The 115,343-nt window shown below is 56.1% G+C and carries 93 protein-coding genes, 1 tRNA gene, 8 pseudogenes and 1 other annotated feature (2 of these 103 only partly in view); of the genes and pseudogenes, 55 read left to right on the forward strand and 47 right to left on the reverse strand.

Going from position 1 to position 115,343, the window contains the following annotated elements; genetic code table 11:
- From dnaG to ACSQ8V_RS19420, 5 genes are all read left to right on the forward strand, one after another.
- Nucleotides 1-1,243, forward strand: the 3' portion of a protein-coding gene (gene dnaG / locus ACSQ8V_RS19400) for a DNA primase (RefSeq protein WP_436183354.1). It extends 647 nt beyond the left edge of the window; only the last 1,243 of its 1,890 coding nucleotides appear in the window; the start codon falls outside the window, past its left edge; the stop codon is at nucleotides 1,241-1,243.
- A gap of 501 nt (nucleotides 1,244-1,744) precedes the next feature.
- Entirely contained in the window at nucleotides 1,745-3,964 is a 2,220-nt protein-coding gene (gene rpoD / locus ACSQ8V_RS19405; RefSeq protein WP_436184901.1) for an RNA polymerase sigma factor RpoD, read from the forward strand.
- 183 nt (nucleotides 3,965-4,147) lie between these two features.
- Nucleotides 4,148-4,224 (forward strand) — tRNA-Ile (locus ACSQ8V_RS19410).
- Between the two features lie 1,017 nt (nucleotides 4,225-5,241).
- Complete coding sequence (locus ACSQ8V_RS19415; RefSeq protein WP_436206799.1) at nucleotides 5,242-5,973, forward strand: hypothetical protein; 732 nt, start codon at nucleotides 5,242-5,244, stop codon at nucleotides 5,971-5,973.
- A 488-nt stretch (nucleotides 5,974-6,461) separates the two neighbouring features.
- Nucleotides 6,462-6,767 carry a hypothetical protein gene (locus tag ACSQ8V_RS19420; protein WP_436206800.1) on the forward strand — a complete coding sequence of 102 codons (306 nt, stop codon included), beginning with the start codon at nucleotides 6,462-6,464 and terminating at the stop codon, nucleotides 6,765-6,767.
- A gap of 394 nt (nucleotides 6,768-7,161) precedes the next feature.
- On the opposite strand, the gene ACSQ8V_RS19425 is transcribed toward ACSQ8V_RS19420, so the two are convergent.
- Together ACSQ8V_RS19425 and ACSQ8V_RS19430 are read right to left on the reverse strand one after the other, a co-directional pair.
- Nucleotides 7,162-8,106: a retron St85 family RNA-directed DNA polymerase gene (locus tag ACSQ8V_RS19425; protein ID WP_436206801.1), complete on the reverse strand. Its 945-nt coding sequence runs from the start codon at nucleotides 8,104-8,106 to the stop codon at nucleotides 7,162-7,164.
- Nucleotides 8,103-9,050: a retron St85 family effector protein gene (locus ACSQ8V_RS19430; RefSeq protein ID WP_436206802.1), complete on the reverse strand. Its 948-nt coding sequence runs from the start codon at nucleotides 9,048-9,050 to the stop codon at nucleotides 8,103-8,105. Before ACSQ8V_RS19430 ends, ACSQ8V_RS19425 begins: the two co-directional genes overlap by 4 nt.
- Before the next feature lie 872 nt (nucleotides 9,051-9,922).
- Between ACSQ8V_RS19430 and ACSQ8V_RS19435 the strand changes: the two genes are divergently transcribed.
- The 4 genes from ACSQ8V_RS19435 to ACSQ8V_RS19450 all read left to right on the forward strand — a co-directional run bounded on the left by ACSQ8V_RS19435 (nucleotide 9,923) and on the right by ACSQ8V_RS19450 (nucleotide 12,693).
- Entirely contained in the window at nucleotides 9,923-10,642 is a 720-nt protein-coding gene (locus ACSQ8V_RS19435; RefSeq protein WP_436206803.1) for a hypothetical protein, read from the forward strand.
- Nucleotides 10,643-10,683: 41 nt separating this feature from the next.
- On the forward strand, nucleotides 10,684-11,319 hold the full coding sequence (locus ACSQ8V_RS19440) for a hypothetical protein (protein ID WP_436206804.1): 636 nt from the start codon (nucleotides 10,684-10,686) through the stop codon (nucleotides 11,317-11,319).
- Nucleotides 11,320-11,761: 442 nt separating this feature from the next.
- Nucleotides 11,762-12,127 carry a hypothetical protein gene (locus tag ACSQ8V_RS19445; protein WP_436206805.1) on the forward strand — a complete coding sequence of 122 codons (366 nt, stop codon included), beginning with the start codon at nucleotides 11,762-11,764 and terminating at the stop codon, nucleotides 12,125-12,127.
- A complete protein-coding gene (locus ACSQ8V_RS19450; RefSeq protein ID WP_436206806.1) occupies nucleotides 12,124-12,693 on the forward strand; it encodes a hypothetical protein in 570 nt (189 codons plus the stop codon). Before ACSQ8V_RS19445 ends, ACSQ8V_RS19450 begins: the two co-directional genes overlap by 4 nt.
- Nucleotides 12,694-12,801: 108 nt before the next feature.
- Here ACSQ8V_RS19450 and ACSQ8V_RS19455 read toward each other — a convergent pair whose 3' ends face one another.
- From ACSQ8V_RS19455 to ACSQ8V_RS19465, 3 genes are read right to left on the reverse strand one after another with little or no spacing between them, the layout of a single operon-like run.
- The gene (locus ACSQ8V_RS19455; protein ID WP_436206807.1) at nucleotides 12,802-14,103 is read right to left on the reverse strand and encodes a TniQ family protein; all 1,302 of its coding nucleotides are present in this window, start codon (nucleotides 14,101-14,103) and stop codon (nucleotides 12,802-12,804) included.
- 14 nt (nucleotides 14,104-14,117) lie between these two features.
- Nucleotides 14,118-15,137: an AAA family ATPase gene (locus ACSQ8V_RS19460; protein WP_436206808.1), complete on the reverse strand. Its 1,020-nt coding sequence runs from the start codon at nucleotides 15,135-15,137 to the stop codon at nucleotides 14,118-14,120.
- A gap of 7 nt (nucleotides 15,138-15,144) precedes the next feature.
- Nucleotides 15,145-17,859, reverse strand: a complete 2,715-nt coding sequence (locus ACSQ8V_RS19465; protein ID WP_436206809.1) for a Mu transposase C-terminal domain-containing protein — start codon at nucleotides 17,857-17,859, stop codon at nucleotides 15,145-15,147.
- A 1,654-nt stretch (nucleotides 17,860-19,513) separates the two neighbouring features.
- Between ACSQ8V_RS19465 and ACSQ8V_RS19470 the strand changes: the two genes are divergently transcribed.
- From ACSQ8V_RS19470 to ACSQ8V_RS19490, 5 genes are all read left to right on the forward strand, one after another.
- Complete coding sequence (locus tag ACSQ8V_RS19470; RefSeq protein ID WP_436206810.1) at nucleotides 19,514-20,224, forward strand: hypothetical protein; 711 nt, start codon at nucleotides 19,514-19,516, stop codon at nucleotides 20,222-20,224.
- A 368-nt stretch (nucleotides 20,225-20,592) separates the two neighbouring features.
- Nucleotides 20,593-21,069: a hypothetical protein gene (locus ACSQ8V_RS19475; protein WP_436206811.1), complete on the forward strand. Its 477-nt coding sequence runs from the start codon at nucleotides 20,593-20,595 to the stop codon at nucleotides 21,067-21,069.
- Nucleotides 21,070-21,907: 838 nt separating this feature from the next.
- Nucleotides 21,908-22,552, forward strand: a complete 645-nt coding sequence (locus tag ACSQ8V_RS19480; protein WP_436206812.1) for a hypothetical protein — start codon at nucleotides 21,908-21,910, stop codon at nucleotides 22,550-22,552.
- A gap of 356 nt (nucleotides 22,553-22,908) precedes the next feature.
- Entirely contained in the window at nucleotides 22,909-23,565 is a 657-nt protein-coding gene (locus tag ACSQ8V_RS19485; protein ID WP_436206813.1) for a hypothetical protein, read from the forward strand.
- A 270-nt stretch (nucleotides 23,566-23,835) separates the two neighbouring features.
- Nucleotides 23,836-25,067, forward strand: a protein-coding gene (locus ACSQ8V_RS19490) for an IS3 family transposase (protein ID WP_436206814.1) whose coding sequence is annotated in 2 segments (ribosomal slippage) — nucleotides 23,836-24,124 and nucleotides 24,124-25,067 — 1,233 coding nt in all. Because the reading frame shifts where the segments join, the coding sequence is not laid out codon by codon here.
- Nucleotides 24,114-24,230, forward strand: a sequence feature (AL1L pseudoknot). Its footprint overlaps the gene before it by 117 nt.
- Before the next feature lie 196 nt (nucleotides 25,068-25,263).
- Here the strand turns inward: ACSQ8V_RS19490 and ACSQ8V_RS19495 are convergent.
- Nucleotides 25,264-26,307, reverse strand: a complete 1,044-nt coding sequence (locus tag ACSQ8V_RS19495) for a hypothetical protein (RefSeq protein WP_436206815.1) — start codon at nucleotides 26,305-26,307, stop codon at nucleotides 25,264-25,266.
- Nucleotides 26,308-28,300: 1,993 nt separating this feature from the next.
- Complete coding sequence (locus ACSQ8V_RS19500; RefSeq protein ID WP_436205429.1) at nucleotides 28,301-29,434, reverse strand: IS701 family transposase; 1,134 nt, start codon at nucleotides 29,432-29,434, stop codon at nucleotides 28,301-28,303.
- A gap of 328 nt (nucleotides 29,435-29,762) precedes the next feature.
- Here ACSQ8V_RS19500 and ACSQ8V_RS19505 point away from each other — a divergent pair, with 328 nt between their 5' ends.
- The gene (locus tag ACSQ8V_RS19505; protein WP_436206816.1) at nucleotides 29,763-30,590 is read left to right on the forward strand and encodes a hypothetical protein; all 828 of its coding nucleotides are present in this window, start codon (nucleotides 29,763-29,765) and stop codon (nucleotides 30,588-30,590) included.
- A 322-nt stretch (nucleotides 30,591-30,912) separates the two neighbouring features.
- Here ACSQ8V_RS19505 and ACSQ8V_RS19510 read toward each other — a convergent pair whose 3' ends face one another.
- The 4 genes from ACSQ8V_RS19510 to ACSQ8V_RS19525 all read right to left on the reverse strand — a co-directional run bounded on the left by ACSQ8V_RS19510 (nucleotide 30,913) and on the right by ACSQ8V_RS19525 (nucleotide 37,385).
- Entirely contained in the window at nucleotides 30,913-32,178 is a 1,266-nt protein-coding gene (locus tag ACSQ8V_RS19510; RefSeq protein WP_436206817.1) for a TniQ family protein, read from the reverse strand.
- A 56-nt stretch (nucleotides 32,179-32,234) separates the two neighbouring features.
- Entirely contained in the window at nucleotides 32,235-33,254 is a 1,020-nt protein-coding gene (locus tag ACSQ8V_RS19515; RefSeq protein WP_436206818.1) for an AAA family ATPase, read from the reverse strand.
- A 10-nt stretch (nucleotides 33,255-33,264) separates the two neighbouring features.
- Nucleotides 33,265-36,027 carry a DDE-type integrase/transposase/recombinase gene (locus tag ACSQ8V_RS19520; protein ID WP_436206819.1) on the reverse strand — a complete coding sequence of 921 codons (2,763 nt, stop codon included), beginning with the start codon at nucleotides 36,025-36,027 and terminating at the stop codon, nucleotides 33,265-33,267.
- A 140-nt stretch (nucleotides 36,028-36,167) separates the two neighbouring features.
- A complete protein-coding gene (locus tag ACSQ8V_RS19525) occupies nucleotides 36,168-37,385 on the reverse strand; it encodes an RNA-guided endonuclease InsQ/TnpB family protein (protein WP_436206820.1) in 1,218 nt (405 codons plus the stop codon).
- A gap of 429 nt (nucleotides 37,386-37,814) precedes the next feature.
- Between ACSQ8V_RS19525 and ACSQ8V_RS19530 the strand changes: the two genes are divergently transcribed.
- Nucleotides 37,815-38,054: a DUF6471 domain-containing protein gene (locus ACSQ8V_RS19530; RefSeq protein WP_436206821.1), complete on the forward strand. Its 240-nt coding sequence runs from the start codon at nucleotides 37,815-37,817 to the stop codon at nucleotides 38,052-38,054.
- A 619-nt stretch (nucleotides 38,055-38,673) separates the two neighbouring features.
- Here ACSQ8V_RS19530 and ACSQ8V_RS19535 read toward each other — a convergent pair.
- Nucleotides 38,674-39,165 carry an HAD domain-containing protein gene (locus ACSQ8V_RS19535; RefSeq protein WP_436206822.1) on the reverse strand — a complete coding sequence of 164 codons (492 nt, stop codon included), beginning with the start codon at nucleotides 39,163-39,165 and terminating at the stop codon, nucleotides 38,674-38,676.
- Nucleotides 39,166-39,310: 145 nt separating this feature from the next.
- Between ACSQ8V_RS19535 and ACSQ8V_RS19540 the strand changes: the two genes are divergently transcribed.
- The 5 genes from ACSQ8V_RS19540 to ACSQ8V_RS19560 all read left to right on the forward strand — a co-directional run bounded on the left by ACSQ8V_RS19540 (nucleotide 39,311) and on the right by ACSQ8V_RS19560 (nucleotide 42,953).
- Nucleotides 39,311-39,844 carry a DUF6471 domain-containing protein gene (locus ACSQ8V_RS19540; protein WP_436206823.1) on the forward strand — a complete coding sequence of 178 codons (534 nt, stop codon included), beginning with the start codon at nucleotides 39,311-39,313 and terminating at the stop codon, nucleotides 39,842-39,844.
- Nucleotides 39,845-40,378: 534 nt separating this feature from the next.
- Entirely contained in the window at nucleotides 40,379-40,603 is a 225-nt protein-coding gene (locus tag ACSQ8V_RS19545) for a BPSL0761 family protein (protein WP_436206824.1), read from the forward strand.
- 666 nt (nucleotides 40,604-41,269) lie between these two features.
- On the forward strand, nucleotides 41,270-41,716 hold the full coding sequence (locus ACSQ8V_RS19550; protein WP_436206825.1) for a hypothetical protein: 447 nt from the start codon (nucleotides 41,270-41,272) through the stop codon (nucleotides 41,714-41,716).
- Nucleotides 41,717-41,887: 171 nt separating this feature from the next.
- Nucleotides 41,888-42,517: a hypothetical protein gene (locus tag ACSQ8V_RS19555; protein WP_436206826.1), complete on the forward strand. Its 630-nt coding sequence runs from the start codon at nucleotides 41,888-41,890 to the stop codon at nucleotides 42,515-42,517.
- Nucleotides 42,518-42,524: 7 nt separating this feature from the next.
- Nucleotides 42,525-42,953, forward strand: a complete 429-nt coding sequence (locus ACSQ8V_RS19560; protein WP_436206827.1) for a hypothetical protein — start codon at nucleotides 42,525-42,527, stop codon at nucleotides 42,951-42,953.
- Nucleotides 42,954-44,017: 1,064 nt separating this feature from the next.
- Here ACSQ8V_RS19560 and ACSQ8V_RS19565 read toward each other — a convergent pair.
- Nucleotides 44,018-44,587 carry a CGNR zinc finger domain-containing protein gene (locus ACSQ8V_RS19565; RefSeq protein WP_436206828.1) on the reverse strand — a complete coding sequence of 190 codons (570 nt, stop codon included), beginning with the start codon at nucleotides 44,585-44,587 and terminating at the stop codon, nucleotides 44,018-44,020.
- A 72-nt stretch (nucleotides 44,588-44,659) separates the two neighbouring features.
- On the opposite strand from ACSQ8V_RS19565, the gene ACSQ8V_RS19570 reads away from it, so the two are divergent.
- On the forward strand, nucleotides 44,660-45,847 hold the full coding sequence (locus ACSQ8V_RS19570; RefSeq protein ID WP_436206829.1) for an MFS transporter: 1,188 nt from the start codon (nucleotides 44,660-44,662) through the stop codon (nucleotides 45,845-45,847).
- Here the strand turns inward: ACSQ8V_RS19570 and ACSQ8V_RS19575 are convergent.
- From ACSQ8V_RS19575 to ACSQ8V_RS19595, 5 genes are all read right to left on the reverse strand, one after another.
- Entirely contained in the window at nucleotides 45,839-46,921 is a 1,083-nt protein-coding gene (locus ACSQ8V_RS19575; RefSeq protein WP_436207961.1) for a GlxA family transcriptional regulator, read from the reverse strand. The two genes, ACSQ8V_RS19570 and ACSQ8V_RS19575, sit on opposite strands and share 9 nt — an antisense overlap.
- A 29-nt stretch (nucleotides 46,922-46,950) precedes the next feature.
- Nucleotides 46,951-47,397 (reverse strand): DUF4238 domain-containing protein, encoded by a 447-nt coding sequence (locus tag ACSQ8V_RS19580; protein WP_436206830.1) that lies wholly within the window; start codon nucleotides 47,395-47,397, stop codon nucleotides 46,951-46,953.
- Nucleotides 47,398-47,512: 115 nt separating this feature from the next.
- The gene (locus ACSQ8V_RS19585; protein WP_436206831.1) at nucleotides 47,513-48,037 is read right to left on the reverse strand and encodes a hypothetical protein; all 525 of its coding nucleotides are present in this window, start codon (nucleotides 48,035-48,037) and stop codon (nucleotides 47,513-47,515) included.
- A 140-nt stretch (nucleotides 48,038-48,177) separates the two neighbouring features.
- Nucleotides 48,178-48,321: a DUF3742 family protein gene (locus ACSQ8V_RS19590; RefSeq protein ID WP_436206832.1), complete on the reverse strand. Its 144-nt coding sequence runs from the start codon at nucleotides 48,319-48,321 to the stop codon at nucleotides 48,178-48,180.
- Nucleotides 48,322-48,693: 372 nt separating this feature from the next.
- Nucleotides 48,694-49,569, reverse strand: coding sequence for a helix-turn-helix transcriptional regulator (locus ACSQ8V_RS19595; protein WP_436206833.1), 876 nt, complete (start codon nucleotides 49,567-49,569; stop codon nucleotides 48,694-48,696).
- A gap of 298 nt (nucleotides 49,570-49,867) precedes the next feature.
- Between ACSQ8V_RS19595 and ACSQ8V_RS19600 the strand changes: the two genes are divergently transcribed.
- The 4 genes and pseudogenes from ACSQ8V_RS19600 to ACSQ8V_RS19615 all read left to right on the forward strand — a co-directional run bounded on the left by ACSQ8V_RS19600 (nucleotide 49,868) and on the right by ACSQ8V_RS19615 (nucleotide 53,841).
- On the forward strand, nucleotides 49,868-50,203 hold the full coding sequence (locus ACSQ8V_RS19600; protein ID WP_436206834.1) for a hypothetical protein: 336 nt from the start codon (nucleotides 49,868-49,870) through the stop codon (nucleotides 50,201-50,203).
- A 245-nt stretch (nucleotides 50,204-50,448) separates the two neighbouring features.
- Complete coding sequence (locus tag ACSQ8V_RS19605) at nucleotides 50,449-51,201, forward strand: SDR family NAD(P)-dependent oxidoreductase (RefSeq protein ID WP_436206835.1); 753 nt, start codon at nucleotides 50,449-50,451, stop codon at nucleotides 51,199-51,201.
- 51 nt (nucleotides 51,202-51,252) lie between these two features.
- A pseudogene (locus ACSQ8V_RS19610) lies at nucleotides 51,253-52,829 on the forward strand (aldehyde dehydrogenase (NADP(+))).
- Nucleotides 52,830-52,998: 169 nt separating this feature from the next.
- Complete coding sequence (locus ACSQ8V_RS19615) at nucleotides 52,999-53,841, forward strand: alpha/beta fold hydrolase (protein ID WP_436206836.1); 843 nt, start codon at nucleotides 52,999-53,001, stop codon at nucleotides 53,839-53,841.
- Between the two features lie 329 nt (nucleotides 53,842-54,170).
- On the opposite strand, the pseudogene ACSQ8V_RS19620 reads toward ACSQ8V_RS19615, so the two are convergent.
- Both ACSQ8V_RS19620 and ACSQ8V_RS19625 read right to left on the reverse strand, forming a co-directional pair.
- A pseudogene (locus ACSQ8V_RS19620) lies at nucleotides 54,171-54,537 on the reverse strand (aldo/keto reductase); the annotation flags it as partial.
- A pseudogene (locus ACSQ8V_RS19625) lies at nucleotides 54,537-54,765 on the reverse strand (Arm DNA-binding domain-containing protein); the annotation flags it as partial. The pseudogenes ACSQ8V_RS19625 and ACSQ8V_RS19620, both read right to left, overlap by 1 nt.
- 358 nt (nucleotides 54,766-55,123) lie before the next feature.
- On the opposite strand from ACSQ8V_RS19625, the gene ACSQ8V_RS19630 reads away from it, so the two are divergent.
- A protein-coding gene (locus tag ACSQ8V_RS19630) for an IS630 family transposase (RefSeq protein WP_436206837.1) occupies nucleotides 55,124-56,166 on the forward strand; the annotation gives its coding sequence in 2 pieces (ribosomal slippage) (nucleotides 55,124-55,475 and nucleotides 55,475-56,166; 1,044 coding nt in all).
- A 68-nt stretch (nucleotides 56,167-56,234) separates the two neighbouring features.
- Here the strand turns inward: ACSQ8V_RS19630 and ACSQ8V_RS19635 are convergent.
- Entirely contained in the window at nucleotides 56,235-57,095 is an 861-nt protein-coding gene (locus ACSQ8V_RS19635) for a helix-turn-helix transcriptional regulator (RefSeq protein WP_436206838.1), read from the reverse strand.
- A 216-nt stretch (nucleotides 57,096-57,311) separates the two neighbouring features.
- Here ACSQ8V_RS19635 and ACSQ8V_RS19640 point away from each other — a divergent pair.
- A protein-coding gene (locus ACSQ8V_RS19640; protein ID WP_436180705.1) for an IS5 family transposase occupies nucleotides 57,312-58,123 on the forward strand; the annotation gives its coding sequence in 2 pieces (ribosomal slippage) (nucleotides 57,312-57,660 and nucleotides 57,660-58,123; 813 coding nt in all).
- Nucleotides 58,124-58,559: 436 nt separating this feature from the next.
- Here the strand turns inward: ACSQ8V_RS19640 and ACSQ8V_RS19645 are convergent.
- The 4 genes from ACSQ8V_RS19645 to ACSQ8V_RS19660 all read right to left on the reverse strand — a co-directional run bounded on the left by ACSQ8V_RS19645 (nucleotide 58,560) and on the right by ACSQ8V_RS19660 (nucleotide 63,057).
- Complete coding sequence (locus ACSQ8V_RS19645) at nucleotides 58,560-60,008, reverse strand: NAD-dependent succinate-semialdehyde dehydrogenase (protein WP_436206839.1); 1,449 nt, start codon at nucleotides 60,006-60,008, stop codon at nucleotides 58,560-58,562.
- Nucleotides 60,009-60,192: 184 nt separating this feature from the next.
- Nucleotides 60,193-61,320, reverse strand: a complete 1,128-nt coding sequence (locus tag ACSQ8V_RS19650) for an LLM class flavin-dependent oxidoreductase (RefSeq protein ID WP_436206840.1) — start codon at nucleotides 61,318-61,320, stop codon at nucleotides 60,193-60,195.
- Between the two features lie 17 nt (nucleotides 61,321-61,337).
- Nucleotides 61,338-61,880, reverse strand: a complete 543-nt coding sequence (locus ACSQ8V_RS19655; RefSeq protein WP_436206841.1) for a flavin reductase family protein — start codon at nucleotides 61,878-61,880, stop codon at nucleotides 61,338-61,340.
- A gap of 118 nt (nucleotides 61,881-61,998) precedes the next feature.
- Entirely contained in the window at nucleotides 61,999-63,057 is a 1,059-nt protein-coding gene (locus tag ACSQ8V_RS19660) for an aldo/keto reductase (protein ID WP_436206842.1), read from the reverse strand.
- Nucleotides 63,058-63,610: 553 nt separating this feature from the next.
- Here ACSQ8V_RS19660 and ACSQ8V_RS19665 point away from each other — a divergent pair.
- The 6 genes from ACSQ8V_RS19665 to lhgO all read left to right on the forward strand — a co-directional run bounded on the left by ACSQ8V_RS19665 (nucleotide 63,611) and on the right by lhgO (nucleotide 72,037).
- Entirely contained in the window at nucleotides 63,611-65,557 is a 1,947-nt protein-coding gene (locus tag ACSQ8V_RS19665; RefSeq protein WP_436206843.1) for a sigma-54-dependent Fis family transcriptional regulator, read from the forward strand.
- A 699-nt stretch (nucleotides 65,558-66,256) separates the two neighbouring features.
- A complete protein-coding gene (locus ACSQ8V_RS19670; protein WP_436206844.1) occupies nucleotides 66,257-67,759 on the forward strand; it encodes a sugar ABC transporter ATP-binding protein in 1,503 nt (500 codons plus the stop codon).
- A gap of 66 nt (nucleotides 67,760-67,825) precedes the next feature.
- Entirely contained in the window at nucleotides 67,826-68,788 is a 963-nt protein-coding gene (locus ACSQ8V_RS19675) for an ABC transporter permease (RefSeq protein ID WP_436207962.1), read from the forward strand.
- 56 nt (nucleotides 68,789-68,844) lie between these two features.
- Nucleotides 68,845-69,819 (forward strand): substrate-binding domain-containing protein, encoded by a 975-nt coding sequence (locus tag ACSQ8V_RS19680; protein WP_436206845.1) that lies wholly within the window; start codon nucleotides 68,845-68,847, stop codon nucleotides 69,817-69,819.
- Between the two features lie 26 nt (nucleotides 69,820-69,845).
- A complete protein-coding gene (locus tag ACSQ8V_RS19685) occupies nucleotides 69,846-70,628 on the forward strand; it encodes an SDR family NAD(P)-dependent oxidoreductase (RefSeq protein ID WP_436206846.1) in 783 nt (260 codons plus the stop codon).
- A 188-nt stretch (nucleotides 70,629-70,816) separates the two neighbouring features.
- Nucleotides 70,817-72,037: an L-2-hydroxyglutarate oxidase gene (gene lhgO, locus ACSQ8V_RS19690; RefSeq protein WP_436206847.1), complete on the forward strand. Its 1,221-nt coding sequence runs from the start codon at nucleotides 70,817-70,819 to the stop codon at nucleotides 72,035-72,037.
- Between the two features lie 829 nt (nucleotides 72,038-72,866).
- Here the strand turns inward: lhgO and ACSQ8V_RS19695 are convergent.
- The 4 genes from ACSQ8V_RS19695 to glaH all read right to left on the reverse strand — a co-directional run bounded on the left by ACSQ8V_RS19695 (nucleotide 72,867) and on the right by glaH (nucleotide 76,731).
- Nucleotides 72,867-73,202 (reverse strand): hypothetical protein, encoded by a 336-nt coding sequence (locus ACSQ8V_RS19695; protein WP_436206848.1) that lies wholly within the window; start codon nucleotides 73,200-73,202, stop codon nucleotides 72,867-72,869.
- A 1,359-nt stretch (nucleotides 73,203-74,561) separates the two neighbouring features.
- Entirely contained in the window at nucleotides 74,562-75,104 is a 543-nt protein-coding gene (locus ACSQ8V_RS19700; protein WP_436206849.1) for a hypothetical protein, read from the reverse strand.
- A complete protein-coding gene (locus ACSQ8V_RS19705; protein WP_436207963.1) occupies nucleotides 75,011-75,733 on the reverse strand; it encodes an FAD-dependent oxidoreductase in 723 nt (240 codons plus the stop codon). Before ACSQ8V_RS19705 ends, ACSQ8V_RS19700 begins: the two co-directional genes overlap by 94 nt.
- Nucleotides 75,734-75,810: 77 nt before the next feature.
- Entirely contained in the window at nucleotides 75,811-76,731 is a 921-nt protein-coding gene (glaH, locus tag ACSQ8V_RS19710; RefSeq protein ID WP_436206850.1) for a glutarate dioxygenase GlaH, read from the reverse strand.
- Between the two features lie 99 nt (nucleotides 76,732-76,830).
- Here glaH and ACSQ8V_RS19715 point away from each other — a divergent pair, with 99 nt between their 5' ends.
- The 3 genes and pseudogenes from ACSQ8V_RS19715 (at nucleotide 76,831) to ACSQ8V_RS19725 (ending at nucleotide 79,704) form a co-directional block, all read left to right on the forward strand.
- The gene (locus ACSQ8V_RS19715; RefSeq protein ID WP_436206851.1) at nucleotides 76,831-77,745 is read left to right on the forward strand and encodes a LysR substrate-binding domain-containing protein; all 915 of its coding nucleotides are present in this window, start codon (nucleotides 76,831-76,833) and stop codon (nucleotides 77,743-77,745) included.
- Nucleotides 77,746-77,868: 123 nt separating this feature from the next.
- Nucleotides 77,869-78,053 (forward strand): annotated as a pseudogene (locus ACSQ8V_RS19720) (amidohydrolase family protein); the annotation flags it as partial.
- Between the two features lie 364 nt (nucleotides 78,054-78,417).
- On the forward strand, nucleotides 78,418-79,704 hold the full coding sequence (locus ACSQ8V_RS19725) for a hypothetical protein (protein ID WP_436206852.1): 1,287 nt from the start codon (nucleotides 78,418-78,420) through the stop codon (nucleotides 79,702-79,704).
- 457 nt (nucleotides 79,705-80,161) lie between these two features.
- Here ACSQ8V_RS19725 and ACSQ8V_RS19730 read toward each other — a convergent pair whose 3' ends face one another.
- Together ACSQ8V_RS19730 and ACSQ8V_RS19735 are read right to left on the reverse strand one after the other, a co-directional pair.
- The gene (locus ACSQ8V_RS19730) at nucleotides 80,162-80,533 is read right to left on the reverse strand and encodes a BON domain-containing protein (protein ID WP_436207964.1); all 372 of its coding nucleotides are present in this window, start codon (nucleotides 80,531-80,533) and stop codon (nucleotides 80,162-80,164) included.
- The gene (locus tag ACSQ8V_RS19735; RefSeq protein WP_436206853.1) at nucleotides 80,442-81,134 is read right to left on the reverse strand and encodes a hypothetical protein; all 693 of its coding nucleotides are present in this window, start codon (nucleotides 81,132-81,134) and stop codon (nucleotides 80,442-80,444) included. Before ACSQ8V_RS19735 ends, ACSQ8V_RS19730 begins: the two co-directional genes overlap by 92 nt.
- 1,046 nt (nucleotides 81,135-82,180) lie before the next feature.
- Between ACSQ8V_RS19735 and ACSQ8V_RS19740 the strand changes: the two genes are divergently transcribed.
- The 5 genes and pseudogenes from ACSQ8V_RS19740 (at nucleotide 82,181) to ACSQ8V_RS19760 (ending at nucleotide 85,868) form a co-directional block, all read left to right on the forward strand.
- A complete protein-coding gene (locus tag ACSQ8V_RS19740) occupies nucleotides 82,181-83,431 on the forward strand; it encodes a patatin-like phospholipase family protein (RefSeq protein ID WP_436206854.1) in 1,251 nt (416 codons plus the stop codon).
- Nucleotides 83,432-84,356: 925 nt separating this feature from the next.
- Nucleotides 84,357-84,821, forward strand: coding sequence for a hypothetical protein (locus tag ACSQ8V_RS19745; RefSeq protein WP_436206855.1), 465 nt, complete (start codon nucleotides 84,357-84,359; stop codon nucleotides 84,819-84,821).
- A 95-nt stretch (nucleotides 84,822-84,916) separates the two neighbouring features.
- Nucleotides 84,917-85,327: pseudogene (locus ACSQ8V_RS19750) on the forward strand (transposase); the annotation flags it as partial.
- 17 nt (nucleotides 85,328-85,344) lie between these two features.
- A pseudogene (locus ACSQ8V_RS19755) lies at nucleotides 85,345-85,503 on the forward strand (IS5/IS1182 family transposase); the annotation flags it as partial.
- Between the two features lie 116 nt (nucleotides 85,504-85,619).
- Nucleotides 85,620-85,868: a hypothetical protein gene (locus tag ACSQ8V_RS19760; protein WP_436208030.1), complete on the forward strand. Its 249-nt coding sequence runs from the start codon at nucleotides 85,620-85,622 to the stop codon at nucleotides 85,866-85,868.
- A gap of 92 nt (nucleotides 85,869-85,960) precedes the next feature.
- Here the strand turns inward: ACSQ8V_RS19760 and ACSQ8V_RS19765 are convergent, their stop codons facing one another.
- Entirely contained in the window at nucleotides 85,961-86,410 is a 450-nt protein-coding gene (locus ACSQ8V_RS19765; RefSeq protein ID WP_436207965.1) for a redoxin domain-containing protein, read from the reverse strand.
- Between the two features lie 78 nt (nucleotides 86,411-86,488).
- On the reverse strand, nucleotides 86,489-87,205 hold the full coding sequence (locus ACSQ8V_RS19770; RefSeq protein ID WP_436206856.1) for a DUF4410 domain-containing protein: 717 nt from the start codon (nucleotides 87,203-87,205) through the stop codon (nucleotides 86,489-86,491).
- A gap of 101 nt (nucleotides 87,206-87,306) precedes the next feature.
- Here ACSQ8V_RS19770 and ACSQ8V_RS19775 point away from each other — a divergent pair.
- Together ACSQ8V_RS19775 and ACSQ8V_RS19780 are read left to right on the forward strand one after the other, a co-directional pair.
- A pseudogene (locus ACSQ8V_RS19775) lies at nucleotides 87,307-87,543 on the forward strand (AraC family ligand binding domain-containing protein); the annotation flags it as partial.
- Between the two features lie 141 nt (nucleotides 87,544-87,684).
- The gene (locus ACSQ8V_RS19780) at nucleotides 87,685-88,110 is read left to right on the forward strand and encodes a helix-turn-helix domain-containing protein (protein ID WP_436207966.1); all 426 of its coding nucleotides are present in this window, start codon (nucleotides 87,685-87,687) and stop codon (nucleotides 88,108-88,110) included.
- Nucleotides 88,111-88,391: 281 nt separating this feature from the next.
- Here the strand turns inward: ACSQ8V_RS19780 and ACSQ8V_RS19785 are convergent, their stop codons facing one another.
- Nucleotides 88,392-89,096: a GFA family protein gene (locus ACSQ8V_RS19785; protein WP_436206857.1), complete on the reverse strand. Its 705-nt coding sequence runs from the start codon at nucleotides 89,094-89,096 to the stop codon at nucleotides 88,392-88,394.
- Between ACSQ8V_RS19785 and ACSQ8V_RS19790 the strand changes: the two genes are divergently transcribed.
- Nucleotides 89,049-89,336 (forward strand): hypothetical protein, encoded by a 288-nt coding sequence (locus ACSQ8V_RS19790; RefSeq protein ID WP_436206858.1) that lies wholly within the window; start codon nucleotides 89,049-89,051, stop codon nucleotides 89,334-89,336. The genes ACSQ8V_RS19785 and ACSQ8V_RS19790 overlap by 48 nt on opposite strands.
- Nucleotides 89,337-90,589: 1,253 nt before the next feature.
- Here the strand turns inward: ACSQ8V_RS19790 and ACSQ8V_RS19795 are convergent.
- Entirely contained in the window at nucleotides 90,590-90,916 is a 327-nt protein-coding gene (locus ACSQ8V_RS19795; protein ID WP_436206859.1) for a hypothetical protein, read from the reverse strand.
- A gap of 642 nt (nucleotides 90,917-91,558) precedes the next feature.
- On the opposite strand from ACSQ8V_RS19795, the gene ACSQ8V_RS19800 reads away from it, so the two are divergent.
- The gene (locus ACSQ8V_RS19800; protein ID WP_436206860.1) at nucleotides 91,559-92,566 is read left to right on the forward strand and encodes an oxidoreductase; all 1,008 of its coding nucleotides are present in this window, start codon (nucleotides 91,559-91,561) and stop codon (nucleotides 92,564-92,566) included.
- 381 nt (nucleotides 92,567-92,947) lie between these two features.
- On the opposite strand, the gene ACSQ8V_RS19805 is transcribed toward ACSQ8V_RS19800, so the two are convergent.
- From ACSQ8V_RS19805 to ACSQ8V_RS19815, 3 genes are all read right to left on the reverse strand, one after another.
- Nucleotides 92,948-94,189, reverse strand: a complete 1,242-nt coding sequence (locus ACSQ8V_RS19805) for a UvrD-helicase domain-containing protein (RefSeq protein WP_436206861.1) — start codon at nucleotides 94,187-94,189, stop codon at nucleotides 92,948-92,950.
- 133 nt (nucleotides 94,190-94,322) lie between these two features.
- The gene (locus ACSQ8V_RS19810) at nucleotides 94,323-94,739 is read right to left on the reverse strand and encodes a hypothetical protein (protein ID WP_436206862.1); all 417 of its coding nucleotides are present in this window, start codon (nucleotides 94,737-94,739) and stop codon (nucleotides 94,323-94,325) included.
- Nucleotides 94,740-95,060: 321 nt separating this feature from the next.
- Nucleotides 95,061-96,584 (reverse strand): hypothetical protein, encoded by a 1,524-nt coding sequence (locus ACSQ8V_RS19815; RefSeq protein WP_436206863.1) that lies wholly within the window; start codon nucleotides 96,582-96,584, stop codon nucleotides 95,061-95,063.
- Between the two features lie 424 nt (nucleotides 96,585-97,008).
- On the opposite strand from ACSQ8V_RS19815, the pseudogene ACSQ8V_RS19820 reads away from it, so the two are divergent.
- The 4 genes and pseudogenes from ACSQ8V_RS19820 to ACSQ8V_RS19835 all read left to right on the forward strand — a co-directional run bounded on the left by ACSQ8V_RS19820 (nucleotide 97,009) and on the right by ACSQ8V_RS19835 (nucleotide 100,068).
- Nucleotides 97,009-97,226, forward strand: a pseudogene (locus ACSQ8V_RS19820) (hypothetical protein).
- A gap of 191 nt (nucleotides 97,227-97,417) precedes the next feature.
- On the forward strand, nucleotides 97,418-98,122 hold the full coding sequence (locus ACSQ8V_RS19825; RefSeq protein ID WP_436206864.1) for a hypothetical protein: 705 nt from the start codon (nucleotides 97,418-97,420) through the stop codon (nucleotides 98,120-98,122).
- Nucleotides 98,123-98,131: 9 nt separating this feature from the next.
- Nucleotides 98,132-99,238, forward strand: a complete 1,107-nt coding sequence (locus ACSQ8V_RS19830) for an ImmA/IrrE family metallo-endopeptidase (protein WP_436206865.1) — start codon at nucleotides 98,132-98,134, stop codon at nucleotides 99,236-99,238.
- A gap of 95 nt (nucleotides 99,239-99,333) precedes the next feature.
- A complete protein-coding gene (locus ACSQ8V_RS19835; RefSeq protein WP_436206866.1) occupies nucleotides 99,334-100,068 on the forward strand; it encodes a hypothetical protein in 735 nt (244 codons plus the stop codon).
- Between the two features lie 83 nt (nucleotides 100,069-100,151).
- Here the strand turns inward: ACSQ8V_RS19835 and ACSQ8V_RS19840 are convergent, their stop codons facing one another.
- Entirely contained in the window at nucleotides 100,152-101,102 is a 951-nt protein-coding gene (locus tag ACSQ8V_RS19840; protein ID WP_436206867.1) for a LysR family transcriptional regulator, read from the reverse strand.
- A gap of 104 nt (nucleotides 101,103-101,206) precedes the next feature.
- Here ACSQ8V_RS19840 and ACSQ8V_RS19845 point away from each other — a divergent pair, with 104 nt between their 5' ends.
- Entirely contained in the window at nucleotides 101,207-102,190 is a 984-nt protein-coding gene (locus tag ACSQ8V_RS19845; protein ID WP_436206868.1) for an NmrA/HSCARG family protein, read from the forward strand.
- A 525-nt stretch (nucleotides 102,191-102,715) separates the two neighbouring features.
- On the opposite strand, the gene ACSQ8V_RS19850 is transcribed toward ACSQ8V_RS19845, so the two are convergent.
- On the reverse strand, nucleotides 102,716-103,549 hold the full coding sequence (locus ACSQ8V_RS19850; protein WP_436206869.1) for an SIR2 family NAD-dependent protein deacylase: 834 nt from the start codon (nucleotides 103,547-103,549) through the stop codon (nucleotides 102,716-102,718).
- Between the two features lie 497 nt (nucleotides 103,550-104,046).
- Nucleotides 104,047-104,265, reverse strand: a complete 219-nt coding sequence (locus ACSQ8V_RS19855; RefSeq protein ID WP_436206870.1) for an AbrB/MazE/SpoVT family DNA-binding domain-containing protein — start codon at nucleotides 104,263-104,265, stop codon at nucleotides 104,047-104,049.
- A 1,182-nt stretch (nucleotides 104,266-105,447) separates the two neighbouring features.
- Between ACSQ8V_RS19855 and ACSQ8V_RS19860 the strand changes: the two genes are divergently transcribed.
- The 3 genes from ACSQ8V_RS19860 (at nucleotide 105,448) to ACSQ8V_RS19870 (ending at nucleotide 108,234) form a co-directional block, all read left to right on the forward strand.
- Nucleotides 105,448-106,044 carry a hypothetical protein gene (locus ACSQ8V_RS19860; protein WP_436206871.1) on the forward strand — a complete coding sequence of 199 codons (597 nt, stop codon included), beginning with the start codon at nucleotides 105,448-105,450 and terminating at the stop codon, nucleotides 106,042-106,044.
- A gap of 269 nt (nucleotides 106,045-106,313) precedes the next feature.
- Complete coding sequence (locus ACSQ8V_RS19865) at nucleotides 106,314-106,796, forward strand: hypothetical protein (RefSeq protein WP_436206872.1); 483 nt, start codon at nucleotides 106,314-106,316, stop codon at nucleotides 106,794-106,796.
- A gap of 1,162 nt (nucleotides 106,797-107,958) precedes the next feature.
- A complete protein-coding gene (locus ACSQ8V_RS19870) occupies nucleotides 107,959-108,234 on the forward strand; it encodes a hypothetical protein (RefSeq protein ID WP_436206873.1) in 276 nt (91 codons plus the stop codon).
- 543 nt (nucleotides 108,235-108,777) lie between these two features.
- On the opposite strand, the gene ACSQ8V_RS19875 is transcribed toward ACSQ8V_RS19870, so the two are convergent.
- Nucleotides 108,778-109,152, reverse strand: a complete 375-nt coding sequence (locus ACSQ8V_RS19875; protein ID WP_436206874.1) for a hypothetical protein — start codon at nucleotides 109,150-109,152, stop codon at nucleotides 108,778-108,780.
- Between the two features lie 613 nt (nucleotides 109,153-109,765).
- On the opposite strand from ACSQ8V_RS19875, the gene ACSQ8V_RS19880 reads away from it, so the two are divergent.
- Nucleotides 109,766-110,365 carry a TMEM175 family protein gene (locus ACSQ8V_RS19880; protein WP_436207967.1) on the forward strand — a complete coding sequence of 200 codons (600 nt, stop codon included), beginning with the start codon at nucleotides 109,766-109,768 and terminating at the stop codon, nucleotides 110,363-110,365.
- Between the two features lie 86 nt (nucleotides 110,366-110,451).
- Here ACSQ8V_RS19880 and ACSQ8V_RS19885 read toward each other — a convergent pair whose 3' ends face one another.
- From ACSQ8V_RS19885 to ACSQ8V_RS19905, 5 genes are all read right to left on the reverse strand, one after another.
- The gene (locus tag ACSQ8V_RS19885; protein WP_436206875.1) at nucleotides 110,452-110,895 is read right to left on the reverse strand and encodes a hypothetical protein; all 444 of its coding nucleotides are present in this window, start codon (nucleotides 110,893-110,895) and stop codon (nucleotides 110,452-110,454) included.
- Between the two features lie 94 nt (nucleotides 110,896-110,989).
- Complete coding sequence (locus tag ACSQ8V_RS19890) at nucleotides 110,990-113,941, reverse strand: 2Fe-2S iron-sulfur cluster-binding protein (RefSeq protein ID WP_436206876.1); 2,952 nt, start codon at nucleotides 113,939-113,941, stop codon at nucleotides 110,990-110,992.
- Nucleotides 113,928-114,215, reverse strand: a complete 288-nt coding sequence (locus tag ACSQ8V_RS19895; RefSeq protein WP_436206877.1) for a sarcosine oxidase subunit delta — start codon at nucleotides 114,213-114,215, stop codon at nucleotides 113,928-113,930. Before ACSQ8V_RS19895 ends, ACSQ8V_RS19890 begins: the two co-directional genes overlap by 14 nt.
- A 12-nt stretch (nucleotides 114,216-114,227) precedes the next feature.
- Nucleotides 114,228-115,085, reverse strand: coding sequence for a formyltetrahydrofolate deformylase (gene purU / locus ACSQ8V_RS19900; protein WP_436206878.1), 858 nt, complete (start codon nucleotides 115,083-115,085; stop codon nucleotides 114,228-114,230).
- Nucleotides 115,086-115,095: 10 nt separating this feature from the next.
- Nucleotides 115,096-115,343, reverse strand: partial view of a sarcosine oxidase subunit beta family protein gene (locus ACSQ8V_RS19905; RefSeq protein WP_436206879.1) — the 3' portion only. 1,003 nt of this gene lie beyond the right edge of the window; 248 of the gene's 1,251 nt are visible here — the last part of the coding sequence; its start codon lies beyond the right edge, outside the window; its stop codon occupies nucleotides 115,096-115,098.

Below are 115,343 nucleotides of genomic sequence, written 5' to 3' on the forward strand. Positions count from 1 at the left end.
GTTCCCTATCCGGAACGTGAAGGGCAATGTGATCGGCTTTGGCGGGCGCGTGCTCGACGGCGGCGAGCCGAAGTACCTGAATTCGCCCGAAACACCGCTGTTCAGCAAGGGCAGCGAGTTATACGGCCTTTTCGAAGCGCGGCTGGCCATTCGTGAACTCGGATACGCGCTGGTCGTCGAAGGGTATATGGACGTTGTTGCGCTGGCGCAATTGGGTTTTGCGAACGCGGTTGCTACGCTGGGTACGGCTTGCACGCCGGTTCACGTACAGAAGTTGTTTCGTCAGACAGATACCGTCGTGTTCAGTTTCGATGGTGACTCCGCCGGCCGCCGCGCCGCGCGCCGCGCACTGGACGCCTGCCTGCCGCATGCCGCCGACAACCGCACGATCCGCTTCCTGTTCCTGCCGAAGGAACATGACCCGGACAGTTACGTGCGTGAATTCGGCACTGACGGTTTCGGCGAGCAGGTTGACCGCGCGATGCCGCTGTCGCAATTCCTGTTGAACGAAGTCCTGAACGACAAGGAACTCGATCAGCCGGAAGGCCGCGCCAAGGCGCTTTTCGACGCCAAGCCGCTGCTTCAGGCGTTACCGGCGAACGCGTTGCGCGTGCAGATCCTGCACATGCTGGCCGATCGGCTGAATACACCGTTTGGTGAAATCGCGGCATTGTGTGACATCGACTCGCGAGCTGCCGCCGTTGCCCGCGCTGCGTTGCCGAAGAGCGAGCGTCGTCGCGTAAAGGGTCATGAGCAGCGTGCATTGCGTAATCTGGTGATGTACCCGGCCATTTACGCCACGCTCGATCACGAAAGCGAGCAGACGCTGATCACCATGACCGAGCACGGCGAGTTGTTCAGCGAGGTGATCGGGCATGCGCGGGAACTGGGAGAAACGGCGGAATTCCAGATGCTGTCGGATCTGTTGCGCAACGCCGCAAATGCCCCGACTTACGAGGATATCTTCCAGGAAATTCTCGCCTATGATGAAAATGTACGGGATCTGTTGATGCGCGATCCGGCCGACGAAGGCGCCAACGAACGCGTACAGGAGCAGAAAAAGCTGCTCGCGGAAGAGTTGCATGCAACGGTTGTCAAGCTGCGTCACGACAGCTATAGGAATCGGCTGGATCAACTGGCGCAGCAATCGAGCTTGACTGCGGAAGAAATTGCCGAATTTTCGGATTTATCGGCTAAAGCTGCTCAAATTAAGGCCTTGCGCGGGGTGAGTCGGGACATTTAAGACCTACATGCTACAATTAAAGATTTTCAGCAAGTTGTTTTTTGACTTTTTGTGCTCATTTGCGAAAGAGGTGAGGCACGCATGGTTAAGACTGCTAGCGGGAAGAAAACGACGGTACGCGGCTCAAGCGAGTCGAAACGGGCAGTGGCCCATAGCCGGTCAGTTCCTTCCCCCGGAGTGTCGAAGGCCCGAGCGATCGCCATTCCCTCTCCTCCATCGGGTGCAAGCAAAAGAAACCCGGTTGCGTCGGCAGTGAGTAACGGGTCTAAAGGCCCTAACGGGTCTAAAGGGTCGGCCAGAACGGCGGAAGTCGTGAGGCCGGTGGGCAAGAAGACGCCGGGTCAGTCGAAGGAGCAGGTTGGCCTGATAGCGGGCGAGGCTGGCAGGAGTGGCAAGGCCGGAACTCCGGCCGGCAAGCAAGCGAGTGCAACGGAAGCGGCTGCTAATGCGGGCCGGAAACGCAACACGAAGCAGGGGTCGAAGCTGGCTCGCGTGCGCGTCGTGAAGCGGGGGCCGGCGCAGGACTCGGGGCGACGCACTGCCAAGGGGTCGCAGGACAAGGCAGCGCGCGCATATTCTGTATCTACGGTTCCATCGGCTGTCGTCCAGCAGCCGCGAGTCGAGACTAAAGCCGGTACGGCGAACTCCATGACGAAAAAGCTGAACGAAGTACCCGTCGATGACGACGCAACGCAAAACGTGCAGGCCGACCCGGCCGTGGCCCCCGCTGCGGATGCTGTAGCCGCGCCTCCGGCCAAGGTCGAAAAGGTCAAGGCGCGCGACCGGCGTGCGAAGGAAAAAGCGCTGTTGAAGGACGCGTTCGCCTCGAGCGCGCCCGGTACGGTTGAAGAGCTCGAAGAGCGGCGTGCGAAGCTGCGCGCGCTGATCAAGCTCGGCAAGGAACGCGGCTTCCTGACCTACGCTGAAATCAACGATCACCTGCCCGATAACTTCACGGAAACGGAAGCTATCGAAGGGATCATCAGCACGTTCAACGACATGGGCGTGGCGGTCTACGAGCAAGCGCCCGACGCTGAAACGCTGCTCCTCAACGACAACGCCCCGGCGGCTTCATCGGACGATGAAGTTGAAGAAGAAGCCGAAGTCGCGCTTTCCACTGTCGACTCCGAATTCGGCCGCACGACCGACCCGGTCCGCATGTACATGCGTGAAATGGGTACCGTCGAACTGCTGACGCGCGAAGGCGAAATCGAGATCGCGAAGCGGATTGAAGACGGCCTCAAGCACATGGTCATGGCCATTTCTGCTTGCCCGACGACTATCGCTGACATTCTGGCCATGGCTGAGCGCGTGCAGAACGAAGAAACGCGCGTGGACGAACTGGTCGACGGCCTGATCGACCCGAACGCCGCCGACGCCGACGGTTTCTCCGAGCAGGAAGCGGAAGCTATCGAAAGCGAAGAGGAAGAAGAGGAAGAGGCGAGTGAGGACGAGGAAGAAGTCGACGAAACCACGGCTCAGGCCAACGCCAACGCTGCGCAGTTGGAAGCGCTCAAGCGTGCGTCGCTGGAGAAGTTCTCGCTGATCAGCGAGTGGTTCGACAAGATGCGCCGTGCGTATGAGAAGGAAGGTTATAAATCGAAGGCTTATTTGAAGGCGCAAGAAGCCATTCAGAGCGAGCTGATGACCATCCGCTTTACCGCGCGGACTGTCGAGCGTCTGTGCGACACGTTGCGTGCGCAAGTGGACGAAGTCCGTCAGGTGGAGCGTCAGATCCTGCATACCGTTGTCGATAAATGCGGTATGCCGCGTGCCGAATTTATCGCGCGCTTTCCGGGCAGCGAAACGGATCTCGAGTGGTCGGAGAAGGTCGTGGCCGAGAATCATGGCTATAGCGTGATTCTCGCGCGTAACGTTCCGGCGATTCGCGAACAGCAGCAACGTTTGCTCGACTTGCAAGCGCGTGTTGTGCTGCCGTTGAAGGACCTGAAAGAAACGAATCGTCAGATGGCGGCCGGCGAGTTGAAGGCGCGTCAGGCGAAACGTGAAATGACGGAAGCGAACTTGCGTCTCGTGATTTCGATTGCCAAGAAGTACACGAACCGCGGCCTGCAATTCCTGGATCTGATCCAGGAAGGCAACATTGGTTTGATGAAGGCGGTGGACAAGTTCGAATATCGTCGTGGTTATAAGTTCTCGACGTACGCCACGTGGTGGATTCGTCAGGCCATCACGCGTTCGATCGCCGACCAGGCGCGCACCATCCGGATTCCGGTTCACATGATCGAAACGATCAACAAGATGAACCGTATTTCGCGGCAGATCCTGCAGGAAACGGGGCTTGAGCCGGATCCGGCAACGCTTGCTGAAAAGATGGAAATGCCGGAAGACAAGATCCGCAAGATCATGAAGATCGCGAAGGAGCCGATCTCCATGGAAACGCCGATCGGTGACGACGACGATTCGCATCTTGGCGACTTTATCGAAGATACGAATACGGTGGCGCCGGCCGACGCCGCGCTGCATGCCAGCATGCGCGACGTGGTGAAGGACGTGCTCGATTCGCTGACGCCACGCGAGGCGAAGGTGTTGCGGATGCGTTTCGGTATTGAGATGAGCACGGACCACACGCTCGAGGAAGTGGGCAAGCAGTTCGATGTGACGCGCGAGCGGATTCGCCAGATCGAGGCGAAGGCGCTGCGCAAGCTTCGTCACCCGAGCCGTTCGGACAAGCTGAAGTCGTTCCTGGAAGGGAATTGATGTTGGGTTGATGAGTCAAGCGCGGCGGGCCGAATGGTCCGCCGCGCTTGTTTTATAGGCCGTTTCAAGGCAAACTCGCAGACCTTCGCGAGTGCAGTCGGATAGAATTCGCTGCGTGCCGGAAGCGTCGCTCGACGTCTTCCTAGAGTTCGTCTACTCGCGGCAGGGCGTTTTCCTGCAAAAGGGCCGGAAGCTTAATTGGTATAAGCTGTCGACTCATAATCGACCGATAGTGGGTTCGAATCCCACCCGGCCCACCAGAATTCTCCAGCATTAACAGTCACTTGCGCTGTGCCGTTAAGCATAAAGTGGCCACTTGGACAGGTTATGCTTTATTGTCCGATGGGCCACGTTATGCTTTATTGCTAGGCACTGAGGGGGCTTTGCCCCTGCGAACCCTTTGTTGTAAGGCTGCGGCCAGGTCGGCCGCAGCCACCCCCTTCCGCGTAATCCAGCGTGCTCCGAACATCGCGTTCGATCCTGTTTTCTCTCTCCAAGCGCTCCAGGCGCCCTTTAACGCTCGTCGTACACGGCCCCCGGCCTCGGCACAGTCTCCGCAGCCCCGTGTAGCCGTCGTAAGGTGGCTCCGTAGTGAGTTTCGACTGCCCCGACCTCAAGTTTCGCCGATATCCGCAAGCCGATCCGGGCCGCGAGCAACGCGTGGCGATGAGTTTTTTCTACATTAGAAGCCGAACAACTGCAGCTACAGCCCATATTTCTCTTTGTATTTAGAGCAATAACGCTGTCGCGATGTCGTCTTCGTGCACGGGAACACATGGACGCCGGCGAAGGTCCGTTCCAGTCGGAGAGAACCGACTCCACTTCGGCGAGCATCGCGGTCTGGTCGCGGCGCGACGGACATGTCAATCGCGCTCATTCGGGCAGTCTTTGGCACCTCAGCAGCGCTGGAAGGGTGCCAACTCTTTTGTTTAGAGTATTTGCTCTAATTCGTAAATGCCTGCGTATTCGCAATTTGTTTTTGTTCTGCGCACATCGGCAGCATGGGCGTTCAAATTTAAACCTCTTTCCCTTGATTCATCCGGACTTTAGAATGTGCTTATCTGATCGAGCGACGCGAGCGAAACCGGTTTCCAGGGTAATGAAAGCTACTCGTTTGCTCGAGATAAATAGCCACGCTTGTTATCCATTCCAACGAAAGAGAGAGGAAGTTGCTGTGTTCTGAATAGATTTGATCTCTTCGCGCCGGGCAGCTGTCCGTGCTTGTCGGCGCATTTTCGACTTGATAGTCGATAACTCAAACTATTCGGAGCAACACGATGAGTTTTCCAGCGTATTTTGTTTCTTGGCCTGCAGTAGAAAAAATAGAAGGCCTAAATCCTGTGCAGATAAAAGAATATCTGAAGAGGGATTTTGGGTCGCGCGAAGACCAAATTGTGGTCGCGCCACCTGATTATCCGCAGTTAGCGGAAGGGCTCGAGATTGGTGCTTTGTACGACTTGGTTTCAGGGCCGGATGGGCCTCATGCCTGCATGAATCGTCTTTCTTCATACTACCAAGACAAGTATTATCTGGAGTGGTGTGAAAAGCTGGTCAGCCTTGTGACAAAAGGAAAGAAGCTAAAAGGCGGCCCTTATCGAATGGTCGACTGGTCTAATGCGCTTTCAGAACTCGTGCAGGACAGGGATAAATATCCTGCCACAGAGGGACGAGGGCCTTTCTGGGAGCTGCTCCGTTATGGCCTACGAGGCATGACATTTGGTCCAGTTGCATGTCGGAAGCTCGCAGTCGATTTCCAAACATGGGAATCAGATGCTTGGGCGTCGCGTGATTTTTATTTTTTACAAATGTATCTTCATATTCAACGATGCTTCAATCTCCCGGTTGGAAGCTGCATGGTAACTTACCCGGAACCTTGGGATGAAGACGGCAAAGTGTTCACCGAACCGAAACTCGGAATAGAGACGCTTGCGTTGTTGGACGCTCCGGAATTACCGCGGCATGACGATGTCGAGACTGACATTATCGAGCGAGTGTATGACGATATTTAATACGAGCATCTTCTAAAGGGATGCTCTAGCGAACGCAGCAGCCATGCTGCGCTCGCTTTTTTGTTTCGAAGCCAGCGATCCGGTCCGGCCATCACCTCAGACCGCCGCGTTCCTGTGTAAGAACGCACCCGCGCGACTGTGAGATGTTCGACCGCCGGCGAACCATCCTGGCTGTCACCCCTCTTGATGAAAAGGGCAGCCAGGCACCAGATGCGACAGAGATCGTTTACAGCAAGCACGGGTGCGCCGAAATTCTTGGTTTGCTGTGCGGAATTTTGGGTACGAGGCTAACTCCGGTCTCAGCGTAGAGTCGGCGGTGTCGCTTCATCACGGCGCGGAACATAACCTGCGCGAGTTGTCGCACTTCATCAGGAATAGCCACGCCATCACGCGTGGTCAGCGGCACAGACAGCTTCTGCCACGCAGCCGGCGGGTGATGAAGTGCAACTATGCTTGAGCGAGCGCACGAGTGACGAACGATTGATGAGGTGAAGAAAGTCGTTCTGTCGACTGGACAGGAATGGATCAGAACGTTCACCACCTGGTTGCGAACTATCTACCCGAATGCGGCGCACACCTTCGTAGCCTACACGGCTCTTGATTCGGGCATCCATGGTGAAGCGCTGAAAGAGCGCTCTCCACTGTTCTCGATCATGCAGCACGGCGACGTGACGCCACACCTGCAACAGCGGAGGTACGCGCGCGTCTTGCCGCGATTCATCGACGACGGCAGCAAATCACAACTGGACAAGACAGCGTGTCGCAACTCAATTGCGGCGACAGCAATGGCTTGATCCCATGCATGGTTGACGAGGAGGCACCGAGTCCATATGGCGCCCGTCAGGCAGAAGTCGACCCTGATCAGCCGTTAAACCAGCCGTAAGCTCAATGGCTGCAGCTGAAGTGGAACCGCCGACCAAAGCGTGGAAATCCGCGACCGGCTCATTGGCCTTGATGAATTCCCTTCCCCCTTGTCTCTTGCCGTAACCGCCTTGCGATTCCCGCTATCCAAGGACCTTCGCGGAATCCAGTGCTGGAGGTAACACGATCGGGCAGTGATTATGCTCGTCAGACACCGCTCCAAAATCCTGTGATCAATGCCCCGCGACGACGGTTTCGATGAACTAAGGCCCCCAATCCTCGGTCAATCACAGCCACATCCAGATAGGAATTAACCGATGCTAAAAGTCAATTCTCTTGCCTTATCGACAAGATTCCTTGAATCAATTCATTTGAATATTTCTCGTTTAATCTTGATAGAAAATCTGGCTCCACATCATTGGCAAATCCAAGCAAACCCTGCAATCTGTAAATTTCTCCCTCGGGAAGCTCTGAGAGTGAAAATTTATGAACCAATGCGCTGATTTCTCGCTTCCTGTTTCGCCCAAGGGATAGATTGCCTTCATTGTTGATTATAATTCCAGTCACTCTACGACTATGCTTGGTTGACAAGAAAATCGTCTTCTTCGTATTAAATCGAAGTGTAGGATAATTAATCCCCTTTGCAACCTCTCGAATAAATTTCTCTATCTCTTTAGATTTATCTTTTTTGTTCGTGGAAAAAGTCAAGTCGTCTGCATAGCGGGTGTAAACTATATTTTCGTGGGCACACCAATCGCTGACCAACGAATCAAATTCAAACATTATCGAATTCGACAATAATGGTGAACTTGGGGCACCGATGCTAAGACAAAGCTTATCCCCAGCCTTCAATTGGATGCATGATAGTCTAGCGACATCGTTGATTGCGTCCATCTCGAGGACCATGCTTAAATGTCGAATCATGTGCTTAATCAAATCATCTGATTTAATTGAAGTGAAAAAATTCTTGAAATCAAATTTTGACAGGTAACGCTGCGACCTGTGGGCGTCAGCGTTTTTCTTAATGCTTGATCCGGCTTGGTAGGCACTTGCACACGCGTGGACAGGTAAATAGCGGAAAACGTTCTTAATCAGCCAATGTTGAATAAACTTGGTTTCTTTGGCTGGCTGTGCAATCGTTCGATTACCGCCTGTTCGCTTTGGAATTGTATATACCTTATACGTGTGCGGAGAGCGCACAATCAATCGATTCAATTGCGCTTCAGTCAGGCCGAGCGATTCGTGCAAAGCGCTGCGAAGATGCATTGTCATACGTCCGCTCCCGAGCTTGATGCTTGCGAAATAGCTCGAAGGCGATGCTTTTGTTTGGGATCTTCCGTATAGTATTCAAGGCACTGCGCCTTGATTCTCAGGAAATCTTGAACATGTGGTTTCTTTAATGAAAACCTGAGTTTATGGTAAGGCTCTTCTGTTCGCATAAAGAATTGCGAATCACTGTAATGAACCTTCTTAATCAACCTAAATCGCTCGAGTAGGAACAATCTGCTTTTTAGTTCCTTTTTCGTTATGGCAATTCCAAGGCTGGTAACGTAGTCAAATATTTCGCTTTCTTTTAGTGCGCTAAACAGTTTTACAATTTCACAAATCAACACAATCACATGCGCGCGTGCGCTGACCTTAAACGTCTGGCTTTTTTCCAGTTTATCCAACTCTTCTCTTAGATCAGAGATTGCATCACTAACAACGTCCCCATTAATTTCCTTCGGATTTTCAATGACCCACGGATAACTCTTGACGCGCGAGTTATCAACTGCGCGGATGAATCTCAATATACCTAAGTTGATAAATGAGTTTGCGTCACCAAATTCGGTGGACGTAATAGCTATCATTTTTTCGCGAAATTCATCTAGCTGTGAAAACGCGCCTAACTCTACCAAAGAGCCGGCGCTTTCCAGAATTACGACAACAAGAGAGCAAATACTTCCCAAATCTGATTCAAAATCCATCAGATTCTGAAAAACTCCGTCCGCCTGCCAAGAAGTAATCTCTTCCGGTCGAAAAATCTCATAATCAGCGTCATGCGACCGCGTTATTGCGTCGCGGAGTGACCGGATGTCCGGATCTGGGTCGTCGGGACGCTCCTTTTGAGCGACCGGACCACCGCAGAGCAGCACGATAGGACTGTCGCAAAACTCGACTCGGCTACCCGCAATGTCAACATTGGATAGCACCGAGGGCCGAGGATCTGACAGCATAGGATAGGGTGTTCTTTACCTGAACCGGCCGCAGATAACGGCTGTGGACCGTAAGGCTCCGCCTGGAGGGCCGCAGGCGTTATCTGCGGAATAAATCCAAGCAATAAAATTGAGTCTGGCTAAACGCCCGACTAAGCTATTCAAATCGTTCTAGCTTTATTCGCGTAAAGAACCACGCGAGTATCGCTCGCGCAAACCGACGCTGTCAACATGCATGGTTGGTGCGGCGCCAACCGTCGAGTTCCATCTCTGCCTTACGGGGCATGTAGCATCGGCCTGCCGTTCTGTGGTTACTTGACGGCCGTTTCCGAGTCTGGAGCTGCCGTTCGAGTGTCCCGTCTTCCGGGCTGGGAAATGACCGGAGCTGGCCGAGTTGAACGGCGATGTGACTGGACCAATGCGACGAGCGTGCGCTTGAGCGCTTCGTACTCAATGCCTTCCCCGAAGTGGATGACGAGTCGACGCGACATGTGCCTCTCCGCCACCCCGAAGTAACAAATGGCGCCCAAAACTCTGCATTTAGAGGAATTCCTCTAATTCGAAAATCCCCTCCCGATTTCTGCCTGTTTTTCTTCCCGGCGATTCACGAGCAGTTCGCTTCGAATCCGAGGCCCTTTTCCGTACCTCTTTCCCGCTTTAGAATGTGCTTAATCTCAGTGAACGAATACCACGAGTAAGCGGGCGCGGCTCCTAATATTATCGGAAGCCCCATCCGTATTTATCGACGCGCATTTTTACGACGCAATCACTAATCTAGACGGAGGAAGCGGCTGTGCTCTGAAAACATTTGACCTGTTGCGCCGGGCCCGTGTCCGTGCTTCATGGCGTTTTTTTCGACGTGAACGTCGTTACCGACATATTCAGAGCAATTTATGCCGACCCGCGAATACCTGGAAGCCTACTCGGATTTAAAAAAATGGGATAAACCCCGTCATCCACGATGGTTTAATCGGTGCCCAGAGACGGAAGAAATCATTGAGAACCTGGTTTTGGTTGTAGCGCCTCCTGATTATCTTCAATTGGCGGAAGGCCTTGAAATCGGCGGAATTTATCATTTCGATTACGAGGCCTCGCATTGGTTTTGCATCTCGGAGCGCTCATCAGATGGTTACTTCTTCGAGTGGTGTGAAAAGCTTGTCAAGCTCGTCACGAATGGAAAGAAGCTGGAGAGAGGCCCATTTCACATGGTCGATTGGTGTACGAGGCTGTCTGAATTGGTGGAGGACAGCGAGAAGTATCCAGAAAAAGAAGGGCGAGGCCCTTTTTGGGAATTTCTTCGTTACAGCTTGCGCGGAATGACATTCGGACCTGTAGTTTGTAAAAAACTGGTCGCCGACTTCGACAAGTGGGAGCCCGAAGCGTGGTCGTGGGGAGATTATCGCTTCTATCGATATTATCTGGCTCTCCGGGAGTATTTCAGGTTTCCTGGCGAGAATGGATTCATCGTCTATCCATCGGGTTGGTACGAAGAGGGCGGAAGGCGATTCAAAGAGCCTAAGCTTGGTGCCGACCCTGCCGATAACGTCCAATCCATCGATGGGCCGGGCAGCACTGATGTCACCAAAAGCGCCTATCAGTACGATGATATTTAGAGCGGACTGAATGCCGAAATAGTTATTGAGGCACGCCCGCCGTGCTGACCGAAAATATGGAAGATATAAAAGTGATTAATACGGAAAGTGAACTCGTCGCGATTGGACGATTGGTACCGTTGCAGGATTTCAAGCCCAGGCCGAAGCAGACCATCGGCCTACCAAGAGAAATATCGGTATTAACTTGCGCAATAGGACCGACAGAAGGATATTGTCTTTCGAGAAAACCCGGCGAGGCGAGCTTTGGTTTTGGGCATATTGAGTTGGACGATGGTCCATTAATGAGCATTCGCTTCCAGCTTGACGACCTGCAGGTCTACTGGGTGGCTCAATTGACGGACCCCGAAATCTGGGCGGCAATTGACGTGTGGAAACGGGCGGGGCGCGTTCCGATTTTGTTTGATGTTGAAGAAGCAAATCGCCGTCACCAGATGGTATGCGTCATCGATTTGCCGTCAGACACTTCTCGCCACGATTTACATCGCCTTCGCCCTGACCGCGCGCCCACTGGGCGTACATGGCAAAGCATGGTTTCGCTGGCAGCGAGCGGCCAGCTGCAGATGCAGGCCACGACCGACCTTCAAGGAATCCCGCTGCGGCACGTGCTTGCCAACGTATTGCTCACCAAGCGATTGGAAAAGGCCGTTCCAACCGGTGATTGGCATAGCAGGCGCTAGTCGCCGGCGGCGTTCGGGAAGACCACATTCGGCATCGGACTTTCGGTCCCGGGCACCGCGCGAGCGCTTATTCAACCGCTTTCTTTCTGCCCGAAGAACACTGAGCGTGCACTCGACATCGAGACTGCCCTTCGACGGCCAAAATATCAGATGCGCTGGGCACCTTGCGGCTCGTCCCTAAACGACGGGCGCGAACCTTGAGCTGCACAGCATCCAGGCGACGGCAGACTCGAAGTCGTCTGACACTTTGCTGCTCGGCGGAGGCCCGGAAGCCTAGAAGCGCGTCCTTCGGCAGGAGAACAGGCCGCCGTCGTGCAAAAATAGCACCTTGAGCGAGAAGGGCGGGCGGCGAAAGCCACCTTCTTCGCCTTACGAACCGAAGAAGGAGCTTTCTGATTGGTCCGCCTGCTGACCTACGGTTTCCCTTTCGTACTGATCGCGATTGAATTCATTCTGCGGCTCGCGCTGCAAAGCGACACGAGCGCGTTTTGGACCCGCTCTGGCTTCGGCTGGCGCCGGGCTGGTGGTGCCGCTTGTCGCGCCGAAATCTCGCATCGCGGAACTTCCGGATGACGTAGCGCATGAACTCAAGCGCTTGAATGTAACGGTGAGGTCGAAAAGAGACGAAGTTTTTTGTTTGGTCTGTGTGCTGCTCCTATTGAGTTCGCTCGCCGTTTGGGAATGGTGCATGATCCTCGCCGAGAAGAAGGACCTGACGTTGATCTTTGGATTCTCGCGTCCATTGGTCATTGGCCTGATCTCCTATTTCGTCGCTGTTATTGCTGCGGAAATCAAGGAGGCTCTGTGACGGAATTGACTCGCCTCCTTGCAGTCGCAATCGACAACCTTTCTCACGGCATTGGCCTCGAGGCGATTTTTACTGCCATACTTGCTGTGGTGTCGTATTTCGTAGGCATCGGTGCTAAAAAATATGTGTGGCACCGCGAAAAGTCGCAATCTCTCATTCTCAAAAAGAACGGGACCGAAATAGATCTACCTTCAGTTCAAGATCCAGACTCGCTGCGAAAAAGGATAAGTGCACTCTTCGACATTTCTCCACGACTCGCCGTTCTGTACGGATGGAATCTGGCCGAGGCGACCATAATTGATCGTCTATCTGTTACCGACGAGAAGGTTCTTTCGACGGTACCCGATATAGTGGCGCTTGCGGCGAACTTGCCTGACATAGATGAAGATGCACTACAAAGGTTGTCCGAATTGCGAAAATTTCGGAACCTGATTGCACACTCGCCGGGCTTGGCTGAGACAGAGAATAATCGTCTCACAGAGGTGGCCAAAGAAATCTATCCATTGTTAATGCGGCTAAGGCCGAGGTTCGGTCAAAAGGCGGAGGAAGCGCCCTGGCGGATCTAATGCTGGGGAGCGGCAACGCCATTTTCCAAATGATCCTTCGGTGATGGCCGAAGCACGACCGTGTCGGCTACAAGCGAACGCATCATACGCTGCGTTCGCTCTTCGCTTCTAGGCTACTCGGGATTGCTCCATCTTTTTCATCTCCTGAAGCACGCTGAAGACGTCGCGTACCCCGTCTAAATCTTCTTTGGGCACATGCGCTAGTACCTCGCGAAGATTTACGGCCTTCCCTTTAGCGGCAATCTCAGGGTAGACCCGCTCGATGAGCTCGCTCGTCTTTTTCCGGCTTTCCTCGCTGAGGCGCTGTCTGTGTTCATTCCACCGCACAGCTAGCGCGCGCGCTTCCTCGTTGGCGTGTATGTACAGCTGGCGCACGTTAACATTAAGGTCTCGTGCCGTTTCCCTGACGCTGACGACGGCAGATGACTCGTTCAGTGCAGCTAGTTGAGCGCGAATCCGGTCCCAATTGCGAACTTTGCGTGGCGCGCGTTCCTTCAAGTCAGGAAAGAGCGAATTCAAATCATGAATGTCGGCGCACGCCTGGGGCCACTCAGTGAGGTCGCCGGCCAGCAGCTTTGGAAGCGTCAATCCGCTTTGTGAGGCGATGCGCAAAAGAGCTGGCAGTCCCGGCGTGCCTCCCTCCGTAAGCCAGTAACGCACAGTGTTTTTCGGAAGACCAATGCGTCGAGCGAATCTCGCGCTCTTCCCGTCGTCCAAATGTTGGACCAACTTGCGGATGCCGTCGAGCATAGCTTCCAGTGACGGCCTTGACGCCAAGTCATATTTCACAGCGAGCATCGCCCCCAGCTGACCTGCAATCCAGGCTTCTGCGGGCGTAGCTGGTTCCGAATCACCGACCCCGAGGAATCCCCCACACGAAGTACACCACCCAGGTACGACAAAGACGGATTTGTGCCGTGTGTTGGCGCACCCGCAATCGGGGCACACATGCACGAGCCGCCTTTGGTGTTTAGGGCATGCGCTTACGGCGCCGACATCCCAAGATAGCCGGAAATATGGTGTCGCGCCTGCGGCACGGTCATCGGCAAGGCAATGCGGGCACCACTGCGCCGAGGCGGGACGGGCACTTTGCTCCGCGATGACGTCGCGCCAAGGAAGCAATGTCAGCGAATGCAGATTGTCGACACTGGTCAACTTCGACAGTGCGCACGCCCAGTCGTGTGCTGTGTCGGACATTCCACTCAGACTGATTCCGTGCCATCTCCAGCCTTCCGAATGGCTCCACTGCATGGCTCGTTCAACTGTGTGCCCTAGGTCGGCTGCTGAAATGCAGTGTGACATAGCCAGCCGGCAAAAATAGCTGCCCATGCTTTCGACTTCCGGCGTCCCGACGCCGATCGGAGCGACCGGATTCAACACCGAGCGCGTCATTAGCAGTTTTTGGGTCATTGGATGTTCCATATTCATGCTGCCGCACGCTTAAGCTTGGGCATCACCCGGGTAAAACTCGGCCCAATGGCCGTCTCTCCGTCTACAATCTCTTCGAGGATTCGCTTGCGCTGAGCCTCGTTAAGGAGTGCGCGTTCCAACGAATTTACCGACCACGAGCCTGCAGCTTCCGCGAGTTTGGCGGCGCGGATGAGAACGCTGCTTAATGTGCCAACGCATCCGAGCGTGTTCTCAAGCAATGCCCTCGTATATTGAGCGAGTTGTCCTCCCCACAGGTTGGGCAACGTTTTCTCGAACGCCAGCACGCAGCGTTCGAACGCCTTCACGTCTTCAGGCCGGTCGTCGCGATAGCGCTCGAAATGAAGCACGTGAGTGCGTCGAGCGAGTTGCCCGGACAGCGACACCAACTGATGGAGGTCATAGGAGCCGACTAAGACCATCTGAGTCCCGCACTGGTTTGCCAACGACTTCAGCGTGTCGAGTTGAATCTCGAGTCGATGATTACCCCGGGTCTGACGGATGATGTGCGCCGCCTCATCGATGACGAGAAACTGCACCTGCCGTTCGCGCAGACTTCGTTCAACGGCCGTCCGCAGGGCAGCCAAGCTGTTGCCACTAGAGCCGCGTGGCCGTACCGCTCTTCCGGTCTCTTTATCGACGCCATAGAGCATCTTGGGCCCGTCGAGGTCGTCGCCGAGCTGGCTAAGAATTCGCCGATAAAAAAGCTTCCATGAGAAATCATTCTCGCCCGACGACGGCGCTTCGACGTAGACGGCAGGGATGACGCCACCATTCGCTTCCATTTGCGAACGACCTCGTTCGAGCGCGGACTCAACCATGTGCCTCGATAGGGTCGTCTTGCCGGCGCCTGTCGGCCCGCAAACAAGCAGAATGCTGTCCTGGCTTCCGGGGTATATGAGAGTGTCAAGCTCTCCCATCACTTCGGCAACGCGAGTGTGCTTGATGCGCTTGCTTGAGAGCGCGTTGATGGCTTCCATCTTTGACGGCTGTACCGTTTCGGTCTTTTGTGTCATGGTTTTCTCAAAAATCGTCGAATTCGTCGAGTTCTACGTAGTCGTCTTGTTCATCCGGCTTTGCGGCCGGATTGGCTATTACACTGTTCTGCGACGGCATCGGTGATGTCGTTGGCGGAGGTGTTGGTGTCTTCTCTGCATCGTTGACGAGTCTTGTTCGCGGCGCGACGACCGGCTCAACGCTCGCAAGGTCAAGGTCGTTGTACAGAAGCCTGTTCTCGGCCTGACGCTCGAATTCAGTCGCGAGAGCTCCATCCGGCGTGAAAACCTGAATGAATTCATGAAGCCGCTTTTTGTCGCGCTCGCTGTCCGACAGCGATCCATGACGGCGGTTGTACTCTTCCGTCAACGCTCGCTTTTCCACCTCCGTCAGCAGCCCGAGGCCATGCAGGCTCCGGCAAACTGCGCGAACCCAGGCGTCTTTTACGCGCACATAAACAGAGGAGGCATCCCACGGGTCGTACCGTACAGCTACGCTCTCGCCATCAAGCTGGGCCGAATCGAATGCTGCATTCCAGTAAAACCGCTGGTCCACCTTGACGCCACGCTGACGGTGCACCTGACGCGTGCCCGTGCGGTCGACTGGCGGACAAGTTGCAATCAGAAAGTCGCGATTGAACTGAATATGCGTCTGCGGACGTTTGCCGCTCTCTCGCATGCCGCGCACGAAGGCCTCGCGCGGTGACTCGTCGAGTGCTGGGTGGATGTTCTGGTCGTAGAATTCACACGCCCAATGTTGTATGCCCGCGTAGAGCGCCCCGATGGTCCACTCTGCGAGCTTCTGGGGCAGGTGGGAACCGGTCACCATACGCACGTTTTTCGTCGCCTTGGTGTTGCCCGCGAGGTTGTGGATGTACTCCGTGTTCAGGCGACCAAACATGCGCTCCAGCACTGCACCATGTCGCGGTTGCCCTGACGGTCGAAACCGCAGGTGCGTACCCATCGCGCGGAGGAACGATTCGAATGCAGCCGACAGGAAATCGCTGCCATTGTCGACAACGATGAATTCGGGAAGTCGATTAAACCGCCGCACCATGTCGCGCACCGTCATCATTACGGAGGTGTACGAAGGCGAATCGAACGTCAGGTAAAACGCCACGATGCGTCGCGACCAGGCGTCTACCGCGAGCGACAGCCATGGGCGGCCAAGTGGCTTCCCAGTGCGGCTTGAGATTACCTCGATGTCGAGTTGCGTGTGGTCAATGTGCACGTACTGGAACGGCCGGCTACCATGGACCGGTGAGTCGTGGTGCAAGACGTCAATGAAGGTACTCTGCTGGTAAGCGATTCGTTTCCCGTATCGCGTACGAACGTCTCTGTTGGTTTCGCGCGCTTTGATTCGCGCGATCAGCGTGGGATACGATGGCGGCACTTCGCCTTCCTCTGAGAACGCGACCAGCAGCATGCGGTGGCAGGCTTTGTAGTTGATTGCATTGCTGTTGACCCATTGCTCATCGATGACCTCGCCCATCAATTCGACCTGGCGCGTGCTCAATCGGGGTTTGCGGTTACCTCTCGAGCCGGAATCCGGCACTAGCGCGAGAACTTCATTGGAGCCATTGGCTAGAGCGATTTCCTGACGGGCTTTCCAGCGGCGAAGCGTCCGTCCGGACACATTGGTGGGTTCTGATTCAGCCTCCAGCAGCGCTTGCCTGCGAAGCGCAGTCTGGAAGTCCTCCTTCGAATAGCGACTCAGGTCCTGGCTGGATTGCTGGTCTTGCTGAGGGCACTTCACCTGGCCTTTTTCGTGTGCACTCTCGAGCCAGCTACGCGTCAACGTAATGGTCGAGCCATCCTCCCTGTTGCAGATGACGGATTCCCCAGTCACCATCACGATGGTCAGCTCACTTCCTTCGAAGACGAACTTGGCGCCATTAGCAATCTTTAGAGCGAACCGGTCAACGCCGGGCAAACTGCCAGAGCGTGTGTCTGCAAGAATGAAATCTCGCAGCGCTTCATCGCGGAAAAGTTGGAAGCTTCGCTTGTCACCCAGTGATTGAGTATCGAGGTCGGTTGCGACGCAGTTTCCCGCGATCGCCCGATTCAGAAAATCGGCATCGAACGCGTGTGGGGCCCCCAAAAGTTGCATGAAGGTCAAAGACCCATGCTCCTGCAGCGTGTCACGGAGTCGCTGCAGAACGTCGTCTGGGCACGGTTCTGCGAGGTGCAGATAGTCAGCCAGGTAGAGGAGGTTGTCCACGCGCCGGCGAGGAATCGAAGCATCGCTGAACACCCGATAGCGGATGCCGAGGTCGGCGAGGTGCTTCTCGATTTGCGGGGCATACCATTGACCGTCGCCACCCTTGGAATAGAACCACGGATACTTCTCAGCGAGTCGGGCAAGCTTTGTCTCTGACTTCCATTCTTCGAGCGTAAATCCGTCGTTACGAATCGTGAGGAAGTTGGGATGAATGCGAACGTTGCGAATTTCGCCAGTGGACTCGTCCACCAACTTAAGCTTCAGTTCACACGGGCGCTCGTAGTATTCGAGAACGTCGTCCGAGTGCTCTTTCGTCACGGCAGCAGGGAACTCGATGTGACGTGTTTCAGTGCGAATTTCGCGCCCCATCTTTCTGCTCGATAGGATGGTGGCTACGCTCCCGCCTTGGACCGTCGGTGGTGCAACCGGTGCTTCAATGCGAGCGGTCTGGATAAGCAAGCGCCCCTTGTCCGGAGTGCCGAGTTTGTCGAAGAGGTTGGTGAGTTGAATCTTGTCGAGCATCTGAGTTCAAAATGTTGGTCGCATATAGAGGTTTAGGGATGTCTGCGATCCATGTTTCGCATTTCGGTCGTATACGACCGAAAACTGCTCAAATATCCCGCTCACGAGATTCATGAGGCGCCCGAGTCCCACGGGCCTCGCTGCTTAGGCCGCTGGGCGCGCATTACTGGAGCAAGCGTTCATGGTCGTCGCGAAGTTTCACCGCACACCTTGGGGCAGCCGCCACTTAGCCTTCGCCTGAGAGTTTGTCAATTAAGGCGGTCCTCTCCGCGTACCTGCTACGGGCCGATCTCGGCGCCGCGGCGGGATTACACTCACGTCACACGACGCAGAGGTCTCTGTGACAGGTATTGAGCGATTTATTTTGATGTTTGCGATTTTCGAAAAGATCGTGTGAATCAAATCTGTTTTTCCACTTCGTATTTGAATCCGCGAAGAGAGCGAACAAATTACGTTGGCATCTCGCAATTTCAGCATTTATACTTAAAGAGTCATACGTCGGCCGAGCACTGGCCGCCCGGCGTTAAGCCGCTCTTCCGACTGAAGAACTGTGCGTTGACCTTCAGCGTGGACGGGTGCGACCGGTGGCGCGTTTGAAGACACTGGACTACCACGGGGGTAGGTTGAAACAGTCCAAGCGGTGGCGAAGATAGAGCCGCAACCTGAAAGTCTGTCGGAGCCAATTCAAAAGTGAATGGTGGAAGGGGCGCCAGCGTCAGCTAGCAGGGGCCCCGGTATTCCCTTCTATGCTTACGTAAGCATCTGCATAACTCTAAAAAAACATATGCTTACTGAAGCATATCCTCAATTTTCAAAGCATATGTTTAGGTAAGCAGATGCTTTGCGCTCTTTGCGACCTTTCAGCTTCGACGCTCACGCCTGTCCGATGCCACATGTATGTGGCGCATGTTCGGATTAAGAGTTGATGGTTTGTGTAGCAGATACTCATGCGTGGACTGAGTGACAGGGTTCTGTGTTGCTTGTCACGCGGGCGCTTACCAGCACTTGTTCTTTACAGTTTGATGAGCTGGCCGCTGCGCGGCGGGCAGCCAGGGAGGCGATCTACAGGATTGCGTGTGCGCGTAGCGTGACGGGCCTGCTGCCCCACAGAAGGGGTGCGGGGGCATCGCGTCGTCTGTGCGGGGTGTGCTGCCCTCCGTTTGCCGGTCATACGTCTATGTGGCCATCGTGTCATAGCGAATTCGCGTGCGTGCCGTATCTGCAAGCCGGGCCGTTCGCGGATTTGCAGCGGCAAGGTTGAGTGACGGTCGACGAACCCGGCTGCAATAGCAAGATTCAAGGACGCGGTCACCTACAGAAATGGTTCCGATATCGCGTGCTCAGTCATAGACAGTGGGCATGTAGTGAATGTGCGTTGTACTTGTTCAATCATCGTTTTTGGTGAGAAATAAGAGAGATCTTGGAGAATGCGCAGCATGTGTTGAGCAACAGGCTATAATGCGAACATAGCTTTCCATCTCTGTACGCGTTCAGCAGCAAGCGAGCGGGTGCAGGGTTCCGGGGACGAGAGTTCTCTGGTGCTGAAGTAGCGACCGCAATGGCGTACTTCCTTTTGATCTTGGTGCCGATATGGCGTGTCTCGTCACGTCGGCAGACTTGAGGCCTGCTGGCCTCAGGAGATCCTCCGTTTTTCGTGGCGGAGAAGCACCGGACCTACGACAGCTATGTCGTGGAACGGCTCTTAGTCCAAATCAAAGGAATAGAAGCTGCCATCTCTCTCAATACCGACCCTGTCATTGCTGTCGGCGTCATCTCCCAACTCGAGCAGTTCCCTGCATCTCGAAACACTAATCTCGCGCGCGATCTGCCAGCGGATTTCCCTATGCTGCGCTGTCCAATCGCAACTGAAGATGCACATCTCATTCCGGCCGATATCTCCAAGTACCGAGTCAGCTTCAAATGCGTTCCCGTAAACAATCTGTTGCTACTATCGATTCAGGTCCAGATTGAAGGGGTCCAAATCCACTGGCTAGCGGACCTTGCGGACCCGGAAGTCTGGGCGGCATACGATATGTGGAAGGAGGCAGGCCGGATGCCAATGCTGCTCCGCTTCGACCAGGGTAGTGAGCGAGACTGCATGTTCTGCGTCCCGGAAATACCGCGACAACATCTAGCCTTCGAACAACTACGCACACAGAAGAAGATTCCGGCAGCGGATTATGTCTGGAAAACGATGGTGACACTGTCGGTCACTGGAATACTGCCGCGTCTGGCAGTCAGCCTGCTTCCCGACGTTTGCCTCAAGCGGGTGCTCGTCAGTGTTCTCGCGACACACCGAGCGGAGCCATTCGTAAAAGGGCGGTTGCAGGGCGCGAAGCAGAACTCCACTATTCGTTCCTTCTGACCGGCAGACGCTATCAAAAACGCAGGCTGTGCCAGATGATGACGCGCGTTTAAAGATCAGCGCGCGTCCGTTCTCACTCTATCGATTTCGCACGAGGGTGTCATGTCACGTCTTCTATTCGTGAGGATTCCTTAGTCTGCGGCGATCGTGAGTTGCATGGCGGCATACGTGCGCATCATGATGTTTTGAGCGAACTCGCGTGGTCTTCGTAGAACTGTCTTTGAATCATCAGGGCGCTGTCAGCGCTATACGAATAAGCAGTCAGCTGTCGAAGGATCGCGTCGTCGGCGATCGACCTCGCGGCAGTCGATGTGCAGTGGAGGCGCGAAGCTCGCGCCAGAGGCTAATCAAACATGTTAGGTAAAGCAATGAACGGATTTGAAGTAATCGATTTGAATTCCAACCTCGTCGCGCTCGGCCGCCTGGAGCAACTTGATTCTCTGGGATATAGACCGAAACAGTCCATCGGTCTGCCCTACGATACTCCAGTCCTGACGTGTCCGGTCGCGGCTCATGATGCGGAATGCTTCAGCATGAAAGAAGGTCAAGCCAATTTCGGATTCGGGAGGATTCACACACAGCAGGGTCTGCTTCAGAGTATTCGCGTGCAAATTAACGATGTGCAGATTTTCTGGCTCACAGATATTACCGACCCGGAAGTCTGGGCCGTGCTGGAGAAGTGGAGGAAGGCTAAGCACGCCCTGATTCAGTTCGATGTTCGAGGTCAGACCGAGGAGCAGGGGTATCGCTATTTGCCAAGGCAGGGGTGCCACAAGGCAAATACCAGAACGAACAGTTCCGAAATTTGCCGGCCCCTTCAACCCGAAGCTTATGGGACGATATGACGGCCTTGGCTAGTAGTGGAAAACTGCAGCGCCAAGCAGATACGGACATTGAAGGCATGCCGTTGCGTCGGGTCTTTGTAAATGTTTTACTCACAGACCGTTTCAAGCCGTGCGTCGCTGCCGACAAAATGGTTGAAATGCCGGCGCCTATGAAGATAGTCTTTCAGCGGTAAATTTCCTGGAGAGGAAAGTCATTCGGTTTCTCGATGCGCGGCCAGTGGTCGCGCATTTTCCTCGTTAAGGTACTCGCGCAGAGTAACTGACTCGAGAGCGCACGTGACCCGGTCGACTTGGCTGCCAGCCTGCTGACCATGATGATGTCTACTGCAAGATCTACGAAGATGTTGATTTGCACCGATCCTGGCGACCTACCTGGCCGCGCTAACGGATTTCGTGGACGGAGGCGCGCAATTAAGTTGACTCATTTATCGTCTCTGTCTGGGCAACACAATACGTCCAGCAGTAGGCTATTGTGCCGTCCGTTTGCATCAGGCATTATTTGCATAACGACGTAGAAAGCCTCGAGTGTAAAAACCATCTATTGAGCAAAACACTGTAATCCGTTATAATGCCCTCATAGCTTTCCTTTCTGTAGTTGCTCATCACAAGTGAGCAGGGTGCAGAATTCCGGAGACAAGAGTTTTCCGGTGCTGAAGTAGTGGCCGCAATGGTTCTACTTCCTTTTGATCTTGGTGCCGATGTGGCGTGTCTCGTCGCGTCGGTGGCCCTGAAGCAAATTGGCTTCAGTTGATCCTCTGTCCTATGGGGCGGAGAAGCACCGGGACTATGGCATTTGTGCCATAGCGCGGCTCTCAGTCGAAATCAAGGAATAGAAGTAATGGAAGCTCTCAACTCTCTCAATGCCGCCCAATCCTTCGCTGTCGGGGACATTACCAACCTCCAGCAACTTTCGGAATTCGATACATCGGAATGGGCTGATGGTCTGCCGGCGGACTTTCCCGTGCTGCGCTGTCCAATCGCAACTGACGGTGCGAATTTCCTTCCGACCGGCGCTATCAGGTACGAAATGAACATCGCATGCCTTCCCGCAAATGATTTGCCGGTGATGACCATGCTGCTCCAGTTAAACGACGTGCAAATCTACTGGCTGGCAGACTTTACAGACCCGGAGGTTAGGGCAGCATACGACAAGTGGAAGGAGGCTGGGAGGCTACCCGTTCTGCTCGACTTCAATCAGAGTAAAAAGCGAGATTGCACGCTTTGCGTTGCGGAAATATCAAGGGAACGCCTCGAATTTGAAGACCTACACGGATTCAAAAAAAACGCACCAGCGGATTATGTCTGGAAAATAATGACAACAATCGCTGACAGCGGGCTGCTGCAACACGTAGCGGTAAGTGTCTTACCTGATTTCCCTCTGGAGCGGATGCTAGTCAATCTGCTCGCAACGAAGCGAGTAGAACCATTCATAAAAGGGCGGTCGCATGGCGCAAAGCCGAATGCGAGCTTTCCCTCGTCCTGACCACTACGCTTTATGTGAAACATAGGCGATCCGGGATGACGATGCGCGGTTCAAGGGTACCGCGCAGTGACTTCGCGTATAGAACTGCGTGCTTGTCTTCCAGGATACGCCTCCCTTGCTCCAGGGCTTCTCCTTGGCAAGGTTATGACTCACGTGGATTCATATGCGCTCGGCGGCTCGATGCGAAGTGCTAACTTGTGCGAATTGCGTCGAGCTGTCATTCGGAAAGTCTCGACCTATACAGAGATGCAGGTTTGTCGGATGCAAGTTCAGGCTGCGGCCGATCTGCATTCGCGATCTCTGCATCCCGGTCAAAAGACCACCGGAAATTAACATATACGTAGTGGAGAATTTATATGAAAGGCAACAACTCATTCGCTTCCAATAAGCATCCCGTCGCTCTCGGTCGACTCGAGGAACTTCAGTCGCTAGGCTGCCGCCCCGATATGGCCGCCGGATTTCCCGAGGACATGCCGTTCCTGACTTTCCCGCTGACGGCAAACGAAGGGCAACGTCTACCCAAGAATGCTAAACAGGTCAATTTCGGTCTAGGTCAGATTCAACTCGCCGACCGAATGCTGATGACAATGCGTCTTCAACTCGAAAGTACGCAGCTCTACTGGATTGCCGAGATGACCGACCCAGAACTATGGGCTGCTTTCGACATGTGGCGAAAATATAAGCGCATTTTCTTCGGCCTGAATGTCAAGCATGATAGCGGGTGGAATTCCGTGTTCGCCGGGATAGATTTCAGGAATGAGCCACTTACTGCGGAGAAATACAGAACCGGTCCGCGGCGGGAGGCGACTGCTTACGAGTGGCACGACATGGCGAGCCTTGTTACCGGATTCATTCAAGCGCAAGCAAGTACAGACATTCCTGGTGTTCCGTTGCAGCATGTCTTTGCGAGCGCACTCCTGACGCAGCAATACGAAGGTGTGGCTAAAGAAGGGATGCTGGTGAAGAAACTCGTCACCGTACGAGCTGGTCAGTGGGACGTCATTCTCGGCTGAGTGGTCATATCGGATTTGTACTGATAGACGCGGCTGCTTTAGCCGCGTCTTTTTTGTCGCGGTGCGCTTGCGATCGTGTTGGCGAATAGCTCTTTTTTGCTTGAGCAATCCTTATCTGCATGTGAGCCGTATTCGGTATCAGCGCGAGAACGTCGTTCGCGCCATTGACGCCAGCGAATTCTTGACGCTCTTTCCAACGTCGTAGCGTACGACTGGATACTGAACCGCCCCGGATTTGGTGGAGGCTCCAACTCTTGAGAGAATGGAGCCATGAACAAGTCGAACAGGTTTTCTGCTGAAGTCCGGGAACGTGCAGTGCGCATGGTGCAAGAGCATCGGGGTGAGTATCCGTCACAGTGGGCAGCGATCGAATCCATCGCCCCCAAGATCGGCTGCACGAGCCAGACTTTGCTGGGGTGGGTCAAACGAGATGAAGTCGATAGCGGCGAGCGCGAGGGCGTGAGCACGTCGGAACGCGAACGTCTCAAGGCACTGGAGCGCGAGGTCAAGGAATTGCGCCGCGCCAACGAGATTCTGAAACTGGCGAGCGCGTTTTTCGCCCAGGCGGAGCTCGACCGCCGCCTGAAGTCCTGAAGGCCTTCATCGATCAGCATCGCGACACCTTCGGGGTCGAGCCGATCTGCAAGGTCTTGCGGATTGCCCCGTCGGGCTACCGGCGCCATGCTGCGCAGCTTCGCGATCCGTCGCGCCGCTGCGCTCGTGCTATACGCGATGAACGCCTTCGACCCGAGATCCAGCGTGTCTGGCAAGCCAACATGCGTGTCTACGGAGCGGATAAAGTCTGGAAGCAGATGAACCGGGAGCGTATCGCGGTGGCTCGCTGCACTGTCGAACGGCTGATGAAGCAACTGGGTTTGCGTGGCGTGATGCGAGGCAAACGTGCTCGCACGACCATTGCCGATGCGGCGGCTGCCCGTCCGCTGGATCGGGTCAACCGGCAGTTCAGGGCTGACCGGCCAAACGAGCTCTGGGTTTCTGATTTCACCTATGTCTCGACGTGGCAGGGCTGGCTCTACGTGGCCTTCGTGATCGACGTGTTCGCCCGACGGATCGTCGGTTGGCGCGTCAGTTCGTCGATGACTACAGACTTCGTTCTGGATGCACTTGAACAGGCACTCTATGCGCGGCGGCCTGGCGGCGATGGAACGTTGATACATCACTCCGACAGAGGCTCGCAATACGTTAGCATTAGCTATAGCGAGCGATTGGCCGAAGCGGGTATAGAGCCCTCGGTTGGTAGCCGTGGCGACAGCTACGACAACGCACTGGCCGAGACAATCAACGGCTTGTACAAGGCTGAACTGATTCATCGCCGCACCTGGAAAACACGGGAGTCCGTCGAGTTGGCAACGCTGGAATGGGTGGCCTGGTTCAATCATCATCGATTGATGGAACCCCTCGGCTACATCCCACCGGCTGAAGCTGAGGAAAACTACTATCGGCAACTTGAAACACCGGTCGCCGAACCCGCATTAACTTAAACCAACCAGCCTCCACGATTCCCGGGGCGGTTCATACAGCTTCCCGATTCGCATCCGTCACCGGCAACGCCTATGGCCTGACAACGCGGGCCTCGACCGTCGGGTCTCTCACCCCTTCCCCGCTTTAGGAGGCCGCCTGCGGAGTCCGGTCTATCCATCCTCGCCCTGAGAGTGCGAGCTTTGCCATCAATTTCGATCAACGGCGAATCGTTGCCTGGAGCGCATCAAGCACACTCATCGCGTTCGGAACAGGCGCCGCAACTTCAAGGAAACGCTGACCTGCGTCGGTGAGCGGGACTTCTGTGTCATCGCAGTAGATGACGTCGGCGCGAGCCAGGAGCGCCAGAAGATCCTCGCCTGAAAGCGAGCGCACGCCAACTATCATCTCGAACTCTTGCTCGTCTTCTCGAGCTTGCTGTTCTGCATCGGATTCGCTCGAGAACAAGTCGAACGAGGTGGCTTCGTAACCCCCCGCATCAACGTACTGAATTTCGACGGGTTGGCCGTCTGAGTCGACGTGGCAGAACAACGTGATCTCGCTCGCTCGTTTCGCTAATTCATGCTCTACACCGCGGCCAATGATCCAAACTCCGTTTGGCCCTCGCTTCGTCAGGTGCGGCGAGAGCGCGATCTCTGTCGTCGCGAGGTCATTCAAGCGAGCAATGGGGATATGGGGTCTGCCAACGAAGACGTCGCATCCGCCGCAGCGAAACTCAGTCCTTTCACGCCAAGAACGCCGCCACGTACCTTCGGGCCACGTTGGGCGCTGTCTGAATGCCTCGAGTAGATGCGGAATGAGTCGCTGCGTCTCCTTCCCGCAAAGCGAATCGGTCAGTCGGACGAACTTTCGCTCATCATCGCTTCGTGTGGCCGGAAGATGAATCTCGGCGAACGTGACGAACTGCCATTTCAGAACACGCGACTGCTCGAGTTCCAACAGCTCGGAGATGGTGTCGCTGAATGCGTATAACTGCTCCCTACGAAAGGGAATCGCATCAGCGGGTCTTGCAAACCGGGTTGCATTCGGATCGGGGCGAATAGACGCGATTGCGGAACGCCAGTCTGGTTGTTCCGCCGACCAAATCAAGCGCGCTTCGTCAAACTCAACCTTAGAACTATTCTCCGTGGGCGTACCGGCATAGACGCGTACATCTGGTGGACTACTGAGGAAGGTACGGTTAATCGCGCTCGCAGGCGGCGTATCAGAGTGTCGCTGACCCGACTTGACGGTCACGTCCAAGACGAGATCAAGGTCTCCACACTCAAGCGCGCCCCTTGCGTAGGAGCCCACTACCCACAAAGTGCGAACGGACACGGTGCTAAAGTGGACTTCCTTAAAGAATCGGTCCGTCCACTTGATTGTTGCCACGTTTTGGGTGTCCAACCGGCCGCAGATGCGGGAAAGAACGCGGGTGAAATGCTCTCGAGATCTTCGACGTTCCATTTGGGAGGGCGGTTTTTTGGCGGGGGTCCACTGTCGATAAGCGTTGTCACTGCAACGGTAATCACGCATCTTAAGCGAAGGCGCGTCTAAAACGTCCGCCAAGCGTGAAACTCCCGTATATGGTGGCATAGTGGCTCATGTCGTTGCCATCGGCATCGCAAATGTTCCACTTGCCAACGTTCTTTGCGACTTCGCCCCGCTTACCGACCAGCTAAACAGGGTGTCACCCGCGCCGCGCTGGAGTCGACGCGACGGAACTCGCTTTCAGGAGAAGTTCCTTGCAGGCGAAATGATGAAGGGCGCGAAGGATGCGAGAGCGGGCCGCTTTGAGCAACGCCAATCGGCTTCGTCATCGCGCGTGAGCGGCGCGTCGCACAGCGTCCGGTCTGGAGAGGTCGCCGAATACTGCGGACCGTAGCGTTCCACGGCGGCGAATCCTTCGCATCCGACTTCCTCGCCGCGCTGGCCACGCGGGCGACTTCGAGTTCACCGACTACGAGGTGTATCGAGATGTGACCTCTTCGCCTTGCGCAAGCGACCACCACGATCAAGACAACGACCGATGCCCGCCGACGAGCATCCCGCATGGCCTCGAATCGAGCGACTTGCCCATCTTCGCGGCGGCAGCTACTGTGAAACGCGCTCGGTTGTGAAGCGCACCATTGCCACGGCCCGACCTGATGCTACCGGCCGCCGTGCCCATGCACCGCATCATTGTTGCGAAAAGGCCGGTTGAGTTGCTCGATCAACTTGGGAATTGGTATTGAATTAAATAAAGTCATGATTGCATTTTTGAAAATGAATTACTAAATAGTGACGTTTTTCGGCGCCCGCAAATCGAGAGCGGAATTCAGTCTGAATTTCGCGTTGCTCTATCAGCATTCAAGTGATATACATTAATAGTCACGCGTCGGCCGAGCACCGAGCCGCCCGACGATAGGACCGCCTCTTCCGACTGAAGAGCATCGGTGGTGACCTCCAGCGTGGACGGGCGTGACCGGTGGCGCGCTGGGGAGATAGGACTACCACGGGGTAGAGTTGAAAAAGTCCAAGCGGTGTCGAAGAGAGAGCCGCAACTCGAAACGTCTATCGGAGCTGTCAATCTAATGACGGTGGAAGGGGTACCTGCGTAGTTTGGCAGGGGCCCCGGCATTGCCTTCTATTCCTTAGTAAAGAGATCCTGACTAGGATCTTCTTTTGTGAGCATATCCAAACCATTTCTCAAAATGAACACATCCTTATCAAGGGATATGCTTGATCTTCAAGAGCATATGTTTACGTAAGCATATGCTTCGACCTTGGTGTTTGTGTGATTCGGCGGCCGCTGCGCGGCTGGCAGCCAGGGAAGGAGTGTAGGGGGCTCTGCGGCTTTGTGACTCTTGCCAGCACCTATCTCATTTGCGAACTCGGGCGTTGAGCGAAAGCGCGGGCCTGGCGCCCATCCAAGGCCGTCGCCCCTATCGTTGTGATCGCTGTTGCGCTGCACACCAGAGCGAGAGCGCACACTTGAAGACTATTAGAGTCCACTGGTGGCGCTGAAGTTTTCGCCTGGTTGCAATGAGTGCAGTGCCTAGGTCGCTTCTGGCTCGCTTCCTAGTACTACAGCCGTAGATACTAACTGACAGGCGGGGTAAAACCACGGCGTCGGTAATGGGACTGTTGTGCGCGCCACTGGTGAGTACGTCGCCAAATTGACCATGCAATCACATGATTGATCGGATGGACGGCGCGCCATAACAGGCGGCATAACAGTCGACGAATTTCCTGCGGGCTGAGAGGCATCATGCCTTCAGGAGTTTTTTTTACCCTCGATCCGAAGGGTGACAAGTACTGCGTGCGCCAGAAGTGCCAGGGTGATATGGCGGTACCACCCGCGCCATAGACGCACCTCATACTGATCCAGGCCGCACTCCCCCTTGGTCGCCTCGAAGCCAGTTTCGATTTCCCATCTGCGTCCTGCGACATTCACCAGAATCTGCAGTGAAGCTTTACTGCATGGAGCGTAGACGACATAGTAGGCATGCTCGCGCTTTTCATCCAGACTGCGCCGTACCAGCAGGTAGTGTCCGAAGCTATATTCCTCGGCGGTGATCTGCAGCCTCCACAGTGGCGTCATTGCCCAATCGTACAGACGTTCGCCTTTGGCGCCCACGCCAGCCGATAGGCGCTCCCATGCCGTTGACGGCAACGCTTCGGCTATCTTGTCTGCGCGAACGTACTTCGGCCCTTGCCACCATAGCGGCTCATTCTTTGCGACTGCCAGCACGAAGGCCTGCCCGCGTGACTCCAGCCACAATCGCAGGTCACGGTCACCACCATAAACCTCATCACCTGTGACCCAGCCGCATGGCAGGCCGGCATCCAGCGCACGCTCAAGCATGCTGCGCGCGAGCTGTGGCTTCGTTGCAAACTCCAACGTCGGCGGGACGCCGGCTGCTTTGCAGCGAGCTGGGTCATCGGTCCATGCCCGCGGCACATACAGCTCGCGGTCGATGAATGCACTGCCGCCATGACCGGCATAGCAGAGGAATACGCCGACCTGGCAATTCTCGATTCGGCCCGCCGTGCCGCTGTATTGGCGTTGCACGCCGGCCGAGTGCTCACCTTTCTTGACGAAACCAGTTTCGTCCACGATCAGCACTGCATCACGCTCGCCGAGTCGTTCACCCACGTATTGGCGCAGTACATCGCGCGCGGCGTCGGCGTCCCACTGTGCCCGCTCGAGCAGGTGCTGCACGCCGTCCGGTGTTGCCTCGCCAATCCATTCGGCAAGTTGCCAGCCGTTCTTGCGCTCGACTGTGCCCAGCAGCCCCTTCATATACGCCAGTGAGCGCTGCCGGGGTTCAGGGCGTCTGAACAGGTGTTCGAGACGTTCATGCAATGCGTACAGTTCACGTTCCCACGATTTCGCAATTGCTCGCATCGGTTTATACTCACATAGTAGTACTAATGAATTATAGTAAAAAAATCTACGGCTGTAGTACTAGCGAGATCGAATTGTCCGTCAGTCTCTGTGCAAAGCGGCAGTGAGTTCCGAAATACCGTTTGTACGCGGCATAGGAGGTAACTATCGCCGCGGGCTCACGTTGGCGAAACGCGTATAGCACGTGAATTAGCAATGAAGCACAAGTTTCAATTTTTCAAACGTGACATGAAGAAATTTGCGCGGTGTATTGAAACGATTGGAGGATATCTTTATAATTGCAAAAGCTTTCCATCTCCATTTTTCTCGCTGATGAGGTGAGTGAAATGTGGAGATTTCCGAGGACGAGTTTGTCCCGATGCTGTGGCAGATGCGGCAATCGCACTGCCCACCTTTGATCTTGGTGCCGACGTGGTGTGGATCGTCACGTCTGGCCGAGTCTGAAGCATTTGCTTCAGGGTGTTGTCGTCCGTCACAAGGACAACCACGCATTGGAGCCGCTGCAATTGCTGCGGCAAAACTCTCATCGGAAGAACTGAAAATGGAAGCTCACATCTCTCTCAATATCGCCCACTTGCCAGTCGGAATCGGTGGCCTCGTAGAGCTGCGGTCCCTCGACGTACGCCCGAAACAAACCATCGGAATGCCCATCGACACTCCGGTACTGGCGTGTCCGCTTGCACCGACGGATGCGCATCTGTTGTCGAAGTGCAATGGCCGGGCTAATTTCGGCTTTGGGCACATCCCCCGCCAAGACAGCCTTCTGATGACAATCCGTGCACAGATTGGCGGGTTGCAGATTTACTGGGTAACCGAAATGGCCGACCCGGAGGTATGGGCTGCAATCGATAAATGGAAGAAGGTCAAACGCGTCCCAGTCATGCTCGAGACTCATGAAGGCGAGCGAATTGACCTGGTCTTCGGTGTGTTCGACATGCCTCCGGGCACGTTGCGGAATGAGGCGCACCGCCATGGGCCTGACCCGGTCCCGACGGCGCAAAGATTGCATGACATCGTATCCTACGTCGGAAGCGGTGTTCTACAGACGAGGGCAACGACCGATGTGCTGGGAGTACCATTGCAGCAGGTACTGGCGAACGTGATTCTCACGGAGCGATTTGCGCCGTTTCTGAAACAGTCGCCCATTCCAGCGTAAAACCCGCCGCGGGCAACTGTGATGCATACGTCCGCGCCCGCGTACTGTCCAGGCTGCCAGTGCTCATGTGGAAAGGGCAGCCGCGCATTAAATGCGACGGCGATCCGGTCAAATCCACGCCCGACGCGCGAGAGCCAGTCGGGCAATTTTTTAACCGGCTCATTCTAAGAAAGGCACGGATTTTTGCTGCGAGTTCCCGTCGCCCATAGAGTCAAAAACTCGCCAAAGAGCACAGGCTAGGTTTGCATCAGGAACCCTACAGCTTTGAGGCCGGAGGATGGATGCAAACTCTCGCCACTTCTCGGCGATGATGTACGCCTTCTCAGTCTCGAGACGGTGTAGTCTTCGCGCTCGCATCTTGGATCATCGCGATTACCCCACGAACACCGCCAAGAATCTCGCGTGGAACTAGCTGCTGCACCTCGCGAAGGTTGGGTGTTTTCCCTCTCGAGAAAATTTCCTCGACAGCCGCTTCGATCGCTCGGACCGCTTCGAGTTGGTGTTCCTCGCGATGGGCGCGTTGAAGCTCTGCCCACTTCGCCCCGATGACGCGCGCTTTCTCGCTTTCGAGACGGTAGAGCTCTCGCGGATGTAGCTTCAGTCGCCGCGCTGCTTCCCTGACGCCAATTGAGACCGCGGCTTGAGCAAAGTCGTTCATTTGCGCCGCGATGTTAGCGATGTCATGCTGGCGCGGCGATGCGCGTTTCGTGTAGTCCGGGGCAAGCTCTCTTAACGACGGAAACCCCCGTTCGGTCGCAACCGTGCCATGGGTAGCTCCTAGCAACAACGCATCGAGCGGCACGCCTGTCTGCGACGCGATCCGCAGGTGAGCGGCCATTGTAGGGACGCCTCCCTGCTTGAACCAGTAATGCGCGGTTGTCTTGTTCAAGCCGATACGCCGAGCAAAAAGCGCGCTCTTTCCGCCGTCAAGTTGTTCGACTAGCTTCCGTACACCCGCCATCATGGTGGAGCGATCAGGCGCCGAACTCAACGACGCTTGCGCAACCAACAGTTGTCCGACCTGCGCAGCCTTCCATGCCTCGGCAGGACTCGCTGACCAAGGCACCTGTCGGTAGCCACCGAGAAACGCTCCGCAATAGCAACACCAACCCGGAACAACGCAGGTAGCGTTGTTTCTTGCATTCGGTCGGCCGCATTCTGGGCACTCGTCTATGAGTCGGGTGAAATGGCTTGAGCAAACGTCGACATCACCGACGTCCCACGCTAACCGGAAGTACGGAGTTTCTTCTTCAACCAGATCATCTTTGAAACATGCGGCACACCATCGAGCATTCGCGGGCACCTGACTATTGGGCGCGATCACATTTCGCCATGGCCGGAGAGTCAACAAATGCAGACGCTCAACGCTTGTCATCTTCGACATCGCGGACGAATATCGTTCAGCAACATCGCCCATGCCGCTGAGATTCGTGTCCTTCCAGAAGTTCTTCGCCGGAGCCGCCCAGCCGCAAGTCTCTGAAATCCTGTGCAGCAAGTCCGTTGTTGAGACGCAATGCACGACGGCCAGCCGACACAAGTAGCTGGGCAGGCTCTCTACGCTTTCGGTTCCCACGCCGATGGGCGGCAACGAGTAGAGCGTAGAGCGAGGAGAGTATATAACCTCGTTCATCCTGCCATCCCTCCTTAACTAGCCAACTTGAACTGGCCTACGGAATGCACCAAGTTCGGGCCGATTCCCGCCTCGCCATCAATGATCTCCTCCAGAATCCGGTTGCGCTGGGCTTCGGTCAGAAGTGCGCGCTCTAGCGCGCTTGTCGTCCACGCGTTCTTGATGGTCGCGAGCCGTGCTGCGCGTTTGAGCACACCGCTGAGCGTGCCTATGCAACCCAAGGTGTTTTCATGGAGAGCATTCAAATGTCTCGTGAGCTGTCCGCCCCATAGTTCGGGAAGCGTTTTCTCAAAGCCAGAGACGCAACGAGCGAACGCCTGAACGTCTTCGGGCCGGTCTTGACGGTAGCGTTCAAAATGCACTACGTGTGTGCGACGTGCAAGTTGCCCGGAAAGCGAAACGAGTTGATACAGGTCATAGGATCCGATCAACACCATTTGCGTGCCGCTTAGATTCGCGAGCGACTTCAAGGTGTCGAGTTGGATTTCAAGTCTGTTGCGGCCACGAGCCTGTCGAATGATGTGTGCCGCTTCGTCGATAACGAGGAATTGCACCTGACGCGCGCGAAGGCCGCGTTCGACTGCAGTGCGCAGAGCCGCGAGGGTGGTCCCCCGGTTAATGGCGCGAGCTCGGTTCATTCGGCCGGTTTCCGGGTCAATTCCGTACAGCAGCTTGGGTGATTCGGCATCTTCATCAATCTGCGCGAGAATACGCTGATAGAAAAGTCGCCATGAGAAGGCGCTTTCCCCGGACGAGGGTGCCTCTGTATAGATCGCGGGAATGATTCCACGCTTTGCCTCCAGTTGATCGTTCGCTTTGCTGAGAGCAGTGTTGACCATGTGTCGGGCGAGCGTCGATTTACCGGCGCCGCTGGGACCACAGACCAGCAGGATGCTGTCCTGGCTGCCGGGATAGATAAGAGTGTCGAGTTCGGTCATTACCTCGCTCACACGAGTGTGTTTGATCCGCTTCGCAGCCAAGACTTCAATCTGTGAAATGGCTTGTGACTTCGCGTTGTGATTTTTGCCGTTCATTGTGACTCTCCTAAAGGTCCTCGAAGTCGTCGAGGTCTGAAAGCGCAGCACTATCGGCTTCAAGGTCATGAGGCAGTGGGGCGTCATCAGAGGTATCGTGCTGGGGTGCCGGAACGCACGCACCGGATGCGCGACTTGCCCGGCTAGAACGATCAGGCACAGCGATGGGCTCAATGCTTGCCATCTGCAACGCGTTGTACAGGCCTTTATTCTCCGATTGCCGCTCCAACTCTAGTGCGAGTGCTCCTTTTGGCGTGAACGCCTGCATGAACTCTCGGAGGCGCTGCGCATGTTGCTCGTCGTCACCAGGCACTTTAAAATGGTTTTTGTATTCAGCGGTCAGCGCACGTTTCTCAACTTCAGTTAGTTGACCGATACCTTGAAGGCTTCCACAGATAGCTTGAACCCATTCATTCTTCAGCCGGACATAGACGGATGACCCGTCCCAAGGGTCGTATCTAACATGCAGCGACCGACCTGCAACGTTTGATGCCTTGAAAGCCTTGTTCGCGTAATATCGATGGTCGTATTTCACGCCGCGCTGAGAGTTGACTGTTCGGACGCCGGAGCGGTCGACGGGCGGACAGGTGGCGATCAAAAAATCCCGATTAAACACGATGTGCCGCTGAGGGCGCCTCCCGTTCTCTCGCACGCCACGCCGAAATGCATCTCGCGGGGATTCGTCCAGTGCGGGATGCGTCTCCTGGTCGTAATACTCGAATGCCCAGTGCTGGAGTCCTTGATAGAGGCTGCGCAGCGTCCACTCGGCCAGATTCTTTGGTAGATGTGATCCGCTCACCATGCGCACATTCTTTGTAGCCTTCGTGTTGCCCGCGAGGTTGTGAATGTACTCGGTGTTCAAACGACCGAACATACGCTCGAGCACTGCACCATGCCTTGGCTTGCCCGCTGGGCGGAAGCGCAGATGCGTACCCATCACCCGAAGGAAGGTTTCGAACGCCAATGACATGAAGTCACGACCATTGTCGACTACGACGAACTCGGGAAGCCGATTAAACCGACGCACCATATCCCGGACGACCATCATGACCGCGTGATACGAGGGTGTATCGAACGTAAGATAGAAGGCAACTATTCGCCTCGACCAGGCATCAACCGCCAATGTGAGCCAGGGACGGCCCAACGGCTTGCCTGTACGACTCGAAATAAGCTCAATGTCGACCTCAGTATGGTCAATGTGAACATATTGAAACGGACGGCTTCCGTGCACAGGACTGTCGTAATACAAGACATCAATGAATACATCTTCCTGGTACGCTGCGCGCTTTCCGTGTCGGGTTCGTACGTCGCGGTTCGTTTGGTGCGCCTTGATCCGTGCAATCAAGGTCGGATATGACGGCGGCTTCTCGTTTATGCCATTGAACGCGTCCTCCATTTTCCGGAAGCACGTCCTGTAATTGATTGCTTTGCTGTCGCGCCACTCGATATCGATGACCTCGTCCATAAGACGGATCTGTGTCTCGGTCAGCCTCGGCGTCCGATTGCCTTTCGAAGTGTTCAATGGTACTAGCGCGAGAGTAGCGTTATCCCCATTGGCAAGAGCAACAAGTGCCCGAGCCGCCCAACGTCTCAGTGTCCGCGGCGATACTTTCCCCTCGGAATTCATGGAGTCGATGAGCGCTTGTCTCCGAAGGGCGGTCGCCAACTCCTCCTGCGAGTAACAGCTAACATCCTTGCCTGAGGTCTTCACGTCCTTTTGTACGGCTGTGACCTGATTCCTTTCGTGCGCAAGTTCAATCCATTCACGGGTAAGCTGGATGTTCGTGCCATCCTGCCTACTGCATACGATTGACTCTTCTCCAACTATGACCATCGTCAGCTCCTGGCCTTCGAACAGGAACCGGGAGCCCTCGGCGATTTCAAGCGAAAAGAGTTCAGCTTCGGGCATCTGTCCGAAGCTTCTGTCCGCAATGAGCAGGTCGCGTAGCGCTATGTCGCGGTAGAGGAAGAACGATCGCTTGTCTGCGAGGGTCTCTCGATCGAGGGCAGTCACAATGCGATTGTCAGCGATAGCTTGGTTGAGGAAGTCGGCGGAGAACTTGTATGGCGCTCCGAGCAATTCGAAGAATGACAGGGCGCCGTGTTCAGATAAAGCAGCGTTCAATCGGCCGACGCTGTCCGGAGGAAGCGGTTCTGCGCCCGGCAGGAAATAGTCGGCAAGGTCCAGTAGGTTCTCCACGCGTCGACGTGGAATGCAATCCTCGCTGAGGATTCGGTACCGCAGGCCTAGCTCAGCAAGTTGCTTCTCAATCTGGGGTGAGTACCATTGCCCGTCGTTGGCACGGACATAGCGATACGGATACTTCTCCGCCAGGCGCAACAGCTTCGCTTCGGACTTCCATTCCTCGAGCGTGAAGCCATCGTTTTGAATGGTGAGATAATCCGGGAAGTGTTGGATCTTCCGGATTTCGCCAGTTGCTTCGTCAATCAGATTGAGCTTCAGTTCACACGGCTGCGCGTAGTACTCCAGCACGTCTTTCGCGTGCTCTTTGGTCACGGCGACAGCGAATTCGATGTGTCGGCTTTCAGTCCGGATGTCGCGCGCCATCTTCTGACTCGCCAGAACGGTAATGACGTTGCCGCCCCGCGATGTCACCTTGCGAACTGGCGCTTGCATACGTGCGGCGAGGATGAGCTTCTGACCCGCCGGCGGAGTACCCAGTCGGTCGAAGAGCTCGGCAAGTTGGGCTCTGGTCAGCATGGCGTGTCGCGGGAAACCGATGGTGATGACATTGCCGCCTTTCGATTTCACGTCACTAACGGGCGCGTGCACTCTCGCGTTCGCAATGACCTTCTGGCTGGCAGGCGGGGTGCCGAGTCGTTGACTTCCTCCTCCCCCTCTCGCTGACGCGCTCCGGCCGAACGCCAGGAAGGAGGAGAATTCCTACTGCGCTACGTGATGCTCCACGTAGTCGCTTCGGCGGGTTCCTGCCACGACGCCCTTATCTCAGGCGAAGAATCTGCACAGGCTAACGAGCGCTGTCCGCGCTCTAAAATATTGGTTGCACCGACGACGTCGGCGTGATTCTCATATCCGCACGACACGCACGCGAACCGGGCTTGAGTCTTCCGGTTGTCCTTCGCCACGTTTGCACAGCACGGGCACATGCGGCTCGTATTGCTCGCCGGTACCGCGAGCAGCATGCCGCCGGACCAGTCCGTCTTGTACTCAAGTTGGCGGCGAAATTCGCCCCAGCCCTGGTCGAGAATAGACTTATTGAGCCCTGCCTTCGCCCGGACGTTCTTGCCCGCCGTCTCAATGGTGCCCCTCGTCGACTTGCTCATGTTGAGCACCTGCAGGTCTTCGATACATACGAGCGCGTGGTTTTTGCTAATCGTTGCAGAAGCTTTGTGCAGGGAGTCTTTGCGGGAGTTCGCGATGTCGGTGTGAATCTTCTGGACGCGGGCCTTGGCCTTCTTCCAGTTACGGCTGAATTTCTTCTTGCGCGCCATGCGCCGCTGGTACCCGGCGAGACGCTTCTCGTGCTTTTTGAAACTGTTGAGCGCGGCGATGTGCGAGTCATCGCTCAGCGTGGCGAAGCGTGCGATTCCGACGTCTACACCGATCGCGCTTGTGGCCGTTGGCAATGGTACCTCGACTTCGCGCTGCGTCTGGATGCTGGCGAACCATTTCCCGCCGGACTGACTAGCTGTGACGCTGCGCAACTCGCCGAGCACGGGCCGACTGTTGCGGTAGCGGACGTAGCCGAGCTTCGGCAGAAACAGACGGCTGTTGCCCTGCTCGAGCTTGACCTCTTTCGGGTCAGGGAACCGGAAACTATCGCCGCTGCCCTTGCGCTTGAAACGCGGAAATCCTGCCCGTTTTTCGAAGAAATTCGTATAGGCGCGCTCGAGGTCCTTTAGCGTCTGCTGCGATGGATGCACGGGCGCTTCGGCAAGCCAGGGCGTTTGGGCGCCGTGGCGCCATCCGGTGAGCAGCTTGCACAGACCAGCATAGCCGAGCTTTTTCTCGCCGGCCGCATGGCGTTCCTGCCGCAGCGTCAACGCCTTGTTATAGACAAACCGGCACGCGCCGGCAAAGCGGCGCATCTTGCGCGCTTGCTCACCGGTGGGCATGAGTTCGAATTTGAAGGCTTGGAGGCGTCTCATGAGACCGTATAGCTCGGTCCACGCGGCATCAAAGCGACTTATGCGAAAGAGGTCGCGATTTACGATGCATTTGATTTTCACGTCAACGTGAAAGCGCGGCGTCTTCACGAAAGAGATCGTGGACCATATGCGTGGGGTCTTCGTGAGCGTGTGCGCGGATTTGAGGCGGTCCTCGTCGAGGTCGACGACGAGGACCGTCACGAGCACCCGCTGATAAACTATCCATACAAGGTATCTGGGCCCGAGTCGTTCAAAGAGCTTGGCAAGGTGGGCTTTTCTCATCATGGCGTCTCGCGGGACACCGGCCCGAATGAGAACGTGGAGAGGAACGCGGTGTCCATGAGGAATGAGTTGCGTATATGATTGAATGTCGCCTGACGCAAGTACAGGTAGCGGGCGTGAGGTGCAACACGAGCTAGAACATAAGCAATGAGCAAACGACCGGATACAGCTCCTCAAGCGGAGGAGGTCTTCGAGCAGTGGGAGGAGAGGGCAAGAGAACTCATCGTGTCCACGATGACGACGCGTAAGCTGAGCTATAAGGGGCTGGCGCTCCGGCTCGAGCGGCTCGGAATTGTTGAGTCTGCAGGTCAGCTCAACCGTAAGATCAACCGCAAGCGGTTCTCCGCGGCCTTCATGCTTGCATGTCTTGAGGCGATGGACGATTAGCTCCCGTCCTTGGGGAGTGGGCCCCGCGTTTGAATCTATCGCCGTCGGTGCAACTTTGCAGTTAATTTGCGTTTGCTTTTCCGACATGGCAGCCTCCGCCCGTGTAGCGTCTATTCCCGCTCAGTGTAAGGCAGTGTTTCGCGCTGCCACTGCGCCAACAGGCGGCGGAAATGGAGTGTATGAATGGAGCTCGCCTGGACGGCGGCTCGCAGAGCAATGCAGCGGCATGCGTGTAAGGCTTTTGCTCCCGTCTTTGCGATTCGCGTTTCGCCGCCTTGAGGTACGCTTTGAAGGTCGGAGTACGTCGAACCGTGGATACGACCTTTTTCAGCGTGTCGACATCAAAATCGCGTCGGCTGAGACGAGATCTGAGCATCCAGAATTCCGAGACGAACCAGGCCTTTTCGGCCCATTCTTCTCGAGGTGCTCTTTTCGACGCTTTCATTCGGTGACTCCAACTGAAGATTGCTTGGAGACGAGCAAAGTGCCTTCCACTCAGCGCCTTGCACAGAGCTGCTTTACGTAACGCACACACAATTAGCCGACGTTTCGAAGGGTCTGAAGTGTGAGCTTTGAGTTCGAACGTGGGCGAACCCACGACAAAACATAGCACTGCGATCTAATCTTGGTTTTGCGGATTAACGAAACGACTCAAAATCGCGGAGAATTTGGCTGGACACTGAATGTCCGACTCGTTCACCCAGATGGATCGGTGTAGTAGCTCGGTAGGGATTGCACTTCTTGAGGCATCTACGATGGTCAGTTGAGTTGGCTTGCGTCTCTCTACGTCCTCGCGTAGCAATTCGGCTCTTTCGCGGTATGCAATCGGATGGCTGTGCAGCCGATTCCCGCCGATTGTTGCGCCAATCGTTTTTTGTGCTATACAACCGGGTAACATGCGAAGGAGTCGCCGAAACCCATAGTCGATCACCAGCCAACTATTGAGCACGATCCGAAGCTTCGTTTCGTGCGCGACAATCGCGGACAGTGGTTCGAGCAGCGGCAACGGTTCCGGTGAAGGGAGTACGCGCGCACGACATTGATCCGAGTGATCGCGTGCGGGAACGCGAAATAGCACTCCTTCGACTCCGAGGTAAAGAATAGCGTCCATGGCAGCCGTTCCTCTGAGCCGCGCGTTTCGTGCAGGCGATGGAGGCCTGGATTGTTGGTTTGCGGCGAGGGAAAGGGTCCTCTCGAACGGCTTTTTCTTTGTATTTGAGAGGTCGCGTGGGTTTCCACATGCCTAAGTTAAGCACATGTCAGCGAAAATGCAAGGTGAAGAAACGCAAGCCGTCGATTTAGCCTGGGCAAATCTCGCCTCAAGAGCGCTCCGAGCTGCGTTGATTCAGAAAGGGGTGAGCTACGCTGACCTATCGCGGACTCTCTCTAAGAGCGGTGTTCAGGAATCCGCGCGTTCGATCGAAGGAAAGGTGCATCGCGGCACCTTCAAGTTCACTTTTTTCCTTCAGACCCTTAGCGCAGCGGGCTCTGCTCTTCCCGGAACATGGTTGTATCCGCGACAGGTTGGAGGATCTTGGGAAGCGCGAGCGAGAGAAGCTTTCAAGGCTGACCTTTCAGCTCAGCCCTGGTTGAATATTGACATGTTGTCCCGACGTCTTGAAGAGGTTGGCGTTCATGTCGAACCGGAATTGCTGGAGAGTCAGATCGAGGACGGCACGTTCAGCGCCGCCTTATATTTCCAGTGCGCGACCGTCTGCCGCTTTGATGCGCTGTGGCTCTATCTTGATATCGCCGCTGTCAACGAAGTCGCTCTGAACAGAAGGTTGTGAGGGTTAGCACGTCCTTGGTTCGGCGGAAATTTTTCTTGAATTCCGCGTACGGCGATCTATAGTTGATCGCGTGAGAAATCCCATGTGGTCGGCCGAGAAAACTAAGTCAAATTTCAACCATCTCGCCTCGATATTCGCCGTCCGGTATGGTGGGCAGCCGGCTGTATGAAGCTGAGTAAATACCCATACCGGCCCTCTCGTCGAGGGCAATCATGCCAATTTGGTCCCTTCCGCCAGTCTCGAGTGAGCCTTGCATCCGCCTGCTCGAATGGCGCATCTTCGAGATTCTCCCGCAGGACAGCCGTCATCTCGTTGGCTTAGACATCGGTGATAGGACAGGACGAGTTAGCTCCGCTGTACTCAAATTTGACGCTGAAACGTTGCGAGGTGTGACGCAGTCCGGGCGCGTCTACACGCTTGTTGGCCCCGCCGGGTCCGCTGACGACGCTCAGTATGTCTGGGAGCGATGGTGCAGCGCGAACGGCGTACAACAGAGCACCGACGTAACAAGCGGGATCGATTCCTGGAGCGAAGATGACAACCGCTGAAGAAAGGACGCGAGCTGTAGTGGGTGCTCGCGACCTGCTGGCAACTCTTGCAGATGGTCGCGGCCCTTATTGCGCGGACCTTGTTCGAACGCTGGCCATGACGCTGCTCCGACATTACCCGAGTAAGTCTGATATGGACGTGTCGGCCGTCGCGATGCCCAGCCTATGGGCGGATCCGGCGAAGATCGCAAGCCGTAGGGAGCGTTCGTGAGCGAGGGCGGCCAGGCGGGTGGCGCTCCCGCTGTTGCGAAAGGATGTTTGGAGTGCGGGTCATCCTACCGTGCTTGTTTTGATCGCAGCCGTGACGTTCGTTTGAGGCGTCTCATTGGTCAGGGCGCAGCGTTCCACAGCTAGTCGTTGGCTGCGCTTCTGCCAGTGAGTCGCGTTTCGATTCGTGTCGGGAGTTGCGTCGACAACACGGCTACTCAAAGGTTTGTCGGGAGCAACGAGTCAATAACGAGCGAACTACTGGAAATTGCGCTTGGCCGGATGCCATTGGGCAACGTCGTGCTGGCTGCGCCGTGAGATGGACGTTGCGCGGTAATTTCGCGCGACATGCCGGCACGCAGAGCGCTCGGCCGCCTGAAGACGTCACGGCGGGAGCTGCGGTAGCGGCGAACTTGTTCGACATCTGCATCCCACGTCGCCGCGAAAGAGATCTGGGCCTTTGCTTTGGACAATCCGCCACTGTTGTCGTCCCCGCGATCGGATTCGTCTCAGTTTGGCACTGTTGCGCATCAGGAAGTCGTGAAGCGCAAACGAGAACGGTTAATTGAGGCAAGCGGCGACCGCGAGTGATCTCCTAGTGGGCTTGGGGGGGCTATTTGGCTCATTAGAGTGTAGGTTTCTCAATCGTACGGATAGCGAGGTGCTAAGCATGCTACGAGTAACCGTCGAATTGTGGCCCGGTGGCCGCGAAAGTGGTCGTCGCGTGCTGGCGACCGCGAATATAGGCCGGGTGAAAAGTGGGGTCCTTGCAGACTACAAAGTCGAACTGTATGAAGACGTGCAGGGAAGAGTGAGCTCGGCAACGATGTACGCGTACCCCCGCTTAGCCTCAGGCATATGGGACCTGGTGGCCCGCGCATTGACCATCGCGCTGGCAGGAAACGAGGTCCTGCCGCCGCGTCCGCAACAACTCGACGTTCCCATTCGCGACCCCGACGGTGTTTCCTATGTGCGTCTCGGAGACATACCGGAGCCGGCGCGGACCTTGTTCGAAAAACGCATCGCGACTTCCTCTCGTCCAGTAATCGAAGAAGATTCGCAGCCGATACAGTGTGCTTACGCCTCGGACTGGCTAAATTTCCTGTCCGGTACCTGATAGCGCGACCACAACGGTTGATCCTTTGTTGGACCGCGACATCGTTGCTTGATACGGGAGGCCGCAGCCCTTGGTTAGCTTGATGCTGTTCACTAAGAGTAGTTGAGAAGAATCGCATCCATTGAAAAAATGATCTCTTGAAGCCGTTCTCGGCGAGAAAAAGGAGCGACGATGCCACGGTCCACCCGCAATACAAGGGAAGATCCTTTGCGCGATGACGCCCGGGTGATACACGTGCTGCGTTGCGCTGCTGTAGCGGCAATCCTGTTCGACCTCTCATCTGCACTAGCACTTCTCGACCTCCCTGACGCGGAACTCGGGCGACTTTTCAAAACGCGTCTTGCTCAAGTCATCGGCTTGTCTACAGCGTTGAACATTGACCAACGTTCGGTTCGTGAGCAAGACAAGAAACAACCTGGTGAAACCAATCTCGGCCCGAATCCCCGGACGTCGATACGTTACTCCCTTGTTGCGAAAGGCAAGTTGCTTCGCACAGCGGTCGTCTGCGAAGCTTTGGGTATCACCGAGCAGAGATTGGGCAAAGACGTCGCCGCATCTCGCATCTTCAGCGTTGAGATTGAGGGCGAGCAATACTACCCGGCGTTCTTCCTTGCAAACGAGCTTGACCGCAAGGACTTAGCGAAAGTCGTACGGCGGCTGGACGGCTTAACCGGCTGGCGCAAGTGGAATTTTTTCACGAAGCCGAAGGCATCGCTTGGCAATCTCACTCCGCTCCAAGCGCTCTTGTGTGGCGACATGAAGCAGGTGTTGCATGCGGCTTCGGCTCTTGTCGAGGAGTGAGAGAAGCTTGTCATTGGGGCGCTACAGGCTTTTTGAAAATCGTGAAGCCATGAAAGAGATTTGGGCCTTTGCTCTGAGAAATCCGGAGCTACTGTATGTACCCGCCGCCGGGTTCATCCTCAGCTTGGTAGTGATACGCATGAAGAAGCGATACGTAAACGAAGGGCTTTTGTTCAGACGCTCCCCTGCCACGCGGCGTGACTATGTCACTTCAAATACAGTGGAAGAGGATGAGATGCTTTCAGAAAACCATATCGACCTGACTATTGCCCTTAATAAAATTCACGAACTCGCCATGGCAGACGGTGATTTAGGCTACGCGTATTGGTACAAGGTCGGTCAGCTTCTAAAGCGATCAGCTGACATGCAAGCGGAAATTGACTCGCTCAGTAAGGAACCGAAACGGTACCGCGCAAAGCTTCCCAAGACGGACTGAAACGGACGAGTTCCACGGCAACCAGCGCAAAAGCCTGCGCACTGGCCGGCGTGCCATTCTCGGCGCTCAAGAGCATGACCGAGCGTGTTCGCTCCGACGCGAAACTGGCGTCCGCACGTCCTGACGCGTGGCTTGATTGAGCATCTCTAAATACAGGAACTGTAGTAGCGCGTTCGTGACGCAACCAGTCGGACGATCGATGCAGCCGTTACGTCATAGTGGGATACGCCATGACGCATCCCTTCCGCGAGACCAAAAAATTATTGTCGGATTGGCGGGACTTGTCGAGCCAAAAACTCGCTCGCTTAGATGGAGATTTTCGCATCGGAACAAAAACGCCAGCTAGTCGGCCATGTTTTCGCGCTCCGCTCTCGATGGGCAACCATCCACCGATTTGCTCACTTCTCGACGCGGCGTAGGCATCACAGCGGGCCCAAAAGCAGGGCCCGTCAGGCGGACCCGGGCGCGCTATACGGAGTGTTGCGGAAACCGCGGTTTGCCTTAACCTAGTCGGAGTTCCAATCCAAAAGAATGCCCATTCTTTCACAGCCAGTTCGACGAGCAGAACAGGCCACGCCGCGTATGCACCAAATGCCGCAAACGGTCTTCGAGCGATTATTGCTACAGAACGCGAGAGATCGGCCAGCGGCCGAGGTGGCGCCGAGGATGTCATCGCGTTTGTCGACACGCTCGCGCGGAACGAGGGGCCGGAGAGCGTATGTGAGCTGCTTGACCTGGCTGCCAAATTCGGGGACTACGAGATCGTAGACTTTGAAGTCTATAAGGAGCTGGTCGCGAGATCGAGCGACATGTCGGCATCGAGGGAGGCGGACACGGCCGTCCGCGCCCGTTGAGTTGGATTAATCGGGTATTTGGATTCAGAGGTTGATATCCACAATGTATGTTGCATTGCGACAATCGAGCATCTTGGGCATCTACAGAACATCGGGCGCATAGCGACCCACAGGGGCGGTCAGCTTGCCGCGATGCGGACATTCAAACTGATTGAGCGTGGGCCGCCAGACGACTGATCAAGTAACAACCATCAATTGGAACGCATCGCGTCAGGGAACGCCAGCCTTTATTGCCTCACGGGCGCGATACGCTGCAACTTTTGCAATCGTGCCGCACGCCCGACCGTGCGGGCCACCTTTTGTCATACCGCACCAGCGTTTGCTGCCGTTGCGCGTGTGATCATAGAAATTCCATTGGCAATCAGGACATGTCTTTAGACGCGCCCACTCGCCCGATGCGATGGCATTTGCGACTACAGCCACGATATAGCCAACGAAGCTCGTTTCCGACGATTCGATAATCAACTTCGTCACGCCACTCATCGATCGGGTTTTAACGCTCAGTGCAGCGCTGCTGAACCATTCATTCAGTGCCTCTTCATTCGCGCCCTGCTCATGGCATGCGCCGCGTAGATCAGCGCGCAGCCGCCGCAGCTTGTCCAGAGCGTCGGTTCTGGATCGCGCTTGGTGCGGAAATTCCTTGCGCCACAGTTGCGGCGTACGTGCCAATTCAGGCAGTTCGTCAGATTCTTCGCGCGTGTCGTTTGGAATCGACCAGGTATTGATGAACCGCCGCACGACTTCGAGCTCGCCTGGTGCAGTCTGGTTGTGGTCCGGCATGGCGTCTCCGTGTTGCAAAGTCAAAGAGTTTACGTAACCATCAAAATACTACGATGGTTACAAGGACGCAAGATGTTCACGAAGACCCAATCGACAGGTCCCACCTTTTCACGCGACATCCGGGCGTTGTTGCTGATTCAGGGCGTCATGAACGCATCGCACTTCATGACCGTTCCACTGCTCGCGCTGCACATGTCGATGACCTTGCATTTCAGTGCTGCCGCGCTTGCCACAGTAATGTCGGCGAATCTGGTCTCCGCCCAGGTGTTGCCGCTGATGACCGGTGCGGTCGCTGACCGCTTCGGCTCCCGGCGAATGATGGCGTTGGGGCTTTGGTTGAGGGGATTGGGATTTATCGGATTCGGCGTCACGAACGACGTAACCGCCTGGGTATGCTTTGCCTTCGTGACCGGTTCGGGCGTTGCATGTTACGAGGGCGGTCTTTACGGAATTCTCGGTCGTCAGCCGAAGGCATCGCTTTCCACGCTGTTCGCCGCCAACAACCAGATGCTGAACATGGGCACCGCGGTCGGTCCAATAATAGGCGGACTAGCGGGTCTCGCCGATGCCCGTTTCGCGTTTGCTGGAAGCGCGCTTTTGTTTGGCTTGCTTGGCGCGGCGGTGTTTCGACTAAAGGTTGGACTCTCCGAAACATCGGAATGTCGCCCTGTTCTGTCAAGTCTCCGCGCGACGGCGACCAATCGTGGCCTGTGGCGCTTGATCGTGGTCGCGCTTCCCTGGTTCTTTTTGTTCCCGCAGTTGTATGTCGCTTTTCCACTGTATGCGGGGCGCTTGGCGGGTCCGCACGCGGCATCCGCGGTCTATGTCGTGAACGGCGTAATCGGACTCACGTTCATGCTGTCGATGAAACGCTGGCTTGTCCGGATCAATCCCATGAAAGCGACCATGTATGCCTACCTGGCTGCCGCAATTGCATTCGCCAGCGTGGCCTTTCTCGACGGCGTCGGGTGGTTCCTCCTATTCATCGCCGCGTACACGATCATCGAGACAATCATGCTACCGGCACTCGAAACCATGACGGCATCGCTGGCCATAGATGGAAGCCAGGGGACATTCTTTGGTGCACTGAGTGCCACAGGGGCACTTGGTGGTGCCGCTGGATACTACACAGGGAGTTGGCTCATTCTGAACGGGACATCACTCGAAACATGGACAATATTCGGCAGCGTCGGAGTTCTCGGATTCGTAGCGTCCGCGCTGATACTTCCGGCAATTCCGCGTCAGGTGTTGCTAAAGTAGGTTTGTGCCAGCCGTACTGTCACCTCCGCTGAAAACTGGCAGCGAGGACTTACTTTTGGATGGCAAGTTTGAAGGTCTCTTTTCATGGCTGGTCTCTGCCTCACGCGCCTGGCAGAAGACGACCCACTTGCTGCAGGACGCTATCGCGTTTCCGCGCGAAGTTCCCGCACCCCGCACCCCGCGGCCGAGCCTGCGGCGCAGCAAGGTCCGCAACGTGGCTGAGTCGGCGTAGCCGACTTCGCTCGCAATTGTTTCGAGGTCGCAGCCAATCGAGACGAGGTTCTGCGCCCGTTCGATTCGCAAGTCCTGAAAGAACGCCAATGGAGACTTGCCAAGTACCGCCTCGGTACGGCGCTGCAAAGTACGTGGTCCGACGGACAACGCAACCGCCGCTGCCTGAAGCGAAAATCCCAAGGAAAGATTGTCGCGAGCCCATCGCTCGAATCGCGCGACTAATGGATCGGCTTGGGCGAGATAATCGGGAATGATGTATTCAGCTTGGGACGAACGCTTGTCAATGAGCATGAAGCGGGCAACGAGCGTCGCAAGGTCTGGACTCGCCTGACGAAGCAACCATAGAGCAAGGTCGAGATGCCCCATTGCGGAACCCGCTGTGACTACACGATGAGACGCGACGACCATACGTGAATCGTCCAGATTGACGACGGGATAGCGTTGGCGGAAAAAGGGCGCCAGTGACCAAGTGGTCGTCGCCTCACGATCATCCAATAGCCCGGCTTCCGCTAGCAGGAATGTCCCGATACAGGCCGCCGCGACCCCGGCGCCGGCAGCGTGCCAAGTTCGCAGGTACGCCATCGCTTCGCGCATGTCACGACGCCCCAGCGCTTCGATCAAACGCTCGGGCTGTCTGACATTCGGCGCAGGCACTACTACCCAATCCGGGCGATGAACGGCGCTTGCAAGTTCGACCGGCGTCGTCAAACCATGCGTCGTACGGATACGCTTATGCACGCCGACGAGCCGCACGTCGAAGGGCGGTGCGGCAAACCCTTGGGCGGCCGCCAGCTCGTACTGGATGCTGGTCGTGCCGATGCTTCTTGTGGCGAGCGGCATTGCCGTGATGGTGCCGACCATGACGAACGTCACGCTGTCATCGGTAGACGCCTCCCGCTCTGGTATTGCGTCGGGAATACTGAACTCCGCGAGGCAGGTAGGCGGCTGATGATGCTCTGCACCAACATGGCCTCCACAGCATCTCGCGCGGCCGGAACCCGAGCCCGTTGCAGCGACATAAACTCGAAGATGTTTTCCAGCCGGTCGTTCACGTTTTCGCGCCGGTGAAGCTTTGAAACTGTCTCCGGCCAATTGCTCTCGATCGTCAAGAAGAGAGCTTCGAGCGTATTGTTATCTTGGCCGCCCTCAGGGATGGGTTGCGAGTAGTAGTAGCGACGGAACTGAGTGGCGTCCGGACTGACGCGGAGCGGCGGCAACGGGGCGTCTTTGCGATAGACGAGAAGCCGCCCACTCGAATCGCAAAAGGCTTTGAGATATGCTTTGGGAATGAAATGATGACGTTTTGTTTGCTGCATCGCGTTGATTCTTATCTGCCTTAGAGGAGCGTCGCGTAAACTTGAATCGTATTGCGATGCCACGAGTCATGGATGCCCGAAGGCACTTGGAAGTCGACGTTGAGGTCGCGCTAGATCAAGCGACCGCGAACAGTCGATCGACGCCTTTTAAATAGATCGGCGCAACAACCTGACTTCCCGCGACTGTACCGAATTGCATGTCACGCGTGGTGTGCGTCGCTCTCGTCAGCGTGATGCGCCGAGCCATTGCCAGGTTCCGCGCCGCCCATCCCGCCACCTCCACCGCCGCTTGAGCCGATACCACCACCTTTGCTACCCGTCGAGCTACCGCTGTCCCTTGCTTTCGTGCCCGAAGATCGCGCGGGCCTTGCGCAGGAATCGGCAGGCCGTGCGGCACGAGATCGAGATCGAGCACTTCGCGTACGAAATTGCGCAGAGAAACGACAAGCTCCGCTGTATGGATGGGCCGCCCTTGCGTCATCTTTAGCGCGGCCTCGGCGGCGAGCCGAACCTGCTCCTCGGTGCCGAGGAGGATGACGTCGGCGAGTGCCGCTTCGACGGCGTCACGGATGCGTAGGGACCCGCCCGATCCGCCCGGCCCCGCGAATTCGTCGGGCAGCGCGGACTTCTGTGGGCGCATCGCGAGCCGCCTGGGTTGCGAGTGGCACTGCCATCGAGGCGCGTTTCAGGTCGCGAAGATGAGCTGGGTCGACCGGGAGGTTGCCGGTAAACGAGCCCCGAGCGTCTTGTATGTAGCAATGAGTGTGCGTAGCCGTTCGTTTATCTGCCGGTTCTCGCGGCTGGCACCTCTTGAGCTGCCAGCCAAGCTGCAGCATGGTTCTCGCGGCGCGCATAGGCACGCCAAATCCCGCCCACCCAGTGGCCGAGGCGCTCTGCATTGCTGTAGCGGGTTTTCGTGCTCATGGTCGTCACTGCTACATGCGTGTGGGCTATTCCAGTCTGCTCCAAATCGGTTCTGCTTCCGGCTTCAATGTGTTATCGATCTGCGTCAGGACGGTGGCGGCTTCAGGATGCTGATCGCCACCTTGCCGGCGCGCAGATGGACTCGGCGCGCTGTTTTGTCCTCAGCGGTCAACGAGCATATGCTCTGCTTGCGCGCCGACTGGACGACGGCACCATACTGAGTCTCAAACCGAAAGGATAAGACCTATGCGGACACCGTCCGCCTGCTGCTGACCGTCGCACCAGATGTGTCAGCCAACGACACCTTGCGCTCAAGGGCGGGATCCGAAGATGCACCAGACCAAGAAGGGAAAGCATTTTTCCCTGGCTCCTTCAGTGAATAATTGGGTCGAACGGTAGGTCCGGGCCGGTGAGGAACTGGACACTTTGTCGATATTGTCTGGGGCTAACACCCTGTTGATGAACAAAAAAACGGGTGAAATTTCCCGGAGAGTCGAATCCTAAATCGGCCGAAATGTCCTTAATGGGTATCTTCGGATCGGACACATATTCGATCGAACGCTCCATTCGAAGCATACTGCCGAAAGTCGAAGGCGTTATTCCGGTTTGCTTGCGAAATAGACTGAAGAAGTGTGGACGCGAAAGTCCGACCCTATGCGCCAAGTCGTCAAAGTCCAATGCAATGCCGCTACGGCTTCTCATGGCGTCGATGGCTAGGCGGATTCTGCCATCGTATGCGATACCGCCGACCAACGCAGCCGCTGATAGAGTATCCCTTCGGGGCGTTGGGCCTGCAAGTTCAACGACTGTGTCGGCAATCAGCCCCTCCAGCGCTTCTAGCGATCGGCTCTCACGGTCCATCAGAATCTCGAGTAGTTGGTCATGAAGCGAACTCAATCGATGTCGGAGTGGCAAAGACGACTCGGTAAAGAATTTCGGGTGCAGGCTGTACGCCAGCCTTCCGCTGAGGTTTCTGAGCCAGCTTGGTTCGAGATACAGCGCAAGAAGAATCGTGGGCTGCGGATTGGGCTGATGCTCGTAAAAGTGTGGCTCCCACGCATTAACCAGCAGCACGTTCTTGTTCGATAGCGCTATTTCGCGGTTGCGCACGCCGAACAGAATATCCGGCCCCCCTTCCTTGAATACGACATGCGAGACCCGGTGAGCATGAAGAACCATACTCTTGTTGAGCAGCAAGAGCGCGACTCTTCCGAACGGTCCGTGGATGATGCGTAAAGGTTCCGACATGTCTGCTGTTCCCACAATCTTGACGTGCTTTAGGGTGCGAACGCTATTCCATTGATTCAAGCGAAAAAATCACCATCCAGAATGATAAGTGTCGTGTTCGCATGACAAGTGCTCCTTGATCAGGAGCACCGACGACTGAGTTGTTTCCTTAATATCACAGTACGGACTTCGCGTGCTCTGCCGCTGGCATCGGGCATCCAAGATGCGATTAGCTCCGGATCAGGAGGGCAAGCGTCAGTGTAGGACGTAGGGCGCTGCATCTTCGATTCTAAAAAACTGCATCATAAGGAGGATGATAATGGCTGGAATCGGTAACGAAAAGGTGTTTGAGAACGACAATGTCGTTGTCTGGAACTTCGCCCTTGCTCCCGGCGAGGAGTCCCCCGTGCATACGCATACCCGGCAGTACATGTGGTACGCAATCGAGGGGGCGCCGCTGCGGCTCTTCAATGAAAAAGGGGAGGACATCGGGGTTTTCGAAGTCCCGACTGGCGCGGTCTACTCCCTCAAGGTCGAAGACGGATATATCGAAGTGCTGTCCGATATCAGCAAGGGGAGCCGATTCCCCGTTACGCACAGTGCCCGCAACGAAGGGACCACGCCTTATCGAGAAGTTCTAGTCGAATACAAATAAACAAAATGGCAACTTTAAAAATAATCTGCATTACCTAGTGCAATGATAGGGAGTCTACCAGTTGGCGATAAAGAATCACTGATGTGATCGAGCTGACTTACTGCGACGCTCACTGATTCTAGGGACAGGTAACGCACAGATTGCAACGTGTGACACCTGGCTCATGGCTCTATCGTCGTTTTTTTACCAAGACGTCTTTCGAGCTTCGTACGGAACTCGTCTGATTGTTCAATAGGACAAAATTCATGTCAAAACTTCAAGGAAAAATAGCGATTGTCACCGGGGGAAATAGCGGAATCGGCTTGGCTATCGCCAGACGCTTCATCGCCGAAGGTGCATTCGTGTATGTAACTGGTCGTCGTCTGGCTGAGCTGGAGAAGGTCGTATCCGAACTGGGGGATCAAGCGGTGGCTGTCCAGGGCGATGTAGCGAATGTCGAAGATATTGATCGACTCTATGCCAAAGTACGTGACGAAAAGGGAAGGGTCGACATCGTGGTTGCCAACGCAGGGATTGTTGGCAATGAGACTCTTGAAGAGACGACTGTGGAAAACTTCGACCAACTTTTTGCAATCAATGCTCGGGGTGTGCTTTTCACGGTCAAACAGGCTATTCCCTTGATGAGTGACGGGGGAGCCGTTATTGCAATTACTTCCATGGCTACCGCCAAGGGGATCCCGGGTTATAGCGCCTACAGCGCAACCAAGGCTGCTGTGCGGTCTTTCGTGCGGACCTGGACCGCCGAATTGAAGAGCCGAGGTATCCGAGTTAATGCCATCAGCCCAGGCCCGATCGATACACCGATCTTGGATACGCACGCACCGAACCCTGAAGAGGCAGACAAACTTCGCACAAGCTTCGCGGCTGTGGTCCCGCTCGGTCGACTTGGCAAAGCAGAGGAAATTGCAGCCGCTGCGTTGTTTCTCGCATCGGACGAAGCAAGCTTTGTTGCCGGCGTCGATCTTCCCGTCGACGGAGGTGTGACTGCAGTCGGCTGATCGTCTGACGTGCCCTGGATTTATTCCCAATTCTTTAACCAGTCACAAATAATGCAGATTTCCGGAGAAATGATTGAAGGGCGCCGCATATACCGAGGCGGGAGCAATGCTGTCTATGCCTTGACAGCGGCGAGCGGCGAACGGATGGAGCCGGGCTTCGGTACGGCTAACGAAGAAGATGTGGCTCGCGCTTGCCTGTCGCGGAAGACGCGTTCGATTTGTATAGGCAGCTGCCAGATGAACGGCGTGCGGTATTCCTCGATGTGATCGCGGAAGAGGTCCTTGCTCTCGGCGAAGTACTCATTGACCGGGCGCATCTGGAGACCGGGCTGCCGAAAGCACGCCTTAAGAATGAGCGCGCACGCACGGTGGCTCAACTACGGCTGTTCGCGGACGTGGTTCGCAGCGGACGGTGGCAGGTGCTGTACTCGACTCGGCGTTACCGCAGCGGAATCCGCTGCCGCGCCCCGATTTGCGTCAGCGCAGGATTGCGGTCGGTCCGGTTGCCGTCTTCTGCGCAAGCAATTTTCCGCTCGCCTTTTCGGTGGCGGGGGAGATACCGCTTCTGCGTTTGCTGCTGGATGCCCTGTCGTGGTCAAGGCGCATCGAACGCATCTCGGGACGTCGGAGTTAGTTGGAAAGGCGATCCAAAACGCGGCGATGGCGACCGACATGCCTGACGGCATATTCTCGGTACTCTATGGCGACAGTTACGCCTGCGGCGAAGCGCTCGTCCGGCATCCCGCAATCCGGGCTGTCGGGTTCACCGGGTCACGTCGCGGAGGGCTTGCGCTCGCGCAAGTTGCGCAAGCACGTCTTGATCCAATCCCTGTCTACGCAGAAATGAGCAGCATCAACCCAATTTTCCTGCTTCCGAATGCGCTTGCTCTGCGAGTTGAAACGATCGCGAAGGATTTTGTCGCGTCGCTGGCGGTCGGCGCAGGACAGTTCTGCACGAATCCTGGAGTAATGATTGCCATCGAAGGGGAGGCTCTTGATGTGTTCTGTACGCACGCTGGCGCTGCGCTCGGTGCATCTGCAGCGGCTACCATGCTTACGCCCGACATTCATCAAGCGTATTGCCGCCGTGTCAAGCAATTGAGCGAACTGCTGGGAGTGAACCTGTCGCCCATGGCAAGCCGCCACAGGGCCGATTTGAGGCTTACGCGGCGCTGTTCCGTACAAGCGCCGAGCATTTCTTGGCAGAGTCGAAAATGCACGAAGAAATGTTTGGCCCAGCGTCTCTCGTCGTCGGTTGTCGGGACGCAGATCAAATGCGATTAGTAGCCGAATGCATGTCGGGACAGCTAACGGCGACGCTTCACTACGAACCTGGCGATGAAAACGTCGCACGTACACTGCTGCCGGCACTTGAGCGCAAGGTTGGGAGAATACTGTTCAACGGATTTCCGACCGGCGTTGAAGTTAGCTACGCAATGGTGCATGGCGGACCATTCCCGGCAACTTCGGACAGCCGCGCCACCTCAGTAGGCGCATCAGCGATTGAGCGCTTTCTGCGTCCTGTTTGCTACCAGGACGTACCCGATAAGCTGTTGCCGTTGGCACTTCGGGAGGCCAATCCGCTCGGAATTTCTCGGGTGGTTGATGGCGAACTCGCTAAGGCTTGATGTTCGTGCCAGGCAGTGAGAACAGGCCCCAGCATGAGCGATGCGTCAGCGGGGCAGAAGTTCGAATGGTCAAATAGTGTGGGGTGTAGCGGCTCGACGTGTCCGTTTGCTGGGCCAGCAGTCCTGGTTTGTTGATCGTATATATAGACGTTAAAGCGATGGAGTTCTTATGGACGAGGTCAGGCGTCAAGAAATGCAAGTAATGGGGCAGCGGATCAGCTTCCTCGAAGCTGGAGATGGGCCTGTCGTCGTGCTTTTGCTGCATGGGATGACGAGCGACGCAACCAACTGGACGGAGACATTGCCGGCACTTGCTGCGCTTGGCTATCGAGCCATTGCTCCGGACCATCTGGGATTTGGTCAATCGTCCAAGCCAAATGTTCCGATCAAGCCACGGACCCTGGCGGACATGATCAGTCCGATGCTGAAAGCTCTGGAAATTAGTTCGGCGGTGTTGGTTGGGCAGTCGATGGGCGGTCACGTTGCAGGATTGTTTGCTGCAGATTTTCCCACATCCGTGGATGGATTGGCGCTGGTTAACGCAGGATATGGGCTCGCGTTGGCCGAGGCCGACACTGTGTTTGATCTCGGACACGCGGATCAACCCGGGGGATTATGGAGTTTGAATCCCTCGACCCGGCGCGAGTCACGTGTGCTACTAGAGGCTGTGTTTTATGACCAGAGCTTCGTTACGGAACAGGGCGTCGACGAGTTTTTCGCACAACGGCTTGCTGCGGGAGATGGATGGGCGATTAACTCTATTGCAGAGTCGTGGGTTAAACGGGAGGACACGCTCGATCCTGTTCTCGGGCTACTTGGGAATGGCCCCGTGCTGGTAGTTCAGTCGCGTCACGATCGTATTGCGCCGTTACAATTAGGGCAGCGCTTACACGACGGAATTCCTGGTTCCCGGTTCGTAATTCTTGAAGGGTGCGGACATGCGCCGCCAGTAGAGATGCCAAGGATGTTCAACGATTTGCTTGTCGAGTTTTTGCGGCAGATTGGTAGATAGCATTGAAGCTGTAGCACTAACGGCGGACGGGTGTTAGCGGCGGTGCAAAACCACCATTAGACGGCGGCGAGAATGCGCTTTTATGGGTGCGACCTCGGTCGCACCCAATACCAGTTTTCTGTCCCTTCGCGGGGTCAAGGATTCGCTGCGCCAAGCTGCGCTTGCCCTTGACCCCGCTACGAGACATTTTGCTCAAGCGTTGCTCAAAAATCGTTCCCGGAAAAACACACGCCGCTGTTTAGTGGCGGATTTCGACCGCCGTTCACAACGGGCGACGGGTGAACCCGTCGCCGCTTCGTGCGGGGTTGTGCCTTACCGCCCAACGCACGATCCCATACCGGCGCAGGCCCCGCCGGACTCACCTCGTGGCCGTTGCGTTCAAGCGCTGTGATCTGCGTCATGTCCTCGTCGGTCAGGCGGAGCGACTGCGCAAGCAGATTGCTCGCGAGATTTTCGCGCTTCGTCGACGACGGAATCACCGCATAACCAAGTTGCATCGCCCAGGCGAACGCAACCTGAGCCGGCGTCGCGTCGCGACGACGTGCGATTTCGCCGATCACCGGGTCTTTCAGCACCTTCCCGTATGCAAGCGTCATGTACGAGGTGACGTCGATGCCTTCACTCTGCAAAAAGCCGACGAGCTTACGGTATCTGCAGATACGGACTCAGTTCAATCTGGTTGGTCGCAATACCGCCTTGGCCAGTAACGCCCGCGCTTCGTCGCGCAAAGCGCGCGACTCGCGCAATGTGATCTCGGGATAACGCCCCAACGACATCCGCTTCTGCTTGCCATTCCAGTGGTAGCGATAGTGCCAGGTCCGGCCCCCCGACAGCCGTCACGGCCAGGGAAGGCCATCGAAATCGAGAAGGGTGTAGCTCTTGCCAGTGGCCTTGGAGTGGCGCACCCATGTTGGATAGAGGCATATTCCAGCTCCTGAACATGGGTCAGGAGTGGATGCTGGTCTCGTCGACCGCGCCCCTCTACAAACAAACCGGAAACTAACGCACCCGCAAAAATGGCCTCGTTTTTGGACTTAAAACGGCCAGATGCCGGTGGATTTCGGTGGACGTTGGTGGACTGCCGAATCGGGAAAACGTCCCATCAAATCAAAAGCTTGTAGAATTCGGTGAATGTCCGCAGATTTCCGTGGATCGTAGAATTGGAGCGGGGTTTGCGAGACATACCTCGCTTACCACTAGTGTCGCGACATGCGTGAACTGTCGGCGATTGCAGGGGGCTCAAGTCATTGTAAACTTGGCCGACTTAGTCGAAAATCGGGGAATGGAAAAATACATCGTTACCCTGACAGTTGAAGAAAGAGAGCAACTCGAAGCGATCGTGAGCAAAGGTTCGCACCAATCCAGCAAGGTGATCAATGCGCTCATTCTGTTGAATTGCGATATATCTTCGGGGCGTATGCGCCGCACTGGGCAAGAGGTTGCTGCGGTTCTGCACGTGAGCGAGCGCAAGATCGATGGCGAGCTTGAGGCCCGGTTGATTGCGCTAAGTTGTAGCGAGCCTCCCGAAGGCCAGGCGAACTGGTCGTTGAGGTTGCTGGCCCAGCGTGCAGTAGAACTGGAGTACGTGGATAGCCTCTCGCACGAAACGGTGCGGCGCGCGCTTAAAAAAACGAACTGAAGCCTTGGCGCAAGATAGGCTGGATCATCCCGCCGCAAGCGAACGCGGAGTTCGTAGCAGCCATGGAAAACGTGCTCGATATCTACCACCGCCCCTACGATGCGGCGCGCCCCGTAGTATGTATGGACGAAACGCCCCGGCAGTTGATTCGTCAGACCCGCGAACCGATCAAAGCAGCACCGGGGCGTCTTGCGCGAGAGGACTACGAGTACGAGCGCTGTGGCGTGTGCAATGTCTTCATGGCATCAGAACCCCTGGCCGGGCGGCGTCTTACCAAAGTCACCGAATCCCGGACCAAAGTGCAATGGGCTCGCTTCGTACAAGAGATTGCCCAAGCCTATCCGGATGCACAACGAATCACCCTCGTGATGGACAACCTGAACACCCACACGGCCGCAGCCCTTTACGAAACCTTCCCGGCGCCGCAGGCCAAAGCGCTGTGGGACCGGTTCGAGTTTATCTACACGCCCAAACACGGCAGCTGGCTGAACATGGCCGAGATCGAACTCAATGTGATGATCAAGCAGTGCCTGGACCGGCGCATCGACAATATCGACACGGTGCGCCGCGAGGTAAGCGCGTGGCAAGTTCGGCGAGATCAGCTTAAGGCACGGATTAACTGGCAATTCACCACTGGCGATGCCCGCATCAAACTGTCCAGGCTATATCCGACGTTTGAGGCGTGACGAGACACTAGATACTATGAGGGCGGCCTCGCGGCCGCCGCCCTCATAGATCTAAGAGGTAAGCTCGCTCAGACACGGCTAGAGGGCAACAGTTCGACTTTACGACGGTATTGGCTGGGCGTTACGCCCTGTTGGTACAGGAAGAAGCGCGTAAAGCTTCCAGGTGCATCAAATCCAAGGTTGAGGGCGATATCATGAATAGCCGAATCCGAGGCCACGAGACTGTCGATTGACGCCTCCATTCTCAACATGCTGCCGAATGTTGCAGGGGTCATACCAATCTGTCTTCGAAACAGATGGAAAAAATGCGGACGAGACAAGCCGACTGAACTGGCAATTTCGTCGAAATCCAGCGCTACACCGCCGCGAGCCTTCATCAGATCGAGCGAATGACGAATTCTCGCGTCATAAGCTAAACCACCCGTTAGCTGACACTCGAGCAAGTCCTTCCAACGGGTGCCGACACAGGTCAGTTCGATAATTATCCGGACTATCAGATCCTCGACGACGCGGGAACTTGTCGACTCTCGGCCCATGAGCAAATCGAGAAGGTCTGTCCTCAATCCCGCCAACTTGCTTCCCAAAGCGACAACTGGTTGAAAGAAAAATTTCGGATGTGCGCTGCAGGAAAACCGCCTGTCTACCGTTCGAAGCCATTGCGGCTCGAGATATAACGCCAGAAGAACGGTCGAAGGGGCCTCGCGGATATGATCGTAAAAATGTGGTTCCCATGCGTTGACCAGCAGCACATTGTCATCGGAAAGGTGATGCTCGCGTTCGCGGACGCCGAAAAGGATATCGGCGCCGGCGCCTCCAATCTTGAATACGACGTGACAGACGCGGTGCGCGTGCACGGCCATAGTCCTGTCAAGCAGCAAAAGGGCTACACGACCGAAAGCGCCGTGGATGATTCTCAGCGGTTCTGACATCGTAATTGTCTCCTGCCTAACTGCGTCTCAGTCGTGGGAGAAAGTGTGGTGCGGTCCGTTCGCTGGGTTCCTTGTCTCACTGCACTTTCCCAGCGCGGCGGCACATGTTGTACTTTGCAGATCCTGACTTAGAGACTGTTGCAGAATTACAAAAAGGGGCTGTTAACTTTTTGGCTCTGGTGTTAACTTCTGTCTTGTTTTCCCTGACAGGAAGCCATGGCTAAGGAACTTATAGACGACCAATTATGGGCACTCATCGAACCGTTGCTGCCCAAAGCTGCGCCGCGCAATCGCCGGTATGCAGGACGCAAGCCAATACCTGATCGCGCCGTGCTCACAGGCATCGTGTTCGTGCTGCGCGCAGGCCTCGCGTGGAATTTGCTGCCGCAGGAAATGGGCTGCGGGTCGGGCTCCACTTGCTGGAGGCGCCTGGACCAGTGGCATAAAGCGGGCGTATGGCAACGCATGCACGAAACGATGCTGGCGGAACTGCGCCGTCGGGGCCAACTCGATATGGCCAGAGTACTGGTCGACAGCTCCTCCATTCGCGCGTTGTACGCGGGAAAAAAACAGGCCCAAACCCCACGGACCGGCGCAAACTCGGCAGCAAACACCATATCATCGTCGATGCGCAAGGCATCCCGCTCGGCGTCATCCTGACGGGCGCAAACCGCCATGACGTCACTCAGCTTGACCCACTGGTCGAAGCCATTCCGCCAATTCGAGGCAAGCCAGGACGGCCCTTGCGTAAGCCCAAAATTGTTCAGGGCGACCGAGGCTATAGCTCTGAGCCACATCGGCGACGCTTTCGCAAACGCGGCATCACTCCTGAACTCGCGAAACTGCGCTCACCCCATGGCAGTGGTCTAGGCAAAACACGTTGGCCTGTCGAGCGTACGATCGCTTGGCTGCACTCCTATCGCCGCCTGAAGATGCGCTACGAGAAATATGCGCACATACACGAAGCCTTCCTCACGCTCGCGTGCGCTTTAACTTGCTGGACCCGGCTAAAAAATATGCAAACTTAATTCTGCAACAGTCTCTTTAGCCACGAAATGATAAACCATCTGATTGGAGGCAATCTGTGTGCCGAGCACTGATTTGAGATACGAGTGGAAGCGGCCTACGGTCACGTGAATGGTCGATCGCAGCCACCCATTCTGCGATTGCACAATCTACGAAGATTTGACGAGATTCCACGACGATGCTCGCGTGACGAATTCCCCGTGCGATCTCACTGAAAAACGCCCGCAGGCCGAGGCCTGCAGGCAAATCTCCATCCCTTGGAAAAAATGGAGAGGACGCTTTGAAGCTGTCCAGCTTGTCGGTGGCACCGGCGCTCGCGTTATTCTGAAGCCACGTCACGATACTCAACCCACAGCACTGCCGTCGCAATGTTAGTTTGCCAGAATATGCGATTGCGCCCGTCTTCTCAACCTGCTCTAGAGAGTTAGCAAAGACTGGCTAGACGGCGAGGCACATGTATTTGATTTCAAGGTAGTCGTCAATCCCGTAGCTCGAGCCTTCACGGCCCAACCCCGACTGCTTGACTCCGCCGAAAGGAGCGGTCTCCGTCGAAATCAATCCCGTATTAATGCCGACAATTCCATATTCGAGCGCTTCAGCGACTTTCCAAATGCGTGAAACGTTCCGGCTATAAAAGTAGGCTGCCAGACCAAATTCCGTGTCATTGGCCATGTCTATTACTTCGTCATCCGAGGAAAATTTGAAGATGGGGGCGACCGGTCCAAAAGTCTCCTCTTTGGCGACCATCATCTTCGACGTCACGCCGATGATCACCGTCGGTTCAAAGAAACCATGCCCCAAACTATGGCGCCGTCCACCCGTCAAAAGCGTTGCACCTTTACTCATCGCGTCGTCAATATGCGACTCGACCTTCTTGACGGCCGCTTCATTGATCAGCGGGCCGACGGTGACCCCCTCGTCAGTGCCGAACCCAACCTTCAATCGATTTGCTGCGGCCGCGAGCTTCTCGGCGAAAAGATCGTAGATGCGCTCGTGGACATAAAACCGGTTTGTGCAGACGCAAGTCTGACCAGAATTCCGGTACTTTGAAATAATTGCACCTTCTACAGCCTTGTCTATATCAGCATCCTCGAAGACGATGAAAGGCGAGTTGCCCCCCAGTTCCAGAGAGACTTTCTTGATTGTCGGAGCACACTGAGCCATCAGCAGGCGGCCGACCTGAGTAGAGCCGGTGAATGAAAGCTTGCGGACGATGGGGTTTCCGGTGAGCTCGCCACCAATAATCTTTGGGTCGCCAGTTACGACACTAAACACTCCGGCTGGGATGCCGGCGCGTTCAGCGAGCACAGCCATTGCCAGCGCTGAAAAAGGCGTGGCTTCGGCTGGTTTGACCACAATAGGGCAGCCAGCAGCGAGCGCCGGTCCTACTTTCCGGGTGATCATCGCAGCAGGGAAGTTCCACGGAGTGATCGCTGCGCAGACGCCGATTGGCTCCTTGGTCACGATAATCCGTTTGTCGTTGGCGTAAGGTGGAAGCGTGTCGCCCGAGACCCGCTTACCTTCTTCTGCGAACCATTCGAGGAACGAAGCGGCATACAGGATCTCGCCCTTTGATTCCGCAATAGGCTTTCCCTGTTCGCTGGTGAGGATCAGCGCGAGGTCATCGACGTTTTCGAGCATCAGGGCATGCCATTTCAGCATGATTGCGGCGCGTTCCTTGGCGGTCTTTCCTCGCCACAACGGCCACGCCTTGTTCGCCGCATCGATAGCCCTGCGTGTTTCCGAAGCACCCATAAGCGGGACGGTTCCCAGAACAGCCGCATTTGCGGGGTTGACGACATCGAAGGTTGCCTGGTTGTCGGCACCTTGCCATTCACCAGCAATAAAAGCCTCTTGCCGGAACAGCTCCGGATTTTTCAAGTTCATGTCTCTATCCTTAACCTTGGCACAGTCGCTGGGTGCGTTTCCGTAGCGGCTGGACTAGCTGATCGCTTTGTGCGGACGAGAAATTGGAGATTCCTTCGACCGGGCGCGTTCTCTGCGGTCCCCGGGACTGATGGCACGAAAAACTGGCCTGTTGCACCCGGGGCGTTGCAATCGTCTTGTTACGTTATTCTGCCGATACGGTGGACAGGCTTTCCTGAGCCAGAGCGGCGCTACGGAGCTTTGGCATAACATCCTCCGCGAGGTGTTTCATCGTCTTGAGCTGCCGATCGAGCTCTGGTCCGGACCCGTCGGGGGACGACATAAGCAGGCCGCCGAACGGACCTACGCGTTCGCGAAACGCAACAAGTTTTTCCGTCACGGTCTTCGGCGTGCCAAAGATCGTCATGCTTCTGATCAGGTCTTCAGTCGTGATGGACTCATCCGGCGCGTTCGGATCTTCTTTCATCACGACCGTATAGTTCGCACGTTTCATTACGGTCCACAGGTAGTCAAAGTAGTAATACAGGCTGCCCTTCGGGTTAAGAACGATGTCGAGCGCTTCCTGTTCGCTATCCGCGATGACCATGTTGCGCGCGACGTACCAGTCCTTTCCGTCCGGAACACGGTCAACTGCGTTGCAGCCCTCGACATATTTCTTGTAATGGCTTGCAACGATGTACTCAGGGCAGAAATTTGCACTGATTGGCATCCAGCCGCGCTCTGCTGCCGTCTTCACTGTGCCCGAGAAGGGCGACATTGCAGACATTGCGATCGGAGGAAGCGGGCGCTGGTAGGGCTTCGGCATGAACCCGATGCCGAGTGCCGGGACGATGGATTCGGTGATCTTGACGTTCCAATACTTGCCTTGAATATCGTACGGCGGATCTTGGCCCCAGATCTTGGTGATGATGTCGATGGATTCCAGCAGCTTTTCGGTTCGGACCTTCCCGTCTGTGTTACCGAAAACCTCGTGGTCACTGGAGAGGCCTGACGGACCGATGCCGAAAATGAATCGCCCTTCGGACATGTGGTCGAACTGGGCTGCTTCAGCAGCGACGATGATGGGGTCGTGATTCGGTAGCGCAACGACGCCCGTAGCGAACACGATATTCTTCGTCTGGCGCAGGAGAGAAGCCATGAACATCATTGGCGCCGCAATCGGTTCCGTGGTCGCCGAGAAGTGCTCGCCTACCCACGCCTGATCGAATCCGAGCTCGTCGGCGTAGATAATCTTTTTGGCATTTTCCTTCAGGGTTTCGTGGAAGGGGCGAGTTGAAGGGTGCAGTGGCATCTGGAAAAGACCGAGTTTCACAATAATCTCCTGTTGATTTATTGAAGTTGCTCAAGGGGTTGAATCTGGACCCGGGTGCCGTTGTGCCAGACAAAGGGGCTGTTTTTGTCGCCAATAAGTACGTCAAAGACGCGACCGATAAATACCGTGTGCGTGCCGTAGGCGAGGGCGCCGTCCTCCTGACAGAAAACGGATGCCTGAGCTGTGCGCAGGTACGGCAGACCCAGCGGTCCATAGCCCCACTCGTCCGACTCGAACCGGCGGTCGCGCATCGCCGAGTTAGAGAATGATTCGACGACGTGATCGTGATCGCAGGTCAGCACGTTGATACAGAAGGCCTTTGTCGCCTTCAGACGACCGGAGATGCTGGCGGATTCGTTGACCGCAATCAGCATGGACGGCGGGTCGAAGGACACGGATGCCACTGCAGACGCCGCCATCCCGTGAGGCTTGCCGGCATCGTCGCAAGTCGTGATGACGCAGACTGAGCTTGCCATTCCACGAAGTGCGGACTTAAAGACCGAAAGAATTGGGTTGGTGTGCTCGACGGCAGCGGGTTTTGCTTCACAAGTGTCAGACATTTGAATCACCTTCATAAAGTTTGCACGGGTACTGTTGACCTGGAGAACCAGGTGCCTTCCTCGTTTCGAAAGTCGGCGCGCCGTTCACGCGTTGCCTCGGTCCGCATCAGGTGTATTGCTACGCCGCCGTCTTTGTTTCGTCGCCGGAGGGAGTCGGGACGTCAGCTGGAATGATTCGCCGTTCCTTCAGTTCATCCCAGAACTCGTTTGGTATCCGAGTTGAAATCGCTGCCACATTCTGGCTGACCTCGTTCGTATCTTTCGCACCAAGTACGAGGCTTGAGACGGCGGGATGTGCATGTACAAACTGGACGGCCGCCTGAGGCAAAGCTACGTGATGTTTCTCGCAAACGTCTTCGATGACCTTGACTTTGGCGATAACGTCAGCGGGCGCAGCTTGATAGTCATACGTGTTGGCCGAAGCCCGGCTGCCTGCTGCAAGGATCCCGGAGTTGAAGACTCCAGCGCCAATGACGGAAACGTTGCGGCGCAAACACTCGGGGAAGAAATACTGCAGGGGTTCGTGGTTCAACAGGGTGTATCGGCCGGCGAGCAGGCAGCAGTCAAGGTCGAATTCGTCGGACATTTCCAGAACCGCATCGGTCTCGTTTACTCCAATTCCGATTGCCCGCGTGTGCCCATTCCGGCGCAGTTCGTCTAACGCCTTGAACCCACCATCCACGAGTTGCTTCCAATAGACTTCGTTGTTGTCGCCATGGGCGAGTCGACCGATGTCGTGGACGAGGATGATGTCGATGAGGTCAAGGCCGAGTCGTTGTTGGCTGTCCTCAAAGGAGCGCATGATGCCGTCGTATGAGTAATCAAATTCTTCGACAAACGGCAATGCATTGACCCAGTTGATGCCGAAAATGGCGTCGCCTTTCTTGGCCCGGCTGACGGGCGTCAGCAAACGGCCGACCTTTGTGCTAACAACCACTTCTGCTCGGATATTTCTAGTTCGCAGGAAATGCCCGAGGAAATGCTCTGCCTTTCCCAGCCCATACATTGGCGCTGAGTCAAAATGGCGAATGCCTTGCTCATAAGCGCTCCAAGCTGTCGTCTCAAATTGGTCGTAGTTGACATCCACGCCGAACCCGGCAAGCGGTACCGTACCCAAACCGATCGCGCTTACTTTCACGCCGGACTTTCCAAGCGTGGTGGTTATAAGATTTCCCATTTGCTATCTCCTTTAGTTTTCGCCCCTTAAGGAGGCGAGTTTTTTTGGTTATGTTGTTCAGCTATATGGAGTAAGTGATTACTCCGCTCATCTCTTAACCGCGCAGAGCGTTCTCCCGCGCTGGCGCGACTAGTGAGGGGGCGTCAACAGACATCGGCCCGACGGCCGAACAGGCATCTCTGCGGAGATCCGCTCTAAGAGAGTTGTGGGCTTCTTTTTACTGAAAATGAATAAAGGCATGACGTCGTCTCCCTGAAAACATTGTGATGACGTTTGTGCATGCCTCGTGCCAATGAAACTAAGTCAATGAAAATCAATGACTTAGGATTATCGCTAACTTGGTTGTGCGACAGTGCCGCGACACACAGACGTCGCGTGCGCGACAGTCGGCGCAACGTTGCTGTCGTGCCCAGTTCTGCATGGGTACGGGCATTCCCGAATTGTTGTGAACGAAAACGGTGCCATATTCAAACTCTCGAAATGGCGTCAGGATGTTTTAAGCATCAACTAAAACGCTAATGAATGGTCTGGCTGTAACTGAGGGATTGATGCGATGAATATGTCTTCTCATGCGAATGGGGTCCTGAAGCGACTTGGCCGGCCCGCTGCTGTCGAAGGGGTACATCCGTTTTCCAACACCGTTCGCGCTTCGTGGGAGCGATGCGTCGCTAGCTATGGACTTCAGCCGGACGACGTGCCCGAGGCGCATATCCTAGGCGGCGATGAATATAAAGATGTGCTGGGGCCACTAAGCGATCTCCTCTGTGTTGCCAAACCAGAAGTGGATCGGCTCTTCGCGCGGCTTGCCTCACACGACTACCTCGTTTCGCTCGCACAGCGCGATGGCGTGATGGTCGCGCTTAGGTGTCCGGACTCACTGTTAAGTCGCGTGACCAATCATCATCTGATCTTGGGCAGTGTCTGGGACGAGGCACACCAGGGCACAAATGGAATAGGAACTTGCGTTAAGGAAAAACAGGCGCTTTCGGTCGTGATGAATGACCATTTCGGAAGTCATTTGGCACCCTTGTCCTGCAGCGTGTCTCCAATTCTCGGACAGGATGGGCGTTTACTCGGCGCATTAAACGCGACGAGCTTGCAGCCCTCGAGTCGCGCCACGCAAGACCTGATTCTCGGAATGGTCAAGCGGTCGGCCCGACGGATTGAGAACCTGCTTTTTGCCCAGGCAAACCGCGAGCACCTGATTCTTCGCTTTTCCCAATATGACGATTTCTCCGATTACGCATCGGAACTGTGGCTCGCCGTTGACGGTGACCTCGTGATCGCATCCAGTTCGGATCTCGGGAGACCGTTGCCGATCGCCCTTCGCATATTTACCGGACTTAGCGTCGGGGAGCTGGTTGCGCGATGCTCCAAAGACATCCGCAATGAGGGCATCGCGAGGATCGACCGTGAAGGCGCGCGCGGCTTCGTCAAGCTGATTATGAATGGTGCACCGGAACGCAGGTCAGGTTTGAGCCGCAGGCCGCCGAGCACAGGAGCAGCAACAATCAGTGAGGATGTCTTTGCCAGGAGCAATGCGCAGGAAGGTTCAATCGACTCCCTCTTCGGTGACACGCCGGGACTGAAAGAACAGACACGCGTGGCAGAAAAGCTGTTGAAGAGAAACCTTCCGATCTTAATCCAGGGTGAAACCGGATCCGGCAAGACGGCCCTCGCCAACGCCCTGCATCACGCGGTCACCAGCGGCCGTGGAAATTTTGTAGTAATTAATTGCGCATCCATTTCGCGTGATTTGATTGAAAGTGAGCTTTTCGGGTACCGCGCCGGTGCCTTTACAGGTGCTGCTCCGAACGGTTTCAAAGGTCGCTTGCTGGAGGCAGACGGAGGAACCCTATTCCTGGACGAAATCGGGGATATGCCCATCTCGCTCCAGTCGCGGCTGCTGCAGGTCCTGTCCGAAGGGAAGTTCGTTCCAGTGGGTTCAACCAAGCCGGTCAGCGTCACGTTCAGACTGATCTCCGCGACGCTCCACGACGTTTCCGAGCTTGTTGCCGGAGGGAAGTTTCGAGAGGACCTCTATTTCCGGCTAGCGGGAAATGTCGTGACGATACCTCCATTGCGCAAGCGTGCGGACAGGCAGTATCTGATTCAGTCTGTATTTCGTCAGGAATTCGCGAAAGCTGGCCTGGATGCCGGGTTAAGCGATACGGCACTTACGCTGCTGACGGCTTATGACTGGCCGGGCAACATCCGTGAGCTTGCTCATACGGCCCGGTACGCGGCTGCGCTATGTGAGGATGAAGCCGTATCGGCTGAGCATCTGCCACGACACATAGCAGACCTGAGGGTAGGCGTGGGCAGTAGCCTCAAGGAAAGCGCGGATCGCAATGTCTTGCTGCGCGCTCTTGATGCTGACGGCTGGAATGTCTCGACCGCAGCTCAGAAGCTCGGCATTTCCCGGTCCACCTTGCACCGCAAGATGGCAGCTATGGGAATCAATCGAGCCCACGACCACGCGAACGAAAAAGAGCTTTGACCTGTTGGCATGGACTGGTGCCAACAGCAAGCTGTCGACGGTTGATGCTGCGCACTCCTCAGCTAAGCAATTAAGTACCTCGTTCGCCGTAGCGGGCCGTTCCTTGTTGTACGCGCAACGCTGCCCGGGCATGTAGCACCACTGCTAATCCTCGACTGATCTCCCAGCTCTCCTCGCCAGCACGCCGAACAGGCCCACTGGGGCGCTTCAAGTGAGCGACCTATGAACCACCGTTTTTCGCGACGCGACCTTCCCAGACTGATTGCTAATTTTTCAGGTTGACGGGGCAATTCAGCCAGCGCCTCGCCGTGCACATCGCGTACCGTGCGTAAGTGTCGCGCCTGCAACGCCCGACTGTCGCAGGAGTGTCGCAATCCCATTCAGCCAAAGGTATATGTTGTTGATTTAAAACAATAATAATACTTGGCATATTCGCTGCACCTACTCCTTCAAAGCGCAGTCATCTCAGAGGCCGTCAAAGAGCCGAGCCTACGAGACGAAGGATGACGAGGCGCGCAATTCAGATAATGCGAACGAGATTCTGGCGTTGCTCGGGCAATTAAGCGCGAGCGGGACGAACCGGACGAAATAGGAGATGAGTCACTATGGACTGTCAAATGTACGGTTGGATGGCCAGCTTTGCGCACGCGCAAGCGTTGTTAATGGAAGTCGATTCAAATCGTCTGAATCGAGGACGCCATGGAAGGTAACGCGCCTGACCGTAACATAACCCTCGTCCAGGCAACTGGTGTCGCGAAATCGTTCGACGGTGTACCGGCACTCCGGAATGGTCAGTTCCTCCTTAGAGCGGGGAGCGTGCACGCACTTTGCGGCGGTAACGGCGCAGGTAAGTCGACGTTCTTGAGCATTCTCATGGGCATCCTAAAGCGCGATGCGGGCACCATTGCAGTCGCTGGAAGGGAAGTCGATTTTAGCGGCCCCCTGGATGCTATAGAGAGTGGGATCGCCATCATCACGCAGGAGCTTTCGCCCGTCCCTTATCTGAGTGTCGCAGAGAACATATATCTGGGAAGGGAGCCGCGCACGGCCAAAGTTATTGTTGACACCAAGAAAATGCGCTCGGATGCAGAAGCACTGCTCGAGCGCCTCGGTTTCGATATTGATCCAGCGGCCACGATTGCGTCCCTTAGCCTTGCTCAGATCCAGCTGGTCGAAATCGCGAAAGCTTTCAGCTTTGACGCGCAAATCATCATCATGGATGAACCGACCTCGGCTATCGGCGAGCGCGAAACACATGTCTTGTTTGATGCTATCCGCCGCCTGACAAGGCAGGGTGTCGGTTTTATCTATGTGAGCCATCGCCTCGAAGAAATATTCGACATTGCCGACACATACACGGTATTTCGGGACGGCGAATTCGTCGAAACGGGCGACATCAAAAGCATTGATCGCGCGCACCTCGTAAGACAAATCGTTGGTCGCGAAGTCGCTGAGCCTCGGCAGTCGTCGCGCACGAATATTGGTGAGACGGTGCTTGAAATCAAGGATCTCAGCTGGACAGGCAAATTTGAAGATGTGTCCTTGCGGGTGGCCGCTGGCGAAATTTTGGGCATCTATGGGCTGATGGGTTCGGGCCGCACAGAGTTTGTAAGCTCGGTCTTCGGTATATCACCGCGCGATTCAGGCTCGGTCCAGTTCGCAGGTGCCGAGATTCCAGCCGGGCGGCCGGACAAGGCACTTCACGCGGGAATATCGATGGTTACGGAAGACCGCAAGCAGAGCGGTCTTGTACTCAACTCATCCATCCGGCACAACATCTCATTGACCGCCCTCAGAAAATTGTCATGGCGCGGCATAGTGAATGGACGGAAAGAGCGCGACCACGCGAACGACATGATTCGTCGGCTCTTCATCAAGACATCCTCTGACAGCCTCGCCGTTTCGACCATGAGCGGCGGAAATCAGCAAAAAGTCGTAATCGCGCGCTGCCTCTCGACCAAGCCGAAACTATTAATCTGCGACGAGCCTACCAGAGGAATTGACGAAGGTGCAAAGCAGGAAATCTACGCACTTCTAGATAGTTTCGTACGAGATGGAGGTGCGGTCCTGATGGTTTCGTCAGAGGCACCTGAAGTTTTGCAGTTGAGCGATCGCATCGCAATCTTCAAAAAAGGTCGGCTCAGCCAGATGCTTCCGACGGCGGGCGCAAATCAGGAGATGCTGCTGCACGCTTCATCCTGAGCGGTCGTTTAAATTTATCCAATATCAGAGACAGTTATGAGACAAGATATCCACGCTAGTAAGCAAATGTTCGGATTGCAGATGATTGGGAATATAGGATGGATTAGACGACAGATGGGAATTTACGGCATCGTTGTCGCATTTCTTGTCCTTTGTCTATTTCTGAGTTTTGCAAATGAGTTCTTCCTGACTTGGGGGAACTGGACAAACATCATTCGGCAGACCGCAATCAACGGAATTCTGGCGATCGGTGTCACTTTCGTCATTCTCACAAGCGGAATCGATCTCTCGGTTGGAGCGGTGATGGCGCTTGCTGGGGCGGTAGGGGCAAGCTTTGCGACCGCTACGAATCCGCATTCGATTGTACTTGCCATCGCCGCTGGCGGCGCTGTCGGCATTGTGCTTGGAGGGCTGAATGGGCTGGCGGTGGCTCGACTGTCATTGCCCCCTTTCGTTGTCACCCTTGGAATGCTGAGCGTCGCGCGCGGTATCACCTACATCTTCACCGATGGCCGTCCTATCCCCGATCTCACCGACAGTTTCCTATTCCTTGGTAGCGGCAGCATCCTTGGTGTACCTGTTCCAATTCTCATGCTGCTACTGGTGTTTGGGACCTGCTGGTTCGTTTTAAGGCACACCGTATTTGGTCGACACGTTTATGCAGTTGGCGGAAGCGAGAAAAGTGCGACTACAAGTGGAGTGAAAGTAAAACGTGTCGTCGCGCTGGCGTACGTTATCTCCGGTTTCATGGCGGCTCTTGCCGGCCTCGTTCTGACAGCACGCACCACGGCGGCGTTGCCACAAGCAGGGATCGCTTATGAGCTGGATGCAATTGCAGCTGTAGTTATTGGCGGGACAAGTCTGTCTGGAGGAAGAGGTTCATTGGTAGGCACGCTGTTTGGATCGCTGATCATCGGGACGATTAACAATGGTCTGGATTTGATGGGCGTTTCTTCCTACTACCAGCAGGTTGTGAAAGGACTGATTATTGTCGGAGCGGTCATGCTTGATGCCTCACGACGTAGATAAGCGATTGCGTTGAGTATTCCAAAACACATCAAAAACACAGGTTAAGGAGACGGATCATGAAACTGACGTATAAGACCATATTTGCTTCACTCCTCGCCGCGAGCGCAATCAATGTTGCGCATGCAGAAAAGGTTTATCGGATCGCCGTCATGCCATTTGGCTTGCCCGAGTATATGTCTCAGTGGAGCAAGGAGATGCAGCAACACCCATTGGTGAAAGACGGTACCGTGAAACTGACTGTGCTTGACGGGAAGTTTGACGCCATGGTCCAAAGCAATCAGATGGACACCGTCATTACTCAAAAGTACGACGCCGTCATCTTTGCGCCAATCGACTATCAGGCCGCTGCCGCGCCAATTGCACGAGCAACAGCCGCCAAGATCCCTGTGATTGGCTCGGTGACGCGTGCAGGCTCGGACAAGCTCTTCGCTTACATTGGAACCAATGACGTGCAAGGCGGAAAGCTGGAAGCGCAGCACTTGGTGGACAGGCTCGGTGGAAAGGGCAATATCGTAATTCTCGAGGGTCCCATCGGTAATTCTCCGCAATTGCTACGACGCCAGGGTATTGACGAGGTCCTCAAGGCGAATCCGGGGATCAAGGTGTTGGCGTCTAAAACTGCCAATTGGTCCCGTGCCGAGGGTCTGACGGTGATGGAGAACTGGCTATCGCTCTACGGTGACAAGATTAACGGCGTAGTCTCCGAGAACGATGAAATGGCGTTGGGTGCGATTGAAGCGATGCGGTCAAAGGGCATGGACCTCAAGAAGGTTCAGGTCGTTTCTATCGACGGTATCCCCGACGGGCAACGGGCAGTCAAGCAAGGCACGCTCTTTACACTTTATAAAGACGCTCACTTCGAAGGACAAGGCGCCCTGGATCTGGCTATTCGGGCCGTAGTCGGACCTTCTTATCAGCCACGCTCTAACATCTGGTCAAAGGGACTCGACTGGAAAAATGCGAGCGCAAAACAGTACGACGTGCCCTGGGTCCCCCTGACCCAGAGCAACATTGACCAGTACCTCAAATGATGTAACGCGCGCGCATCTGTGCGCCAGTGTTCGATGAAATTTCAAAAAAGAGAGGGTTTGCCGTGCTTTCTGAAAAAGTGATATTGGTAACGGGCGGAGCGAAGGGGATGGGCGAGGCGCACGCAAAACTGCTCGCGGCTAAAGGGTCAATCGTAGTTGTTGCTGACGTCGACCCAAAGGGAGAAGATGTCGCACAGGACATTGTACGAAGCGGGGGGCGTGCTGTGTTTCATTCCCTTGACGTGGTCAAGGAGGCACAATGGGTGTCAGTTGTGGCAAAGGTCACGCAGGCGTACGGTCGGATTGATGGCCTCGTGAACAACGCTGGGGTGCTGATTCGTAAGCCGGCCGAGGAACTCGGCGAGGATGACTGGGATACAGTATTTGATATTAACGTTAAAGGGACTTTTCTTGGCTGCAAGGCGGTGCTGCCTGGTATGCTAAAGGCAAAAAACGCCTCCATAGTGAACATCTCGTCGATATCCGGGTTGGTTGCCAATATGCAAGGAATGAGTGCGTACTGTGCAACTAAAGGCGCTGTGCGTTTGTTCAGTAAAGCGCTTGCCGTTGACTATGCCAAGTATCACATTCGCGTCAATTCTCTTCATCCCGGAACGATCAGGACTCCAATGACAGCCGCATACGAGGCGGATCCCGAAAAGCTCAAAATGCTGCTCGGCACAACAATCCTCGCCCGCTTAGGCGAGGCTTCAGAGGTGTCGGAAGCCTTGGCATTTCTGTTGTCTGACGCGGCCTCATTTATCACCGGATCGGAGATGACGGTGGATGGTGGATTCACCGCAGTCTGACTTCTCCATCGCACTTGAGCGAATTTTTTTGAAGGGTGGCACCGCTGTCGTTGAGGCGAGTGCGTTTTAAAGCGGGTCCTGCGCGAAGAATCACCAAGCGGTTCGTTCGCTGACGTCTTCACTCAATCCAGCAGATTGAAAGGAGGCGGTAGAGTCGCAGTCCTAATTTTTGTTATATCGAGATTGCAGTGAGCCAAGATATCCTGATTATCGGTGGAGGCATTGTCGGAGTCGCGACCGGCTTGGAGCTGATAAAAAAACATCCAGACCTGTCCATAACGATTCTTGAAAAAGAGCTATCAATTGGCAGCCATCAGACCGGACATAACAGCGGCGTTGTGCACGCTGGCGTCTATTATCAGCCGGGAAGTCTCAAAGCCCAGTTCTGTCGCGAAGGCGTCGACGCAACGAAGGCGTTTTGCCAGGAAAATGACATCCCGCTTGAACAATGCGGCAAGTTGCTCGTTGCGACGAATCAAGAAGAGGTCGCGCGAATGGTGGCGCTCTTCCGGCGTGGCATCGAAAACGGGCTCGATCTCGAGCGTCTTGATGCTAAAGAATTGAGGCGGCGCGAGCCCCACATTGTTGGCGAAGGTGCAATCTTTGTGCGTACCACAGGTATCGTCGACTACGCCAGGGTGGCTGCGGCGATGGCCTCGCAGTTCGAGCGCTTGGGCGGAAAAATCCAGCTTTCAACCCAGGTGACGGATGTCTACGAGGACCGCAATAGCGTTACTGTAGTGACGACAAAGGGCGATTTCATTGCGCAGCACGCAGTCATGTGTGGCGGGCTAATGGCCGATCGACTCGCACGTCTTTGCGGTATCGGAGACGACTTCCGGGTTGTGCCGTTCCGCGGGCAGTACTACAGGCTGGCAGATCGGCACAATCATGTTGTCAAGCACCTGATCTACCCAATTCCTGACCCTTCACTTCCATTTTTAGGCGTTCACCTGACCCGCATGATTGGCGGCTTTGTCACAGTTGGACCAAACGCGATTCTGAGTCTTGGACGGGAAACGTATGGGACAGCCATGCCGAACCCCCGTGATCTGCTGGACACCCTTAGCTACGGAGGTTTCTGGAAGGTCGCTCGCAGTAACTTGCGTTCAGGCATTACGGAGTATTGGGCTTCGCTTAGCCGTAAGCGATATCTCCGCCTTTGTCAGAAGTATTGCCCAGAGCTTGCCGTCGACGACCTGTTGCCGCATCCGCCAGGAATTCGGGCTCAGGTTGTGTTGCGCGATGGGACACTCCTGCATGATTTCCTCATTCGCCAAACGGCCAGAACGATCCATGTGTGTAACGCTCCGTCGCCGGCTGCGACGGCCAGTATTCCAATTGCTCGCCACATTGTAAAACTTGCTGCACAAGCGTTCTCGCTTCGCAGCATCGAGCAGGTGTGCTAGGAGTTGTAAAATTTTACATCTTTCTTTTTTTGAGCGAGCCTAGCTCGCCCTCATGCTGAAGCCGGATGCAGCAACTCCAGCGCGCAATCTCGTCGTCGCGTTCGAGTATTGATTTGAACGGTTCCCATCGGAACCGTATCGCAGCCGGGAGCCGCAAGCGCCTCGGCATCACTTCTGGGGGAAATGCGGCAACCTTCTGTACGTACCGGACGCCCACGACCTCGTTCGCCAGCAACACACTTTCGAGCAAATACTCGGCCCCTGTATAGAAGGAATTCCGAAGGGCTACTCGGTCGAAGGCGTCGTCGATTCGCTCCCCTTACATGATCTCGTGTGGGCGGTCATCGGAAGCCGAGAATCCACCTGCATCCCTTTCCCATTCATCAGATGCGAAATTTCGATGAGATAGACCCCTGCGACAAACATCAACAATCCCTCTTCGTTCCGCGTGCGAACGAACTTCATCGGCTTCGCGACTTTGATCGCTTTGAATGTCTGGGCTGTTATATGGGAGATACAAGAATCAATCGTATCCCGGCTAGTTGCGCATCACGCCACCGGCGCCGATCGTTGCGCGTCCTTGTTTATTCGCCGGGCCGTGTCGAACTTGCCGCATGGCGAGAAGCAGGCGTCACCAATGATCTGCGGTCGGCTTGCCCGGCGCATTCGGAGCCGCTGTGACAATTGCGAAGGAAGGCGTTTGCGATGGTAACTGTTGTGCATCATTTCGTACCCCCACGACGTTAGTTGCTTAGCGCTGCCCATTCCGCTACATGGTGCAGAAGGCTTTAGACCGAACAGGCTGGAGTCGTGGGGGGATGCAGATGTTTTACTTGTATTCGACGAGGACTTCCCGGTAGGGCGCAGAGCCGACGTTTCGTGCGCGATGAGTTGCCGGCACACGAGCTCCTTTGCCGATTTCTGACAGAATCTCGAGGTAGCCGTTATCCAGCTTCAACGAGTAGATGGCGCCTGTGGGAACGTCGAAGATTCCCAGGTCATTTCCGCCTTCGTCGAAAATCTGCAGCGGCGCTCCATTGATGGCGTACCACATGTAGGGGCGCTCATGGGTGTGCATCTCGGTATAGTCGCCCGGCTCAAGCGTGAAATTCCAGACGATTACCTTGTCGTTTTCAAACACTTTCTCTGTGCCGACTCCTGCCATGATTGTCTCCATATATAGATGGCGAATTTTGATGATCTGACTTAGATACTTGTTGTCATGAAGGACTGACTCTTCTTGACGGCTACCCGACTTGGGCGACAGTCGGAGTGGGCACCATCAACGCCACAGTCGCCGCACATGACCGCTATGCCCGTGACCTAAGTATCCACCGAAGGCACGTCGATCACTTAGCCGTATATCTCGAGTTTAGTCACTTAGGAGTCGGATTTATCATTCCGGATGGTCGTTTTCGTCGGCAATGGCAAGCAACCGTCAGTTGTTCGTTCAGGCGTACGCCGGCAACAGTCCGACAAAGCGCATGAGCGGATGGCCTATTCGCTCGCAAACGCCTTGATTGGCGGGAGTGCGCACTGTACTACTGTGTAGACGCGGGAGATGGTGGACGTTCGGATCGGGGTTCAGACTCATTGCGTCCCACTCAGACTTATAAACGGGTGGGCGGCGCATTCAAGGCGCCCCTACGCGCCCAATGCCTCCACTTTTTAAAGTCGCTTGTACCGCTAGCTTCGTCGTCAGAGCCGGGTCTATGTCGATCGGCTGAGCCTTACTTCGGACAATCTCAGATGAAGTATCGCCTTCATCCCGTGTGCGATAGGGCAGTGTGCCAAAGGTGTCGCAATCGCAACTGTTACAAGCTCCTGACCCAGAGCAGAGGCGGCACTCGCCAATTGGCATAGATCGTGCGCAGTTCATTTGCGTTCGTTAACTATTAAATAAGAAGACACGAGGAGCGAAAGCTATTGCGACGGCGGCTTGCTGCACACAGAAATTCGAAAAAAGGGAATGCGGAGTTAGGTTCTGAGTGAGCGTAGCCGCGAGGCTGGTGGGATCAAGTTCGGCGGGAGGAGGGGTATCTTTGCAACCAGACTTAACATTCCGCATGACCCCTCGTTGTTCCTCCAAGGAATCGCCGCCAGCAATCACGGCGCGGGTCACCGACAAGTGCCTTCGCAGCCGTTGTCGATGAAGCTGAGTGCCCGCCCAGCGGTGCTGGTCTTCGCGAAGTATTGCGCTAGGAGGTTGCAGGCAACATGACGAATCATTGTTCCCGCACCGTCGAACAAACGATTCTCTTCTTGCCGACGCTTCGGGCGGTTTGAGCAATGAAAATTCCGACCCGGATGCTTGCACGCAACTATTGCTTCAAATGCTGCGACAAACCGCAGCATGGGCCGCAGAGCGGTCATGCAGTGCCGTGATGACCTATCAGGGCGACTGTGAGACGGGGCGCCCGCGGACGAGGGTCAGGCGACACCGGATCGACAAATTGTGTGAAAGTCGCGTCCAAGATGAAGTCGTTTCGTGTAGTTTCTCTTTTAGGAAACAATTCCGCCTGCCTCATGCGGCTGTCGCGGCAATGCCAGGAGCTAACCCGAATTCCCTGGCAAATGCGTCGACGAGATATTCTCCAATCGGCAGAGCGGAGGTCGCTGCGGGGGACGGGGCGTTGCAAACATGAAGACTGCGCTTCGATGGCTGAATAAGGAAGTCGTGAATCAGCGAACCATCGCCCGACACCGCCTGTGCGCGAACACCTGCTGGGTATGGTTCAAGGTCGGAAAGCTGCAACTCAGGGCAATACTTTTGGCAGAGCTGAAGGTATCCCTTCTTCCAGAGCGAGTTGCGCACTGTGGATAGTCCGGACGGGCCATACGTTTTGAGCATTTTCCAGAATCCGCCGAAGGATGCCATCTCCACCAAGTCACTGAGATTGACGTTACCCCACCGATAGCCTTCCCGTGCCATCGCGAGAACCGCATTTGGCCCAACGGTCACGTACCCGCCGATCATCCGCGTGAGATGGACACCGAGAAACGGAAGCGATGGGTCTGGCACGGGATAAATAAGATGCCGAACAATGGAACTCTTTGAGTGCGGCAACCGGAAATACTCGCCACGGAACGGCCGATGCGAAAACCGATGTCTAGCTGGCACATACGTGCCAGCTTGTCTGCCATCAAACCTGCACAGACAATGGAGTGCTTTGAGCGAAGCTTTCCGCGTTCCGTCGTGACCGTGACGCCGTCGTTGTCTTCACTCATCCGGATGACCCGTTGTCCCAGCATGATGGATGCGCCATTCTGCTGCGCTATGCGTGCCATGGTCCGCGTTATGGCTGGATAATCCGCAATTCCGCTAGCTTCAACGCGAATAGCGGCTTTGCCATTAATCCGTGGTTCTTCGCTGGTCAACTCGTGCTGATCCAGCCATTCGGGTTGCAGTTGATTTTTCGTACACCGCTCGAATAGATCTTTCAGGCGTCTGACCTCAAGATCGTCGGTTGCGACGATAAGTTTGCCGCATTGCTCATAGCGAATGTTATGGCGACGGGCGAACTCATACGTTGCGGCGGCACCACGGAGACAGAAGTCGGCTTTGAGAGTGCCGGGAGCGTAATACACTCCGGCGTGTATCACGCCGCTGTTGTGCCCTGACTGATGCGCTGCCAGCGAATCTTCTTTCTCCAGCACAACGACCTTCATCCCAGGGTATCGGTCGGTAAGTTGCATCGCCGTGGACACTCCAATAATTCCACCGCCAATGACTAGAACATCCGCGTCCGCGTCGCGAAGAGAGAGCACGGTACTCATCTTGAGAAAGTACCGCGTTGACGCATCAGTTCGCGATGCAGTCCAGGATGCCTCTTGAAAGGAGCGCGACCGTGCAACCAGAAATAGTTGTTTGCGACGACCAGTTCGCCAGCCGGTAATGTAATTTCCTTCGTTGCGGGCGATCTTTCCATCGAATCGGACATCGCATGCAGAAAACGCGCTTCAGTGATGTTGCGCGGGTGAGCGAATTGGTCGATGAACGACATCGCGAGCCCGAACTCCGAGTGGAAGAAGAGCGGTCGCTCGACTGGTACAGAGACATTCTTCGAGCCAGGCGCCTTGTACACAATCGGCAGTGCACCCATCGGATCAAGTGCAAAATCGTCGCGTTCCTTCCAGTCGTCAAGGTGCATCAGGCGAGACTCGCCTCCTATAGCGTTCTTTTCCTCGAACTTCATCATCAGCAGCCAGTGCGTCTCTTCCTCAACGTAGGTGCCGTCCGTATGCAGGGTGAAAAGCCGATAGGCCTGACGGAGATACGAATCACTAGCGTCGGTATCCTTCACGAAAAAACGGGCATAGTAGGTGCCAGACATCGCGTCGTGGTTGCTCGTTCCCAGCAGGTGAGCGACGGCAGTGCCGAACTTGACGTAGTCATCGCTGTCGGAGGTGACGCGCTGCACTCCAACCGTGAACCCGCCGCTCAAGCGGTCGCGCGCGATCTGAGAGACAGTCACGCCGAAAGAGCTCCCGAGCGCGCGGTCCAGTTCATAGGCGAGGACGTGGCGCATGAAAGGTACGTACTGGAGGTTCTGAACGTCTATGTGCTTCACCGTTTCGAAGAAGCGGGCGAGCGCATCCTCGCTGAGTTCGATTTTTCGCAACCGGTGGTGCTGGGGATGCGATGCGATTGAAAACGTCTGCTGGGCAAGGTCCAGTTCGGCGGGTGCGTTCATGTTCGATTTCCATGTGGTGATTTGTATCAACATTTCACGGCAATTCCGAGTTCGGATAAACTGGACGAACCGAATTTTTTAATCTGAAAAGTCGATTAAATGGACAGTCGCCACCTGAGAGTGTTTGTCTCGCTTGCGCAGGATCTGCATTTTGCAAGGACCGCAGACCGGTTGAACATCGCCCAATCCGTGTTAAGCGAACAAATAAAAAAGCTTGAGTCTCACCTCGGTGTGAGACTTCTTAACCGCAATAAGCGCACGGCAGTGACTTTGACTGACGCGGGCAAGATTTTTCTCACCGAGGCTAGACTGGCATTGCGCCAATTGGAGCACGCCGAAGCTGTAGGCAGACTGGCTGCTAACGGCGACGTAGGCAACATCTCGTTGGGCTATGTCGGCTCAGCGGTTTCAACGGGCGTCCTTCCGGCTGTGCTTAAGGCCTTCCACAGCAAGAATCCGCAGGTCGAAATGCATATAGCGGCGATGGAAACTCCGCGGCAACTCGAACGTCTGCGTGATGGTCGACTGGATGTCGGACTACTGCGGTCCCGTTCGCGATATCCGGAAGGAGTCGTAGCGAAAGTCGTCATGCGTGAACAGCTTGTAGTTGCTGTCGCGACCAACCACTTGCTCGCCAAAGCTTCGATCGTCCGTGCGCATGACCTGGCTGACGAAGCGTTCATCGTTCCGCAGTTCAGTGAGAGTGAGGGCCTAGCTGAAAATCTGTCAAGCCTAGGACGTTGCGGAGGGTTTGACGCAGTGCCACGGCACCGTGTTGCCGATTTCCTCACGGCACTCTGCATGACGGCTGCTGGCTACGGAGTGGTTTTGGTCCCGCAGTCAATGAGGTCGCTGGCACCCGATGACGTTGCGTTCCGTTCTATAGCAGGTTACGACGAGCAAGTCGAACTCGCGCTTGCTTACCGACAGCGCGAGAGCGCCCCCTCTGTTCGACGATTCGTCGAGTCTGCTCTTTCGCAGGTTGGCGAGAGAGAATTGACAGGGCGTGAATAACTGGCCGCGGAGTTCTGTTCTCTAACGCGCTTCATTTCGACGCAAGAAGTTGCCTGCAAAATGCGAGGGAGGCGACGAGGCCGGTGCTGCTTGAATACACGTAGACGTTCGCGGCAGTAGAAAATGACGTGCATTGAAGCCTTCGGTGCAAATTGCTGCATGCTTGAGAGCAACTTTCCTGTAGACAAGGGCTCATATTCGTTCGGCAATGGCCGGAACGCTTTCAAGCGTTTGACGTCTGAAGCCAGTGGTGGTGAGAGAGCTGCATTTTCCGGAACACAGTGTCGAGGGTCTATGGGCTGACATGACCGTCGTAAAACACTTAAGCACAGCGCGAGCCACTCTTTCACGTGACGCGTTAGCCACCGTGAGGACTCGCCTTGTCGCGCGGGTGGATTGCTGACGGTGGCGGCATCGAGCAGCCGGACGGCAGCTTCCTGCATCAGCGAACTCCCGACCCGAAGCAGCCATTTAGAACCTTCATCAAAAATGTCCGTTTTCGGCCGAAATCTAGGCAGGAAACGTTTCCCGATTGTCCAGAGCGCTGACTGGGATGTTGTTGCATCGCAAAGGATGGCAAGATTCAACTTCGAACGCCATTGCGGACACACACGGATTCGACCAGTAAATCGATAGGCAATTATATGAATACATCGGCAGTGCCAGCCGCAAATGCAAGATCTGGATCGCGTACTCGCTGCCGCAATAAACCAGATAGATCAAACGCGGCTACCGAACGTCGAGATAACGCTGACTGAAGCGCTCCGAAGTCCCGATTTAAATGTGTGGCTAGGAGCATCTAATTTCGTCCATGCCCTCGCGCGGGGCGTGGCAGATGCCGTGATTCGGGATACGAGGTTTCCTGGGGCGCCAGTTCGCATGATTCGCCAGGGGATGGGGGGCGCTTCCGGGTTTTATCCGGCGTTCGTGCCGCAACATCTAATCCAGCGCTTGGCAATGCTAGGGTCGACGGACGCCGCGATAGAGTGGCTTCAAAAGGTCCTTTCGACGGCGGAGGCCACAGGGGCGCTCATTCTCGTTCTTTGGGGTGTCCCAGTCGACGAGCCGGTCGAGCTGACCGAAAACACAAGTATCGTTCCGTTCGAAGCCATTCCTGAAAGCGAGATGAAGCAGCTACTTGCTCATCGAGGCCATCGAGATAACGGACTGATAGCATCGGCAATCGACATGAGCGGTCCGAGTTCAGCTTTGATGATGAAACGGATCATTTCGCCGCTGACCTACGATCCGGATCAAGGTCCTCAAGATGACTCGAGCTCTACACAAGCGCACGAGCTCCTAAAAGAAATCGCGACTGTTTTGACGTTGATTGGTCCGCGGGTGTCCCTCGGCCTGACCACTTGGTTCACGTTCGACGATCCTGACTTGGAGATATGGGCCGGGCGTATGTCGCCGATAGCTGAAATCGTGCCCGCGCAATTTAGAGAATATCCCGTGTTGGATGCAGCTGCAGCTGCAGCGCAAGAGCTTGTGCAGACGTTCCTTCGGTTACCCGGGCATCTCAGAACTCACCTTCGTGTAGCCATTGATCGGATCAACCAAGCTCAGCGCAGAAGAAATGCTGGTGATCAAGCTGTTGAGCTGGCGACGGCGCTGGAGATGCTCGTCGGAGACAAGACCAACAATGAGATGACGCATAAAGTGAAGGTGCGTACGGTTCGTATTATTGGGGGTAATCTCGAAGAACGACGACGGAATGCCGCTATCGTAAATAAGGCATATACGATCCGTAGCAAAATGGTGCACACCGGTGTCGTCGAAGCGGATGCCACGGAAACTATCCTTGGTGAGCGCCTTGCTATCACAGACATTGTTGATATGGCGTTGAACCTGTGCGTGCGGCTAACTACGGCGCTGATTCGGCGAGGGAACATTCCAGACTGGGGCGAGTTTGATATAAGGGAGCAAAGCGATCAAATCGATGAGAGTGGTGATTAGCCAAGAAGAATCGATAGCGACTTTCGTCAAGTTATTGCGTGTCTAAATCGTTCGGCGCGCGGTGAAACTCGACTTTATGTTGGACGGAACGCCGCACGAAAATCTCGTATTCGGCTATAGCGCCGAGTGGCAGCGCAAGACCGAGTTGGTTGGGTCAACGACCAAAGAGCGACCGCTGTTGATTCGGCAACGGACGACTTTGTCCTTTTATGGGATGTCCGCTTCTGGCCGGTAGCGTGCGGCTTCGACGGGGAAGGCAAAATCGAAGCTGAGTCAATCCGCTTCTTTCGTAAATTTCGAAGGGTGAGCGCCCGCCAAGCACAGCGCCGAGCTTACTGGTCCGAACAGACGCTAGCCGCTGCTGCGGAGCCTTCGTCCCTTCCGCCCGAGAGCGTCTACTGCGGGATAGGAGGCGGACTTACGAAGTGGAGTGGTGCATTTCAACGATGGGTCCCACTCACTGCTGCATGATCGTCAATTTGTTCTCAACTGACTTGACTCCCGCAACACCTTTTGCGGCCTCGTTTGCCTTATCGATTTGAGTGCTGTCAGGTACGCTTCCGGTCAACGTGACGGCGCCACCACGCGCCCGAACCACAACATTGCTTACGTTCACGCCTTGGGATTTTGCGAGCGCCTGTCGTACTTTTCGACCTAGCGCTCTGTTTGCCGCATTTGTCGCTTTCCCTGATGCCACGTTCGAGCTGTCAGATGCGTCGGCCGGGTGTTGAGCGACTTCACTCCCGCTTGCCTCCGGTACATGCTGGCTGAACGCAGGGTTGATGCCCAAGCAAACCAGAAATGTTGCGATGCATACGCGATGATACATTTTGTGTGATGTCATGCTTTGCTCCAACGCTAAGGGGCTGTATATCGTGAAGGGCTGTCATGCTCCAATAATTGTCCCTTATTGACGAGGACACCCTTGCGTAAATTCGTACCGTCTTCCACGAAGCAGGGACAAGAATTTCAGCCAGCACGTGCTCTGTCTCGCCAGCGTTCAGAAAGACCGGAAGATTCTCCGCCTTGTCGTCTATCTGCGGCAGGATAACGTTTTTCCAATGCGGTGCCGAGCCCGCAACGGCCACGGCGGGTAAGGCCTTGGATATTGGGTCAGGCACGGGGACCACCGCGCCCACGCGGAAGTCCCCCTGCGTAAGCCGGATTGTTCGCAAGCCGACGTTCTCGACCTTCACCGTAATTGCAATAAGCGTCCAGTCGGTGCCAGGCAGCCGTCGGTCCTCTACGGTCAGGGTGGTGTTCGCTTTGGTGAAGGGTTGGCCTTGAAACCAGAACCACCAACCGCCGGCAATAATCGCTGCGATCGTAAAGAAAGATTGCGCCAGAGCAAATATGTCCTTCTGATATGCCACACTCCAGCGTTTTAATTTTGGATTGGCCGCGCCGCTATCGCCAAGGGGATCGGTCATTTCAAATATCCTCAATAACATGAGTGCCCGGTGCGCGAATCGAAATGCTTCTCACGTTGCGAACAGAAGCTCACTGGCACATCGGCCCGATGCAGAAACATGAATCTTGCGCAATGTACATTGCGCGTCGCGACTTGTTGGGAGCTGAACGACAAATCCACAATAGACTACATCTGCGTGCTCAGCTGAATTTTTGATGGTTTCTGGCGCCCACATTTAGGGATGAGCGAGGGTGGATCTACCTTCCGGGACAGCGGGCTGCCGTGGGGACTCTGAGCCCCAACGGGGGCAGTCATTGCGCGCGCCGCGTCGTGGCCACAATATGCAAGCTCATGCCTGCGACAGCCCCGAAATAGATAATCGCTTACCACCCGAGCGTTATGCTCAGTGTAGTGAACCTGGCGTCGCTGTTTCATTTGCAACACTCCACTGCTTGCGCAGTCTCTAGTGTGTTGCATCCACTGGTTGAATCCGCCCTCGGAAGCGGTCGTTGCGGTAGCTCGAGCCCGATCGTCGACTTTCGGTCGCGATACGCCTTTCACACAATCGTTGCGCTCGGCGCTGCGAACGCTCTCGTGCATACGACCTCTGCCATGAACAATCCTCCGAATTCCGTAAGCGGACGGCCGCCGACGTGCGCGAAGCGGGCTGCTCAATGCTAGTGGCGAAGGGTATTCGCGAGTGCTGCAAATAAGTACGTTGGACGCTCTTTAGTCAAGGATATCGAGGTAAGCCAACCAACCCGATACATCATCAATTCGTTTTTTCTATTTCGCAACCAAACCGCTGTGCGACTATCGCGGAGCCGCTAGGATGGCATATCAACTCGAACCACGGTTTGCTCGGGAATCGCTAAGGCTGTCGAAGCGATCGAGCGAGGATCGCGCAGGCGCGGTCTTATGTTCACTACCGAACACAAAACAATGCACCACTGTAATCAGTCTACCCCGGCTCGCCTAAGCTAGTTTGACTACCGAAGGGAAGAGTCAAAGACTCGAATGATGTGTTCAGCATCTTCCAAAAGCAATCATCAAACTGGAGAGAACATGGGCAAACCCTTTCGAATCCTGTCGCTCGACGGCGGCGGTTCGTGGGCGCTGATTCAGGCCCGAGCCCTGATGAAGCTTTACGGTGAGACCGCGACCGGCCACGATGTGCTAAAAGACTTCGATCTGGTCGCGGCAAATTCCGGCGGCTCACTCGTGCTAGGGGAGCTCATAGAGAACCTTTCACTCAAGGCGATCGACAACCTCTTCCAGAACGCTGCGCAGCGCGCGAGTATTTTCGCGCCGCTCGGCATCGCCGGATTCGGCGACAAGATCCTCGAGGCGACCCTGCATCTTGGGCCAAAGTACTCAGCGGCGCGTAAGTTTATCGGCATACAGAGGCTGTTGACGAATTACGGAGCGACGAGCCTTGATCAACTGCTCGGCACGCTGCCGAGCAGCAACCGTCCGTGGCCTATGATTATGATCCCTGCGTTCGACTATGATTTACGCCGCGCAGTCTTTTTCCGCTCGGACACCCAAAGTCTCGCCTACAACTGGACAAAGCCAAAGGCGCCGACCCTTGCCGAGGCGATCCACGCGTCGACCAACGCGCCCATCAATTACTTCGACCAGCCCGCAGTGTTCCCTGCGAGCGCGGGCTTCGTGCCTCACCGTTACTGGGATGGTGCCGTTGGCGGCTATAACAATCCCGTGGAGGCGGCCGTGCTCGAGGCGCTTGTGAACCAGAATCGATATGAGATTGAACCAGGCTCGATTGTGGCGCTGACGATCGGCACTGGCAATACCAGCCTGCCGCTCGTCGAACCCGACTCGCCCACCACCGCTGACCCGGCGCTTGTGCTGCACCAGCGATCGCCCAATCTTCCCGCGGATATCGCCGAGATGGGCAAAAGCGTTGTCTCCGATCCCCCGGACGCTGCGACCTACGCCGCCCACCTCGCGTTGGGTGGCGCAGGGTGTTGCTTCCCCGACAAGTGCGTCTCCGACTCCGTCGTCCGCATGAATCCACTGATCCGCCCGTGCCTGCAGAAAGACACCTGGGTTTTACCCAAGGGGCTTACAGCCAGCAATTTTGAGTCTCTCGTGGATCTAGATATGGATGCGACGAAACAGTCCGACGTCGACCTAATCAACACATTTTGCGACCTTTGGCTCAACGGCGACGTGCCCAATCAGGCGATCCGGGCAAACGAACTCTTCGAGACGCTGATCGGCCAGGCCGACTTCGCGGGGGCCGAACTTGCGTGGCGCAAAGTCGCCGTACTGCCCGTACCCAACCCCCCTTGACGTCGGCCATAACTTCGCCACCCGTGGATGATACGTAGTCTTATCATTAGTAAAATTAACCATTGACAACGGTTTTTTGCCACATCCGTCCCCGCACTTTTTGCTCCTTCGACAAGTCAGAGAATGATTGAGGTCATCCGACTCAGTACGGCCATGAGGCGACGATCGTGAAACCGCTCCGAACCGGCCGTCTGCTTATTATGCCTGCCGTGCCCGCTGCGTGGTTTGTTCCATGGAGCCAGTTGCTGGCAACCCGCGCCACAACAAGCGGCTCATTGGGCAGCGGAAGCTCTACTGCATGATGCGCCTTTGATACGCAGAAAAACCTCGAAATAACTACCGCGATGCGCCAGAAGTACTGGGACGCCCTCGGGGACGTGGGGAGACGCGTTTTTGAGATTTGCTACGAACCTCAGCTTGGCCTGCCACAATGGCGAGGACTCCGGGATATTCGCGAAGTCCAGTGGGTGGTCATTCAACACTACGAAATATGGCCCACGCCATTGCTCGATTCGGGACGCTGATTTCCCAACCATCGGTTCTGCCGCCTTGCTCCCTTCCCAGGATCCGGTACGCGAACGGCTCTCTGAGGAGTTTGGCGCTACCGGCACCCATTCCGTTTTATCGCCGTACACATCTGATTTCGCTTGACGATGAGGGCGATGCTGAAGCTGGCTGACGCGCAGCTCGAGGGGAACGCCCAACGGCGGCGCCGTTAGTTACTCGCTTCGCACGCCGGTGCGTCCCCAACTGCGACGTTGAGGGCGCACAAAAACCAATCTAGGTATCCGGTTTCAACGCGCTCCATCGTCGCAAGTGGGTCGGGAGTGTGAGTTCGCTGATGCAGGAAGCTGCCGTCCAACTGCTCGATGCCACCACAGTCAGCAATCCGCCACGTTGCTGACGTAGAACCCAACCCGCCCCAATGTCGACAAAGGCCGATGAAGGAGCGTTCGTCTTTGACAATCGGATGACCGGTTACCCGACTACACCCAGTGGCTTCGCGATGAGGCTTAGGGCATTAATGTCGATCGCGTTAGGGTTCGTCGTGATCTTTCTGCTCGGTTCAATCGCCGGCGATATAGTCAAATATATCTATGTGAACCATTCAGATATCACGTACGTTGTTTTGCAATTGGCATCTGACTGCTTCAGTTGCGCAATCGGTGGTGCACTAACCGCGGTTGTCGGACGTAGCCAGAGCGCAAGCCTTATCGTCGGCATCCTCCTGGCGGCGCTCGTCGTCATCGCTGGACTTCGGATCAAAACAGCTTATCCGACGTGGTATTGGATAACTCTAGCAATTCTTATTATTCCATCTATCGACGCTGGTTCTAAGGTCATGAAGAAAGAGGTAACCAAAACTTGGTTCGATATTCAACAAAGATGACCTGATGGGACTCGGCGTTGTTGAATAAATCGATCTTGAGCTTGAGGACGGCCGATCTGGCATGATCTGCGGTGATTTCACCTGCAGAAGAGTCCATGCCGTATAAACACAATCAGGGTCGCCTTCACAAGATTGAAAAAGCGCGTTATAAAGTGACCAACTGGCGCGAATATAACAAAGCGTTGCGCCAACGTGGCGATATCACAATCTGGTTCACCGAAGGGGCGCTCGCCGCATGGCATCCTGCCAAGACCGGCACGCGTGGCAGGCCGCAGGAGCATTCCGATCTTGCAATCGAGACCACCTTGTTTATCCGTCAGGTCTTTCATCTGCCGTTACGCCAGACCGAAGGTTTCATGAACTCGCTCGCCCACCTCATGAAGAGCACCATCAGCATTTCTGATTACAGCAGCGGTTCCAAGCGCAGTATTTCAATACCCCGACATGCGCTGAGCCAGGCGCTCGAACCAGGTAGCCTCGTCATTGTTGATTCCACTGGACTCAAGGTCTACGGTAAAGACAAATGGCACCAAGAAAACATGATGTCCCGGCTCGCCGGACCTGGCGCAAACTTCATCTTGCGATCGACGAACGCCATCAAGTTCTTGCTTGCGAGTTCACCACTCCGGAAGTCGCCGATCCCTCGGCGCGGGTGGATCTACTCATCCAAATCGACGCCCCTTTTGATACCTTCATCGGTGACGGCGCGTACGATGGTGATCTGGTTTATCAAGCTGTCCTGAACCAGCAGCCCAACGCTAAAGTGGTATTCCACCGCATAAAACAGCCGTGCTCTCAATGCCTGGCAATACGCAGAGTGACCACCATATTGAAGCCATTGCACTACAAGGTCGGCTGGCCTGGCAGAAGATCACAGGCTACAACCTGCGCAACTATGCCGAGCTTGCGATCCAGCGCTACAAGCGCATTTTCGGCAACACCATGAAGGCGCGAGCGCTGCCGCAGCAGAAAACCGAGGCGTGGTTCAGTGCGTCTGCATTAAACCGAATGACCAATCTCGGAATGCCGGTGTCCGTTAAAATCTAAAAAGTAGCGAAACATCGGGGCGCTTTGATCAAATTCTTCTTCATTCAACAACGCCCTTCGACGGAATGAAGAGGCGTGGACTCGGGCGGTTGCTACGTGGTAGTACAGACCTGATGCAGTACATGAGTCGCACAGTAGTGCGATGAGGGGGTAGGGTGAAACACCCGCGCCACTCGCCCTTCACGCACCTGAATGACTAAAGGTGTGACACGCGGAATCCGCATCCGCACCCCCTTGTTGATCATCGGGAGGTTGAGTCGACTACAAAATGCCCGATTCGAATCGCTGAGCAATGGAAACGGCAATGCCAGCGTTTCCGCCGTAATGCGTTGTACGAGGGGCGACTGGGTGCTGATTCCATATAGCGCGATACCGCGAGATGCAAACTCCGGATGGAGCCTGACGAAGCACAGGAGTTGTTCAAGTCCCCCAGTTACGGACCGGTCGGTCGGCGCGATTTTCGGTGGCGATTCCTCGGGCGGCAATATAAATGGCAAAAAAATGAGGATAGCGTCTGAAGGCGAGGTGCTCAGATCGCACATATCTCCTACCGTCGATGGAAGGCAAATGTCGGGCAGGCGCAGCCCTACCAAGTCGGAGATGTTCACGGTGGTGTCCGATTAGCGTTGTGTAGATGCGACGCCTTGAAGGGACGTGGTCCGAGACGCGCTGACTGATCCCGCGTCACCGGCCGAGTAGGGCCACTGCTGAGATTTGAAGTATTGGCCAAGTTCATGGTCAATGTGCTTGATGCTATCGTTCACTTCTTGCCCGAGGCCCTGTTTCATCGCGCCCGGTATGCTCAACGCTGCGCCGCCTGCCGAGAGAGCCTGCCCTGACGCGAGACCATATCCCGCACCTGGCATCTTGCCCGTCGTGCTATCGATCTCGAACGCAATGAGGGACCGCATCGCGACGGTCGAGTCGAACACTGTGACTTTCGTACGCAGTTCCGCGCGACCAGCGCCATAGCCGATCAGGACACGCAGCCATTCATTTCCGCCACGGACTTCAAGAACATTGCACCGAAGGGTCAAATCAGGATGAGCGTCGGGTGATACGACTACGAGGCCTCGCCCGCTGAGTACCTTGCTCAGCTGATCCGTGAGGGTCGCAACTACGAGTTTTGCATCCTCCAATTGCGAGGCACGGCGCGACGCATGAGGCGGTGCGGGGCTGTTGTTTTCTACGAGTACCGCTACAGTGTGAGGCGACGAAGTTCCAATGGTAGAGGAACTCGTTTCCATGTCCTTTACCCGCGTGCCAGCGCAGGCGGCTAGCATGAGCGTAGCGGCGGCAAGAATCAGCGGCGAAAAGTGCTTGCGGATGGGTGTCATGGAGATGATGTAGGTGCATGGATGCGGGTTTATCGAATTGTCCGTTTTTAAAGCGTTCTGCGCGACGCACGATCATCCAAAATTGAATGGTATCGGGCCAAATGAGCACTCAAGTTCTAATCGATTCGCTTTCGGCAACGGATGGACGAGGTAAGACAGCCGTCCTGCATGTCCTTACCGATGCAGACTACGACCTAACGAGATTCATGCATGCGCATCCACACGGTGAGCTCTTTCTGCTTCGTTCGGGGTTTGTGAAGTCTCATTCGGCGGCGGGGCAGTGGCTGATTCCTGCGGGACATTTGTGCTGGATTCCGCCAGGTGCAGCGCATGGCGCTGAGACCGATAGGATTCGTGGGGTGCGTATCCACCTTTCGGCGGAATTGTGCCGAGGACTACCTTCAGAACCCAGAGTATTGGCGAGCACGCCCATCATTCTCGCGATCATTGACCGCTTGGCGGCAGACGCGAGGCCGCGCATGTCACTTTCGCCTCCGGAGGCCAATCTTCTGAAAGTACTCCTCGACGAAATCTCAGGCGCTCAAGGCTTACCTATTGTGCTGCCGATGCCAAACCACGCCGCGTTGCGTAACGTTGCCCAGCGATGGTTACAGCAACCAGACGACGATGCGGGGCTCGACGAGCTGGCTGCGGCTGAAGGGTTGTCCCGACGCAGCCTCACACGTAATTTCAAGGCGGAAACAGGCTTGTCAGTGGGTCGCTGGCGCCAACTCGCAAGATTGCTTCATGGGGTAGAACTGCTGGCTGCGGGGAAGTCTGTCACGGAGACGGCGTTCCTTCTTGGCTACGACAGCGTGAGCAGTTTTGTGATGCTGTGCCATCGGCACACTGGACTGAGCCCCGCAGCACTCGCGCGTGCGGTTGGGAAAGCTCCGACAGTTTAACTACGCCATCGCGAAATGGTCATTGTTGATTCCCAGTTGTGAATGGCTGTTAAAAACTATACCGCCGTCGTTCGCCCTGCGGTCGATTGACGGCCGTTCAGAGTCGACTTCCGCCGATGGCTGACAGGCAAAAGCCGGCTATTTCAGACACTCGGCAAGATCGTTGGGCGGTCATTTGACGGGCAGCTCGATACGCGAAAGCAGCCGTCCGTAAAGTAACCGTCAGACGGTCAAGGTATGGACGTCCGATGAAGGGGCCGCCATGCTTTCCCTGGGTGGAGTCAAGGCTGTCCTTCAGTCCCGGGAATACCGTCAAGATCAGTTAGCCATGCGAAGCGGCGTTTAGTCCATATTTGCCGATAAGGGGCGCCGAGCTCGTATCTCTGATTTAACGTTCCCAGGCGTAAAGAAAAAATCTGCGGATTCTCTGCGGCGCACGCGTAGATAGGGCCTCCACAGTTGTCGCAGAACGCATGGATGCGTCTCGCTCCGCTGTCGGCTGTCTTCTCGTAGGTACGCGGCGTTCCGCTGAGAATGCGAAACTTATCCGACGGCGCTGGGACGTTCGCACGAAACACCGTGCCGGATTGACGTTGACAATCTGCGCAGTTGCAGATTGAGATTGTATTGGGCTCCACCTCTGCTTCATAGGTTATGGCGCCACAATGGCATTGACCGTCGACTTTCACGATCCCTCCAAGATTCGTAGGTGCCCGCACTCCGGACACGAAACCGATAATAGCAACTCGATTGCGGCTCGGCGACTGCACGAATGTGTTCTGGCCGGCTATCGAGACCCTTGTTCGCTTCACCGTCCTTAAGCCGAATTTCGTCGCGATCATGATCTGGGCGCCCGGTTCATATTCCGGTACGTTGCAAACCACGGCCTGCGAAGGCTGATAATCCTCAGTGCGCCGATGGACTTCGCGTCGATTTCGATGGACCTCTACCTGCCGGCTTTGCCGGCATTTGGGTCGGCGCTCCATGCAGACCCGGGAACCATCGAGCTGACGATTTCCGGCTACCTGATCGGGTTTAGCCTGGGTCCGCCAGTGTTGGGTCCCTTCCGCGATCGACACGGCCGGCGCATGCCGATTGCCAGCGAGCTTGTGCCATTTATCAGCGGTTCCGCGGCATGCCGCAATCTCGACGAGCGTATGCATTCATTCTCTTTCGCAGGGTGCGAGTGGCCGTCGTTACTCCCCGGCTTTCGAACACACCCTTAACTACCGGTACCGCCGAGAACGCGTTCGGCCATCCAGCATAGTAGGCCAGGCACCGGACGGCGGCCGTTTAATAGCCGCCATTCGTCGATGGTCGGCGAGAGCATCGGACGGAGCCGCTTTTGCATGCAGGTGGCCGACGGAGGACTCGGGACGGCGAAGCGCGTGCATCGCAGCATTTTGCTCTGCCCTTGCTGGCTTACCTGATACTTTCGTGGCGACAGTGACACCCAAATGGAATTGGCCGCGGCATCCTCGGCAGAGAGTCGCCGTTGGTTGCGCTAGCGTCGAGGGGCTTACTATGTTCGACAGCCTGTCGCGTAGCTGCAAAGGAAGGGTAGGCTGATGGCTCATTTTGTCGTGTAGCGTCTCCGGAATGGGCAATTATGTCGTGTAGCGTCGCCAGAATGGGCAATTCTGGCGCGTAGCAGCGAAGAAACTGCGGCTACTCGTTCACCGGGGCGCTAGACAGATTGCGCGGTGCTACGACACGGCGTCTCGCACGAGCGTCGCGGGGCTTTCCTAGCCCCACTAACCGTCTGTCGGGACAGGGCGCACCCCGCAGAGGAGACGCGCATCTCGGCCTGCCTTTGAGAACGCCCCCTCGACCCGGCGAGCACGTCTTTGAGCATTGAGATGTATGTCTCGCAGCGGCGAAGACGCGGCGCGGTTTGTCGCAGCAGCGAAAGAGCATGAAATTTAGCTGTGTCAGTGGGTGCCTTTTGGCCACATGCCATGTGTTCCGATTCTCGGGTATTGGCGCGGTCCAGCCGTTAATTTCACCAGCGGTCCAGCCCGAACGGGTCAATAGGCGCCCCAAGCCTTCGCCGCTTCCTTCGACTCTGCCTGTAACTTCTCGATGACGTCTTTCACGTCTCGCTTGAGAAGTTGGCACTAGATACCCGATACGTTTGGTCCTCTTGGCAGTAACGATGACGGGGTCCGTAGTTTTGCTAGCAGGAGCATAGCGGCGACCATCGGATGAAGGTATGTGGCAGGAGATGCTTCCATGCTTTCCAGAAATTACCGTCAAAGACCAGAACGTGCCGCTTATGCGCTGGTCGAAAGCAGGCCCGTTGTCTGACCGCTGGCCAACATCAACCGGGCTAGGGCACCTTGCGCGTTCTGCAACTGGGCCTTGATCTCGTTGATCTGACTGGTTGTCCCATTCGTAACTCTGCGCGTCGGCCCGCACACCTGGCAAGCTGCGGTCGGCCGCATGTTCCTTAGGCGGATGGCGCTTGCGGGTTTCGCTGTTACGCAGGAGGATAAAGCATCGTAACGACAAAGCGTGCCAGAGTTCCTCGCAATTGGGCCTCGGCGGCAGCGCCGTCAGGTTGGCTTTCACGGTCCAGCGAAAACACGGTGACAATGCCATCGCTGATAGTCATCGTCCTGTGAAAGGGCAGTTCACCCGTGGCCGGGATGAACCGGCAAGGCGTGAACGCTATCCCGGGAATAATGTGTTCGAGGTCGCGCGGCTCAATTTCGTCGCCCTCCCGCAGAGCGCGTAGCACGTCGGGCGGGTTGTGGGGGTGTTCCGAATGCAAAGAAAGCACAATCGCGGTGTTGAGGACGGCCATTACGCGCCGACGGGAGGTTGCGTAAGCCTCCACCGGACCCAAGCGGATGTAAGTACTATTTCGGTGACTCGATAACAAATCGGTGAACGATTGGAAAGGTTAAGTGGGATGAGACAACGGATGGATGGGAACTGAAAACCGCGCTGCTTACCTGCGCTTCTCCATGGATAATCCGTTCTTGTCTCACCATGCTTAGGTTTGAGATCAACGCTCAAGATGCATGCTCTGTTTTTCGAGATGCATCCTGGTGGAGTTGAGCCCAGCCCCCATCCTATAGGGAGCCTTCAGACCCAACCCGTGAGCATCTTTTTCATGCACCCCGGAGCCAGCGTCGCCCGTCAGCCGTTCGTCTCGAGGCGCTAACTTCGCCACCTCGCCCGGGGTCTCAAGACTATCCCACAGTCCCGGGGTATCCCGTGGCCGCTGCCGTTAGTTTCCCCGACCAGCCACGCGGCGACCCAAAATTCGCGGGTTGCTCATAGTATACGGCGGCTCGGGGGGAGATAATTCGCGCTCTTGGGTATCCACTTGAAAAGCTCGTTGCTCTGAGTGAGTAATTTTGTCAAAAAATTTTCCGAATTGAATTCGATGTCGCACACAGCATATTGACGGCGTTGACGTGTTCTACAGAACGGACAGTCCATGACAGTGGTACTCTGGTTTCCTAACCACGATGCCCAAAGCAAAGCCTATATGAAGGGAACTTGGACGCCGGCAGATATCCCGCCATTGGACGGCAAACGAATTCTGGTCACTGGAGCAAATAGCGGCATTGGCTACCACGCCGCATTGGTGTTCGCGCAGAAGGGGGCGCATGTCATCCTGGCGTGCCGTGATCCGCGTCGCGGAGAAGCGGCACTAACCCGTCTGAAGACCAACGTGGTTGGTGCGAGTGCCGAGCTTGCAGCCCTGGACCTTGCATCTCTTGGATCGATTCGGGATTTCGCGCGCGGCGAGCTTGCGGAGCAACGTCCACTTCATGTGCTAGTCAATAACGCAGGTGTCATGGCACCGCCAAAGAGGCTTGAAACCGCTGACGGTTTCGAGATTCAGTTCGGTACTAACGTGCTTGGGCATTTTGCCCTGACAGGCTTGTTGATGCCGCTACTGGAAAGGGCCACCGTGCCTGAACGTCCGCGCGTAGTGACGGTTGCATCCATTGCCCACAAACGGGGATGTCTCAACTTCGACGATCTGCAATCCACACGACGCTATTCGCCGATGCGGTCATATCAGCAATCGAAGCTCGCAGATCTTATTTTCGCGCTCGAACTCAGCCGCCGTTTGCGCGCGAGCGGCTCGCGTGTGATGTCGGTCGCCGCCCATCCGGGCGTGGCGAATACCAACCTGTTTCGTGCCGGAGAGCGGTCCGCGCTGGATGGCGCAATACGCGCCGTGGCAAGCCATCTGATCGGCGCACTGCTGAATAGCGACGACGCGGGCGCCTTACCAACACTGTATGCGGCAACCTCGCCAGACGTAACTGACGGCGGTTACTACGGTCCAACTGGCTGGACGGAAATGCGCGGTGACCATGTGGGCAATGCTGCGATTGCGTCGCAAGCAAAGGACCTAGAATCTGCACGGCGATTGTGGGAAGTGTGCGAAACGCTGACGGGGGTGCAATTCTCGTTGCGAGCGGGAGGCTGAGAGTATGCGCCGTCTTACAAAGTCGAGAGCCGGCATACGACGCGGCGTGGCCTGTTGGATTTGCCGATAACGGCCATTCGTCACGAGGTCGAGACGCTGATCTGCGTCGGGCGCTCGATCTGATTGCTGCGAGGAAGATATTTGCCGAACCGTCATTGAGTGTCGGTATTGGCTGCGGGACCTGCAAATTGTCTACCGTGCAGAGACCCGCATTTTCCCTCGGAATTTCCTCAACGCATGCCGATCGATACGTAGCTGTCTGAATCGGTTTTCTTCTTGCTCTGGAACGGCGACGACGCGGCGCGCCATCTCGCCACAGAACGGCCGAGACAACAGGCCCGGTGAGCCGCTTGCGAATGGACCCGGACAGGCCCGGATGCCCTACGCGCCCGATCTGGAATGCCATGCGTACCGGTAATCCACGCCGTTGTAGAAGAGCCAGTCGCAAAGGCGCGCCTCTTCCTGGCTACGAACGCGTTTTCCATCGTTGGTAAGCGTCCGGCCGTTGCCTTGATTGTCCCAAACGTCGGGTGAGCCCTTCGAGCCGAACGCGGGTAGATCCCGGGCGAAGACGAACCGGAAGAGGTCCCACTGGGTCCGGAAGGTAGGGGAGCGGTCCTTGAGCTGGTCGATGATCTCGGTGAGCTTGCGAAAGCCCCCAACGGTGTCGGTGGCCCAATCGGGGATGTCCGGCGTCTTCCCGGTGGCTTTGCCGATGATGCGAAGGCCCAGCGCGTGAAAGGTCGAGGCTTTCACCGAGACGCCGTCCATGCCCAACCGCTCGAAGGATTTGGCAGCGCGTTCGTCAAGTTCCACCGCCGCCTGCTTGTTGAAGGCCAGCAGGACGATGCCTTCCGGGGCAACGAAGCCTCGGTGAATGGCATACGCGGCCTTTGCAACCATGGTGGACGTCTTGCCCGAGCCGGCCGAGGCGACCACCTGTACCCTGTTGTCGAAGCAGACGACTGCGCGTGCTTGCTCCTCGGTCAAAGGCTTGCTCTCCACCCGGTCGAACAGGTCCTTGCAGTCCTGCAACTCGCGCTCGGTGTGAGCAGCGTTGAGGGCGTTCCAGTGGGAGCGGTGGTCGGCATCCAATTGGCTGAGGGAAAGCGCCAGGGCGGTGGCTTCTTGTCCGAGCTTGGCTTGCACGCCGGGCTTTCGCATGCGTGTGCGGACGGCCGTAACGTCCACCGACGGCCGTGCCGCCTCCAAGGCCACTTGCATCTCATGGGTGATCCAACGCCGGTCGGTCTCCGCGGCGCGCTCCCGTTGGGCCTTGAGCCCAAGCCAATGAAGAACGGTCTGGTGAGCACCTTGCAAAAACGCCACGTCCTCGCGCATTCGCTTGTCGACCAGCGCGGCTTCCAGCGCTTGGGTCAAAGTGGCCCCATGGTCATTGGGCAGACCATCGGCCTTCACTCCACGGGCGTCGCCTGGGTGGAGGATGATGTCTGTCCACAGGACTCCCCGATTGACGCGGTAAGAGGTCTCCTCCTCGACATTTGCGCGGTGAGTCCGACCATTCACCGTCAGCAATAGTTCTAAGCCTTGGAGGCGCAGCCGCCAGTCTGGCGATCTTGTTAAATTTCGGCCCCAGGTCGAGGGAGCCCATTCCTTTGTCATCCGTTTTCCTACGATGTCCCCGAGCACCTCATCGGCCAACCGAGAGGTCAATCATCGTAATGATAGCTTGCGTGGCTGGGTGGGCACGGCCGCGATGTCGAGTCTAGTTGGCTTGACGTGGGGGCGGTGTTCCTCAGCGCTTGGGGTGGAACCTCGCCTCGATGGCGTCGTCGAGCCACACGACGAACCGTGCCACCGTGTCGATCGACGATTCGAGCTTGCCGTGATCCACATGAACCGTCGGCGGAGTTAGCCAGCCCGTCGCATCAATGTCCATCCGTTCGAGCAGTTCAGTTTCGCGAGCGTCGAGAAACACCGAAGGGGCGGAACCCGGCTTGCGACCTAAGTGCTTGGGCTTGAGGTTCGTGATCTCAACGTCGTGCTGGATGCTGTTACGGGTCTGTACGATGTCTTCTAGGACGGCGATGGCCACCGGCCCATCCGCGAAGGGGATGCCGAACGCCTCGGTGAAAATGATATTGTAGCCTCGCATCCAGCCCTTCCGGAACACGCGTTTGCGTTTCTCCTCGGTGAGTTCTTCGCAGTGCATTTTCACGCGAGTATGTAGGTACGCCTGCAAGCTCGACGCGAGAAGGGACAGTCATGCGTGGCCCAGGACGTCGATAGAGTCATGGCTTTCCTGCCATTCCGCCAGAAATGGCGGCTCACCGTCCTCCGCGTATGGTGGGACATACGGGTCCTCCTCGTTCTCTATTAGGCGTAGCCGTTCGACGAAGGGGGCTGAAGAGGTGGTGTAGAGCTGCCGGATGAAATCGAGGCGGCGGTTCAAGAACCATGCGACATCCATGCGCTTGCCCGAGGTTGACCGATGCCGCTTGGCGCCGTGCGCGACGCCAAGGGCAGGTGGTTATTACGTCGTTTCGGCGGTCTTCTTCAGCTTCGCCCGCTCGTCGAGGAACGTCCCGATCCCGTGGCTCCGGGGGAACGCTTCCTTCACGGCGTCGCTCGTGACCGCTCCGGTGTCGAGAAGGTGGGCAAGCTCTTCTTCCCAGCGCAACAGGCGATGGGCGACCAGGAACTCATCGACCTCCTTGAACTTCTTCAGCGCACCGACGTCCTGACCGTTTGCCACGAACAGGTCGGCGACGACGGTTTCCCCGTCGCTCGTCGTGATCGTCACCGTTGACGCAATGGCGATGATCCGGCTCAGCAGGCTTTCCTCCTCCTTCATCCCACCGTGGCGCGCGGACCCCATGAACACCTGGGAGACCTCGCTGCCGTACCACCCGCTGATCAGCAGCGCGTCCTTGCCGTATTCGATCAGTTGCTCGGCGCGGGTGTACCCCGGGTTGTAGATCAGGCGACGGTACCCCTGGGCGTAAGCGCTCTCGATCGAGGGGAGGAAGGGCAGTTGGCGGATCGCCTCGGGCACGTCCCAATCCTTCGATGGGGTGGAACGGTGTCGCGGCATGATCCGGGCCGCCGGACCGCAATGCTCGGTCAGGGCCAGCGACGCGGCCACCAGCTCGATGCCAGAGTGATCCTTGATCTCACCCGACCCGAACAACAGCACGCCGCTCATGCGTTCCGCGAGGGCGGCGCGCAACGGATGGAGGAGCGGGGGCGGTACTGTATCGGTGGTGGCCGGCGTCGAGACCAGCTCGATGGTGGGCCACGGACGGGCAAACGGGGTGCGAGGTTCCAGTTCCCCGTCCTCGGTCACGACGCCGACCAGTGCCGTCTCCTCGTCCGTGTGGTTCGGGCGTGACATGACCATCAACCGGACATCCTCGTGGAGCGTCTCCGGCGTCGGGGTGTCCAGAAGAACAGCGATGCGATGCCCAGAGGTTAGGGCGTGGTTGCACGCCATTTCCAGGCGATCGGCCGTGTCGTTCCACGATTGCTGGTCCAGTTCGAGCGGACCGACGATCAGCAGCGTGCCGCTCGGGACCCGGTCCAACCCGGAGGACCACAGGCCGTACTCGCCGAGGTCTATGCTGCTGCCCCATTGGCTGCCGGCACGCTCCGCGTAGATCAACGCGCCATCGGTGGCGTCCTCGTACGCTTCCAGCAAGGCGTTGATCGCGTCCTGGGAGGTCGTGAGGTAGACGCCGGGAGTGGGACCCGTCGGCCAGATGTGCGGCGCGCTGCGGGGGACGACAACGCCTGGCGGCGACAGGGCCGTCAGAAGTTCTTGCGGCGTCATGTCGACCGCGCAGCGCTTCTTCAGGCGGAACACGAGACGGCCGGTCGAGGTGGTGTCCAGCTCGGTGGCGGCGACCCGATCCGGGAACGCGATCACCTCGGGCCAGTTACGAAGCCCGGGCAGCGCGGCGATGAGATCGAGCGCCTGGCCATGATTCAGGGAGGGGTGCGAAGGCTGCAAGAGGCTGCGGACGAGCCCGGCCAGCAGCTTCAATTGCTGAGTGTCCATTGTCTTCTCCAAGGCGGCTAATCCGGTACACGCTTTGCGGGCCGCCCATCAGAAAACAACGACTAGGGATGGGGTGGGTGCCTTGAAACATCGTCTTCGTCATGCTCCCAGGGAACGCGTGCGGCGGGCGACGACAGCCTGCCGCAACTATATCAGGAAAAAAGCGGTGTTCGGAGCACGTGAAACCAGCGGGTGAACACGTCGCCCGGAAAGGGCTCACCTCGTCACGCCGGCCCGCAGGCGGTGAAGTTTCGAGCACGGCAAACCCAAGCCCCTTTGCCCAAAGTGGTTGCGAAACGCAGTAAAGGGCAGGACGTGTTGCGACCGACCGAGCTGGATGTAACGGATATTCCGCGGCAGATAACGCTGGAAGGGAACATCCTGCGTGTCGGATCCCGACACGCTTACGCTGGGTGTCGCAGTAATGGAATCCGAGACTTACCGCGGCTACGGCATATGGCGCCACGCAATACGGCAGCAGGAAGAGTTGCGTCAACCCGAGCGCTACGCTGCGAGCGGGACAATCACTCAAAGCAATAAGGTGATTGAAGTCTCCGGAGTGCTGGGCCTTTTCGAGACTGACGAAGAGGCACAAAGGCGGATTTGGCTGGGGCTCGCGCGTGGGTTGACAGCCACGGGTAGGCCGAATTGAATTGTCGAAGTGGGCGCCAGAATTTTGTTTTGGCAAATCTTGCGGTCATAAATAGTTGTCGTGACCGGGTTCGGCAAGCATGTTGATGTCACCAGCGTTGGGTCTGCCAGTGGCCAATAAATTTCCGCTTTTCCAACCTCGACTTGAGGTACAATTTCCGGAAAACCAAAAGGAGTCTCAGTTGCCCAGACCCAACTTCAAACTGTCTTATTCCGAAGCCTTCTCCCGGCGTGCCAAGACTGTCACCGAGCCAGCGCTCGTTGAAGCACGGTTGCAAGAGCTATCAGCGGACTTGGACATTGGCCTCCTATACAACGCCGTTCAGAGCGGACTTGGCGCCCGGAACGAAACTACCCGCGCTTCCGCTGTAACCGCAGCGGGCGTGCAGCAGTGGTTTAAGACAGTTGAGGCCTTGCGCGCCCAACTGAGTGAAAAGCAATGGCATATTCATGATCCCAAAAACTGCCCCTTTATCAGTTCGCCGGATCACTCCGTTTCCATCGTGGTGATGACAGGCAACATCGAAACGGGTAAGCAAGGCTTTGAAGATCCCACCAACCAGGCGGAAAAAGGCGTGGTGGCTGAGGGTTACGTCCGAACCAATAGCCAGTTGGAGTTGTTCAACCAAGATTCGCTTAAGATCGCAAAGGCAAGGAAAAAGGAAACCCAAGTCTGGGCCTTTCTCTATCACTACGACAAAACGTTGAAAGAAGTGCGGTTCGAGCTCTCCTATCCAACAGGGTTCAGCAAGAAGAAAATCACTGACTGGGGCGAACGCCTGATTCTCGGTAGCATCCCCAACAGTTCTACGGAATTCACGATCCGCAAGGACACGCCGAACGCTCCCGCAACTGTAGAAGTAGAACCCAAATCGGGCACTTTTTGATCTACCACCATGTCAGAAATCAACCCTTCGCAAATCACGTTTGCCCGGGTTAGAAGGCGCATAACAAAAGCGCAATTGGCCAAAGAGTTGAGCGTCACCAGCCGTAGTATCCAGAACTACGAAACGGGGACCTCCGCTCCTGATTCAGAAATCCTGGCAAAGATGGCAAAACTGCTGAACTTCCCACAGCAGTTTTTTCTCATTGAAGAAACGATGCCTACCATCGCAGAGCATGCAGCCAGTTTCCGCTCACTCTCCAAGATGACGGATGCGATGAAAAACTGTGCCCTCAGCGCAGGTGCCATCGCCTTCAAGGTCAACGAGTGGATAGAGGAACGGTTTAACCTGCCTCGCGCCGATGTGCCTGATCTCAGCGACCTCTCTCCCGAAGAAGCCGCCGCCACCTTGCGCCGTATGTGGGGCTTGGGGAACGCGCCCATTCCCAACATGATTCACCTGTTGGAGTCCAAGGGGATTCGCGTTTTTTCTTTGGCTGAAGAAGCCCGCGAGGTGGATGCCTTCTGCACGTGGTATGACAGCAAGCCTTTTGTCTTTCTCAACACGATGAAGTCTGCCGAACGCAGCCGCTTCGATGCAGCTCATGAGCTAGGCCACCTGGTACGCGATGTCTACAGCATGCAACACGGCGAGCCCCACGGCCCAGAAATGGAACGACAAGCAGATGCATTTGCCGCAGCGTTTCTTATGCCAAAGGAAAGCGTGATCGCTAACAAGCCACCAGCGTTCACCATCAAGTATCTGATGAAGCTCAAGCACTACTGGGGCGTGTCGCTGGCTGCGCTTGCTTATCGGTACAGCGCATTAAAGCAAGTCACAGAGTGGACCTATCGCAACCTGTGCATTGAGCTGGCTAAAAACGGTTATCGCACGAACGAACCGGAGCCGATGGAGCGCGAAAGCTCCCAGTTGCTAACGAAAGTGTTGGATTATCTGCAAAGCCAAAAGGTAGGCCGAGGTGAAATTGCCAAGAACTTGTGCATTAGCGTGGACGAGATTAATGCGCTGACCTTCCAACTGACGCGGCTGTCAGTCGTGTCTGGGGATGCGTTATCTGAAGCGCCTTCACGACACCCACCTAAACTCCGATTGGTATAGGTGCATCGTCGCGCGGAGTCGGACTGTCTGAGATCTGCGTGACGTTTTCTGCATCGGGCATAGGCTGGCCAAACATAGGAACTGGGAGCTCCATAATGGGCGCAGTTGTCGGCAGGCATGGGAAAGCTGGTATCTCCGACCGCGCGGACCGGGCGTTGGGCAGTGCTGCAGGTGCGTTATCGCACGCTGACGGTGCCGACGCGGTTTTTGACATGCCGGATGCAGAAGTTGGCCGGTTAACTAAGCAGAAAGCAAGGGTGCTCAAGAGGGCGGTGGAGGCCCTGAGGGCCAAGGACAGAGGCGGTCATCCATTGACCGAACCGGTATCTATCGAGTTGCCCGTCGAATCTGGGGAGCGCGAGCACCCGGAGCCTCGCAAAGAGGACTTTGAAGTGCGGGGGCGGGCGTACCATCAGAGCTTGGTTTCGAGTAAGAAACTGCTGTCTTCGGGCGATATGCAAGAAGCACTGGCGATCACGTGTCAGGCGCTGAGCGCCGCTATCAAGGCCTCCCGCATGTTCACTGTCCAGGTGGAGGGACAAACGTACTATCCCGGGTTTTTTGCAGACGGTGAGGTTGACCGGTCGGTCCTTGAAAAAATATCGCGAGCATTGGGAAATGTGCCGGGATGGATTAAGTGGGACTTCTTCACGGCAAGGCGTGGCTCGCTCGGCGACATTAGTGCGCTCGCAGCTTTGCGCAAAGGAAAGGTTCAGGACGTTGAGCGCGTGGCTCAGGCGCTTGCCGAGGAGATTGCCAGTGAGCCTGAGGCCGCTGAGCGCAGAACGCGGTCGGACATCGTTAAGGGTCGGCGGACGACCCGTCGCTGACATTGTCCCTCTCCGTCTGATCGCCCAGAAGCGGTCGTTCAAATTGAACAGATCGCCTTTCAAGTTAGTCGTCGCACGCGCGCTTAGACCGCCCTGAGACTGCCGCTTCGTCCCGCTCTCTTTGCGGTTTCGCCTCGCCCGGCGACCAGCGCCCTAAGCACCTCGCGCACCCAGCGGTGGCCCGCGTGTCCGTGACTGCGCTCGTGCCACAGCATGCTCACCTCGAAGCCCGGAACGGGAATCGGGCACTCGACGACCCGCAACGTGTCGGCGTGATCACGCACGAGTCGTTGCGGCACTAGAGCGACGAGGTCGGAGCGGGCCGCAATATCCGGCACAAACAGGAACGAGGCCGCGGACAGCACCACATTGCGCCGAAGGCCGAGGGCCGCCAACGCGTCATCCACAGGCGTGGCAAAGCCGCCGCCGCGCAACGACACGATGACATGCTCGAGCTGCGCGAACTGTGAAGCCGTGAGCTTGCGGCGCAGCTTGGGATGGTCGCGGCGGCCTATCAACACGTAGCGCTCGTCGAACAGGTGGCGGCTGCGCAGGCCAGTCGGGGCGTCACCGGGCGTCATTAGTGCGAGGTCGACCTCGCCATGAGCCATTTGCGCCGCCAGTTGCGGCATGTCCAAGATACGTAACGCTATCCGCACACCGGGCGCCTGTTGGCGCAGCTGCAGTACTAGCGGCTGCACGAGCGCGGCCTGTAGGTAGTCGGTGCAGGCGATGGCCATAGTCAGCTGCGCCCGCGCGGGATCGAAATGGCCATGCTGGATCACCGTGGCGCGCAATTGATCCAGCGCATTGCGCAAAGGCACCAGAAGTTCGTCGGCCTTCGCCGTGGGAGTCATGCCGCGCTGCGCCGGAATCAGCAACGGGTCACCAAACAGGTCGCGCAGGCGCACGAGCTGCGCGCTCACCGCTGGCTGGCTCAGGTGCAGGCGGCGGGCGGCGCGCGTTACGTTCTGCTCTGCGAGCAGGGCTTCGAGGGTGACCAACAGGTTCAGGTCTATGCGTTTGGTATCCATGGAATGGATAGTAGAGGAATAGATTGACGATTTCACTCTATAGCGGTTTTTGTCCAAACTGCAAACGTTGGCGCGCGCTTGGCGTGCCTGTATGGAGAAGCCTCGTGTCCCCTTTTGCATCATTGCCCCTGATTACCGTCGCTGGCGCCTCCAGCAAGCAAGGCCGTAGCGTGGCCTGCACCCTGCTGGGTAGCGGTCGCTACCGCGTGCGCGCTCTGGCACGAAGTGCCGATAGTGCACCGATGCGCGAGCTGGCCCAGCGCGGCGCCGAGATCGTCATCGCGCCGTTGGTGGGGGCGGGTCGCCAAGCCGAGCTTGCCGCGGCTATGCGCGGCTCGCACGGTGCCTTCCTGATGACCCCGCCGATATCGCCCGTGCCGCCGCCGGGCCGCCCCGAGTTGGCGCTGGGGATCGAGCTGGCTGATGCGGCGCTCGCCGCAGGCGTGGAGCATATCGTCTGGAGCAGCCTCGAAAACGTCGAGGCTCGCACCGGCGGCACCCTGTGGGCGCCACACTTCACCGAGAAGGCCTTGGTGGAGGCATACTTGCGCACGCTGCCGCTGCGCAGCTCCTTCATCCAGCTCGCCTTCTTCTACAGCAACTTCCTTGAGTACTACGTGCCACGGCCGGAAACCGACGACAGCCTCAGCTTCGCCGTCTATCTGCCGCCAGATACGCTCGTGCCATTTGTCGATCCGCTGACCGCAACCGGTCCCGCGGTGCTGGCGCAGTTTGACGAACCGGAGTCTTATTCTGGCCGAACCCTGCCGGTGGTCGGTGAGGTCCTGACCGCGCGCGAGATCGTGGACACCTTCGTCCGCGTGACGGGCCGGCGTGCGCACTACGCATCAGCCTATACGCGCGAGGAATTACTAAGGCACTTCCCCGCGTTCGGTGCCGACGAGTGGCTGGTGCGCGAGCTTGTGGGAATGGTCACCTATGCGGTCGAATACGGGTACTACGCGCCAGAACGAGACATGGCATGGAGCCGACGAAACGACCCGAACGCACTGACATGGGAAGGTTTTCTGCAGCGTAGTGGTTGGTGTGGAGAACCCACCAGCTTCGGGGTTGCAACGGGCACATAGACGACTACGCGTGCGGCCGACTAAAAGGGCGTCTGGCTCGGTCGGCTTTTCAACATACACCCTTACGCGGGAAAGCTCGACCAACATTTCTTATCGCAACAGGTGCTCCACGATTCCGGCGGCGAAGTGGGCGGCGGTGCAGGAAACCGACATCTCGCCGGCGTCCTTCCGGGCGTCTGTAAAGCGAGCGGAACCCCGAAAGCAGTCAATCATGACCGACCGCTTGTCCGCATTAAGCCTCACATCAACCGGCTCAGGACGACCTAAAGTACCAGTTGGGGTGCCCCGAAGCGGTCGTTGCACGCCGTGCTGGGCAAGGTGCTACAACTTCGACGGCCCGAATTCTCTCCGATGGAATCGGATATGCTCGACTCTTTTCATTTCCGAATTGCCGTTCCTGCACTTACCCCAGATCCCACAAGTGTGCGATTGGGCCTGACTAGAATTTCGTCAGTCTCTACAGAAGGTTTTTCGTTGCGGTTTGCTGACCTACGGGCTATCAAATGTGCTACGCGAAGCGCACTGTTAATCTTCCTGCGGCGTTTGCGTCAGTCGCTCAATTTGATCCAGCGAGTCGAGTGCCCCTCCTGCGATTCCAATGCCGTGATCTTCGCGGACCTTGAACTCGCGCGGATTGATACGAATCAGCCGGTCAGCATAGTGCTCACCGAACCGACGCACAGTCGGAATCGCGCGTCCCGCACCAACCTCGACCGCGACAACTTTCTGGCATTGCGCAATCCAGCTTTCCAGATGCCGAATCTGCCGGTTGGTCCGATCTTCTATCCAGTGCGAGTCGTTGAACATCAGAATGTTCGGTCTGGCTACGGCGCCACACGATGGGCATTTTGGTACTGGTGAGCTGAGCCGAAAATTGCGCTCGTCGAGCACAGGAACCACGTCATCTGCGGGCCAGGTTCGCTGAGAACATTCGTCGACGCATTGCAGCCTATGAATCGATCCATGGCATTCTGCGACTCTGTCCTTCGAGAATCCCGCCTTCTGGAAATGCCTGTCCACGTTGCTCGTGAACACGAACGCCCCGCGGGGCATCTTCGTCGCCCATCCGCGTAGGATGTCGAAGCCCCGGTGCGGTTGAGTGCGGCGATACAAATCCAGCCGATGCCCGTAGAAAGACCATGCGAACGCTGGGTCGCTCCGAGAACTCTGCGGCGACGCGATTTCTTCAAAGCGGATGCCGGCAGTACCCAGCGCTGGGTACGCACGCCATAAGCCTTCAGTGCCACGAAAATCGGGCAACCCGGAATCGACACCCATACCGGCGCCTGCGGTTATAAGCAACCCATCCGCATCCTTCAACCACTGGCCGGCGTGCTCGATTGCGTCGCTCATTCCCATAATCCCCTCTCAGCAATCCAAGAACTGCAGCTTTCCGTGTCGTCAGCGATTTGGTCAAGCGGCACGGCCGTGCCAAAGACATGGAGCTTTGCGTACAGGTCTCAGTTGTAGATGACTGAAGCGCCATTATCTCGCTCACAAGCGCGCTTTTTTCAGCATAACGCCGGATCGGAGGCGTGCCACAGGAAGCCGTTTTGATTCACTATAGAGAAGCAGAATCGTACGCCTTGCTTCCCTATAGTGAAGCAAATTGCGATTGCGCTTTCGAAAGGCCGCTCCGGCTAGGAAGAGCGCCGGAGCGGCCACGACGAAGGTCGAGACGAGGATTGCGACGACGAAGGAAATTTTCAGAAACCACGTCGCGACAAACAAGGCGGCAACCAAGAATGTGAGACTGTGGCCGTCCACTGGCTGATGGCCTGATCGCGCCGACCTCATGGAAGCGCCGAGGGCCGGCTGCTAGTCATTCATTCGGTCGCCTTCGTGCGAGGCCGCCATCAGCTACTCCAGGGATTCATGTCCTCGATGTCCACATGTTTCTCGGTCTTCAACGTCCCCGCCAAGTGCAGAATCGACAGAGTTTTGGCGCGCACGATGACGTCGCCTTCCGGCGTCACATGCCACTCTAGGCAGGTGCCCGGTTCAGCGTGAAGTGCTGCCCTCACTTCTGCGGGGATGGTGGTCTGTCCTTTCGATGTCACCGTTGATCTGGCCACAATTCTCTCCTTGTCTCTCAGCTGATTCTAATCTCTACAGTCCAGCGGCGAGCGAGTCTGGCGGCAAGCCCAAGCCTTGACGGTCACGCCAACTAGACATTTTAGAGTAAATACTCTAATTCGAAAATCGAGTGCCATTCTTGCTAAGTTTTTTCGTTCTGGGAATTGCGATCCATCTTGACCTTGGCTGAGGGTGTTTCTTTCTGCTCACCGCGGAAATACAATTCGAATCATTCCTTCCACACGAGGCCTGCAAGCAGCCAAGCACATGTGTTCCAGATGCCGATAAACCTCAGTCATTGAATAACTGAGATTCTCGCCATCAACTACTGAGAGAGCTCTAGACGCTATTAGTAGTGCTATTGATACATCATTAGTCGAATACGCTACTTCCCTCCCTGATCGTCCGAACGCCATCTATATGGCGCGCCTGTGTCATCGGCGTTTTATCAACTGTTGATGCAACGAAACTGATTCTCACGTTGTGAGACTGCGCTCGTGCGTCGACTATTCAAAAAAGGGAAGTAAATAATGTCTGTATGTTTTGTGGCATGTCGAGGACTTAAGAAATACGACGGGGTCGTCGATGATGATTTTCGAGACTTGCACTTCGACCATGACGCAGTGGAAGTAGAAGGAAACACTGAATGGCCTTACTTTAGCGACGGTCTTGAGGTTGGAGCCATGTATATGTACGAAAAAGATACGTGGTTCGGATTCGGGAAGGAGCGAGTTCTCAATGAGGACTTGGAAAAGCTTGCTGGCTTAGTTGGTTACGATTGGCGGATGCCCGGTGCGGATGACCCGGGCCCGTTTCGCGAAATGTTTCGGTGGGGTGGGGACGGGACGATGGGTTCAGTTGCTTCCGCAAAGCTAGTTGCAGATTTCGCCGCATGGGATGAGCGCGCGCGAGCTCTCGGGGACGACCACTTCTATGGCTTCTACAAAAACTCTCGAGCAATGTTCGAGTTTGCATCGCGAGATGGGTGCGTTTTCCTTCGATGCTCGTGACGAAACGATAGGAACTTAGTCAATCGGTTGGTTCGATACCTCCTCGCGGCGCGCCAAGCAATGCGAGGCGTACGGATCATCCACGTTTGTCGCTCCTATACTTTGGGTGCCCTTGGTAACAGGGCTCTTTTCCCTCAAAACGGCGAACCGTTGCAAATGAACAGAACTAGCATGCAAATGAACGGAATCAACATGCCTACTGCGGCGCCAAAGCAGCGAACCAGCGAAATCAGCTACGAAGAGGTCGCCAATGCTGTCGTTGCATTCATGGTCGACTGCGGAATGAATGAAAACCATGTCAACGTAGGCAACCTTTGTTTCGCATTTGAGTATGCATATCGACCACTCCCGCGATTCTGGCGAGACTTCGACCTTGAAACGATAATCGTGGCCATAACGCGTCAATATCCCGGTTGGCATGCAGCTGCTGAGGCTCGTCAACGGACTGCCGGCGATGTGTTACGTGAAGTCGAGGAAATTCTGACCTGCCACTCCTTCGATGAAGCTAACGCAGAAATGATGATGGCTCTCCCGTTGGCGGCGCGTCCGCGAGATAGAGAGACGGCATCCGATTGGATTTTCTCGGAACTTCGGAAACGGAATCTCGAGCGGGAACTGAGATTTGCACAGCGCGATGGAGACCGTAGTGGTGAGGGCGCACTCGATATTTTGCGCTGCATCGAGCAGGCCACGCTTGGAATCGAATGCGAGAGACTTGGAACGGGAGTCGCTCGGCTCATACGAAACCGCTGTCTCGCTGGTCACTGACGGGTCGTCATGCCGGGTTGTACGCAAGACCCGGCAACCTCATTAGTCGAGCCGAGGGTAGTAGTAACGGAATTGGAGAACGCCTCTTATTGTCGAGAGTATTCGACGCCAAAGAGGCCTCCCATTCCACCCGTTAGTTTTAAATCGCGCCATGGTCATCAAATTGAACTATACGATTCGCGACGTTTGATGCAGAAAGATCGTCGACGCGCCCATTCCGTTACAGCACAGAGTGGCGTGTTCTTAGTCATTGAATAATGGGATGTGTAATGCCTGTAGTTTTTATCGCGCGTAAGGGTTTGATGAAGTTAGATGGAGAATTCGAGGCTGATTTCTGGGCTAAAAGCCTGGACAACGTCGTCGAAGTGATTGGCAATCCGGATTGCCCACATGTCGCAAATGGACTGCAAGTTGGCGGTGCTTACCAGTTCGAGGACGAGCAATGTTTCGCGGTTGCGAAGAAAGTCAGCGAATTTGCGAAGCACATGGAACAGTTGGCGGACATGGTTGGATACCACTGGCGGATGGCAGGTGCGGATGGCCCCGGCCCATTTCGCGATTTGTTTCGCCATCCTGGCCAGTTTGGGACTATTGGTCCCGTGGTCTCAGCAAAGCTTGCTGCCGATTTTACGCACTGGGACGAATGCGCACGGGCAATCGGAAAACGCAGCTTTTACGCGTGGTTTGCTTCCATGCGGCGAATGTTCGAGTACGCGAGCAATGACGGTGGCGTGTGGCTGCAATACGACTAAAGAGACCTTTTCTTCCATAAGCGTCCCAGGAACAGCCAGCCGCTGCAGTGACGACAAAAAACGCGGCCCGGCATGCCGAGATGCCGGGTGGCATTCAAGGCAAGCGGGATCACGTACTCATTAGTTGATGAAGATGTTTAGAGAAAAAGACGAAATTGATGTGTGTGGTGGAACGGTCCGATCGGGGGCCCTGTTACCGCTTTGGGCGCTCGGAAGTAAAGCACCGGAACTTGCCGGCATCCAGGAGGATACCCCGGTCCTGACGTGCTCTATAAGTGCCTCGCTGGCGGCGTTGATTGTGTCGTGTGACGAGGGAGGTCATCTGTCGTTCGGAAGTTTCATGACTCGCGAACCTGACTTCATCCGTCTACGCTATCGCGACGCAGAAATCTTCTGGTTAGCCGACCGCTCCGACCCAGAAATCTGGGAATCTATCTACAGGTGGAATCGCGCCGGGCGAGTGCCGATAAGGCTTACGGTCACTGGTGAAGCGCAAGAGAAGTTCCTTGTCGCTACAGTGGATATGCCATCGGATACGAGCCCTTTCGACGCAACATATCGATATGGTGGAGGGGAGGAACCGAGCGCTCACATGTGGACGTGCCTAATCGCACTGGCTGAGAACGGAAACTGGCAATACGACGAGGAGGACGGTGAGATATACGACATCGACGACGTACCACTTCAATATAGTCTCTTCAGGGTGTTAATGACTCGACGATGGCTAGAATACGTGAACCATCAAATTTCCTTGGCTGACGCAGACCCAAGCGCGGACTGAAATGAATCTCGGTTGCAGCGACCTCGGCGGATTTGCTTCAATGCGGATGCGGTTTCGCTGATTGTGTTGGTCGCACCGACGGACGTGCTGGCGAGAGTCCGGGACCCTATTGGAACTGCGTCCCGAACCTGACGCATTCGCGCCAGCCGACGCTCACAGTCTTGCATGGCGCGATGTCGAATTCCTCAGTGGATTTGTTGACCATCACTGATAGGTATCTGCGCTCTCGTTATTGACTTTCCTAGTCAGGAGGCAGAGTCTTCAAGATGTCGAAATCTCAACCTTTTCGTCCTGGCTTCGGCTCGCACGAGAGAGTTTGGAATGAGACGCCTCTCAATCGAAAGGTCGTTCCCCCATCTTTCGGACCAAGGGAGTCATTCCATGAGTACGATTCTGAAACCAAGCAACACGTTGGCTCTGAAGGTCGCCAACACCGGGTTCATGCTCGACCGCCTCGGGATGGACTGTGATGATTTGCAATTCCTCGGGGAATTAACAAAAAACTCGATTGAAGCGATTCAACGATTGCCCGACAAGAAAGGAGAAGTCGTTTGGGATGTAGATTGGCTAGATCATGAATTTCTCGGCGTGTACCCTTTATGTCACCCATCGGCCGAGCACGAGCCGCCCGATGAGAGTGCCGCCCCTTCCGACTGAAGGGCATCGGCGGTACACGCTAGTGTGGACGGGTTGTGACCGGTGGCGCGCTAGGGAAATTCGTTCCACGGGGATCGGTCCTTAGATAACGAACGCGCTGGCGAAGCTAGAGGCGCGGGACCTGAAAACAGTCTGGCGGATTCATCGCATTTAACGATGACGAAGGAACTCAGCGACATCGCTGGGGGCCTATGGCATCGCCGCTCTTCTTACGTAAGCATATCCTCACTAGCAACCCTCAAAAAACATATCCTCCCTTGAGGATCTCCTTTTGGTTTGAGAGAGCGTGCTCGATTGAGCATATGTTTCTCGCTCCGCACGTCTGTGTCGTTGTCGCTGCGCGGCTGGCTGACCAGGGAGGAGGTCCTGTTGCGTCGGTTCAATTTCCGCTGGGCGCTGAACGCTAGCGATCCAGCGAACAAGTGGTATTGGAGACTTCGGTTGAGCAACGCAGAAATAGAGTGCGTGAACGCATGGTGCACGCATGAGCGCGGTTACTCGGCAGGGGTCTTGACAGCTAGCTTCAGTATTGCGAAGTTTGGCTCATTCCTCATCACCGGCAGAAGTCTGGTAGGCATTTGTCGCAGCCCGCAAGTCGGCCTGGTGGTCCAGCACTGACGTCTTTAAAATAAACAATTCGGTCCCCATTTTGTGATGAAGCTTTAGTTTTCCTTGCTCTAGCAGCTTCGCCACGTGCCGGCGGGAGACGAATAGAATCGTTGCCGCCTCGGCAGTGGAGAGAAAGTCTTCGGCATCGGCCTGCCGCAAGAAGTACAGGCTGACAATTTCTTCGATAATTGCGGACACGCCGCTTGTGAGTTCACGTTGAATCTCGGAAGGTAAGCGGGGCCCCAGCTTTCGAAACATTTCCTCCATACGTTTATGAACGAGTGCCATCGCGTCGGCTTTGGATGGCACTGAGACCTTCGCATTTGTTGGCATCGTAGCTCACCGGTTATGGGGACCTTACGAAGTGTAGACCATTCGCAAAACAACAAAACAAGAACCTATGAGCAATTATTTTCTGTCGCCGCTCCTGTTAGCTAACGTCACGAATAGGGTCGGGCGCCGCCGGGGACGGCTCACTGGAAAGCCCGTCATGGAAAGACCGTTTCTCATTAAACGCCGGGGTCCCATAAGACGCGAGTTGTTGCATGGATACCAAATCGGCGTATCTGGGGCGCGAGTCCACGCGGAGAACCAGATTAGGCTTTGGATGGCGAGCCTCGCAAACATGTGCAGTGCGGCCAAAGTGAGCCGATTGTCCATTGTGTCGCTCACCGAATAGGCAACCACGTTGCGTTTGAAGTCATCGACAACGGAAAAGCCCTAACGATCCCGCCGGAAGAATGGCGCCAATAACGGGTCTTGAGCTTGGCGGCTGGAGAGCAGTTGACCACACGAAACAAGCGAGCTCGACTTGCGCCATAATTTGAACCGCCCCGGATTTGGTGGAGGCTCCAACTCTTGAGAGTGATTCATCGGGTTTTGCCCAACCCCGAAGGATGAAGCGCACGACTGCTGCAGGCGGATCTGGGAAGGAAGCTTCAGTGATGGGGCTTTCGCCATCATCATTACGCTACCTGTTCTGGAAATCCATCGCCCGAATGCTACGCCGGGTAGATTGGGCGAAGAGCTTCTGGCGGAATGGTCTTCCTACTTGGCCTACGCGATTGCGTTCATCTACGTTGGCATCATCTGGCTCAACCATCACTACATGTTCGAGCGTCTCTGTAAGGTGGATGTGACGCTCAACTGTTTTAATCTCGGCATCGTTGGCACCGCAGCCTTGATCCCGTTTCCGACCGGCGTGCTGGCGGGTGCATTCCGCGACGGTAACCTTATGGATCAGAAGGCAGCCGTGGTGCTTTATGCCTTAATAGCCGGACTGATGTCGGCATCGTGGCTCCCTGCTTTTCGGCATTTGCGTCGCCATCCTGAGCTCTTGAAGCCGCACCTGCCAGCGACTGCTTTTGCGTCGCAGGTGCTTCGACCGGCGCGTGGCATCCTGCTTTACTTCGTTGCGGCTGTGCTAGGTTGGTTTGTTCACCCGTTTCTCGCGGTTGGGATCTTCATCTTGGTTGTGGGCTACTACGCCTTGACGAGCCAGGGCATCTATTCGAACCGGTGAATGCTGGGCGAGGTGATTGGCGTGCCCTGCGACCGGACAACGCAGACGGTCTGTGTGGATTGAAAAACTCGTTTGGTTTAAATATGTCAATCGCGTTCGACGGATGTTACCGATGCCCACCATCCACACATGTACTCTGTCAGCGTCTCCGGCCAATGTAGCCAGAACGCGTCGCCGTACTTATGCACGATGACCACGGAGTGCCCGAACTGCATTCGCGCATACTCACCGTCAGCAAAGTTCGCGACATCAACAAACGCTGCTCTAGCGAGCATCTCGGCTGCGTGCTCGCCCGATACGACAGCCGATGTAATCGCGCAACTCGCATCACCAAGCAGAATGTCCTCGCGCTTCGAAAGCGCCGCAGCGACATGCTCGATCCTGGCACCATCTTCGGACAAGAGCAGCTTGTTATAGCGATTGATCGCCAGTGCATAAATGTCCGTTGGAGAAAGCGGCATGCGTGCGGCGGGCAATGTCACGCAGTCGCTCACATGCAAGTCGTTGGCCAACGGAGTCGCAAACGTCACCCAAATTTTCTGTAACAATGGGCGTAAATCGATTCGTAGATCGCGCCATGAGGTTGCGACAGTCGCAGTGCCGCTCCACGCCTTCGCTGCCTTTTTAAAGCCTGAGCTTTTCACCGTCTGGATCGAGAAAACAGGTGCCAACGACTCGTGCTTCGGTGAATTTTCCATCATCGTAGACCTTGATAGTCTGGTTGAGACGACTTGCGCCGGCGCGCAGCAAGGCAAGCGCTACGCATTTTTTGAGGACCGGCGACCAGATGCATGATGTGAGATGTCCTTCGCTCGGCGTTCCCGGGCCTGCTACCAAGTGCCCGCCAGCACGGATCGTGTGCGAAGGGTCCACGCATTCGATGCCAACAAGCTGCAATCGCGACTCATGAGTCATGGCGGTGCGCTTCGCCGCTCGCTGACCGACGAAAGGTAGAGCCTTCTTGCTTCCCAGTGCACCCATGCCGACATCCTGCAATGTGGTGGAGGGTTCGGTCTCGACACCGACGTGCATGAGGCCCTTCTCGGTGCGCATGATCATTAGCGCTTCAACGCCGAATGGAACGGCGCCAGCCGCAATAATCCGCTCGAACACATCGCGTCCGTAATGAGCGGGAACGCTCAATTCAAAGGTCATTTCTCCACTGAAACTGACTCGCGCAACCCGACATGGAATGCCATCCAGATGGCCTTCACGGAACGACATGTGCGCAAACGCATCCTTGCTGGTATCAATATTTGTCGGTAACGACTGCATGACGCGACGAGACTCGGGACCGGTGATCGCGTAGGTCGCCCACTGATCGCTCGCCTGCATGATCGCGACCCGGAATCCCTTGCCGCTTTCCCGCCAGTACTCGAACGCTTCGAGCACACGCTGGACGCCCGCGCTCGAGGTGCCGACCAAAAAATGATTCTGGCTCAAGCGGGAGATCACTCCATCGTCCAGAATGCCGCCTCCCTCGTTGAGGATCACGGAGTATCGGCATCTACCGATGCCAAGTGTCCCAAACTCGTTCGCGTACACCGCATTCAACAGATCAACGACATCTGGCCCCTTGACCTCTATCTTTCCAAGAGGCGATCCGTCGAACACGCCGACCTTGCTTCTGACGTGAAGCGTCTCGCGATTCCATGCCTGCTCGTCGGTTTCCGAACCCTGCCGATAAAACGCCGGTCGCATCCAGTTCCCGTATTCGAGTATCTGTGCGTGGTGGCGCAGGTGCGCGTCATGAGCGGCAAGATATCGACGGGGGATGAACATGTCGCCGCGTGCATGACCGGCGAAAGCACCGATCGTCACCGGCGAGTAGGGCGGCCTGAATCGAGTGGTGCCGACCTGATCTGGCGTGCGGTCTGTCGCTACGCCGAGCAGCGCCAGTGCGTTGACATTACTGGTTTTCCCCTGGTCCGACGCCATCCCCATCGTCGTGTACCGCTTCAGATGTTCGACCGAGATGAAGTTCTCCCGCGAGGCTAGCCGGATATCGCTTTCTGTTACGTCGTTCTGAAAATCGACCCACGCCGATGCCTTCGATCCCTCTACGCGCCATAGCGGTGAAATACGATATTGGGTGTCGGACAAATCACTCGGCTTTGGCGTCACCGGCTCCGCGCCGGCTTTCAAGCACAACAGGGCGGCGATCGACGCGGCCGCATTCGTCGCTTCAAGGACCGCGCTCTGTGCGCCCATTGTCCCGTTGGCCGAGCCGATAACCGTGCATCGCTCCCGGGCGGGATCAGCTTGCGGCCTGAACATTGCCAGGTCGGGGTCATATCTTAGCCGCCCCTGAGCTTGAGAATAAAGATGCACTGCGGGCGACCAACCACCAGACATGAGTAACAGATCGCATGACACGATCCGACTCTTCCCGTCAGCCGCGCGAATCTCTACGTTCTTTACGCGCTTCCTGCCGGATGCATTGCACACGACAGCACCGAGATGCAGTGTGATCCGCCTGCTCCGACACGCAGTGGCGAGTTCGTCAGAAAGCGTCGCGCGACTGTCCACGATGCCGCGAACCGGCGTGCCGCCATCATGTGTGGAAAAAAACGCCTGGTAGGCACGGTCGTTGTTGGTGAAGCCGATCGCCGATATGCCCAGCCGCACGCCATAATGCGCCGCATAGGTTGCACCTGCATTGCTCAGCATGATGCCCGGGCGATCGTTATTGCCAAACACAATGGGACGCTCGTGCGCACCGGTGGCAATGACCACATGCTTCGCACGCACAATCCACAGCCGTTGCTTGACGCGCCCCGCGCGCGATGCAATGGGTAGATGCTCGGCAACCCTCTCTAAGAGAGTCAAGGTGTTGTCGTCGTAATATCCCGTCGCAGTGGTCCGACGGAGCACTCGCACGTTCGGACGCGCACGGACCGCTTCCGCTTGACTGAGTGCCCAGTCCAGCGAGTGCTGTCTCCCTGCATCGCTCGCCATCCACATGAAAGATGACCCCACTGCGGCGTTCTCATCGACGAGGATCACCGACGCCGCGGCCTTCGACAAGCTGTCCGCCGCCGCAAGTCCAGCGGGCCCCGCGCCGACCACCAGCACATCACAGTGAGCATGGCGGATGTCGTACTGATCGGGGTCCGCGTTCTTCGGGGCAACGCCGAGTCCTGCTGCCTTGCGGATGGACGACTCGAACGTATGCCAGTTTGGCCACATGAACGTCTTGTAATAGAACCCGGCCGGCAGGAATCGCTTCAGCACGCCCAGTGCGGCGCCGACATCGAAGTCGACGCTGGGCCAACGGTTGACGCTCGACGCGGTGAGGCCTTCATAAAGCTCGACTTGGGTCGCCTTCAGGTCAGGCTCCGAGCGCTCCAAACCGGGTTCGAGTTGCACGATGGCGTTTGGCTCATCAGCACCGGCGGCCAGGATGCCTCGGGGCCGATGCAGCTTGAAACTTCGTCCTACAACAAATACTCCGTTCGCCAACAGCGCGGAAGCGAGGGTGTCCCCTTCGAGGCCCTCGTACGATTTGCCATCGAATACAAAAGACACGCGTTGCGTGTTGTTCACGCCTGGCGCAATGCGGTCATCGGTCTTCACGTTGACCCCTTGTATTCGCGTCGTCGTTCATGAATGTCACCGATAGAATGGCATTCGTCTTCGTATTCCGCCGGACCGTAAGCCACTCGCCACAACCGTGCCGATGCACCCAACGTTCTGAAATTTCGCCGCCGCTGTTGGTACGGAAATACAGATACTTTTGCAGATCATCGGCTGATGCGTCCAGTGACGGGATCGATGCAGTGCCTTCCCCGATACACCAGAACTCCGCCTCCGGGCGTTTGCCGCAAAACGGACAATCGATTTCAAGCATCTCGCCTCCCGGTCATCGGAACACCACGGTGCGGCGGTTCTCGTCGAGGATTATCCGCTGCTCCAAATGCCACTTCACTGCCCGCGACAGCGCGCTGCACTCGACATCGCGACCGAGCGCGGCGAGTTCGTCGGGGGACATTCCGTGGTCGACACGCGCGACATCCTGTTCAATGATTGGCCCCTCATCCAGATCGGAGGTGACATAGTGCGCGGTCGCTCCGATCAGTTTGACGCCACGCGCATGCGCCTGATGGTAGGGACGTGCTCCCTTGAAGCTCGGCAGAAACGAATGATGGATATTGATGACCTTGCCGGGAAGTCGTTCGCAAAGAGACTCGGAGAGGATCTGCATGTACCGCGCGAGAACGACCAGATCGACACGGTACTCGTCAATAAGCGCAAGGAGCTGTTGTTCACGTTCGAGTTTGGTCTCGGGAGTGATGGGAAGATGAAAAAATGGCACGTTGTAGTGGTCGGCGAGCCCGCGGAAGGTTTCATGATTGGAGACGATCGTCACGATGTCGGCGTTCAGCGCCCCCAGGGTCGTGCGAAACAGAAGGTCATTCAGACAGTGGCCATACTGGGAAACCATGACGAGCATCCTGCCTTTGACATCCGCCGGCGCCAGGCGCCATTTCATTCGATGCAAATCGGCAATGGGCCGAAAATCCGACTCGATGCTGTCGAAACCAACGATCACCGGAACCTCGAAATCCATGCGCAGAAAGAACTGCCCGGTGACTTCGTCCGTCGACTGGGCGCTCTGCAGCACATTGCCGCCGCGGCTCGAAACGAACGTGGCGACATCGCGGATGATTCCCGGATGATCGTCGCAACTCAGGTTGATGATGTAGCGCCTGTTTTCCATTGCCGGCCCTTCAGTGCGCAATACCGGATGCGCCGGCTTCGTCGATGAGTGCGCCAGACTCGAAGCGTGAGAGGCCGAATGGCGCCGCAATCCGATGAGCGGTGCCCGTGGCAAGGTGATGAGCCATCATCCATCCGCCGACCGGGATTCCCTTGAATCCCCCCGTTCCCCAACCGCAATTCACCAGCAGGCCCGGGACGCCGGTTTCGCCTAGGATAGGGCTGGAGTCTGGTGAAACATCGACAATGCCGGCCCATT

Source organism: Caballeronia sp. LjRoot31 (assembly GCF_964253885.1).
Classification (GTDB): domain Bacteria; phylum Pseudomonadota; class Gammaproteobacteria; order Burkholderiales; family Burkholderiaceae; genus Caballeronia.

Coding starts and splice junctions, on each gene's coding strand:
- glaH (WP_436206850.1), bottom strand. CDS start 76,731: ATGAACGCACCCGCCGAACTGGACCTTGCCCAGCAGACGTTTTCAATC.
- ACSQ8V_RS19860 (WP_436206871.1), top strand. CDS start 105,448: ATGCAAATGAACGGAATCAACATGCCTACTGCGGCGCCAAAGCAGCGA.
- ACSQ8V_RS19515 (WP_436206818.1), bottom strand. CDS start 33,254: ATGAACGGCAAAAATCACAACGCGAAGTCACAAGCCATTTCACAGATT.
- ACSQ8V_RS19795 (WP_436206859.1), bottom strand. CDS start 90,916: ATGGCCGTCCTCAACACCGCGATTGTGCTTTCTTTGCATTCGGAACAC.
- ACSQ8V_RS19660 (WP_436206842.1), bottom strand. CDS start 63,057: ATGGGAAATCTTATAACCACCACGCTTGGAAAGTCCGGCGTGAAAGTA.
- ACSQ8V_RS19765 (WP_436207965.1), bottom strand. CDS start 86,410: ATGTGCGATCTGAGCACCTCGCCTTCAGACGCTATCCTCATTTTTTTG.
- ACSQ8V_RS19680 (WP_436206845.1), top strand. CDS start 68,845: ATGAAACTGACGTATAAGACCATATTTGCTTCACTCCTCGCCGCGAGC.
- ACSQ8V_RS19835 (WP_436206866.1), top strand. CDS start 99,334: ATGGGCGCAGTTGTCGGCAGGCATGGGAAAGCTGGTATCTCCGACCGC.
- ACSQ8V_RS19465 (WP_436206809.1), bottom strand. CDS start 17,859: ATGCTCGACAAGATTCAACTCACCAACCTCTTCGACAAACTCGGCACT.
- ACSQ8V_RS19665 (WP_436206843.1), top strand. CDS start 63,611: ATGAATATGTCTTCTCATGCGAATGGGGTCCTGAAGCGACTTGGCCGG.
- ACSQ8V_RS19695 (WP_436206848.1), bottom strand. CDS start 73,202: ATGGCAGGAGTCGGCACAGAGAAAGTGTTTGAAAACGACAAGGTAATC.
- ACSQ8V_RS19555 (WP_436206826.1), top strand. CDS start 41,888: ATGCCACGGTCCACCCGCAATACAAGGGAAGATCCTTTGCGCGATGAC.
- ACSQ8V_RS19740 (WP_436206854.1), top strand. CDS start 82,181: ATGGGCAAACCCTTTCGAATCCTGTCGCTCGACGGCGGCGGTTCGTGG.
- ACSQ8V_RS19455 (WP_436206807.1), bottom strand. CDS start 14,103: ATGACCCAAAAACTGCTAATGACGCGCTCGGTGTTGAATCCGGTCGCT.
- ACSQ8V_RS19800 (WP_436206860.1), top strand. CDS start 91,559: ATGACAGTGGTACTCTGGTTTCCTAACCACGATGCCCAAAGCAAAGCC.
- ACSQ8V_RS19585 (WP_436206831.1), bottom strand. CDS start 48,037: ATGCGCCCACAGAAGTCCGCGCTGCCCGACGAATTCGCGGGGCCGGGC.
- ACSQ8V_RS19500 (WP_436205429.1), bottom strand. CDS start 29,434: ATGCGAGCAATTGCGAAATCGTGGGAACGTGAACTGTACGCATTGCAT.
- ACSQ8V_RS19785 (WP_436206857.1), bottom strand. CDS start 89,096: ATGGAGCGCCGACCCAAATGCCGGCAAAGCCGGCAGGTAGAGGTCCAT.
- ACSQ8V_RS19770 (WP_436206856.1), bottom strand. CDS start 87,205: ATGACACCCATCCGCAAGCACTTTTCGCCGCTGATTCTTGCCGCCGCT.
- ACSQ8V_RS19675 (WP_436207962.1), top strand. CDS start 67,826: ATGTTCGGATTGCAGATGATTGGGAATATAGGATGGATTAGACGACAG.
- ACSQ8V_RS19760 (WP_436208030.1), top strand. CDS start 85,620: ATGCCTGGCAATACGCAGAGTGACCACCATATTGAAGCCATTGCACTA.
- ACSQ8V_RS19565 (WP_436206828.1), bottom strand. CDS start 44,587: ATGCCGGACCACAACCAGACTGCACCAGGCGAGCTCGAAGTCGTGCGG.
- ACSQ8V_RS19840 (WP_436206867.1), bottom strand. CDS start 101,102: ATGGATACCAAACGCATAGACCTGAACCTGTTGGTCACCCTCGAAGCC.
- ACSQ8V_RS19780 (WP_436207966.1), top strand. CDS start 87,685: ATGTCACTTTCGCCTCCGGAGGCCAATCTTCTGAAAGTACTCCTCGAC.
- ACSQ8V_RS19415 (WP_436206799.1), top strand. CDS start 5,242: ATGAGTTTTCCAGCGTATTTTGTTTCTTGGCCTGCAGTAGAAAAAATA.
- ACSQ8V_RS19600 (WP_436206834.1), top strand. CDS start 49,868: ATGGCTGGAATCGGTAACGAAAAGGTGTTTGAGAACGACAATGTCGTT.
- ACSQ8V_RS19815 (WP_436206863.1), bottom strand. CDS start 96,584: ATGGACACTCAGCAATTGAAGCTGCTGGCCGGGCTCGTCCGCAGCCTC.
- ACSQ8V_RS19670 (WP_436206844.1), top strand. CDS start 66,257: ATGGAAGGTAACGCGCCTGACCGTAACATAACCCTCGTCCAGGCAACT.
- ACSQ8V_RS19895 (WP_436206877.1), bottom strand. CDS start 114,215: ATGCTTGAAATCGATTGTCCGTTTTGCGGCAAACGCCCGGAGGCGGAG.
- ACSQ8V_RS19705 (WP_436207963.1), bottom strand. CDS start 75,733: ATGCAACTTACCGACCGATACCCTGGGATGAAGGTCGTTGTGCTGGAG.
- ACSQ8V_RS19605 (WP_436206835.1), top strand. CDS start 50,449: ATGTCAAAACTTCAAGGAAAAATAGCGATTGTCACCGGGGGAAATAGC.
- ACSQ8V_RS19590 (WP_436206832.1), bottom strand. CDS start 48,321: ATGAGCACGAAAACCCGCTACAGCAATGCAGAGCGCCTCGGCCACTGG.
- ACSQ8V_RS19580 (WP_436206830.1), bottom strand. CDS start 47,397: ATGCAGCAAACAAAACGTCATCATTTCATTCCCAAAGCATATCTCAAA.
- ACSQ8V_RS19655 (WP_436206841.1), bottom strand. CDS start 61,880: ATGTCTGACACTTGTGAAGCAAAACCCGCTGCCGTCGAGCACACCAAC.
- ACSQ8V_RS19805 (WP_436206861.1), bottom strand. CDS start 94,189: ATGACAAAGGAATGGGCTCCCTCGACCTGGGGCCGAAATTTAACAAGA.
- ACSQ8V_RS19525 (WP_436206820.1), bottom strand. CDS start 37,385: ATGAGACGCCTCCAAGCCTTCAAATTCGAACTCATGCCCACCGGTGAG.
- ACSQ8V_RS19425 (WP_436206801.1), bottom strand. CDS start 8,106: ATGACAATGCATCTTCGCAGCGCTTTGCACGAATCGCTCGGCCTGACT.
- ACSQ8V_RS19735 (WP_436206853.1), bottom strand. CDS start 81,134: ATGACCGATCCCCTTGGCGATAGCGGCGCGGCCAATCCAAAATTAAAA.
- ACSQ8V_RS19715 (WP_436206851.1), top strand. CDS start 76,831: ATGGACAGTCGCCACCTGAGAGTGTTTGTCTCGCTTGCGCAGGATCTG.
- ACSQ8V_RS19435 (WP_436206803.1), top strand. CDS start 9,923: ATGCCGACCCGCGAATACCTGGAAGCCTACTCGGATTTAAAAAAATGG.
- ACSQ8V_RS19480 (WP_436206812.1), top strand. CDS start 21,908: ATGGAAGCTCTCAACTCTCTCAATGCCGCCCAATCCTTCGCTGTCGGG.
- ACSQ8V_RS19550 (WP_436206825.1), top strand. CDS start 41,270: ATGCTACGAGTAACCGTCGAATTGTGGCCCGGTGGCCGCGAAAGTGGT.
- ACSQ8V_RS19745 (WP_436206855.1), top strand. CDS start 84,357: ATGTCGACAAAGGCCGATGAAGGAGCGTTCGTCTTTGACAATCGGATG.
- purU (WP_436206878.1), bottom strand. CDS start 115,085: ATGGAAAACAGGCGCTACATCATCAACCTGAGTTGCGACGATCATCCG.
- ACSQ8V_RS19475 (WP_436206811.1), top strand. CDS start 20,593: ATGAACGGATTTGAAGTAATCGATTTGAATTCCAACCTCGTCGCGCTC.
- ACSQ8V_RS19535 (WP_436206822.1), bottom strand. CDS start 39,165: ATGGACGCTATTCTTTACCTCGGAGTCGAAGGAGTGCTATTTCGCGTT.
- ACSQ8V_RS19570 (WP_436206829.1), top strand. CDS start 44,660: ATGTTCACGAAGACCCAATCGACAGGTCCCACCTTTTCACGCGACATC.
- ACSQ8V_RS19530 (WP_436206821.1), top strand. CDS start 37,815: ATGAGCAAACGACCGGATACAGCTCCTCAAGCGGAGGAGGTCTTCGAG.
- ACSQ8V_RS19540 (WP_436206823.1), top strand. CDS start 39,311: ATGTCAGCGAAAATGCAAGGTGAAGAAACGCAAGCCGTCGATTTAGCC.
- ACSQ8V_RS19595 (WP_436206833.1), bottom strand. CDS start 49,569: ATGTCGGAACCTTTACGCATCATCCACGGACCGTTCGGAAGAGTCGCG.
- ACSQ8V_RS19615 (WP_436206836.1), top strand. CDS start 52,999: ATGGACGAGGTCAGGCGTCAAGAAATGCAAGTAATGGGGCAGCGGATC.
- ACSQ8V_RS19850 (WP_436206869.1), bottom strand. CDS start 103,549: ATGGGAATGAGCGACGCAATCGAGCACGCCGGCCAGTGGTTGAAGGAT.
- ACSQ8V_RS19635 (WP_436206838.1), bottom strand. CDS start 57,095: ATGTCAGAACCGCTGAGAATCATCCACGGCGCTTTCGGTCGTGTAGCC.
- ACSQ8V_RS19460 (WP_436206808.1), bottom strand. CDS start 15,137: ATGACACAAAAGACCGAAACGGTACAGCCGTCAAAGATGGAAGCCATC.
- ACSQ8V_RS19870 (WP_436206873.1), top strand. CDS start 107,959: ATGAGTACGATTCTGAAACCAAGCAACACGTTGGCTCTGAAGGTCGCC.
- ACSQ8V_RS19865 (WP_436206872.1), top strand. CDS start 106,314: ATGCCTGTAGTTTTTATCGCGCGTAAGGGTTTGATGAAGTTAGATGGA.
- ACSQ8V_RS19645 (WP_436206839.1), bottom strand. CDS start 60,008: ATGAACTTGAAAAATCCGGAGCTGTTCCGGCAAGAGGCTTTTATTGCT.
- ACSQ8V_RS19485 (WP_436206813.1), top strand. CDS start 22,909: ATGAAAGGCAACAACTCATTCGCTTCCAATAAGCATCCCGTCGCTCTC.
- ACSQ8V_RS19790 (WP_436206858.1), top strand. CDS start 89,049: ATGGACCTCTACCTGCCGGCTTTGCCGGCATTTGGGTCGGCGCTCCAT.
- ACSQ8V_RS19575 (WP_436207961.1), bottom strand. CDS start 46,921: ATGCCGCTCGCCACAAGAAGCATCGGCACGACCAGCATCCAGTACGAG.
- ACSQ8V_RS19725 (WP_436206852.1), top strand. CDS start 78,418: ATGCAAGATCTGGATCGCGTACTCGCTGCCGCAATAAACCAGATAGAT.
- ACSQ8V_RS19430 (WP_436206802.1), bottom strand. CDS start 9,050: ATGCTGTCAGATCCTCGGCCCTCGGTGCTATCCAATGTTGACATTGCG.
- ACSQ8V_RS19810 (WP_436206862.1), bottom strand. CDS start 94,739: ATGCACTGCGAAGAACTCACCGAGGAGAAACGCAAACGCGTGTTCCGG.
- ACSQ8V_RS19730 (WP_436207964.1), bottom strand. CDS start 80,533: ATGTATCATCGCGTATGCATCGCAACATTTCTGGTTTGCTTGGGCATC.
- ACSQ8V_RS19545 (WP_436206824.1), top strand. CDS start 40,379: ATGACAACCGCTGAAGAAAGGACGCGAGCTGTAGTGGGTGCTCGCGAC.
- ACSQ8V_RS19830 (WP_436206865.1), top strand. CDS start 98,132: ATGTCAGAAATCAACCCTTCGCAAATCACGTTTGCCCGGGTTAGAAGG.